The sequence below is a fragment of the Mesorhizobium sp. WSM4822 genome (genome assembly GCF_055811155.1).
In genome coordinates, this window is record NZ_JBVVQM010000013.1 from 1 (window position 1) to 115,343 (window position 115,343).

99 protein-coding genes, 1 tRNA gene and 1 pseudogene (1 of these 101 running past the window's edge) are annotated in these 115,343 nt (G+C 63.2%); 40 read left to right on the forward strand and 61 right to left on the reverse strand.

The window, feature by feature from the left end; all coding sequences use genetic code 11:
• Positions 1-54: 54 nt before the first annotated feature.
• From AC0L3E_RS26195 to AC0L3E_RS26205, 3 genes are all read right to left on the reverse strand, one after another.
• Positions 55-429 carry a lasso peptide biosynthesis B2 protein gene (locus AC0L3E_RS26195; RefSeq protein ID WP_473605965.1) on the reverse strand — a complete coding sequence of 125 codons (375 nt, stop codon included), beginning with the start codon at positions 427-429 and terminating at the stop codon, positions 55-57.
• Positions 429-914, reverse strand: a complete 486-nt coding sequence (locus AC0L3E_RS26200) for a PqqD family protein (protein WP_473605966.1) — start codon at positions 912-914, stop codon at positions 429-431. Before AC0L3E_RS26200 ends, AC0L3E_RS26195 begins: the two co-directional genes overlap by 1 nt.
• A gap of 244 nt (positions 915-1,158) precedes the next feature.
• Positions 1,159-2,007, reverse strand: a complete 849-nt coding sequence (locus tag AC0L3E_RS26205) for a DUF2259 domain-containing protein (protein ID WP_473605967.1) — start codon at positions 2,005-2,007, stop codon at positions 1,159-1,161.
• A gap of 143 nt (positions 2,008-2,150) precedes the next feature.
• On the opposite strand from AC0L3E_RS26205, the gene AC0L3E_RS26210 reads away from it, so the two are divergent.
• From AC0L3E_RS26210 to AC0L3E_RS26220, 3 genes are all read left to right on the forward strand, one after another.
• Positions 2,151-4,058 carry a propionyl-CoA synthetase gene (locus AC0L3E_RS26210; RefSeq protein WP_473605969.1) on the forward strand — a complete coding sequence of 636 codons (1,908 nt, stop codon included), beginning with the start codon at positions 2,151-2,153 and terminating at the stop codon, positions 4,056-4,058.
• A gap of 113 nt (positions 4,059-4,171) precedes the next feature.
• A complete protein-coding gene (locus AC0L3E_RS26215; protein WP_127269155.1) occupies positions 4,172-5,254 on the forward strand; it encodes an acyltransferase family protein in 1,083 nt (360 codons plus the stop codon).
• A gap of 246 nt (positions 5,255-5,500) precedes the next feature.
• The gene (locus AC0L3E_RS26220; RefSeq protein WP_128307313.1) at positions 5,501-6,259 is read left to right on the forward strand and encodes a metallophosphoesterase family protein; all 759 of its coding nucleotides are present in this window, start codon (positions 5,501-5,503) and stop codon (positions 6,257-6,259) included.
• Positions 6,260-6,335: 76 nt separating this feature from the next.
• On the opposite strand, the gene AC0L3E_RS26225 is transcribed toward AC0L3E_RS26220, so the two are convergent.
• The 6 genes from AC0L3E_RS26225 to AC0L3E_RS26250 all read right to left on the reverse strand — a co-directional run bounded on the left by AC0L3E_RS26225 (position 6,336) and on the right by AC0L3E_RS26250 (position 14,036).
• Complete coding sequence (locus AC0L3E_RS26225) at positions 6,336-8,723, reverse strand: polysaccharide biosynthesis tyrosine autokinase (protein WP_127395427.1); 2,388 nt, start codon at positions 8,721-8,723, stop codon at positions 6,336-6,338.
• 225 nt (positions 8,724-8,948) lie between these two features.
• Positions 8,949-9,845 (reverse strand): UTP--glucose-1-phosphate uridylyltransferase, encoded by an 897-nt coding sequence (locus tag AC0L3E_RS26230; protein WP_127269746.1) that lies wholly within the window; start codon positions 9,843-9,845, stop codon positions 8,949-8,951.
• Positions 9,846-9,919: 74 nt separating this feature from the next.
• A complete protein-coding gene (locus tag AC0L3E_RS26235; RefSeq protein WP_127269744.1) occupies positions 9,920-10,888 on the reverse strand; it encodes a glycosyltransferase family 2 protein in 969 nt (322 codons plus the stop codon).
• Positions 10,878-11,828, reverse strand: a complete 951-nt coding sequence (locus AC0L3E_RS26240) for a glycosyltransferase family 2 protein (RefSeq protein WP_127321007.1) — start codon at positions 11,826-11,828, stop codon at positions 10,878-10,880. Before AC0L3E_RS26240 ends, AC0L3E_RS26235 begins: the two co-directional genes overlap by 11 nt.
• Entirely contained in the window at positions 11,828-12,823 is a 996-nt protein-coding gene (locus AC0L3E_RS26245) for a glycosyltransferase family 2 protein (RefSeq protein ID WP_128307312.1), read from the reverse strand. The genes AC0L3E_RS26240 and AC0L3E_RS26245 overlap by 1 nt, the downstream gene beginning before the upstream one ends.
• A gap of 40 nt (positions 12,824-12,863) precedes the next feature.
• Positions 12,864-14,036, reverse strand: a complete 1,173-nt coding sequence (locus AC0L3E_RS26250) for a glycosyltransferase family protein (RefSeq protein ID WP_473605970.1) — start codon at positions 14,034-14,036, stop codon at positions 12,864-12,866.
• Positions 14,037-14,221: 185 nt separating this feature from the next.
• On the opposite strand from AC0L3E_RS26250, the gene AC0L3E_RS26255 reads away from it, so the two are divergent.
• Both AC0L3E_RS26255 and AC0L3E_RS26260 read left to right on the forward strand, forming a co-directional pair.
• Positions 14,222-15,718, forward strand: coding sequence for a lipopolysaccharide biosynthesis protein (locus AC0L3E_RS26255; protein WP_128307310.1), 1,497 nt, complete (start codon positions 14,222-14,224; stop codon positions 15,716-15,718).
• A 52-nt stretch (positions 15,719-15,770) separates the two neighbouring features.
• Complete coding sequence (locus AC0L3E_RS26260; protein ID WP_127267653.1) at positions 15,771-16,793, forward strand: phosphoribosyltransferase family protein; 1,023 nt, start codon at positions 15,771-15,773, stop codon at positions 16,791-16,793.
• Positions 16,794-16,811: 18 nt separating this feature from the next.
• Here the strand turns inward: AC0L3E_RS26260 and AC0L3E_RS26265 are convergent, their stop codons facing one another.
• The 8 genes from AC0L3E_RS26265 to AC0L3E_RS26300 form a co-directional block, all read right to left on the reverse strand.
• Positions 16,812-17,891, reverse strand: a complete 1,080-nt coding sequence (locus AC0L3E_RS26265) for a glycosyltransferase (RefSeq protein WP_473605971.1) — start codon at positions 17,889-17,891, stop codon at positions 16,812-16,814.
• A 74-nt stretch (positions 17,892-17,965) separates the two neighbouring features.
• Positions 17,966-18,415, reverse strand: a complete 450-nt coding sequence (locus AC0L3E_RS26270; RefSeq protein WP_127267655.1) for a hypothetical protein — start codon at positions 18,413-18,415, stop codon at positions 17,966-17,968.
• 13 nt (positions 18,416-18,428) lie between these two features.
• Positions 18,429-19,871, reverse strand: coding sequence for a GMC oxidoreductase (locus AC0L3E_RS26275; RefSeq protein ID WP_473605972.1), 1,443 nt, complete (start codon positions 19,869-19,871; stop codon positions 18,429-18,431).
• Between the two features lie 92 nt (positions 19,872-19,963).
• The gene (locus tag AC0L3E_RS26280; RefSeq protein ID WP_473605973.1) at positions 19,964-21,295 is read right to left on the reverse strand and encodes a UDP-glucose dehydrogenase family protein; all 1,332 of its coding nucleotides are present in this window, start codon (positions 21,293-21,295) and stop codon (positions 19,964-19,966) included.
• Positions 21,296-21,362: 67 nt separating this feature from the next.
• Positions 21,363-22,220, reverse strand: coding sequence for an endo-1,3-1,4-beta-glycanase ExoK (gene exoK, locus AC0L3E_RS26285; RefSeq protein ID WP_127328801.1), 858 nt, complete (start codon positions 22,218-22,220; stop codon positions 21,363-21,365).
• A gap of 149 nt (positions 22,221-22,369) precedes the next feature.
• Positions 22,370-22,765, reverse strand: coding sequence for a single stranded DNA-binding domain-containing protein (locus AC0L3E_RS26290; protein WP_127322326.1), 396 nt, complete (start codon positions 22,763-22,765; stop codon positions 22,370-22,372).
• Between the two features lie 291 nt (positions 22,766-23,056).
• Complete coding sequence (locus AC0L3E_RS26295) at positions 23,057-24,079, reverse strand: glycosyltransferase (protein WP_473605974.1); 1,023 nt, start codon at positions 24,077-24,079, stop codon at positions 23,057-23,059.
• Between the two features lie 95 nt (positions 24,080-24,174).
• Positions 24,175-25,305: a nucleotidyltransferase family protein gene (locus AC0L3E_RS26300; RefSeq protein WP_128308216.1), complete on the reverse strand. Its 1,131-nt coding sequence runs from the start codon at positions 25,303-25,305 to the stop codon at positions 24,175-24,177.
• A gap of 514 nt (positions 25,306-25,819) precedes the next feature.
• Here AC0L3E_RS26300 and AC0L3E_RS26305 point away from each other — a divergent pair.
• The 6 genes from AC0L3E_RS26305 (at position 25,820) to AC0L3E_RS26330 (ending at position 31,726) form a co-directional block, all read left to right on the forward strand.
• Positions 25,820-25,972: a lasso peptide gene (locus AC0L3E_RS26305; RefSeq protein ID WP_013891488.1), complete on the forward strand. Its 153-nt coding sequence runs from the start codon at positions 25,820-25,822 to the stop codon at positions 25,970-25,972.
• A gap of 137 nt (positions 25,973-26,109) precedes the next feature.
• On the forward strand, positions 26,110-26,424 hold the full coding sequence (locus AC0L3E_RS26310; protein ID WP_127267623.1) for a PqqD family protein: 315 nt from the start codon (positions 26,110-26,112) through the stop codon (positions 26,422-26,424).
• Positions 26,408-26,971, forward strand: a complete 564-nt coding sequence (locus tag AC0L3E_RS26315; RefSeq protein WP_292453506.1) for a lasso peptide biosynthesis B2 protein — start codon at positions 26,408-26,410, stop codon at positions 26,969-26,971. The genes AC0L3E_RS26310 and AC0L3E_RS26315 overlap by 17 nt, the downstream gene beginning before the upstream one ends.
• Positions 26,968-28,890 (forward strand): lasso peptide isopeptide bond-forming cyclase, encoded by a 1,923-nt coding sequence (locus AC0L3E_RS26320; protein WP_473605975.1) that lies wholly within the window; start codon positions 26,968-26,970, stop codon positions 28,888-28,890. The genes AC0L3E_RS26315 and AC0L3E_RS26320 overlap by 4 nt, the downstream gene beginning before the upstream one ends.
• On the forward strand, positions 28,887-29,873 hold the full coding sequence (locus tag AC0L3E_RS26325; protein ID WP_128308219.1) for a phosphoenolpyruvate carboxykinase (ATP): 987 nt from the start codon (positions 28,887-28,889) through the stop codon (positions 29,871-29,873). The genes AC0L3E_RS26320 and AC0L3E_RS26325 overlap by 4 nt, the downstream gene beginning before the upstream one ends.
• An 8-nt stretch (positions 29,874-29,881) precedes the next feature.
• Entirely contained in the window at positions 29,882-31,726 is a 1,845-nt protein-coding gene (locus AC0L3E_RS26330; RefSeq protein WP_128308220.1) for an ABC transporter ATP-binding protein, read from the forward strand.
• 97 nt (positions 31,727-31,823) lie between these two features.
• On the opposite strand, the gene AC0L3E_RS26335 is transcribed toward AC0L3E_RS26330, so the two are convergent.
• Complete coding sequence (locus tag AC0L3E_RS26335; RefSeq protein ID WP_023811582.1) at positions 31,824-32,099, reverse strand: hypothetical protein; 276 nt, start codon at positions 32,097-32,099, stop codon at positions 31,824-31,826.
• A gap of 601 nt (positions 32,100-32,700) precedes the next feature.
• Between AC0L3E_RS26335 and AC0L3E_RS26340 the strand changes: the two genes are divergently transcribed.
• Both AC0L3E_RS26340 and AC0L3E_RS26345 read left to right on the forward strand, forming a co-directional pair.
• A complete protein-coding gene (locus tag AC0L3E_RS26340) occupies positions 32,701-33,378 on the forward strand; it encodes a sugar transferase (protein WP_023811581.1) in 678 nt (225 codons plus the stop codon).
• Positions 33,379-33,478: 100 nt separating this feature from the next.
• Positions 33,479-34,744, forward strand: coding sequence for a polysaccharide biosynthesis/export family protein (locus tag AC0L3E_RS26345; RefSeq protein WP_164761652.1), 1,266 nt, complete (start codon positions 33,479-33,481; stop codon positions 34,742-34,744).
• 191 nt (positions 34,745-34,935) lie between these two features.
• Here AC0L3E_RS26345 and AC0L3E_RS26350 read toward each other — a convergent pair whose 3' ends face one another.
• From AC0L3E_RS26350 to AC0L3E_RS26370, 5 genes are all read right to left on the reverse strand, one after another.
• The gene (locus AC0L3E_RS26350; RefSeq protein WP_473605976.1) at positions 34,936-36,249 is read right to left on the reverse strand and encodes an O-antigen ligase family protein; all 1,314 of its coding nucleotides are present in this window, start codon (positions 36,247-36,249) and stop codon (positions 34,936-34,938) included.
• Between the two features lie 184 nt (positions 36,250-36,433).
• On the reverse strand, positions 36,434-37,261 hold the full coding sequence (locus AC0L3E_RS26355; RefSeq protein WP_127319703.1) for an SDR family NAD(P)-dependent oxidoreductase: 828 nt from the start codon (positions 37,259-37,261) through the stop codon (positions 36,434-36,436).
• An 87-nt stretch (positions 37,262-37,348) separates the two neighbouring features.
• Positions 37,349-37,843 carry an acetone carboxylase subunit gamma gene (locus AC0L3E_RS26360; RefSeq protein WP_128307125.1) on the reverse strand — a complete coding sequence of 165 codons (495 nt, stop codon included), beginning with the start codon at positions 37,841-37,843 and terminating at the stop codon, positions 37,349-37,351.
• On the reverse strand, positions 37,840-40,044 hold the full coding sequence (locus AC0L3E_RS26365; RefSeq protein ID WP_473605977.1) for a hydantoinase B/oxoprolinase family protein: 2,205 nt from the start codon (positions 40,042-40,044) through the stop codon (positions 37,840-37,842). Before AC0L3E_RS26365 ends, AC0L3E_RS26360 begins: the two co-directional genes overlap by 4 nt.
• A 13-nt stretch (positions 40,045-40,057) precedes the next feature.
• Positions 40,058-42,217, reverse strand: coding sequence for a hydantoinase/oxoprolinase family protein (locus AC0L3E_RS26370; protein ID WP_128307123.1), 2,160 nt, complete (start codon positions 42,215-42,217; stop codon positions 40,058-40,060).
• Positions 42,218-42,329: 112 nt separating this feature from the next.
• Between AC0L3E_RS26370 and AC0L3E_RS26375 the strand changes: the two genes are divergently transcribed.
• The gene (locus AC0L3E_RS26375) at positions 42,330-43,109 is read left to right on the forward strand and encodes a helix-turn-helix transcriptional regulator (protein ID WP_473605978.1); all 780 of its coding nucleotides are present in this window, start codon (positions 42,330-42,332) and stop codon (positions 43,107-43,109) included.
• A gap of 44 nt (positions 43,110-43,153) precedes the next feature.
• Here the strand turns inward: AC0L3E_RS26375 and AC0L3E_RS26380 are convergent, their stop codons facing one another.
• On the reverse strand, positions 43,154-43,453 hold the full coding sequence (locus AC0L3E_RS26380; RefSeq protein ID WP_473605979.1) for a type II toxin-antitoxin system RelE/ParE family toxin: 300 nt from the start codon (positions 43,451-43,453) through the stop codon (positions 43,154-43,156).
• The gene (locus AC0L3E_RS26385) at positions 43,446-43,727 is read right to left on the reverse strand and encodes a type II toxin-antitoxin system ParD family antitoxin (protein ID WP_127319713.1); all 282 of its coding nucleotides are present in this window, start codon (positions 43,725-43,727) and stop codon (positions 43,446-43,448) included. Before AC0L3E_RS26385 ends, AC0L3E_RS26380 begins: the two co-directional genes overlap by 8 nt.
• A 278-nt stretch (positions 43,728-44,005) precedes the next feature.
• Here AC0L3E_RS26385 and AC0L3E_RS26390 point away from each other — a divergent pair, with 278 nt between their 5' ends.
• From AC0L3E_RS26390 to AC0L3E_RS26400, 3 genes are all read left to right on the forward strand, one after another.
• Positions 44,006-46,177 (forward strand): dehydrogenase E1 component subunit alpha/beta, encoded by a 2,172-nt coding sequence (locus AC0L3E_RS26390; protein WP_473605980.1) that lies wholly within the window; start codon positions 44,006-44,008, stop codon positions 46,175-46,177.
• Between the two features lie 84 nt (positions 46,178-46,261).
• Complete coding sequence (locus AC0L3E_RS26395) at positions 46,262-47,824, forward strand: ABC transporter substrate-binding protein (protein WP_473606038.1); 1,563 nt, start codon at positions 46,262-46,264, stop codon at positions 47,822-47,824.
• A gap of 119 nt (positions 47,825-47,943) precedes the next feature.
• Positions 47,944-49,173 carry an aminotransferase class III-fold pyridoxal phosphate-dependent enzyme gene (locus AC0L3E_RS26400; RefSeq protein WP_473605981.1) on the forward strand — a complete coding sequence of 410 codons (1,230 nt, stop codon included), beginning with the start codon at positions 47,944-47,946 and terminating at the stop codon, positions 49,171-49,173.
• A 33-nt stretch (positions 49,174-49,206) separates the two neighbouring features.
• Here the strand turns inward: AC0L3E_RS26400 and AC0L3E_RS26405 are convergent, their stop codons facing one another.
• Positions 49,207-49,944 carry a GntR family transcriptional regulator gene (locus AC0L3E_RS26405; RefSeq protein WP_127267755.1) on the reverse strand — a complete coding sequence of 246 codons (738 nt, stop codon included), beginning with the start codon at positions 49,942-49,944 and terminating at the stop codon, positions 49,207-49,209.
• Between the two features lie 146 nt (positions 49,945-50,090).
• On the opposite strand from AC0L3E_RS26405, the gene otnK reads away from it, so the two are divergent.
• Both otnK and AC0L3E_RS26415 read left to right on the forward strand, forming a co-directional pair.
• On the forward strand, positions 50,091-51,464 hold the full coding sequence (gene otnK, locus AC0L3E_RS26410; RefSeq protein ID WP_473605982.1) for a 3-oxo-tetronate kinase: 1,374 nt from the start codon (positions 50,091-50,093) through the stop codon (positions 51,462-51,464).
• On the forward strand, positions 51,464-52,102 hold the full coding sequence (locus AC0L3E_RS26415) for a class II aldolase/adducin family protein (protein ID WP_473605983.1): 639 nt from the start codon (positions 51,464-51,466) through the stop codon (positions 52,100-52,102). Before otnK ends, AC0L3E_RS26415 begins: the two co-directional genes overlap by 1 nt.
• 105 nt (positions 52,103-52,207) lie before the next feature.
• Here AC0L3E_RS26415 and AC0L3E_RS26420 read toward each other — a convergent pair whose 3' ends face one another.
• The 5 genes from AC0L3E_RS26420 to AC0L3E_RS26440 are packed head-to-tail and all read right to left on the reverse strand — an operon-like array spanning position 52,208 to position 57,478.
• Positions 52,208-53,479: a CaiB/BaiF CoA transferase family protein gene (locus AC0L3E_RS26420; RefSeq protein WP_473605984.1), complete on the reverse strand. Its 1,272-nt coding sequence runs from the start codon at positions 53,477-53,479 to the stop codon at positions 52,208-52,210.
• A gap of 35 nt (positions 53,480-53,514) precedes the next feature.
• Positions 53,515-54,546, reverse strand: coding sequence for an ABC transporter ATP-binding protein (locus AC0L3E_RS26425; protein WP_127328823.1), 1,032 nt, complete (start codon positions 54,544-54,546; stop codon positions 53,515-53,517).
• The gene (locus AC0L3E_RS26430) at positions 54,543-55,619 is read right to left on the reverse strand and encodes an ABC transporter ATP-binding protein (RefSeq protein WP_127328824.1); all 1,077 of its coding nucleotides are present in this window, start codon (positions 55,617-55,619) and stop codon (positions 54,543-54,545) included. Before AC0L3E_RS26430 ends, AC0L3E_RS26425 begins: the two co-directional genes overlap by 4 nt.
• A 3-nt stretch (positions 55,620-55,622) precedes the next feature.
• Positions 55,623-56,465 carry an ABC transporter permease gene (locus tag AC0L3E_RS26435; RefSeq protein WP_473605985.1) on the reverse strand — a complete coding sequence of 281 codons (843 nt, stop codon included), beginning with the start codon at positions 56,463-56,465 and terminating at the stop codon, positions 55,623-55,625.
• On the reverse strand, positions 56,465-57,478 hold the full coding sequence (locus AC0L3E_RS26440; RefSeq protein WP_127380424.1) for an ABC transporter permease: 1,014 nt from the start codon (positions 57,476-57,478) through the stop codon (positions 56,465-56,467). The genes AC0L3E_RS26435 and AC0L3E_RS26440 overlap by 1 nt, the downstream gene beginning before the upstream one ends.
• A 183-nt stretch (positions 57,479-57,661) precedes the next feature.
• Here AC0L3E_RS26440 and AC0L3E_RS26445 point away from each other — a divergent pair, with 183 nt between their 5' ends.
• The 5 genes from AC0L3E_RS26445 to AC0L3E_RS26465 all read left to right on the forward strand — a co-directional run bounded on the left by AC0L3E_RS26445 (position 57,662) and on the right by AC0L3E_RS26465 (position 63,837).
• Complete coding sequence (locus AC0L3E_RS26445) at positions 57,662-58,471, forward strand: IclR family transcriptional regulator (protein ID WP_127808161.1); 810 nt, start codon at positions 57,662-57,664, stop codon at positions 58,469-58,471.
• A gap of 132 nt (positions 58,472-58,603) precedes the next feature.
• Complete coding sequence (locus AC0L3E_RS26450; RefSeq protein ID WP_473605986.1) at positions 58,604-59,356, forward strand: SDR family NAD(P)-dependent oxidoreductase; 753 nt, start codon at positions 58,604-58,606, stop codon at positions 59,354-59,356.
• Between the two features lie 212 nt (positions 59,357-59,568).
• Complete coding sequence (locus tag AC0L3E_RS26455) at positions 59,569-60,918, forward strand: glucoamylase family protein (protein WP_127266934.1); 1,350 nt, start codon at positions 59,569-59,571, stop codon at positions 60,916-60,918.
• Positions 60,908-62,440, forward strand: coding sequence for a mercuric reductase (locus AC0L3E_RS26460; protein WP_127266935.1), 1,533 nt, complete (start codon positions 60,908-60,910; stop codon positions 62,438-62,440). Before AC0L3E_RS26455 ends, AC0L3E_RS26460 begins: the two co-directional genes overlap by 11 nt.
• Before the next feature lie 230 nt (positions 62,441-62,670).
• Positions 62,671-63,837: a glycosyltransferase family 4 protein gene (locus AC0L3E_RS26465; protein ID WP_473605987.1), complete on the forward strand. Its 1,167-nt coding sequence runs from the start codon at positions 62,671-62,673 to the stop codon at positions 63,835-63,837.
• Positions 63,838-63,934: 97 nt separating this feature from the next.
• Here AC0L3E_RS26465 and AC0L3E_RS26470 read toward each other — a convergent pair whose 3' ends face one another.
• From AC0L3E_RS26470 to AC0L3E_RS26480, 3 genes are all read right to left on the reverse strand, one after another.
• Complete coding sequence (locus AC0L3E_RS26470; RefSeq protein ID WP_127266937.1) at positions 63,935-64,912, reverse strand: hypothetical protein; 978 nt, start codon at positions 64,910-64,912, stop codon at positions 63,935-63,937.
• A gap of 234 nt (positions 64,913-65,146) precedes the next feature.
• Positions 65,147-65,722 (reverse strand): DUF1349 domain-containing protein, encoded by a 576-nt coding sequence (locus AC0L3E_RS26475; RefSeq protein WP_128287590.1) that lies wholly within the window; start codon positions 65,720-65,722, stop codon positions 65,147-65,149.
• Positions 65,723-65,814: 92 nt separating this feature from the next.
• Positions 65,815-67,254 (reverse strand): aldehyde dehydrogenase family protein, encoded by a 1,440-nt coding sequence (locus tag AC0L3E_RS26480; protein WP_127266939.1) that lies wholly within the window; start codon positions 67,252-67,254, stop codon positions 65,815-65,817.
• A gap of 269 nt (positions 67,255-67,523) precedes the next feature.
• Between AC0L3E_RS26480 and AC0L3E_RS26485 the strand changes: the two genes are divergently transcribed.
• From AC0L3E_RS26485 to AC0L3E_RS26510, 6 genes are all read left to right on the forward strand, one after another.
• On the forward strand, positions 67,524-68,183 hold the full coding sequence (locus AC0L3E_RS26485; protein WP_164893147.1) for a TetR/AcrR family transcriptional regulator: 660 nt from the start codon (positions 67,524-67,526) through the stop codon (positions 68,181-68,183).
• Between the two features lie 210 nt (positions 68,184-68,393).
• Positions 68,394-70,805: a GcvT family protein gene (locus tag AC0L3E_RS26490; protein WP_473605988.1), complete on the forward strand. Its 2,412-nt coding sequence runs from the start codon at positions 68,394-68,396 to the stop codon at positions 70,803-70,805.
• An 82-nt stretch (positions 70,806-70,887) separates the two neighbouring features.
• Positions 70,888-72,141 (forward strand): sarcosine oxidase subunit beta, encoded by a 1,254-nt coding sequence (locus tag AC0L3E_RS26495; protein WP_473605989.1) that lies wholly within the window; start codon positions 70,888-70,890, stop codon positions 72,139-72,141.
• A gap of 9 nt (positions 72,142-72,150) precedes the next feature.
• Positions 72,151-72,417: a sarcosine oxidase subunit delta gene (locus tag AC0L3E_RS26500; protein WP_127272032.1), complete on the forward strand. Its 267-nt coding sequence runs from the start codon at positions 72,151-72,153 to the stop codon at positions 72,415-72,417.
• Positions 72,414-75,296: a sarcosine oxidase subunit alpha family protein gene (locus AC0L3E_RS26505; protein WP_473605990.1), complete on the forward strand. Its 2,883-nt coding sequence runs from the start codon at positions 72,414-72,416 to the stop codon at positions 75,294-75,296. Before AC0L3E_RS26500 ends, AC0L3E_RS26505 begins: the two co-directional genes overlap by 4 nt.
• A complete protein-coding gene (locus tag AC0L3E_RS26510; RefSeq protein WP_128307110.1) occupies positions 75,289-75,828 on the forward strand; it encodes an aminomethyltransferase family protein in 540 nt (179 codons plus the stop codon). Before AC0L3E_RS26505 ends, AC0L3E_RS26510 begins: the two co-directional genes overlap by 8 nt.
• Positions 75,829-75,839: 11 nt before the next feature.
• Here AC0L3E_RS26510 and AC0L3E_RS26515 read toward each other — a convergent pair whose 3' ends face one another.
• The 15 genes from AC0L3E_RS26515 to AC0L3E_RS26585 all read right to left on the reverse strand — a co-directional run bounded on the left by AC0L3E_RS26515 (position 75,840) and on the right by AC0L3E_RS26585 (position 92,228).
• The gene (locus AC0L3E_RS26515) at positions 75,840-76,325 is read right to left on the reverse strand and encodes a hypothetical protein (protein WP_128307109.1); all 486 of its coding nucleotides are present in this window, start codon (positions 76,323-76,325) and stop codon (positions 75,840-75,842) included.
• Positions 76,326-76,438: 113 nt separating this feature from the next.
• Positions 76,439-76,999, reverse strand: a complete 561-nt coding sequence (msuE, locus tag AC0L3E_RS26520) for an FMN reductase (RefSeq protein ID WP_127256266.1) — start codon at positions 76,997-76,999, stop codon at positions 76,439-76,441.
• Positions 77,000-77,064: 65 nt separating this feature from the next.
• The gene (locus AC0L3E_RS26525; RefSeq protein WP_128307108.1) at positions 77,065-78,312 is read right to left on the reverse strand and encodes an SfnB family sulfur acquisition oxidoreductase; all 1,248 of its coding nucleotides are present in this window, start codon (positions 78,310-78,312) and stop codon (positions 77,065-77,067) included.
• A gap of 24 nt (positions 78,313-78,336) precedes the next feature.
• A complete protein-coding gene (locus AC0L3E_RS26530; RefSeq protein ID WP_128307107.1) occupies positions 78,337-79,143 on the reverse strand; it encodes an ABC transporter ATP-binding protein in 807 nt (268 codons plus the stop codon).
• Positions 79,144-79,224: 81 nt separating this feature from the next.
• Complete coding sequence (locus AC0L3E_RS26535; protein WP_473605991.1) at positions 79,225-80,562, reverse strand: ABC transporter substrate-binding protein; 1,338 nt, start codon at positions 80,560-80,562, stop codon at positions 79,225-79,227.
• 82 nt (positions 80,563-80,644) lie between these two features.
• Entirely contained in the window at positions 80,645-81,685 is a 1,041-nt protein-coding gene (locus AC0L3E_RS26540) for a branched-chain amino acid ABC transporter permease (protein ID WP_128307105.1), read from the reverse strand.
• A gap of 3 nt (positions 81,686-81,688) precedes the next feature.
• On the reverse strand, positions 81,689-82,588 hold the full coding sequence (locus AC0L3E_RS26545) for a branched-chain amino acid ABC transporter permease (protein WP_127328847.1): 900 nt from the start codon (positions 82,586-82,588) through the stop codon (positions 81,689-81,691).
• Positions 82,585-83,520: an ABC transporter ATP-binding protein gene (locus AC0L3E_RS26550; RefSeq protein ID WP_128307104.1), complete on the reverse strand. Its 936-nt coding sequence runs from the start codon at positions 83,518-83,520 to the stop codon at positions 82,585-82,587. The genes AC0L3E_RS26545 and AC0L3E_RS26550 overlap by 4 nt, the downstream gene beginning before the upstream one ends.
• Before the next feature lie 124 nt (positions 83,521-83,644).
• On the reverse strand, positions 83,645-84,748 hold the full coding sequence (gene sfnG, locus AC0L3E_RS26555) for a dimethylsulfone monooxygenase SfnG (protein ID WP_128307103.1): 1,104 nt from the start codon (positions 84,746-84,748) through the stop codon (positions 83,645-83,647).
• A gap of 166 nt (positions 84,749-84,914) precedes the next feature.
• Positions 84,915-86,375 (reverse strand): FAD/NAD(P)-binding protein, encoded by a 1,461-nt coding sequence (locus tag AC0L3E_RS26560; protein WP_473605992.1) that lies wholly within the window; start codon positions 86,373-86,375, stop codon positions 84,915-84,917.
• Positions 86,372-87,544 carry an FMNH2-dependent alkanesulfonate monooxygenase gene (ssuD, locus tag AC0L3E_RS26565; protein ID WP_127322262.1) on the reverse strand — a complete coding sequence of 391 codons (1,173 nt, stop codon included), beginning with the start codon at positions 87,542-87,544 and terminating at the stop codon, positions 86,372-86,374. The genes AC0L3E_RS26560 and ssuD overlap by 4 nt, the downstream gene beginning before the upstream one ends.
• Positions 87,545-87,782: 238 nt before the next feature.
• Positions 87,783-88,721, reverse strand: coding sequence for a sugar ABC transporter substrate-binding protein (locus tag AC0L3E_RS26570; RefSeq protein ID WP_128308413.1), 939 nt, complete (start codon positions 88,719-88,721; stop codon positions 87,783-87,785).
• A 14-nt stretch (positions 88,722-88,735) separates the two neighbouring features.
• Positions 88,736-89,731 carry an ABC transporter permease gene (locus tag AC0L3E_RS26575; protein ID WP_127322263.1) on the reverse strand — a complete coding sequence of 332 codons (996 nt, stop codon included), beginning with the start codon at positions 89,729-89,731 and terminating at the stop codon, positions 88,736-88,738.
• Positions 89,731-90,729 carry an ABC transporter permease gene (locus AC0L3E_RS26580; protein WP_245469730.1) on the reverse strand — a complete coding sequence of 333 codons (999 nt, stop codon included), beginning with the start codon at positions 90,727-90,729 and terminating at the stop codon, positions 89,731-89,733. The genes AC0L3E_RS26575 and AC0L3E_RS26580 overlap by 1 nt, the downstream gene beginning before the upstream one ends.
• A complete protein-coding gene (locus tag AC0L3E_RS26585) occupies positions 90,726-92,228 on the reverse strand; it encodes a sugar ABC transporter ATP-binding protein (protein ID WP_128308414.1) in 1,503 nt (500 codons plus the stop codon). The genes AC0L3E_RS26580 and AC0L3E_RS26585 overlap by 4 nt, the downstream gene beginning before the upstream one ends.
• A 332-nt stretch (positions 92,229-92,560) precedes the next feature.
• Here AC0L3E_RS26585 and AC0L3E_RS26590 point away from each other — a divergent pair, with 332 nt between their 5' ends.
• The 4 genes from AC0L3E_RS26590 (at position 92,561) to AC0L3E_RS26605 (ending at position 96,130) form a co-directional block, all read left to right on the forward strand.
• Positions 92,561-93,235 (forward strand): GntR family transcriptional regulator, encoded by a 675-nt coding sequence (locus AC0L3E_RS26590; RefSeq protein ID WP_127269483.1) that lies wholly within the window; start codon positions 92,561-92,563, stop codon positions 93,233-93,235.
• A gap of 19 nt (positions 93,236-93,254) precedes the next feature.
• A complete protein-coding gene (locus AC0L3E_RS26595; RefSeq protein WP_127269482.1) occupies positions 93,255-93,584 on the forward strand; it encodes an L-rhamnose mutarotase in 330 nt (109 codons plus the stop codon).
• A gap of 219 nt (positions 93,585-93,803) precedes the next feature.
• Complete coding sequence (locus AC0L3E_RS26600) at positions 93,804-95,315, forward strand: UxaA family hydrolase (protein WP_473605994.1); 1,512 nt, start codon at positions 93,804-93,806, stop codon at positions 95,313-95,315.
• 68 nt (positions 95,316-95,383) lie between these two features.
• The gene (locus AC0L3E_RS26605; protein WP_127397822.1) at positions 95,384-96,130 is read left to right on the forward strand and encodes an SDR family NAD(P)-dependent oxidoreductase; all 747 of its coding nucleotides are present in this window, start codon (positions 95,384-95,386) and stop codon (positions 96,128-96,130) included.
• A gap of 14 nt (positions 96,131-96,144) precedes the next feature.
• Here AC0L3E_RS26605 and AC0L3E_RS26610 read toward each other — a convergent pair whose 3' ends face one another.
• From AC0L3E_RS26610 to AC0L3E_RS26635, 6 genes are all read right to left on the reverse strand, one after another.
• Positions 96,145-97,050 carry a dihydrodipicolinate synthase family protein gene (locus tag AC0L3E_RS26610; RefSeq protein WP_128308416.1) on the reverse strand — a complete coding sequence of 302 codons (906 nt, stop codon included), beginning with the start codon at positions 97,048-97,050 and terminating at the stop codon, positions 96,145-96,147.
• A gap of 11 nt (positions 97,051-97,061) precedes the next feature.
• Positions 97,062-98,774: an L-arabinonate dehydratase gene (gene araD / locus AC0L3E_RS26615; RefSeq protein WP_128308417.1), complete on the reverse strand. Its 1,713-nt coding sequence runs from the start codon at positions 98,772-98,774 to the stop codon at positions 97,062-97,064.
• A gap of 14 nt (positions 98,775-98,788) precedes the next feature.
• Positions 98,789-99,568, reverse strand: a complete 780-nt coding sequence (locus AC0L3E_RS26620; RefSeq protein WP_473605995.1) for an SDR family oxidoreductase — start codon at positions 99,566-99,568, stop codon at positions 98,789-98,791.
• A gap of 15 nt (positions 99,569-99,583) precedes the next feature.
• A complete protein-coding gene (araH, locus tag AC0L3E_RS26625) occupies positions 99,584-100,534 on the reverse strand; it encodes an L-arabinose ABC transporter permease AraH (RefSeq protein WP_027039818.1) in 951 nt (316 codons plus the stop codon).
• Between the two features lie 10 nt (positions 100,535-100,544).
• Positions 100,545-102,056: an L-arabinose ABC transporter ATP-binding protein AraG gene (gene araG, locus AC0L3E_RS26630; RefSeq protein ID WP_128309494.1), complete on the reverse strand. Its 1,512-nt coding sequence runs from the start codon at positions 102,054-102,056 to the stop codon at positions 100,545-100,547.
• Positions 102,057-102,124: 68 nt separating this feature from the next.
• The gene (locus AC0L3E_RS26635; RefSeq protein WP_027039820.1) at positions 102,125-103,114 is read right to left on the reverse strand and encodes an arabinose ABC transporter substrate-binding protein; all 990 of its coding nucleotides are present in this window, start codon (positions 103,112-103,114) and stop codon (positions 102,125-102,127) included.
• A gap of 200 nt (positions 103,115-103,314) precedes the next feature.
• Here AC0L3E_RS26635 and AC0L3E_RS26640 point away from each other — a divergent pair, with 200 nt between their 5' ends.
• Positions 103,315-104,061 (forward strand): FadR/GntR family transcriptional regulator, encoded by a 747-nt coding sequence (locus tag AC0L3E_RS26640; RefSeq protein WP_128309495.1) that lies wholly within the window; start codon positions 103,315-103,317, stop codon positions 104,059-104,061.
• 8 nt (positions 104,062-104,069) lie between these two features.
• The gene (gene dgoD / locus AC0L3E_RS26645; RefSeq protein ID WP_128309496.1) at positions 104,070-105,218 is read left to right on the forward strand and encodes a galactonate dehydratase; all 1,149 of its coding nucleotides are present in this window, start codon (positions 104,070-104,072) and stop codon (positions 105,216-105,218) included.
• Positions 105,219-105,403: 185 nt separating this feature from the next.
• Here the strand turns inward: dgoD and AC0L3E_RS26650 are convergent.
• Together AC0L3E_RS26650 and AC0L3E_RS26655 are read right to left on the reverse strand one after the other, a co-directional pair.
• Positions 105,404-105,479, reverse strand: a tRNA-Ala gene (locus AC0L3E_RS26650).
• A gap of 172 nt (positions 105,480-105,651) precedes the next feature.
• On the reverse strand, positions 105,652-106,041 hold the full coding sequence (locus tag AC0L3E_RS26655) for a TIGR02300 family protein (protein WP_013528180.1): 390 nt from the start codon (positions 106,039-106,041) through the stop codon (positions 105,652-105,654).
• A 206-nt stretch (positions 106,042-106,247) separates the two neighbouring features.
• Between AC0L3E_RS26655 and aroA the strand changes: the two genes are divergently transcribed.
• The 3 genes from aroA (at position 106,248) to rpsA (ending at position 110,401) form a co-directional block, all read left to right on the forward strand.
• Complete coding sequence (gene aroA, locus AC0L3E_RS26660) at positions 106,248-107,606, forward strand: 3-phosphoshikimate 1-carboxyvinyltransferase (protein WP_473605996.1); 1,359 nt, start codon at positions 106,248-106,250, stop codon at positions 107,604-107,606.
• Positions 107,607-107,844: 238 nt separating this feature from the next.
• Complete coding sequence (gene cmk / locus AC0L3E_RS26665) at positions 107,845-108,495, forward strand: (d)CMP kinase (protein WP_128308956.1); 651 nt, start codon at positions 107,845-107,847, stop codon at positions 108,493-108,495.
• A 208-nt stretch (positions 108,496-108,703) separates the two neighbouring features.
• Positions 108,704-110,401, forward strand: a complete 1,698-nt coding sequence (gene rpsA, locus AC0L3E_RS26670) for a 30S ribosomal protein S1 (protein WP_013528183.1) — start codon at positions 108,704-108,706, stop codon at positions 110,399-110,401.
• 98 nt (positions 110,402-110,499) lie between these two features.
• On the opposite strand, the gene AC0L3E_RS26675 is transcribed toward rpsA, so the two are convergent.
• From AC0L3E_RS26675 to AC0L3E_RS26690, 4 genes and pseudogenes are all read right to left on the reverse strand, one after another.
• The gene (locus tag AC0L3E_RS26675) at positions 110,500-111,207 is read right to left on the reverse strand and encodes an SDR family NAD(P)-dependent oxidoreductase (protein WP_473605997.1); all 708 of its coding nucleotides are present in this window, start codon (positions 111,205-111,207) and stop codon (positions 110,500-110,502) included.
• Positions 111,208-111,393: 186 nt separating this feature from the next.
• Positions 111,394-112,971, reverse strand: coding sequence for a 5-guanidino-2-oxopentanoate decarboxylase (locus AC0L3E_RS26680; protein WP_473605998.1), 1,578 nt, complete (start codon positions 112,969-112,971; stop codon positions 111,394-111,396).
• Entirely contained in the window at positions 112,968-113,615 is a 648-nt protein-coding gene (locus AC0L3E_RS26685) for a TetR family transcriptional regulator C-terminal domain-containing protein (RefSeq protein WP_236383290.1), read from the reverse strand. The genes AC0L3E_RS26680 and AC0L3E_RS26685 overlap by 4 nt, the downstream gene beginning before the upstream one ends.
• Positions 113,612-114,483: pseudogene (locus AC0L3E_RS26690) on the reverse strand (dimethylarginine dimethylaminohydrolase family protein). Before AC0L3E_RS26690 ends, AC0L3E_RS26685 begins: the two are co-directional and overlap by 4 nt.
• Before the next feature lie 213 nt (positions 114,484-114,696).
• Between AC0L3E_RS26690 and AC0L3E_RS26695 the strand changes: the two are divergent.
• Positions 114,697-115,343, forward strand: partial view of an ABC transporter ATP-binding protein gene (locus AC0L3E_RS26695; RefSeq protein ID WP_473605999.1) — the 5' portion only. Its footprint extends 169 nt past the window's final position; only the first 647 of its 816 coding nucleotides appear in the window; the start codon lies at positions 114,697-114,699; the stop codon falls past the right edge of the window.

A 115,343-nucleotide genomic window follows, 5' to 3' on the forward strand; every position in this document is an offset into this window, starting at 1 on the left:
CTTGGCGCTTGCCTCCACCTCTGTGCCGGAATTCTTCATCGGCTACTTGCTGGTCTATTTCCTCGCGGTCAAATTCCTGCCATCGAGGCAGACCCAGCAATGCGCTGCCAGGCGCTGCGCTTGCATCGACTGCGGATCGACGCCGAAGCGCAGGTCCGGATCGAAGCCGGCCAGGCGCAGGAAACGATGACCGAGCAGACCCTCCCTCAGGCACCTGCGGTCACGCATCAGCCAGGGACGGCGGACGGCGCGGTTGACGCTGGCGACTATGTAGGCGGACGGCAGACCGCGATAGGGCGTCGACGAGGCGAGCGGCGCCCATTTGAGCACCTCCTCGAAGCTCCGGTTGACGACCAAGACCGGCATCAGCCGCGCGCTTGCCCAGAGATGGCAGCGAAACAGAGCGCGCAGGAGCGGGCCGTCAGCCATCAAGCACCTGGCGCGGCGAGGATACCTTCAGAGATCAGATCCGCGGCCAGTGCCGCCATGTCCTGATCGAGCGTCCCCTTGTCGACCTCGAACTCCTCGCAAAGCAGGTCGACGATCTGGTCGAGGTTGCGCGCGCCGTCCACCTTGTCGAGAAAGGCTTCGGTCGTGCCGTTGCATGTGTAAAGCTGGCCGCTGCGCGCCAAAAGCACGACTGCGCCATCGCCCACATGCTGCACCGAGGCATCCTCGGCCAGCCGCAGAACGGTTCCAGAGACTATTTCCACCACGCCCCTCCAAGCCACGCTCATCCCGGAAATCAGATAGCGCGGAGGTGGAGCGCTGTCTATCAGCCGATCATCGGAGCCCAGTGCACGGGACCAACGGCTTTGCTGACGGATTCTCCGCGCCAGTCGCGTTAGAACCTGCTCGGTTGCGTCTTCCCGGCCGCATTCGTCCCAGAAATAGTCATCGATGAAATGTGACAAGCAGCGGGCCTGCCGGCAGCGGACGTTGCATTTCTTCCCCCAAGTAAGGTAAAACCTGTCCGGGTATTGGGGAGATTGCGTATGCGTTACAATTGGGAGCGGGCTCCGACGAGCTTCGAACGTCACAGAAAAGCGCTGGCCACAGCCATTTTGATCGCTGGCGGCATTGGCCTCATGCTTGTGGCCCTGCCGATCTAGAAACAACCTTCAGACACAGCGGCTGCCGGCGCCTGGGCGTAACCTCTCAGCGTGGCTGCCCGGCCACCGCGAGGAAGCGGCGATCGCGCCCCTCGAAACCCTGGCTGAAACGCTGCACCAGCACAACGATCACCGCCGGCTTGCCGGCCGGGGTGAGTTCGTAGGATTCCGACAGGCTGTAGGAGGTCGGGCAGTTTCTTGAGCCCGGCACGGTCTTGTCCTCGTGCAGGATCTTGAACGGCTTGCCATCCTGGCCTTGCAGCGTCAGCCGGAAGCCGAGTGCCTTGCCCGCCTTCTCACCCTGAAGTGGCTTTTCCCCTTGAAGTAGCTGGTCGCCTTGCCGCGTCACATCGAAACTCGCCGAACAATCGCTCATGCTGGCCGCCAGGATTTCGTCGAGCTGGATGGTCGAAATGCCTGTTTCGCCATGGAGCGGCGACAGCCATTTCTGCGACACCTGCTCGAGGCGAGAAATGTCGTTGTAGGCAACCATTTCGCCCGGAAAGGTGAACTTGTCGGAAGCCGCCTGCTCGGCTGGGGATGTGATGGCATATTGGGCGAGAATGGGCGCCGCCTGAGCGGCGGCCTGCGCCCTCGCCTGCTCCAGCGTCAGTGTCGCCTCCTCCGTCTCGTCGACGACGAGGATCGGCTTACCGCCAACGAGCTGATCCGTGCGGGTATCGATGATGTCTATCTGCGACCAGCCAGAGTCCGAGGCGCCGGCGTCGAGCGTTCCATATTGCTCGAAGGCGAAATAAGCGCCATCCGGCGAAAAGCCGATGATGTGCCGTGCCGCGGCATCGCCAGCCTGAGCGATTCCAGCGGAGATCGCGAGCACGACACCCATGACCAATGGGAGCGCAAGGCGCCCGATGATCCGCACAGCAGCAAACATCCCCACTCCAATCTCGAATCGCAATTTCATAGCTGCTTGCCCCCAAGCGCCAGGTCGATATCGGCCGTACAATGGCGTGCATTTGCGGCCAAGGGTAGAGCGCGCTATCTGGAGGGAAGAAAATCATTCCTGGGGAGGTATGGATGGCTTCACGCTATCACGAGGTCTATGAAGGCTGGAAACGCGACCCGGAACGCTTCTGGGCGGACGCAGCCGGCGCCATCGACTGGTATTCGCCCTGGGACAAGGTGTTCGACGCCACGGCTGGCGTCTATGGCCGCTGGTTCACCGGCGCCACCTGCAACACCTGCTACAACGCCATCGACCGCCATGTCGCCGGCGGGCGCGCCGACCAGATCGCACTGATCCATGACAGCGCGATCACGGGAACGATCAGGAAGTTCACCTATGCCGAGTTGAAGCGCGAGGTGGTTGCACTCACCTCGGTGCTGAAGAACCGTGGTATTCGCAAGGGTGACCGCGTCATCATCTACATGCCGATGGTGGCCGAGGCGGCCATCGCCATGCTGGCCTGTGCCCGCATCGGCGCCGTGCATTCGGTGGTCTTCGGCGGCTTTGCCTCGCATGAGCTTGCCACCCGCATCGACGACGCCAGGCCGAAGCTGATCATTTCGGCATCCTGCGGCCTGGAGCCAGGCCGCGTCGTCGCCTACAAGCCGTTGCTCGACAAGGCGATAGAGATTTCCCGCCACAAGCCGGACGCCTGCCTGATCCTGCAGCGCGACCAATTGCGCTGCGAGCTGAAGGAGCATTTCGACATCGACTACGCCGATGCCGTCGCTCGCGAACGGGCAGCGGGCGCCAATGTCGATTGCGTGCCGGTGCTGGCCACCGATCCGCTCTACATCATCTACACATCGGGCACGACCGGCCAGCCCAAGGGCATCGTGCGCGACAATGGCGGCCATATGGTCGCGCTGAAATGGACGATGGAAAACGAGTTCGGCGTCAAGCCGGGCGAGGTGTTCTGGGCGGCATCCGATGTCGGCTGGGTGGTCGGCCATTCCTACATCGTCTACGGACCGCTGCTGCATGGCTGCACAAGCATCCTGTTCGAAGGCAAGCCTGTGGGCACGCCCGATGCCGGCACCTACTGGCGGGTGATAGCGGAGCATGGTGTCGTAGCCCTTTTCACCGCACCGACCGCGTTCCGCGCCATCAAGGGGCAGGACCCGAAGGGCGAGTTCATTGCTAAATACGACCTCTCGAGGTTCCGCACGCTGTTTCTTGCCGGCGAGCGCGCCGACCCGGAAACCATCAAATGGGCGGAGCAGAAGCTGAATGTGCCTGTGGTCGACCATTGGTGGCAGACCGAAACCGGCTCGCCGATGACGATCAATCCCGCCGGCCTTGGCCTGCTGCCGGTGAAATACGGCTCGCCCGGCGTGCCGATGCCCGGCTACGACATCCGCGTGCTCGACGATGCTGGCCATGAGGTGCAGCGGGGCACGCTGGGCAATGTGGTGATCAAACTGCCGCTGCCGGCCGGCTGCCTGCCGACGCTTTGGAATGCCGATCAACGGTTCCGCCAAGCCTATCTCGACGAGTTCCCCGGCTTCTACAAGACGGCGGATGCCGGCATGGTCGACGAGGACGGCTACCTCTACGTCATGGCTCGCACCGATGACATCATCAACGTCGCCGGCCACCGGCTGTCGACCGGCGCCATGGAAGAGGTGCTTTCGGCCCATCCCGATGTCGCCGAATGCGCGGTGATCGGCATTGCCGACGCCATGAAGGGCCAAGTTCCGCTGGGCTTCGTGGTGTTGAATGCGGGTGTGACGCGTGACGTCGGCCTGATCGAGAATGAAGTGGTCGTCCTTGTGCGCGAACGCATCGGCCCGATTGCCGCCTTCAAGACGGTGGTGACGATCAAGCGCCTGCCCAAGACGCGTTCGGGCAAGATCCTGCGCGGCACCATGCAGAAGATCGCCGACAAGGAAGAATGGACCATGCCGGCGACGATCGACGATCCGGTTATTCTCGACGAGATCACTGCCGCCTTGAAGGAACGCGGAATCGGACTTTGAGCCACTGAAGGGTGGGCCGCGGACTACCTTTTCGATCGCCAAGCAATACTTTTATTGTGCGACGCAGCAATGCACCCTAAAGTCGTTCGCGGGGGGACATCGACAAAGGTCGCATGGCTCAGCAGAAGATTACATTTGGTGGCGTAGACATCCTGCGCTTTCTCGCCGCCGTCATGGTCATGGTCTACCACTATGGCTTCTGGGTGTGGGCGTATCCGGACGGTGTTTCGGCGCGCGCGACGGGCGGCGTTCCCCCGCAGCCGGCAATAGGCGCCTGGGTCGAATCCGGCTGGGTCGGCGTCCAGATCTTCTTCGTCATCAGCGGTTTCGTCATCGCCTTCAGCGCCGAAAGGTCGACACCCCTGCAGTTTTTCGAAGCAAGGGTGAAACGGCTGGCGCCGGCGGTCTGGATCTGCGCACCGGTCACGGCGGTGGTGCTGCTGCTTGTCGGGCTCAGTTGGCCGACCGATGCCGTCATCAGGCTCCTACGCACCGGCCTGTTCGTTCCGTACGCGCCATGGGTGGACAGCGTCTACTGGACGCTGGGCATCGAGATCGCCTTCTATGCCATCGTCTGGATCCTGCTCAGCTTTGGCCGCTTCCATCTGATGGAGATTGTGGCCGTCGCCATCGGCTTGGTCAGCACGTTGTTCTGGTGCCTCTACTACCCGCTCGGCTGGGCCGATCTTGCCGAAACACGCACACTCGACCTGCTGCTGGTGCATCACGGCGTTTTCTTCGCCACCGGCGTAATGCTGTGGCTGATGCGCTTCAAGGCGGTGACAGGCGCCCGACTTGCCTTCTGCGCCCTGTTCCTGGCCGGTGGTGTGCTGCAGATCGCCAGTTCGGTCGACGTTCATATCCTGAAGGTCGGGCGGGATATGCCGTTCGCGCCGCCGATCCTCATCTTCCTCATCGGCATCGCGCTGATGGCATGGTCCCTGCGGCTCAACCTCTCCTGGAGCGGCTGGCGCCGGATCGGGCTGATGACCTACCCGCTCTACTTGCTGCACGATGTCGTCGGCGCGGCCCTGCTCGGCATCCTGGTTCGCGCCGGTCTGCCACATCTGTTCTCGATGGCGGTCGTCGGCGCGACGATGATCGCGGCAAGCTGGCTGGTGGCGATCGAGGCCGAACCACGCATCCGGCTGCTGCTCGACCACACCGTTTTCCGTTATCGGCTCAAAGCAGCCTGACGCGATCCGGCAGACCGGGCCGGCTGCCGACATAAAGCATGTCGCGCCTGAGCGGATTCAGGCCCGCTTCAGGCCTTTGTTTCCACAGATCGTTCTCCCAAAACCGAGCTCATTTCTGAGCGACATGCATTTGCGGTCCCGACCCGGCGCGGCTGCATTTTCCACGATTGCGGAATTCTCCGTTTCGGGCATGATAACAGGCACTTATGCCTTCCGTATGAGAGCTTGCCTCGAGACGCCCCGCACGTGTCCCTGTTCCAGCGAAAACCCCGCATCGTCGCGCGTCCGCGCCTCGATATCGACATGCAGGACGCCGTCGTCTATGCGATCGGTGACGTGCATGGCTGCTACAAGGAACTCCGTGCCCTGGAGCAGAAGATCCTGCTCGATTCGCTGCGCTTCCAGAGCCGCAAGATCATCGTCATGCTTGGCGACTACATCGACCGGGGGCTTCAGTCGGCGCGGGTGCTGGATCACCTCCTGGCGCCGCCGCCGAAAGGGTTTCAGCGCATTTGTCTTGCCGGCAACCACGAAGTGGCGATGCTGAACTATCTCGACGGAAATCTGTCCCGCGAGCCCTGGCTGGCGACGGGCGGCCTGCAAACCCTGTTTTCCTATGGCATCGATCCGGCGCGCCTCGCCCGCCTCTACGGGAGCAGCGCGCAGATCGACCGACGCATAAGGGAGATCATTCCAGACGATCACGTCAGCTTCCTGCGCGGGCTGCCGATCATGGTCCGTTCGCGGAAGTTCGTGTTCGTCCACGCCGGCATCAGGCCCGGCGTCGACCTTGCGGCGCAAACCGACCACGACCTGACCAACATCCGTTCGGACTTCTTCGAGGCAACGCACCTGCTCGACCGCTGGGTGGTGCACGGGCATACTCCGGTGGACGTCCCGAAGCTCGAAGGGCGCCGGCTCGGCATCGACACAGCCGCCTTCCAGAGCGGACGCCTGACCGCCGTCAGGATCGCCGACAAGCAAGGCAGGCTGATCTTCTCTTGACGCGCATCGATATTCAGGTGTGCTGACCTGAAGATCGATACACTTCAGAGAGGGTCCACTCGCGCAACGGTCGACGTCACACCGGCGCCTTGCCGCGCACTTCCGACTTTTCCAGATAGTAGCTCGAATATTTATCAAAGAATTTTTCCGAGCCGCCGAACGATCCGTATTTGGCCAGTTTCTTCAAATCGACCTTGTTCAGCACCGCGCCGACGATCTTGTTGGCGACATAGGGTTCGGATTCCAGCATCGACCTGACCATCGCGCGCGGGGTGCGCCCCCACTCGGTGACCAGGACAAAACCGTCGACCAACGGCGCGAAGGCCTTGGCGTCGACCACCGGTCCGAGCGGCGGCAGATCGACGACGATGTATTCGAACGTCTCCTTGGCGTTCTCGATGAAGCGTCGCATGCCGGCCGAGGAGAGAAGTTCGCTGGTATGCGAGAAGTGACCGCGCAGCACCGCCGGGATGATCGCCAGCTTCGTCTGCCTGTCGATCTTGCCGACGGACTGCCAGGTCTGGCCACTGACCACCGCTTCCATCAAGCCCTGCTCGGTTTCCATGCCAAGGCCCCGGCTGAGGCCGGGATTGCGCAAGTCGCCGTCGATCAGCAGCGTCTTGGAGCCATTGGCGGCGAGCAAGCCGGCGAGATTTGCCGCGACCGTCGACTTGCCTTCGCCGGGAAGCACCGAGATGACGCCGATGACGCGGCTGCCTTGCCCTTCCATCACGACGTCGAAGGCGATCTTGGCGCTGCGCAGCGTTTCGGAGAACATCGAGGCTGGAGAATCGATGCTGACCCGCATGCGCGCCCGCCTTTCGGCCGCCGACAGCGATTGGGTGGTCTTGGCGTCTACCTGGGTCTCGCCCGGCTTTTCGTCCTTGCCGAGCTTGCCGCCGATCGTCGGGAGATAGCCGAGGAATTTCAGGTTGACGCGGTCGCGCACGTCCTCGCCGGTCCTGAAGAAGCGTTCGTTGAACTCGTTCAGCCCACCAAAGCCGGCGCCCATCAGCAGGCCAAGCACCAGCGAAAGTCCGAGCACGACGATGGTGCGCGGGCTCGAGGCCGCCATCGGCATCGACGCGTCGGAGATGATGCGGATCTTGCCGACAGGGAAGGATTGCTGTTGCGCAGCTTCCTCATAGCGGCCGAGGAATGTCTGATAGAGCGTGGTGAGCGCCGTCGCCTGCTGATCGAGTTCACGCAGCTTGACTTGCGTCTGGTTGTCGACGGAACTCTTGCCCTGTGCGGCCGCGACGTTGGCCCGGAGCGCGGTCTCGCGTGCCTGCGCCACCTCATATTCGTTGCGATAGCTTTCGGTCAGCTGCTTCAGCTCGCCGAAAATCTGCGTCGATATGTCGGCCTTCTCCTTGGAGAGAGCCACCGCCTGCGGGTGCTCGGGGCCGAAATTCGCCTCGACGTCCTGCAGACGCTTGGCCACCGTGAGGTAGCGGGTCTTGAGCGCCGATATGACCGAGCTGCTCGGCTGGTCGCTCGATATGGCGGCATCCTTGAAGGCGTTTTCGGAGCCGCTGTCGACAATGGCTTTGTACTGCTGGTAGCGGGCGCTGGCGCGCGCGGTGTCGGCCTGCGCCACGATAAGCTGGGCGTTGAGGTCGGAAAGCTGCTTGTCGCTCATCAGCTGGCCATCGCTGTTGGCGGCCAGCCCGTGTTCGGCCCTGAATTTCTCAACCGCAAGCGAAGCTGCCTGCGAGCTCTGGCGCAGCTCCGTCAACCGGCCCTGCAGCCAGACCGCAGCCCGCTCGGTGGCATCGAAGCTGGCATCGAGCTGATCGGCGAGATAGGCATCGGCGTAGGCCTTGGTGATGGCGTTTGCCAAGGCCGGGTCCGTCGCCTGATAGCCGAGCGCGATGACGTAGCTTCGCCCGATGCGCGTTGCCCGCACCTCGCTCTGCAGCTTGAGGATCGCGTAGTCGCGGCGCGACGTGGCGATCAGCGCATCGCGGGCGGCCGGGTCGAGCTTGCTGAAGTCAGTGCCACCCGGCATGGAAGAGCTGGGGCGGACATACTGGATCAGGCCGCGGATGAGGCCTATGCCTTGGGCAAGCGCCGACTGGGGCGGATTCATGAATGTGTCGTTCTGGTCGAGCTTCAGCTTGTCGACGACCACGGCGGCAAGCCGCGTCGAGGTCAGGATCTCGATCTGGCTCAGGATCGCCGAATCGGTCTGCATGGTTGTCGACGTCGCCGAAATGTCGTCGACGATTTTGTTCAAGCCCTCATCGATCAGCACGCTGGCGACCGACTGATATTTAGGCGGCGTCGTCTGCAAATAGAGCAAGCCCAGGAAGAGACCGATGACGGCACACACGGCAACCACCTTGGCCTGCCGTGCGGCCATGCCAAGCAGCCGCTCGATATCGATGAAGTCTTCGCCGTCTCCTGCGTCCGAATTCGGCAATGGCATCCTCTTGTCGAGAGGAAAGTTGGCATAATTCATCTTCGGTCCAATTCTAGAGCCGGTCCATCGCAATGGGCTCTATCTCACTGTTTCAACATGATCTTTTCCGGAAACCGGGACCCACTTTCCGGGATCATGCCTTGGCTTGCAGGCGCCTCGAAGATCGGGAGCATCGCCAGAAGCGAAGCAAGCGTCGTGCCAGACGGCGAGAACCTGCCGGCCCCTCTTCGCCGGCCATCTGACCATGCTCCCGAAAGATGGGCATTATGCGGCTTCTTCCTGGCGTTCATGCGACCGGACGAACTCCTGAAGCATCTCGAAAACCGGACCCTTCATGTCGTCGCGCGCCAGCGCGAAGGCGATGTTGGCCTGGATGAACCCTTCCTTGGAACCGCAGTCGAACATGCGACCCTTAAAAGGCTGGGCGAAGAACGACTGATCCTTCGACAGACGAACCATGGCGTCCGTCAATTGAATCTCGTTGCCGGCGCCGCGCTGCTGATTGCCCAGAAGCGCGAAAATCTCGGGCTGCAGGATGTAGCGGCCATTGATGTAGAAATTCGACGGCGCATTGGCCGGCGCCGGCTTCTCGACCATGGCCGTCACCTCGAAACCGCCACCGATCTCGGCGCCACGGCCAACGATGCCGTATTTGTTGGTCTCGCTCGGTTCGCAACGCTCGACGGCGATCACGTTGCCGCCCGTGCGCTCATAAAGCTCGACGGTTTCGGCGAGGCATCCGCGCCCGCCGAAGGACACCATGTCCGGCAGCAGCAAGGCGAAGGGCTCGTTGCCGATAACCTCGCGCGCGCACCAGACGGCATGGCCGAGGCCTTGCGGCGATTGCTGGCGGATGAAGCTGGTGGCACCGGCCACAGGCAGCATGCTTTCGAGCGCCTCCAACTGGGTCTTCTTGCCGGTCTGCTCCAGGGTGCCGATCAATTCCGGATGCAGGTCGAAATAGTCCTCGATCACCGCCTTGTTGCGGCCGGTCACGAAGACGATGTGCTCGATGCCCGCCTCGAAGGCCTCGTCCACCGCATATTGCACGACAGGCCTGTCGACCACGGGAAGCATTTCCTTTGGCATCGACTTGGTCGCCGGCAGGAATCTTGTTCCAAGCCCCGCCACCGGTATCACGGCCTTCCTGATTTTCTTCATCGCAAATTCCTTCTGAGGAGATCGACTTCAGTCCATTCACAGGCCACGAAAAATCCCTCCATGTGCCTGCATCTTCACCTCCCCGCCCCAACGGCAAATTGTGCCGCCATTCTTCGCAACCGCACGGCGATCGGCATGCCCATATGCCTGACCGCCGCCGGGTCGCTGAGCGCTGTCCGGATCGCCTTGAGCGGGGACCGCGCCTTGATGTGCTGTACCAGTGACAGAAACGATGCCGCCTTGCGCAGGCTGCGGCCGCGCCGTGCAAACGCGGCCTGCGCGGCCTCATCCATCCGATGGGTTTGAGCGAACACGGCATCCGCCCTGCGCATCGCTTCGACGTGGTGAAGCTCGAGCACGCGCGAGATGGAGCCGCTGCGGATATGATAGGCATAGCCGATATCGGGCTCGACGACGCATTTTCCGCCCTTGGCCAGGGCGCCGGCAAACAGGATGTAGTCTTCGCCGATCCTCAGCTTTTCGTCATAGCGAAGCCGGTGTTCGTTCAGGAACTCGCGCTGGAAGATCGGCTTGAGATAGCCGAGGTTGAACTTGGATTCGAAGACGACGTTGCCGGCGATGTAGGTGGCCAGCGAAATCTCGCGCAAGCCTTCCAGATATTGCCGCGGAAACATCGCGTCCTCGATGACGCCGTCCTCGCGAACGACCTGCAGATTGTCGACGGCGATCTGGGCATCCGCGCTTTCGGCACGAGCGATCATGGCCGCGAGCCGGCCGGGAAAGACCGCGTCGTCGGAATCGAGAACCGCGATCCATCTGCCGCGGGCGGCGTCGAGGCCGGCATTCCTGGCGCCGCCGGGGCCGCGGTTGCTGGCCAGGGCGACGACACGGACGATATCCCCGGGGTAGGCCCGCGCCACGTCGAGCGTCGCATCGCGCGACTTGTCGTCGACGACGATGATTTCGACGCTGACACCCTTCTGGGCGATGGCGCTGGCAATCGCCCGATCAAGGGTCGCCTCGGCGTTGTAGGCGGCAATAACGAAGGAAACATCCGGGACAGAGCTGACGTCAGGCTGCACGCTTGCCTCCCTCCTGTGGCGACGGCTGGCCATAGAGGCGAATTTCGCGGATGCCGACGAGGCCGCTGACGACACCAACATGCATAATGCCGCGCAGCACGCTGCGGTTCCTGCGGACTGGACTGACGACGACCGGAAGTGCCGAGGCGAAGCAATAGATGGCCTTTGCCGAGGCCAGGCCGACCTGCTTGACCAGGCCTATGCCGCTGGCGCTGCTGCCCAGGAGATGGCCATGCGTCTGGCCGACGCGAAAGCGGCGGCGGCCGAGCCATTCGAATGCCGCCCTTGAGCGCGGCACCACTTCGTCGACCCACGCCTCGGGCGCGAAGGCGATGCGGCCGCCGGCCTTGTGCATCTGGTCGAAGAATTCGGTGTCCTCGCCGCCGGTCTGGCCACGCGCCAGGCTGAAGCGGCGGCCGCGCAGGCTGTCCGAGCCCATCCGCAGCAGAACATTGCAGGTGTAGCCGGTGCGGATCTCGCCGCGCACCCAGACGGGCAAGGTCGAATGGAAATCGCCGCGCCGCATCCAATCCGGCGCATCCGGGCGATAGCGCGCCCTGACCGGGCCGAGCACGACGGCGACACCGCTTTGCTGCGCCATCGCGACCAATTCGGCGAGCCATTGAGGCGTGGCCGTCTCGTCGTCATCAATGAAGGCGACGAAATCCGCTGTGCTCGCATCGAGGCAGGCATTGCGGGCGATCGAGATGTTGCGCGCCGGGGCATGCCGATAGTGGATCGGCACCGTCAATTCCCGCGACAGCGCCGCCACCAGGTCACGGGCCGTCGGGGTGTCGTCATTGTCGGCGACGATAATGCGGATATCGAATCCCGCCGGCATCTCCATCGCGTCGAGCGAGCGCAGCGTGTCAGCCAGCTCCGGCCGGCGGAACGTGCAGACGCCGATGTCGATGCTGCGGTTCTTTGCCGACACCGCCATCAGGCCACTCCGCGTCGCGAGCCGAGGCCGAGAAGCTGCAGCCAGAAGCCAACCGACCAGCCAAGATGCATGACCATGGCCGAGACACCGGCCAGCGCAACGTCAGCCTTGCGCTGGCGGATAGCCGTCACCAGTCCGTAGCCCAGGCACACTGACACCCACAGCAACAAAGGCACTGCCGCAATCCAATGCACGAAGGAGAAGGCCGCAAGAAGAACCACCGGGAAGACCGCCAGCGGCACCATCTGCCGGATCTTTGGGATGACGCGGTGCTTCAGCACATTCTTGGCACGCCCGCGACCGTAGCCGAGATACTGGAAATAGAGGCCTGAGAGCGAGGCGCGCGGATAGTAGACCATCTGCGTCTTGCCACTCATCCAGATCTTGTAGCCCGCCTTGCGCAGGCGATAATCGAGCTCGGCGTCCTCGTTATGGCTGAACGCTTCGTCGTAGCCGCCGACGGCGCCGAATGCCGATATCCGCATCAGTGCATGATGGCCGTGATCGATCCACTGTCCCTGCGAAAGATGCCGATGCTTCGAGCCGCCGGTGCCGAGCTTGGAGTTCTGCGCCGCGGCGGCCGCCTTCTGCACGGCACCGCTGCCGCTGGTCAGCATCGAAACGACAACCGAATCCGCGCCCGTGGCCAAGGCTTCCTCGACCAGCCGGTCGCAATAATCGTCGGGATAACCGCCATGCGCATCGATGCGGATGAGATAGTCGGCACCATCGCCGAAGGTACCGACGGCGAGATTGATCGCCGCGCTCTGGATGCGCCGCTTGTTGTGGAGCAGGATAACCCGCGGGTCCTTGGCAATCACATCCTCGACGATGGAAAGCGTGCCGTCGGTGCTGCCGCCGTCGGCGACTATGATCCGGGCGCCAAGCCGGGCGGCCGCGGGCCGCAATTGATCGAGCAGCGCACCGATATGGGCGGCTTCATTCAGGCACGGAATGACGATCAGGCTGGATGAGGGTTTGTCCGTCTGCGTCATCAACCTCTGTCCATCTTGCCTCTGTCCATCCTTGGCCATCCTATGCCAATGCCTCGGCGGCAAAGGAGCCGGGCACGGCCGTCAGGCTGCGCAGCCGCTCGACAAGCGCCCGGCAATCGCTGCGATCGTAGCTCCAGGTCCTCGGATTGCGGGCCAGAACGCGCTCCTTCAGCCTGGCGAAGCGATGCTCTTCCATCTTGCCGAGCACGGCTTCGAGCGCTTCGGGCGACGCCTGCGGCAACAGCACGCCGATATCCTGCTGTTTGAGGAACCGCCCGGTCTCGGTGTTGCCCATCGAGATCGGCACCGCTCCGAAACGGCAGCCTTCATAGAGCCGGTTGGGCAGAAGCCATTCGGAGTTCTGCCCCGCCTCGAAGAAATCGATCGCCCACGAAAAATGGACATCGTTGTAGATCGCCGCCATGTCTTCCGGATTGCGGTAGGGCCCGAGAAACGACAGCCACGGCTCGGCTTCGACAAAGCCGTGAAAGTCAGGGAATTCCGACAAAGCCGGACGTCCGCGCAGCACGATCTCGAAGCGGCCCTCCATGCGGCGGGAGAAATCGGCCAGCAGCTCGAGTGAGCGTCGGCAGCGCAGCGCACCGAACCAGCCGATCCGCCATGGCGGACCGACCGGGCTCTCTTCAGTCTCCGGAGCGCCGGGCAAGATCGTCGCGGCCTCGAAATATTTGTTTTCGACCAGCTCGATGGGTGCCGCAACCTGGCCGAACGGCTTGAAATAATTGGCGATAAAGGCAGGAGAACTGGTCACCAGCAGCTTCACATCCCTGGCCAGAAAGCGCTCGGTGGCGCGCAGCGCCTTGCCCAGGATATCGTTGCGCAGCACAAGCCGATGAATGTCGAGGCACTCGTATACGATCGGAACCGATGCACCGAAGGCTGACCTGGCGCGGCGGGCAAGCGCCAGCATTTCCAGGTTGCGCGCGATGATGAGATCCGGTTTTGGCATACCACCAAGCTTCGAGCCTATCGAAACGGCTGCTTTGGCGACGGCCGCGAGGCGTTGGCCGAATCGCCCGTCACGCGTCGCGCCGAGGTCGATCGGCCGCAGTCCCTCGATATCCGCAATCGGATTCGCGGTGCGACGGAAGCCGGCCAAAGTGACCTGGGCCCCACCTGCCCTGAGCATCGTGATCCGCCGGCGCACCGCCGGGTCGGAAACGTCGTGCACAAGGTACAAGACATGCAGCATAAAAACTCGACCGCTGTTGGCCCACCCGAGGGAATGCTAGTACAGGTCTTGCTGCATCGCAACATTTTTGGTGCGGCGGTCCACGTTTTCTGTTGCACTGCAAAATTATTGCCGTAGTTTGTGGTCGGCGGCGGTCGTGGATTTTCGGGCTCGGAAATCAACGTAAAAAATCAGGAATCCTGAATTTGGAAGCCAATGCATTCGATCCGCCAGAAGGCTCCTTGCGCAAATCGGTTGGGCGCGGCGCGGTTGTCACGGCCATGGCGCAAACGGTGCGGGTCGCGACACAGATCCTGTCCGTCATCGTCTTGTCGCGGTTGTTGTCGCCACAGGATTTCGGTGTCGTGGCGATGTGCGCGCCGGTGCTTGCCTTTATCGCCCTGTTCCAGGATTTCGGCCTGACCCAGGCGACGATCCAGAAGTCGGGCATCCGGCATGAGGAGGTGAACTACCTCTTCTGGATCAATGTCGCGGTCAGCGCGATCCTGGCTTGCGTGCTTGCGGGTGCGGCGCCGCTGGTTGCCGCCTTCTACGGCGAGCCGCGCGTGACGGGCCTGGTGGCTGCGTTCGGGCTGCAGATCATGGCCTATGGGCTGGGCGCCCAGCATCTGGCGCTCTTGACGCGCCGCATGCAGTTCGGCCGGCTGGCCGTCATCGACGTCGCCAGTGCCATTGCCGGGCTTGCGGTGTCGATCGCCTGGACCTTTATCGATCGCTCCTATTGGGCCCTGTTTGCCGGCACGCTGACCGGTGCCGTGCTGCCGACGCTCTGCTATTGGGCGAGCTCGCGCTGGCGTCCGGGCCTGCCGCGCAAGGTCGCCGGCATCGGCGAGCTGATCAATTTCGGCGCCGGCATCACCGGCTTCAACTTCGCCAATTTCTTTGCCCGCAACCTCGACAATGTGCTGATCGGCAAATATTGGGGCGAGGCGCAACTCGGCCTCTATGACCGCGCCTACAAGCTGCTTCTGTTTCCGCTGAGCCAGATCACCAACCCGCTGTCGAAGGTGATGGTTCCGGCGCTTTCGAGGCTGAAGGATGAGCCGGATCGCTACCGCAGCGCCTACCTGCGCGTCATGCCGCTGATCCTGCTGGTGGCGCTTCCCGGCGTCGCCTTCGCCACGGCGATGTCGGATGTGCTGATCCCCTTCGTGCTCGGCGAGCAATGGCGCGCAAGCGCCTCGATTTTCCTGGCGCTCGGCTTTGCCGGGCTGCTGCAGCCGCTCAACAATCCGGCGGGGTGGCTTTTCGTCAGCCAGGGCCGCTCCGGCGATTTCATGCGCTGGGGCATCATAACGGCCGTGACGTCGGTGCTGGCCTTCATGCTCGGCCTGCCCTATGGCGCGCTGGGCGTGGCGATCGCCTATGCGATCAGCGAATATCTGCGGACGCCGTTCCTGTGGCTCTATGTCGGCAAGAGCGGGCCGCTTCAGGCGCACCATGTACTTCGCGCGGCAACGCCGTTCGTGCTTGGCGCCCATCTGGCACTGGCCGGCATCTGGTTCATCAAGCCAGCGCTGCCGCAGCAGCATGTCGTCGCCCTGGCCAGCGGCGCCGTGCTCGCCTACCTCATCACCATCGTCATCGCACTGGCATTCGCCTCCGGCCGCGAAGCCTTGCGCGAGGCCCTCAAGATGCTGCCGGCAAGGCTGCCTGCGGCGGCGGCGCGCGAAGCGCAATAATTTGGGCGTCTTCGACTGCTACGGACATCTCCTCCAGGACCAGGTCTGAACCATGCACTACCGATCGATCTCCGATATGAACGACGCCATTGTCAGGGGCCTGCACCGGCTGCCGCGCGACATCGACCTGGTGGTCGGTGTGCCGAGAAGCGGCGTTTTGGCAGCGACGCTGGTCAGCCTTGCCGCGAACATCCCGATGACCGATCTCGACAGCTTCCTGGAAGGGCGTATCTATACGTCTGGCGTCACCAAGCGCCGTGCCGCTCTCGACCGCAAGGTTTCCGAGATGCGCAAGGTGCTGGTGATCGACGACAGCGTCGCCGGCGGCAACGCCATGCGTGACGCACGCGCCCGCATCCAGGCTGCGGGCATCAAGGCGGAGTTCACCTTTGCCGCCGTGTTCGGCCTTGAGCCCCAGCACCAGGAAACCGACCTCGTCTTCGAAGTCGTGCCGCATCCGCGCATGTTCCAGTGGAACTTCATGCATCACAAATTCCTGGCGCAATGCTGCGTCGACATTGACGGCGTGCTGTGCCTCGATCCGACAGAGGCGGAAAACGACGACGGCCCGGCCTATGAAAAATTCCTCAGCGAAGCGCGGCCGCTCCATGTCGCGACCCACAGGATCGGCTGGCTGGTCACCAGCCGGCTGGAGAAATACCGCGCGCTCACCGAGGCATGGCTCGCCAAGCATGAGATCAAATACGACCAGTTGATCATGCTCGACCTGCCGAGCAAGGCGGAACGGCAACGGCTCGGCGCGCATGGCAGTTTCAAGGCGGATTTCTACCGCAAGTCCGATGCCATCCTGTTCATCGAGAGCGAGCACGAACAGGCGCTGAGGATCACCGAACTGTCAGGCAAGCCGGTGCTGTGCGTCGAAACGCATATGGTCAGCTTTCCCAACACGCTGTCGCTGCCGGCACTTGGTCAGGCGGCCAGGAACCTGCCGGCAAGGCTGCGGCAGATCAAGTCGCAAGAGGGCCGCAAAAGCGCCGCCAAGACCATTGCCCGCGCGCTGCTTGGCGCCCGCGGCTACGAGACGCTGAAAAGCCGGGTCAAGCGCCCGGCCTGACCTGCTCAGGCGGCGCCGTCAGGCCGCCTGTCGCGCGCGCTGCTGCATGGCCCTGTCCAGTATCGAGAAGAAGGTGATGAACTGGCGATCGGGATCGAGTTCCGGGCGCTCGGCGAAGCTGCGGGCGAGGCTGGAAAGCCGGTCATATTCCTGGTCGTCGTTCCACAGCCGCCTGACGGCCGCGACCCAGTCGGCCAGCGGTGCATCATAATCGAGCACCACGCCACCGGAGCCGATCGCTTCGGGCAGACCGCCGCGCCGCGAGCCGACAACGGGGATTCCGCTGCAATGGGCCTCCGACGCGACGCGGCCCCAGGCCTCTTCCCACTTGCTGGGAGCAAGCAGGATCTTCGTGCGGCCATAGACCGTCTTCATGTCGCTGGTGCGGCTCTCCAGGACGACATTGCCCAAGGGAGCGATCGTCTGTTCGATCCGCGCCCGGTGATCGTCGTCGAGCTTCCAGCTTTCGACGAACAGGAATGGAATTTCGCGGCAGGCGCCGGCAATCCGCACCGCGAGCTCGAACCCCTTTTCCTCATAAGGGTTGATCAGCGTGACGAACTGGCCCGTCGTCGGCGTCGAGTAGTGCGCCGGGTTGATGGTTGGCGGGATCACCACCGCCTCGATGCCGAACTCCTGTCTGTAAGTACGTGCGGTGAAGTCAGAATTGGCGATGTAAAGCGCGGAATGCAATTCGCGCAGATCGCCGCCCAGTTCATGGAACTCGACATTGCGGAGATAGACGACCAGAGGCACGCCCTCCGCCTGCAGCGCCTTGCCGATCGGAACCGATTTGTGACACTGGACCACGGCGACATCGGGCTTCAGCCTGTCGACGGCATAGCCCGCTGCTTCCCAGGGAAACCAGGCCCGCACCACCGGATAGCCGGGATAGCTGTCGACAACCGCCGGCTGCCGCAGCAGCTTCATCTTGGCGCGCGCCTTGAAGCCGAAGACACCATCACCGAACAGGGCGGCGAGCACAGCGGCTTCATGACCGTGCTCGATCAGCTGTTCGGCCAGATGATGCGTGCTCGACTGAACGCCGCCGCTGAACTCGGGCGGGTAGCCGTTGCCGCCTGCAAAGAGAACTTTCATGATCGGGTTCCTTGTCGCATCTCGTATTCCTTGCTCGGAGACAACAGGCAAAGTCCGCCGCCTCGCTTTCGACGTCAGGCAAGTTTCGGCGGCTCCAGATTGGCGAAGGGATTGGTACACGATTGCCAGCCGGTAAATCGGATCGGGTCGTTGGGCGAACTGCGCCAGGCATAGTCCGTCAGCATATGGAATTCGGCGACCACCCAGCGGTCGAAATGCACCAGATCTTCCCGCTTTCGCTCGGGCAGCAGGCGGCGTGCTGCGCCCAATTTGAGTTCCTCCACCAGCGTGACGGCGTCGCTTAGTTTTTCGCTTGGAAAGTTCCACGGATTCCTGTTGCGGAACGCCAGCACGAACTGCTGCAGATGCTCGATGCGGATGTTCAACTTGCCAAGGTATTTTTCCAGCGTGACGCGCACCAGATCCTCGTCCGAGAACGAGGAAACGGCGGCGTAGGCGACCCCTGTCGAAACCACTCCGCCAGCCATGACGGCCAGGGCCGAGCGTCTGGAAATCTCGATCATGCGATACCTCCTTTCACGCGATCCGGCTCGCCGCCCGCAAGGACAGCGCTGCCGCGGTCAGGCTCGGGTTGGCGCAGGAGCAGCTCGGATAGGTGCTTGTGCCGACGACGACCAGATTTCTGAGCTGGTGGTGGATCATGCCGCTGTCGATGACCGAATCGGCTGGGCCCGTACCCATCCTCAGCGTGCCCTGGACGTGCGATTCGCTCGGCCGGATGCCGCGGTCGAAGAGCTTTTCGATCGGCAGCGGCGCCAGAAGGCCAGGCAATTTCTCCAGAGCGCGCGCCATGCCCTTCACCGCATAGTCCGATGGCGCCTTGAAGCTGACGAAGGCATTCTCATCCTCGTCAAGCGTGACGAAGTTCTCGGGATCGAGCAAGTCCTCGGTGACCACGACAAGCGGCAGCGCCTGGCGTAGCCGCCCTTTTTCGGCACGCAGTCCGTGCTGCCAGCGGTTCTCGAAATAGACCAGTGCCGCCGCATGCTCCGATCGGTGAGGACCATCATAGAGGCCGAAATTCAGGCCGGTGGTGATGGTGCTGCCGTCGAAATTGTCGACGCCGTCCAGATAGACCTCGAAATTCCAGCCGTAGGATTCATGCAGGCCGCTGCCGACGAATTCGCCGCCCAGGCCGGATCGCAGCATGATCGCCGCGCTCTGGATGGCATTGGCGCCGAGAATGAAGAGATCGCCGCTGACCTGGTATTCCTTGCCGTCATGGCTGAACGTGACCGAACGGACAGCGCCGCCGACGTGATCGAGCCGGCGCACTTCCGCACCGAGGCAGACCGAGACGTCGGGATGCTCGAAGACGTGCATCAACCCGTTGTTGACGGTGAATTTGGCGTCGACCGGGCACAGCCAGCAACGCAGATTGGCACAGCACGAGGTGCGTTGTGATGTCGGCAGCCGCGCCCGCGCGGTTGGCATGACAAAGTGCTGGCCGGGCTGCGCCGCCTTCATCATCCTGTCCGGTGTCGACATGCGATGCGGCGGTTGCGGAAACGGCTTCGAGCGGGGCAGCATCGCCGCCATGTCGGGATCGCCGGAGATCGACATGATGTCTTCCGCGTCGCAATAGAACGGCTCGACGTCGTCATAGCTGATCGGCCAGTCATTGCCGATACCGTAGATGCTTTTCAGCCGGAAATCATTGGGATGGAATCTTGGCGTCTGCGCGAACCAGCAGTTCGTCCCGCCACCCAGTCCGATCGTGTAGTTCCACGGCTTGTTGGAATTGGTCTTGTAGGTCGTTTCGTCTTCGATGTCGGTGTTGACGTTCTGCTCGAGCTGCCATTCATGGGTGTTGTGGCGCCCCCACTCCAGCACCAGAATGCGTGCCTTTCGGCGCTTGGCGAACTCGTGCAGGAAGAAGGCCGAACCGAAGCCGGAACCGATCGCTACGAGATCGAAATGATCCTTGGTGATTTGCTCCGGCTTTACGTCCAGCACCATCGGCTACAACTCCACACAGAAATACGCGCTCAGTCCCAGCGCCCGCAGGCCATGTGCGGACCGGTCTTGCATCCGTCTGCCAGGGCCTGGTCTCATGCCGCCATTCTGCCGATCGAGTGATATTCGATGCCGTGGCGGGCGATGACCTTGGGGTCATAGAGGTTGCGGCCGTCGAAGATGACCGGCGTAATCAGCGCATCCTTCACCGCGTCGAAGGACGGCGCGCGAAAGCTCTTCCATTCCGTGGCGATCAGCAGCGCATCGGCACCGCGCAGCGCCGCCTCCTTGGTGCCGCACAGAAGCAGGTCGTCGCGCAGCCCGTAGATGGCCTGGCATTCCTGCATCGCCTCGGGATCATAGGCCTGCACATTGGCGCCGGCCTTCCAGAGCGCTTCCATCAGGACGCGCGCCGGGGCCTCACGCATGTCGTCGGTGTTGGGCTTGAAAGCCAGGCCCCAGAGCGCAAAGGTCTTGCCTTTGAGGTTGCCCTTGAAATAGCGTTCCACCTTGTCGAAGAGAACCGATTTCTGTGCGTTGTTGCGCTCCTCGACGGCGCGCAGCAGCTTGGCGTCGAATTTGACGCCTTCGGCGGTCTTGATCAGCGCCCGCACGTCCTTGGGGAAGCACGAACCGCCATAACCCAGACCCGGATAGATGAAATGGTAGCCGATGCGGGGATCGCTGCCGATGCCCTTGCGGACCTCCTCGATGTCGGCGCCGAGTTGTTCGGCCAAATTGGCCATCTCGTTCATGAAGCTGATCTTGGTCGCCAGCATGCAGTTGGCGGCATATTTGGTGAATTCGGCGCTGCGCACGTCCATCACGATCATCTTCTCGTGGTTGCGGTTGAACGGCGCGTAGAGTTCGCGCATCACAGCCTCGGTGTCCTCGCTGTCGGTGCCGACGATGATGCGGTCCGGCTTCATGCAATCGGCGACCGCGGACCCCTCCTTGAGGAACTCGGGATTCGAAGCGACATCGAAAGCCAGGTCCTCGCGGCCTCTTTTCTTCAACGTGTCGGCAATCCTGGCCTTCACCTTTTCGCAGGTGCCGACCGGCACCGTAGACTTGCCGACGACGATCTTGGGTTTGTCCATTTCGCGGCCGATGGTCTCGGCGACGGCCAGCACATATTTGAGATCGGCCGAGCCGTCCTCGCCCGGCGGCGTGCCGACCGCGATCATCTGGATCTCGCCATGCCTGACAGCGGCGGCGGCATCGGTGGTGAACTTGATGCGGCCGGCAGCATGGTTTTCCTTAACGAGGTTTTCCAAACCGGGTTCGAAAATGGGAACCAGGCCCTGGTTGAGCCGCTCGACCTTGGCGGCGTCGATGTCGACGCACACCACCTGGTGCCCGACTTCGGCAAGGACCGCAGCCTGCACGAGGCCGACATAGCCAATTCCAAACACCGTCAAATTCATTCGGTTTCATTCCCATGCAAGGCAGCGGACCGTTTTCGGTCCCGCCGGTTCAAATCGACTTTCCCAACTACTTTACACTGCATGCCAGCGATTCCGGAAATTGACAGGGTTCGCCGAGCGCCGTGAAGGCAACCCGCTCGATCTGCAGGGAAAGCTTGCGGCCCGGATCCGCGAACGCTCCCATCCAGCCCTTCATCGTATCGCTGCCCCAAAAGCTGAAGAATATCTTCTGTGCATGGCTGGGCAGCTTCGCCGGGTCGGTAATCGTGTTCACCAGCTGGCCGTTGACGTACCATCGCAAGCTGTCCTTCTGCCAGACGAAGGCGTAGTCGTTGAAGGCGTTCTCCGTGCCGCCAGGCACGTCGACCAGCTTCTCGTTCTTGCCCTTGCCCGCGATATAGGCATTGACCTGCACCTTGGAGGTGTCCTTGGTCAGCACCTCGAAGTCGATCTCGTCCCAGGGCTGCTTGTCGCTGGGACCGATATAGGTGAAGAACGCCGCGTTAAGGCCGGAGCCGGTGTCGGTCTTCAGCCGTGCCTCATAGGTGCCGTAGCCGAAGCGCTGCTTGGTCTGGATCTCGCCGCAGACGTAGTCGCGATCCTTCAGCGTCTGCTTTTCGAAGCCGAGCGACAGCACATTATTCGACAGTTCGACCATGCCTTTCGACCAGGTGCAATTCTGATGGCTGCCGTTGTTCCAGCCGTCGGAAACATACCAGCGCGCGCGATCGAAGCTTTTGAAATCATCGACGAAGGACGGCGATGTCGGAATGTCCTGGGCGTAGGAAGGGGTTGCCAGGAAACCACCGAGAGCAGCCAGCAGCAACGCACCGAGCGACCCCAGCCGTCGCCAGGCGGCTTGTCCGGTCCGATATGCGAGAGGCGGCGCGTCAATTGCCGTCGTAGGTTTCGGATTCGACTTCATATCAAACTCACCTTTGCGCTGTGTGTCCCCAACCCAAAGTCGACGTGCGAACCGCTCCTGAACGGGCCAACCTTGACCTTCCCTGTGACCCTCTCGATTGCTTCCCGCCTTGCATCAAATCTGTTGCAACAGTTCCGAGCCTTCACGTTTCAACCTCTGCCGGCGCCTGCCGGCCAGGCGAATTCCGCCGAGGCGGCCGAATCGGCGTCCTCGTCGAAGACCATATCCAGCGAATGACGGAGCTCTTTCATCATGCCGTCCTGGCGCGACAGCGCCGCAATGCGGCGTTCGCAATTCAGGATCGACTGTGTCAGTGCGCTGACTTCCGAAGACCGCTTGTCGGAAGCTGAGCCGTTTTCCATGGCTTCGACCAGGAAGGCGGCGTTGGTCGACGTTGTCCGGTAGCGATTCTCAAGCCCGGTTCTCTCGGCCTCGATCTCGGCCGCAATCTGTTCGAACAGCTTTGCCAGACGATCAAGACGTGAAACATCGGCCTGCCGGTCGCGGGCCGGATCCCTTGATCTGAAACCGAATATCGAGGCCATGAACTCAGGTTCCTGTCATCGCCGGCTTGTGGGCCGGGCTTCTGGCCGATCCCCGTAGCCGGGGCTCAAAAATTCGTGTTGCGTTGTCCTGCTCCTTTTGAGGGAGAGACATCGGACCAATCCGATCGGGGGCCAGTTCGGCTGGTCGTCCACTATGCTGCACCGCAACATAGACTGCCATCGTCGGAGCCGCGAGGCAACCACCCAATTCGTAAACTCATAAATCCGGCCGAAATGGTTTGCGTGATGACGTGCTGCGAGCGGACAAATCGCAAGCACCGGGGTCCGCTCTCAGCGTTCCTTGCCCGTGCTGGTTCCGGCCATCAGAAAGCGCAGCGGCGGGACATGTTCTTGGCTGGACATAAGGCCGACGCGACGAAACAGCGCCTCGAGCTTGTCGGAAGCCACGCCCTGGACGATGGGGACGAGGTTGGACAGGCTGGCGAAAGCGTAAGCCGCGGCCGATGCCAGCCCCCGCTCGGCCTTGACGTCAAGGAAATTGCGCAGCCGATATTTGTCGCGCACGTGCCGTTCATGCCGCCGCAGCACCGCCTTCGAGCCTTCCGGCAGACTGTCGATCGCCAGCAGCGCCAGATCCGCATCGGCCAAACGCTTCAGGTCCTGAGTCTTGTGGCGGCCGCTCAAAGAATCGGCGCGGACGACGGCGCCGTAGCCGCAGGAGCGAATGACCTTGAACCGCGCCCCGCATGCGACCGCGCGGGCGTAGAGTTCATAGTCCTCGCCCAGCCGCAGGCTCTCGTCGTAGCTCAACCCGTGGCGGTGGAGGAAGGCACGGCTGATCACCGGCTTCAAGAAGCCCAGTTCGCCCCTCTGCACGCGGCGCCTGGAGATGTTGCCTTCGACGAAGCGCTCGAAATCGAGGAATTCCGGATCGGCGGCAAATTGCGGCGCCACGATTTTCGTCGCGTCGCCCGTCGCATCATCCCTGATCAGCATGATGTTGTCGGCTGCGAAATCCCAATCGGCGCCGGCAAACAGGTTGCGAAACCGGCCTTCGAGGAAAAAATCGTCGGCATCAAGAATGCTGATGAACGGCGATTTCGAGCCGGCGATGGCTGCGTTGCGGGCAAAGGAGGGGCCGCGATTGACATCGAGGCGCATCACGGAGAGCCGCCCGCTGCCATCATCGGCGGATCGTGCGACATCGGCGGTGTCGTCGGTAGAGGCATCATCGACAACGACGACCTCCGCCACTTCCGGTTCGCGCAACGCGGATGCGATGGCGACGGCGATTGTCGCTGCCGCGTTTTTTGCCGCGATGATCACGCAGACCTCGGATTTCGTCATCGACATGGATTTGCCTCTCGTACAGGTAATATCGATTTGCCCTCGCCCCGTACTCCTTCGATGCCCTACAGAATTGCCATCAGCACCCAATTTGCCTTCATTCAGCGACTCCCCGGCCGCTCGAAGATGCGGCGGCTGATATCGGCGGACGCCGCCCAGCCGGCTTCGGCCAGATAGCGGACCGGCGCGCGGCCGCACAGTTCCCACAGCACCGTTCGCCGCTGTGGCCACCGCAGCGACGGCAGCCATGGCGCGATGACCATGCTGAGCAGATCCTCATTGCCGATGCGCGACAGGATCCTGGTCGCGCGCTGCGACAGCAGCGTGCCAGCGCCGCCGAGTAGCACATCGGCGGCGCGCAGGCCAAGCAGCAGCGTGTCGTCCAAACCTTGCACGGTTGCGGCATCGAGCAAACGCTGCTGATCCCCCTCGTCGAGGCGGGCGGCGCTGGCACCGATATCACAGACGTAGCCCGCGCAGGGTTCCCGGTTGAAAAGTGCCTTGGCGACGCTGATGCAGGACAAAAGCAAAGTATCGGCCACCGAGGTGAACGGCACCGTCGCACCGGCGATTTCGACCTGTCGCTTGCGCCGCAGGAACCCGTCCGCGTCGCGCGGGCTTGGCGAGCCGGGCTGCTGGAGGCGGTAATGGAGATCTACCGTGGACGACCTCGGCCCGTCGTCCCGGGTCATGTGCTGTTCGCCGAGGAAGCGGACCCACCAGACGGAGTTCGACTTGCCTGATACCTCATAACCGATCTGGCGAAGCGCATCACGCGCCCTGAAAAATCCGAGCGGCGAAACCAGGATGTCGACATCGCCGGACGGCTTCATGAAGTGGTCGTCGTAGAGAAGCTGCTGCTGGAACGGACCCTTCAGAAAAACAAAATCGATCTCGCTGGCGCGCAGCACATCATGGACCGCCATGGAATCCATGATGCAGGACGCGTTCATCGAAACCGTCCTCCTGCGGTAGGTGTCGAGCCATCGGAAAAGCTCAGGCGGCCTCTCAAGCGCGGGTGCGCGCGAAAGGGCCTTGAGGACAAAGATGGCGACCTTGTTCAGCCTGGCGATGTCGGCAATTTTGGCACCGTCCAGATCACGCATCGAAATGTCGCCCGCGCCGGCGTGCGGTCCGGCGAAATACAATCGCAGGCAGGCCTGTACGTAGGCCACCTCGTCGGCACAGCCGGCGGCGCGCAATCGTTCGTATGAGCCGTCAGGCAAGGCCATTTAGCGCACAATCTCCCAAGAAAGCGGTTTGCGCGAACACTTATGCTGCACGTGCGAAGCAAACATCACCAAAAACCTCGATGCCGTAAAGCCTTTCCTTTTGCAGTGCGAATTTTTGCAACCGAAGCGTCTATCGAGATCGCGTCGGAAAGAAGTGAGAACCGCGGCTGAAATATCCTTGCCAGGTCTTTTAGCCGATCCCCGGCCGAATTTTCCAAACAGAAAATTCTTTCCATTAGCGAAGCCTAAAAATAAGCACAAAGCAAACGATTTATGCAAGCAAAATCATATGCTTAAAGAATCAGCACAGGCGCTGCCATCATGCCCAAGGAATCGGCTAAAAAGTGACAAGTTTTAGGCATGGCCGCTCATGTCCTGACGCCAGCAACGTAATTGATTAACGGAAGGTAAAACAGTCTTGACTCATAAATGCTGCCGTGCAGCTATTGCATTGCAGCATAAAAGTGCTGACGGCACTCGACAGGCCGTTTCCAGTCCTAAATCGGAGAGTAAAATGGAACAGAATGTTGAAAAGCATGAATACGAGACACCAAGCCTGACGGTTCATGGTTCGATTGAGACCATCACCCAGGGTGGCGGCGGCAACACGGCGATCGACGCGTCGTTCCCCGCGCACACGCCGATCGGCGACCTGACGTTCTCCTGAGACTTATAGCCGTTTCCAGAGTGACATTTTGGGACTCTGGATTCAAAAGCAGACGTAAGAGGGGTCGGGGGGCCAGCCTCCCGACTTCTCCTGCGCCAACCGGAGATGTTGAAGCGTTTTGTCAGTGAGGTGCGGGGATGAACGGGAAGCAATCCGACCATGATCTGGCCGACCACGATAGCGTGAGTGCGACCAAGGATGCCGTGGCTTGCGAGTTCGGCGATGGCTTGGCGCTGCTCAATCTCAAATCCAATGTCTACTACAGCCTGAATGGCGTCGGCGCCTTCATCTGGGATTTGATCCAGGAGCCCCGGTCGATCGGCGACATCCGCAGCGCCGTGCTTGCGCGCTATAATGTCGACCCGGTGCGCTGCCAGGCCGATGTCGACGCATTGCTGAAGGGCCTGACCGATAATGGGCTTGCGAGACGGCATCATGAGGCACTTGTCTAAGTCGGCCCAGCACAAGGCGCTGGTTTCGCAGGCCATAGTTTCGCGGGCCCTGGTTTCGCGGGCCACGGCTTTACGGCAGGAACCCGCGAGGGAAACAGGCCTCAAGCAGTCGAAGCGCGGCGAAAGCCGGCACGGGCTGGTCAGGATTTTCTCCCTGAGCGGCTCGGAAATGATCTTCCTTGGCCATTGCCTGCTGGTGGTGGCGACAGTTCGGCTGGGGCTGACGCTGCTGTCCTACAATCGTGTACGCAGCCTGGTGACGCGCCTAGACGCGCGGCAGTGCGCTTCAATGGGCGAACTGCGGCGTGTCGCCTGGGGCGTTGCCGCCGCGGCCCGTTTCGTCCCTTACGCTACGTGCCTGACCCAGGCGCTCTCCGGCCAGTATATTCTCGCCCGCCAAGGCAATGAATCGACGATACGCATCGGCATCGAACGTGGTACGGGCGAGCAGTTGAAAGCACATGCTTGGCTGGTCAGCGACAACCATATCGTGCTTGGCGGATCGATCGACGGCTTCGCCCATCTCGTCGACCACGGCAGCCGATGAGCGGCGTCGCTGGAATCCTGCTGTGCGGAGCACACGCACCGGCGGTCGCGGCGGCAGACATTCAGCAAATGCTGGCGCGCATGCGCCATCGCGGTCCCGACGGCAGTTCTTGGTGGCTGGACACCAGCATCGCCCTTGGCCACGCCTGGCTCAACACATCGGATGAGGTCGGCCCAGGCCCTTTTACGATGGCTGGCGGCCGGCTCGCCATCACCGCCGATTGCCGGCTGGACAACCGTGACGAGTTGCTGGCCAGGCTCGGTATCCGCGACCAGTCGGTGGCCGACGCGATCGTGCTGATGCGGGCCTATCTGCGTTGGGGCGAAGCCTGTCCGGAGCATCTCCAAGGCGATTTCGCGTTCGCCATCTGGGATGACGAGCGGCAATCGCTGTTTTGCGCGCGCGATCATTTTGGCGTCAAGCCGTTCTACTACCACGCGGCGGACCGGCGTTTTGCCTTCGCGTCCGAGATCGGGCCGATCCTGGGCGTCGAAGGTATCCGCGCACGTGTCAGCGAGCGCCAGATCTCCGGCTTCCTGGCCGGGCTTCCCGACGACCCGCAGTCGACCCCCTACAGCGATATATTCAGCCTGCCGGCCCGCCACAGCCTGACCGTCACCGCGCAACAGGTGATGTTGCGTCGATACTGGCAGATCGAGCCGTCGGCGCGGCCCTTGCGGTCGGATGCATCGGAGGAATTCGCCCATCTGTTCTCGCAATCGGTGCGCAACCGCATGCGAGGGACCTCGGCAGTCGGCGCAATGCTGAGCGGCGGCCTCGATTCCTCATCTATCGCCTGTGTCGCCGGCCTGCAGAATGCCGCTGCGCGCAAGCCGAAGCTGCCGACCTTCTCGCTGGTTTTCGAGAAGGGCTCGCCGATGGACGAGCGGCCCTTCATCGATGCCGTTCTCGACCAGCAGAAGGTCGACGCGACACTGATCCCGGTCGGCAACTATGCCCCATTCGCCGAATTCGAACGCGTGCTGGAAGAACAGGAAGGAACGTTCCTGGCGCCGGGCCTGACGCTCACCCGCGGTGTCTACCGGACTGCCGGCGCCAAGGGCATCAAGGTGCTGCTGGACGGCCATGGCGGCGACGAGGTCGTTTCCCAAGGCCATGGTCACCTGCACGAGCTTGCGAATGGCGGCCGATGGATGGATCTGTGGCGCGAGGTCCGCAGCGCCTCCAATACCTATGGCGACAGCACGCTTGGCCTTTATCTCCAGTTCCTGACCCTCTACGGGCCGGCCTGGCGCATCGCCAAGCTGAGGCATCTGGCCAACCGTGCCCTGAACAGGATCCGCAAGCCCGCGCACGTGCAGCGCGCACGAAGCTGGCGCGACCTGATCAATCCGGACCTTGCCAAGCGCACCGAGCTTGTCGACCGGTTTCACCGGGCCGGCTATATGCCGCCCGGCGTTCAGGCCAGCGACGCCTTGAGCCATCGCTGGATCCTGTCGAACGGCTATGTCCCGCATGCTTTCGAGGTTCTCGACAAGGCCGCCGCCAATTTCGGCGTCGAGCCGCGATACCCATTCTGGGACAAGCCGCTGGTCGAGTTCTGCCTGGCATTGCCGGGCGAGGAGAAGCTGAGCCACGGCTTTGGTCGCTATGTGCTGCGTCGCGCCATGCAAGGCGTATTGCCGGAGGCGGTGCAGTGGCGACGCGACAAGATCGACTTCACCGCCAATCTCGTCAACGGCATGCTGCGCAACCATCGCGACCTCCTGGAACAGCTGCTGGTCTCGGATGCAGGCCGCATCGCGCCTTATGTCAATCTGCCGCAAGTGAGTGCTGCCTATGCGCGGCTGCTGCGCCAGCCCGATCAGGCAGCCCCCCTGGATGTCCAGTATGTCTGGCGCTCGGCCTCGCTGTCGCTCTGGCTGCGGCAACTCCAGCACGGCGGGAGCCCCACGTGATGCCGCGCAACGAGCCGATGGCCGCATACAGTGATAATCCCCGTCCGCATGGCCGGGCCATGCGAGAACGCCGCTTCTACCGCGCCTATGGTCTGACCATCGCGTCGGAGGTGATGTTACCCGAACTGCAGCCGGCGCCGCCCGGGGCGGCGGATGTCGTGATCGCCGTCGGCGTGATCGACCTGCCAAAGCCGGCGCCCGAAGCCGCGACCGACTTTCGCTTCGAGCCGGACCGGCAATATCTGGCCTGGCATGCCGTGGGCGCGTTCCTGATCACCGATTCCAACCGTATCGACATTGAACCGGCGCCCGGCGTCGACGACGCGCTGCTCGCGTTTCCGCTGCTCGGTCCGGTCATGGCGCTGCTTTTGCACCGGCGCGGCCTGCTTGTCCTGCATGCCAGTGCCATCGCCGCCGCCGGCACGAGCGCCATCTTCATGGGTGACAAGGGAGCCGGCAAGTCGACGACGGCAAGCGCGATGATCCGGGCCGGGCATCGACTGCTTACCGATGACGTGGTGGCGCTGGACCTCGCCAATCCGAGTGAGCCAATGACCGTTCCGGGCTTTCCGCAGATCAAGCTGGCGGCCGACGCCGCGGCGGCGATCTCGCTCGGGGAAGCGGAAGTGCGGCCGCAAGTGCATCCGACGATCGACAAGATGCAGCATCGCCTGAACGGTGACTTTTCGGGCGACAAGGTGCCGGCGACCAGGATCTATATCCTCGAGCGCGGCGAAAGGGCTGACATCACGCCCTTGCCCGCCATTGCCGCCCTGCCGGCCATCATCAAATTCTCCTATGTGACGCGCTTCGGCCGCGCGGCCCTCCCCGGCGACTTCGCGGCGGCGCATCTTCAGCAATGTTCATGGATTGCTAACCATATCGGCGTGTACCGGCTGGAAGTCCCGACGGGCCTGGACAGGATCGGCGAAGCCGTGGAGCTGATCGAAAAGGATCTGTCGGCTGGCAGCCGGCGGTCGTGAGCGCAACCATGTCGAAGTCCCCAACCCTTCGCCTGTCGCTGTTTCGAGAAATTGCCGCATTCGGCGCGGCCATTGCCCGGATCGGCGGCCGGCGAACATGGACGGCGCTGTTCTTCCTCATCCTCGGCAGCCTGACCGAGGGCATCTCCATCCTGCTGCTCATCCCGCTGCTGCATCTGGTCGGACGCGCCGACCAGCATTTCGCTGTTCGGCTGCCCAACAATGATTTCGTGCGCTGGCTGGTGCCTGACGGCACGCTGCAGCTGACGACCGTGCTTTGCGCGCTGGTCGGGCTGGTTGCAGCGCAGGCGGCGTTCAATCGCTTCAAGTCGGTCTACATGGCCAGATTGCTGTTCGATTTCGTCAACCGCGTTCGCATGAACCTGTTCGAAAGCATCGGCAAGGCGCGCTGGGGCGTTTTTACCCGCATGCGCAGTTCCGACCTCGATCATGCCCTGACCGGCGACATCGACCGCGTCCAGGGCGCGGCGTTCTCACTGCTGATGCTGGTGCAGATCGCCGTTCTTCTGGCTGGCTATCTCCTGGTTTCCATGTTCATCTCGCCGGTCATGACGCTGTTTGCCGTCGTCATCGGCATGCTGATGTTCGTGGCGCTGCAGCCCTTCCGGACACGGGCCACTGCCTTCGGCCGTGTGCTGACCGCCAATCGACAGGATCAGTACCGGACGGTCTCGGAATTTCTCGGCGGCATCAAGGTGGCCAAGAGCCTGAACGTCGAGGACAGCTATTTCGCGCAGCTGCGGTCGACGCTTGAGAAGATGAAGGCCGACAATATCGACTATGTGCGCAACAGCACCATCGGCACCGCGGTATTCCAAGTGGCGAGCGTGGTGGGCCTGAGCCTGTTCATCTATGTGGCTTTGGTTCGCTTCAACCTGTCGCTGGCCGAGATCGTCGTCCTGCTCCTGGTCTTCATGCGCATCGCGCCGCGCTTCATGGACATGCAGACGCAAGCCCAGCAAGTGCTGATCAACCTGCCCGCCTTTACGGCAATGCGCAGCCTGCAGGCACGTTTCGATGCCGAACGCGAACCAGGCCATACCGAGTTCGCCGACGCCGGGACACTCTCCCTCAATACGGGATTGAATATTCGCGGTGTCTCCTTCGCCTATGGAGATGCTGGCGACAAGGTGGTGGTGAGCGGCATCACCTTCGGCCTGCCCGCCGGCAAGGTCACCGCCCTGATCGGCCCGTCCGGATCGGGCAAGAGCACGATCGCCGATATGCTGCTTGGCCTGCTGGAGCCCACCACCGGCATGATGCTTGTCGACGGCGTCGAGATCGATGCCAGCAATCGCCGTCGCTGGCGCGACCAGGTGGCCTATGTGCCGCAGGACGTGTTCCTCCTGCACGACACGATCGCGGCGAACCTGCGCCTTGCCGCGCCACGGGCCAGCGATGGCGACCTGTGGGCCGCGCTGCATCAGGCGCACGCCGGCGAGTTTGTCGAACGGCTCGACCTCAGGCTCGAGACGGTGGTCGGCGATCGCGGCGTGCGGCTCTCGGGCGGCGAACGCCAGCGCATCGCGCTCGCGCGCGCGCTGCTGCGCAAGCCGTCACTGCTCATCCTGGACGAGGCGACCAGCGCGCTCGACTGGCAGAACCAGTCGCTGATCGCCAGGTCGATCGACGGATTGCGCGGCACGATGACGATCCTGACCATCGCGCACCGGCCGTCGATGATCGCCTTCGCCGACTGGGTGGTGGCGATGGAAAACGGCCGTATCGTCGAGGTCGGCCAATATCAGCGGCTGAAGGAAAAAACCGGCAGCCGGTTGTCGAGGATGCTGTCGGGGGAACAGTCAGAGGGCGAACCCGCCGATGTCGCGTGAGCCGGCGACCAAGACGCGCCGAAACGGACTCACGCGGTGCCTAGTCTCTTGTTTCGAAGCATGCGTCCAAACCGGGGGCAGGTTTGAGCAATCTGCATCAATGCAGGCCGCGCCTGGCACCGCCCAGCTTCTCGCTTTCGGCGACCTCTGGTGCGTTCAGTTTGCGCTCGGCGTCACGGGCTATGTCGGCAGGCGTCGGCGCGCTCCTGGCGATCATGGTGTAGATGAGCACGAAATAGCCGGCCTGAATGATCACGGCGCAGATGATGACGCGCACCAATATCGTGCCTATCGACGCTCCGCCCAGCCAGGACCAGCCGACGACAATCGCCAGAGCGAAAATCATCCCGAGGATGAATTTTGGAAGTGCCATACCCAACAGCCCATAAACCGGCTCGGGTATTATCACGATTGCCCCACCCGAGCGCCGTCCCTTGTCATGTGGGCTTGTTAAGGTCGCCCACTCTCGACCGGTTGCTTCCGGCCTTTTCCACCTGTCGTCACCGTGACAGGTATAATTTGCAATTCTATTAAGGCGAGCAATAGGCGGCAAGGGCAACTTCGGATATTTTTGATCGAGCTTTTGCGATCGACTCTGCCATGCTGCAATGCACGCAACGGGAGCTAAGCCGATCTCCTCTCCTCGGCATTTTCCAGTAAGATAGACAATATTAAGTAGTATTTTATACGGTTTTCACCAAGCATCAGGGCATGATAAAGCACTAATTTTCAGCTTGCCTTGGCAAATAGGTAGGTCCGCCTAAAAACCGCCCCACAAAGGCCTCTATTTTTTCGGCCGTGCCCATTTATTGTCACAAATGTGCTAAATACGCCGAAATTTGTGCATGGCAAGCTTATTATTTAGTCAATTCATGACGTGACTATTTCAATGGGGTGGTAAATTGTGTGTTGCGCTGCAACATTTTTTTGGTATCGTGCGCTGAACCATTCGTTCAACGCATGGAGTTTACGGCATGAGGGACGTTGCCAAGTCGGCCACGGCGAGCTTTTCGCAGGCTGACATCGATTTTCCGCCACCGATCGGCGGCTTGCTCAAACGCAGCTTCGATATCGCCGGTTCACTGATTGGACTGATCGCACTCAGCCCGCTGTTTGTCATGATAGCGCTGCTGGTCAAGTTTTCCGACGGCGGCTCGATTTTCTACGGTCACAGGCGAATTGGACGCGGCGGGCGGATTTTTCCTTGCCTGAAGTTCCGCACCATGGTTCCGGACGGCGACAGGGTATTGGCAACCTATCTCGCCACCAACCCGGACGCCAACGCGGAATGGATCGCCACCCGCAAGCTGAAGAACGATCCGCGCGTTACCCGTGTCGGAGCTGTGCTGAGGAAACTCAGCCTCGACGAGCTGCCGCAGATCATCAACATCCTGCAGGGCGACATGAGCCTTGTCGGCCCTCGTCCGGTCGTGCGCGACGAGCTGGAGATCTATGGCACGTCCGCCGTCTATTACCTGAAATCCCGCCCGGGCCTGACCGGCCTGTGGCAAGTCAGCGGCCGCAACGATGTGTCCTATGACAGCCGCGTCGCCTTCGATCGCCACTATGTCGAGAACTGGTCGCTGTTCGAGGACGTTCGCATCATCATCAAGACCGTCCCGGCCGTCTGGATGTCGCGTGGTTCTTACTGACCGGCCGGTGGCCAATGCCAGACATTGGCATCGGCCATTCGACGCAAGCTCATCGGGCGATGGGGCTATAGCGGATCGGAACGTTGAGTTGAAAACAGATTTGTTCGAAGCCTTTCGCAGCGGCCCGGATTCCGGCCGGCTGCGGCGGGCGCGTTTGCTGGCCACATGCCTTGCCATGGCGCTCGTCGTCCCGCACATCGCCGCCGCCGGCGACTATCGCCTCGGCTCGCAAGACAAGCTCACCATCCGCGTCGCCGAATGGCAGACAGTCGAAGGCACATTTCGTGATTGGTCGGCGGTGAATGGCGAGTACACGGTCGGTCCATCCGGTACGCTGTCGGTGCCGTTCGCCGGCGAGTTGCCGGCATCCGGCAAGACCACGTCCGAAATCGCGGCGGCGATCGGCGAGGCGCTGCAGAAAAAGCTCGCTTTGTCGGACCGACCGGAAGCCTCGGTCGAGATGGCGCAGTTCCGGCCCTTCTACATTTCGGGCGAAGTCCAGAACCCAGGCCAATTTCCTTATGTCCCGGACCTGACGGTGTTGAAGGCAATCAGCGTCGCCGGCGGCATCAGGCGCAACGCCGACTACGGCCCCCAGCTCGGCAAGGACCTGGTCACCGCCAAGGGCATGTTCGACATCTCCGACGACCAGCGCATCCGACTGATCGTAAGGCGCGCCCGCATCGATGCGGATATGGCCGGCAAAGCGAGTTTCGACGTGCCGAAGGAGGTCGAGGGCGATCCGAGACTGCCGGCCATCGTGGCGGACGAGATGACGATTCTGACGGCCGACCAAAAGGCGCTGAAGCTGAAACTCGAGGCGCTCGACGACCTGAAGGGGGTTTTGGAATCTGAAATCGAGTCGCTGCAGAAGAAGATCGTCAATCAGCAGCAGCAGGTCGACTTGGCGCAGCAGCAACTCGCCAGCATCGGTCCGCTGGCGCAAAAAGGCCTGATCGCCAATGCCCGACTGCTGGATTCGCGCCAGTCCGTGGCCGACCTGCAGGGCAAGATCCTGGACTACGAAACCGCCATCCTCACCGCCAAGCAGGCGATCAGCAAGGCGAAGCAGGATGCTATCGATGCCCAGAACACCTTGAGTTCAAGTCTCGCCACTGACCGGCAGCAGACCGAAGCCGACCTGAACGAGGCCGCGTTGAAGGTGAACATGCAGAAAGGCCTGATAGCCCAGGCCAGCGATCCCGCGATGGCGGCCGCTATGACAAATGATCAGCAGCCGACCCTGCTCTATTCACTGGTGCGCAATGTCGACGGCAAGACCACCGAAATAGCCGCCAAGGAAGAAACTCCGGTGCTGCCTGGCGATGTGATCAAGATCAAGCTGGCGCCGCTGGCCAGCCAATAGACCGACTTCCAACACGATCCAGTGTTTCGAGCCAGAGCCTCACCCGACAAATCGGGATGAGGCTCTGGCTCAGTTGTTTGAACATCTCCCTGCGGAAACCATAATAGCCGTCTCGGGATCGAGGCTTCCCGTCCGAGCACATGCTTGCTCAAAAAAGGAAGGCCGCTCCCTTCAGCCCGCGAGATGATAGTTTATGAGGGACCTGCGCCCGCCGGATGGCCGGTATACCGAGGCCAGTCAGTCTCGCCCCCGGCCGCGTCAGCCGGCTCCAGAGCCGGTGACCGCCGCCTGCGGGTAACGGGCAGCCGCGCCAGCTTGAAGAAGCTGAAATACATCAGGAAAGAACCCATGATGTAGGGATTCAGTATCTCGACCTCGACGAAGGAGCGGATCAGCAGCAGCACCATCACGCCGAAAAGGATCACCGAGTCAGCCTGCCATGCCTTGAAGATAACCGCCGAGACGTGGCCGTAGAGCGTGCGCAGCATGATCAGCGACACCAGCGTCGCTCCGACGAAGCCGAGTTCGACGAGGGCCTCGATATAGGTGTTGTGGAAGTGGAAGCCGGTGCGGGTGGTGATGTAGAATTCGTTCCACAGCCGCTCGGCTTCAGCGAAGCCCTGCACCCAATAGGCGGCATAGCCGACGCCGAGAATCGGCGATTTCTGGACCGTGTTCCAGCCTTGCTCCCACAGATAGGTTCGCCCGGTGAGCGTCGAATCCTTGCCGAAGAGGCCGAGGACGAAGTCCATCAGCCCGAGATTCAAGGCGACGAAGGCCGTCACGACCAGCAGGCCGGCGCCGATCAGGAAGATGACCCGGCGATAGCGGCGTGACAGAAGTTTGCTCATCGCAAGAAGCGCCACCAGCGCTAGAACCGCGGGTATCGAGGCCATCGAGGTGGCGGAATGCGAGGCGACCAGGACATAGGCCGACAGCAGCACGACGGGCACCGCCAGGATGAAGCTGAGCCGGCCGCGCCTGTAGAAGGCAAGGAAGACAACGCAGAAATAGATGCCGAGCGAGCCGACAAAGCCGATCTGGTTCTTGGAGGCGAAGGCGCCGACGAAGTTCACGGTGCCGTCGAGGACATCCTCGGAATAACTCCCGACCTTCAGCGAATAGAGAAGGACGACGAATATTCCGATCAGCGCCCCTATGGTCAGCGTGCGCACGCTGACGGTGCGCGCAGCTACGTAGGCGCAGGCAATATGGGAAAAATACTGGACCGACGTCCTTGCGGTGACGCCGGGAGCCTGTGACCAGAAAACCGAGAAGCAGATATAGGCCGCAAACAGCAGCGGCAGCCAGGCGCTGGACAGATGCCGCAGAAACCGCCGGTAGTCGACCAGGATGAGCGGAAGCCAGACCGCATAATAGGCCAGGATCAAGATTTGGCCGAAGATGACCGAATAAGAAAACGCCCAGATCGAAACGGCTACGGCAAAGGCGCCATAGACCGAATTCTTCTCGGGATCGATAAGCAGGGACTTTGGAATCTTCATCTCAGGGTTCCGCCGACACGACCCAGGGCCGGCAAGCCATGAGCCGGCCGGAATCTTCGCAAATATGGGCGTGCAATAAACGGCGTCTCCATTGTGCAGTGCAATATAACCTATTGCGCCCGGCGCTCAATGGCAAATCCGGTCACCTTGTCTTACAGCGAGGCATCTGCGGAGAGATCAGCCGCTACCAAAGCGCTCCGCCGGTGATCTGGATGTTCTCCATGGTGATGCCCTTGGCGAGATCCGAGCACAGGAAGACCGCCAGTGCGGCAATCTCCTGCGGCTGCAGCATGCGCTGCTGCGGGTTGCCTTTGGCGATCTCGGCCATCGCTTCCTCAGCGGTGCGCCCCTTGCCTTCGCGCTCGACGACCTGCGCCACATTGCGGCGCATCAGTTCGGTCTCGACCCAGGTCGGGCTGATCATGACGCAGGTGACGCCATGCGCTGCCCCCTCCAGCGCCACGCAGCGCGTGAGGCCGAGAAGGCCGGCCTTGGACGCGCAGTAGGCTGGGTTGTCCTTCCAGCCGACCGAGGCGGCGGTTGAGCCGATGTTGACGATGCGGCCCCAGCCGCGTTCGATCATGCCCGGCAGTACCGCACGCGTGACGCGGAAGGCGCCCGTCAGGTTGGTATCGACGATCTTGTCCCATAGCGCGTCGGAATGGCCGCAGACCGGCTGCTCCGCGGTCGTCCCAGCGGCATTGACCAGGATATCGGCGGGGCCGATGGCCGCCTCGGCGTCAGCCGCGAACCGATTGGCGACGTCGCTGTCGCGAACGTCGAGGTGTGCGGCGTGAACCCTCGTTCCGTGGGCGGTAAGGGCCGCACGCACGCGCTCGATCTCGTCCGCGCCGGGATAATAGGCGGCATCGGACCTGTCGGCGCCGGCCGGCGCGATGTAGGAGCCGACGGCGACGTTCGCGCCGGCTTCAGCCAAAGCCGTGGCAATGGCAAAGCCCATGCCCGAGAACCCACCGGTAACGATGGCGCTACGGCCGGAAAGGTTGTTCATGGCGCACGGTCTCCACTTCGTCCGGGCAGGCAATCAGGCCTGACCGTATTTGGCAATCACACCGGCGCAGCCTCCATCGCCAGCGTTTCATGTTTGCTGGAGCGGTTTGCCTAGCCATTCGCGATAGAAGCCTTCGAGGTCGGGCTCGAAATCGTGGACGATGGGATAGCCAGGTGCCGCCGCTTCCACTTCGTGCAGCGTGCCGCATTGCGGACAGATGAATTCGCGGATCTCCATCCATTCGGCATCGGGGAGATCGCTGTTCGGGTAGATTTCGCGCAAAGCCTCCTCGGTGTTGCGGACGTTGATCGCAGCCTTCAGCTTCCAGTTCTTACGATAGTCGCCGAAGGAGTGGCCGCATTCGCAGCGGGTAATGCGCTCATCGCCACTCTGGCAGATGAACAGATGGTCCGAGACCGGCAGCAGGATCGGATCCTTCCAGGCGACACGATCCTGATAGACGGCAACCATCTTGAAGAAACGGTCATCGTCCTTGTAGGCACTCATGATCCGCCTTGTCTGTGGCCAGGGCAGCTTGCCTGCGGCCAGATCGCCCAGGACTTCCTTGCTGTACGAGGTCATGGTTTTGCTCCCGGCATGAAGATCGATCTGGCATCGACGTTCCAGAACTCGCTGAATTCGCTGGTGAAGCGCGGCGACAGCTTGATCGCGCTGGCGTACATTTTCTTCACCTCGGGGGCGAAATCGGCCTTCTCGACACGACCACGCTCCTTGGCGATCCAGTCCGCCACCGGAATCGCCCTGGCCAGGCGCTCCTTGCGCATGGCCGCGCGGCGTTCGGCCGTGGCGCCGATATCGGCGATGGGATAGCCGTCTTCGTCGTCCTTCAGCACGATGCCGAAAACCTGGTCCGCCGCTTGCCGGGTGAGAAAGCCGTTCTCGACATCCCAGGCCGTCTTGATCGGATCGCGCTCCAGCACGTCGCCATAGCCGCCGCCGCCATTGTAGGAATGGCTGAAGATGTCGCCGGACTTGTGCGGCGAGGTGATGTAGGGCCCCTCGACCACGACATGATCACCGCCGATGTTCCTCTCGTAGTCGGAGACGTCAGGATCGATGCCGGGCGCATGCGCCAGCGGTTCGCCTTTTGCCGCGAGTTCGTGAATGTCTGAGTTGCGCACGGCGCGATGCTTCTGGCAGGTCGGCGCCGGATAACCGCCGCACATGCCGCCATTGTCGAACACGCGCGAAGAATGTTCGGAGGTGTGGAGCCGCAGATGCGACGTCTTGTTGATCAGCCAGGTCGAAACGAAGGAACAGCCGCCGCGATATTTGCCGGCACCGCCGGAGTTGGGCACGATCGAGCGGCCGATATAGACCATCGGCATCGACTGTTCCCAGACCTCGATGTTGCCCATGTCGGATTCCGGGTTCCAGCCGACATAGGCGGTGTCGAGACCATCCTTGATTGCGAGCGCGCCGGAGCCGGCGGCGGCGCATTCAAAATGGGCCATGCCGAACGGCGTGCCGTACTGGCTCTCGCCACCCATTTCGATCATGGGGCTGTTGACCTGACCGACGAAGGCCTCCTCGACGAAGCCGCGCGCGACAAAACTGCGCGACAAAAGCCGCTGGAAGACGCCATAGGCTGGCAGCAGCAGCGCCCATGAGGTGGCGGTCGCCACCATCTCGTTGTCGGGATTGGTCCAGGTGCCGTGCGGCAGTTTCAGTTCGGTCGCCATCCAGGCGCCGTCATTGACCAGCCCTTCGAAATTCATGTGCTGGGTCAAGGTGACGAACATGCCGCCATCCATGCCGGCCGGCGTGCAGTTCATCGAATGGTAGCCCCAGGGCTGCGTGCCCTCGAAGTCCATGGTGATCTTGCCGTCGGTGGTGATCTCCATCTCGATCGGGATGTTGTAGAGCCAGTCCGGATCGCCGAGCAGCTGGAAGCCGGGTTTGCCTGCGGTGACGTGGCCGTAAAAAGTGTGGCCGCGATAGATTCCGGGGACGGTGAGCTGGCGGGTGCGGGCGAGCTGGGCACGGCGGCCTTCCTCGATGAACTCCTTCGACACCTTCATCCAGTAGTCGAGGCCGATCTCGGAAATCAGCTGCTTGACGCTTTCGCGCATGTCGATGCAGGATGCGACTTTGGCCTTCTCGTCGAGCACCCAGTAGATCGGCATTCGCAGATTGCGCTCGCAGCGGATGACGTAGTCGCGGCGGATCTCGTCGTTCTCGCCGATCTTCTCGGCGCAGACGAACAGACCCTCGGTGAAGCGCTCCTGCGCGAGACACACATCACCGCCTGGGGTAATGCCGCCAGCCTCCAGCTCGTGGCAGACGGCGCCGGCCCAGCCGACAAGCGTGCCTTCATGAAAGATAGGCACCACGTCCATCACGTCGGGCACCTGCACAGTGCCTATGAAGGCGTCGTTGTTGGCGAAAATGTCGCCTTCGCGGATGCGAGGGTTGTCCTCGTAGCCGTTTTTGATCATCCATTTGATGAAGCGGCTCATCGTATGGACGTGCACCATGATGCCGTTGGAGAGAGCGATGGCGTCGCCTTCGGGCGTGTAGATGGCGACCACCATTTCGCCGACCTCGCGCACGCCGGGCGAGGCCGAGATGCGGCGCGCCATTTCGCGCGCCGAGACGCAATAGGCGCGCAGCTTGGTGTGCAGCGTCTCGAATTTCAGCGGATCCTGGTTGCGCAGCGTGAGTTCCGTAATGCCGTCATAGCAACCGGTCTCTTCCATCAGCCGCTCGGAATCGAGCAGTCTTTCGCGAAGGCGCAGGGCCGAGGCAGGTTTGTCCAACATGGCGGTCGCCCTCTCAAGCGTGGGTGTAGTGCAGCAGCGTCCATTCATCGACATGGACACGGTCCTGCGGATGAACGACGAGCGTGGTGGCGGGATGTTCGATGATGGCCGGGCCGATGACTTCGTGGCCTGGCTGAAGCAGATCCATCTCGTAGAGATTGGCCTTGTGCCAGCGCCCACCGATATAGGCCTCGCGCACGCCCTTGTGGGCGGCTGCCGGGTTGGAGGCGCCGAGCGGTCGCTTGAGCAGCACCGGCTTGACCTTGTCGGCGGTGGCGATCAGCCCGAGTTCGGTGATGGTGAAGCCGGCTTCGCCATAACGTGACACGCGATGGTTGACCTTCGCATAGACCGCCTCGAACTCGTCGATAACCCTGCGCATGTCGTCGGCCGAACCGACCTTGGCAAGCGGCGCCATGACTTCGACGTCCTCGAGCTGGCCGGTGTAGCGCATCATCAGGAACGGCACGGTCCTGATCTTCTCCCTGGTATGGCCGTCGGCGATCATCTCGTCGACCGCTGCCTTGGTCAGGTCGTTCCAGACCGTGGTGACCTTGGCGCCGAAGGCGGCCAGCGTAGCCTCGTCGGCGCGTGACGGGATGTCGTGCTGGGTGGAGACGGAATGACGCCGCATGAAATCGGCCGTGGTGCAGCCGAAGGCGGAGAAGGCGGCCGCGAACTGGAAGGTGATGATGTCCTTGAAGCCGATGCCCCTGGAGCAGCCGGCCAGATGCAAAGGTCCCGAGCCGCCATAGGACAGCAGCGTGAATTCGGAGGGATGGATGCCTTGCCCGGAAATGACCCGGCGCAGCGCGTTGTTGGCATCGGACTCCAGCATGTCGATCATGCCTTCCGCGGCTTCCTCGACACCAACGCCGAGCACGCTGGAGCACTTTTCCTCGAAGGCGCGGCGCGCCTTTTCGACCTGCAGCACGACCTTGCCGCCCAGGAAATAGTGTGGGTTGAGGCGGCCGAGGATGGCGTCGCAATCGGCGATGGTCGGCTCGGTGCCACCGCGATCGAAGCAGATCGGACCGGGATCCGAGCCGGCGCTTTCCGGCCCAAGCGAGACCTTCTTGGTCAGGGGATCGACCTTGAGGATCATGCCGGCGCCGGCGCCGATCGTGTCGAGATGCAGCGTCGGCACGTTGAGCTTGAAACGGTCCATCAGCGGCTCGTTCTCGATCCGCGTCTGGCCGCGTGTGATGACGCCCATGTCGAAGGAGGTACCGCCCATGTCCGAGCAGATCAGCGAGTCGTTCCCGATCAGCTTGCCGACATAGGCAGCGCCCAGAATGCCGCCGATCGGGCCGGAGATCATGGTTTCATGCAGGCGCGGGTGGTTGATCGAGGTCAGGCCGCCGAAGGAGAGCAGCGTCTGCACGCCATACTTGAAGCCGTATTTCTTCGAGACGTCCTCTATACCCCTAAGCTGCTTGCGGCCGCGCGAGGTGGCGTAGGCCTCGATCAGCACCGAATTCAGCCGCGACTGCTCGCGGATGACCGGGCGGACCTCATGGCTGGTGTAGACGATGATGTCGGCGCCGGCCTTGTCGACCTCCGCGCGGCAGATCTCGGCGATGCGCTTCTCGTGCACCGGATTGACATGCGAGAAGATGGTCATGATGCAGATCGCCTCGACCTTGTCGGCGATCAATTTTTTCGCGGCGATGGAGACCTCGTGTTCGTAGAGCGGCAGCACGATGTCGCCGAACTGGTCGATGCGCTCGGTGACGCCATGCGTGCGGCGGCGCGGCACCAGCGGATCTGGATGGTGATGGGTGACGGCATGCAGCCGGTCGGCATAGGAATAGTCGGCCCAGGCCTGCAGCCCCCGGCCCATCAGGATCATGTCCTCGAGGCCCTTGGTGGTGATCAGGCCGAGCCGGCGGCCGGTGCGCGACAACAGTGTGTTGAGCATGCCGGTGCCGGAATAGAGCACGACGTTGACGCCGGAAAACAATGATTCCAGCGAGATGCCCCAGGCATCCGCCGCGTCCTCGGCAGACGCGAGAAAACCTTCGGCTTCGTTCTTCGGCGTGGTCGCCGACTTGCCGATCTTGAAGTGGCCGTCCTGATCGACAAGGATCGTGTCGGTCATGGTGCCGCCGGCGTCGATACCGATGACGATTGGATTGCCGACGATGGGGCCGGTGAGATTGGGTTGGGTCACGGTCGCCTCGGGATCTGGTCTAGGTTGACGCAAGGCTAGATTCGATGGGCGGCTTCGCGCCATATGCCCAAAGACATAATGACGGCTGAGCTGACATCGCCGAGAAAAGGGCATGCGCATGGGCAATATCTGGGCGCCGCTCGCCAAAGCGATCGCCGCCACCGGCACGGACAGGCATGTCGACTGCCTGATCGACCTGATCGGCGCGGATATCGAGCACGACCTCGTCACGGTGACGCGCTATTCGACGACGCAGACACCCGAATTCATCAAGCACCGACGCTTCTCGGACGAAATGATCCGGCGCTATCTCGACAATTACTATGTCTTCGACCCGTTCTATGCCTCGTGGCGGCGCGAGCGAAGGCTGGGCATCATGCCGCTGAAACGGCTCGCCGACGACGAGGCCAAGCGCGGTCAGTACATAGCCGGCTTCCTGGCGCAGTCGGAGATCTGCGACGAAGTCGGTATCATGCTGGCGGACGGCGGCGACTGGTGCCTCGGCATCTTCCTCGACCGCTCTACCACGCCATTCAAGGACAGCGAGATCGCCCTGCTGGATGAACGGCTGCCGGTGTTCGAGGCGCTGCATGTGCTCGACATCAAGGCGCGCGGAACGGAATTCTCCCGCACGTCAGCGCCGACAGGCCCCGGCGCCTCGCCCCGCCAGGAACCGACCATTCCAGCCAGCCTGTGGCCGGAGCTGTCACTGCGCGAGCGGGAGTTGGTCCAACTGATCCTCGCCGGTCACCCGACGGCCAACATCGCCGAACGCCTCGGCATCACCGTCGGCACGGTCAAGAACCATCGTCGGCGCATCTACGAGAAGCTCGACATCACCACGGAGCGTGAATTATTTTTGCAGTTCTTCCAGCATCGGGTCGACCGATAGCCGGGGTTCGGACAGCTAGCGGGTTACGCTTTTCCCGTCGCAGGTTAGAGCTCATCCTCCCAATTGGCGCCGCCATAGAACACACGGAAGATCACCACTTGGTCGGATTCCACTGTAAAGGTCACCGTCACACGGCGCTCGAAACCGACCCGAAGCCCTGGCCGCAGATCGTCACGGCGTGTTCCGCGCTCCGAGGCGTAGTCGAGACCCTGGCAGTAGGCTTCGATACGCTCGATATAGCGTATGGCCGTGACGTTGCCGGCGGCGATCTCGATGGTGTCGTATATCCATCTTAAGTCCGCTAGGCTTCCGGCAACAGAACAATATGCCGGCGCTTCACACATCCCTCTTAAAGCGGGCGGCGTGGTGAGCGCGGATGTCGTCAAAAGCCTGGCTGGCTGGGATAACTCGGGAAGGATCCGCCTTCCACCTGTCATAGGTCGGCACAACCTCCTCGCGGAGCCAGCGCTCTACGGCCGCGTCGCGCTCTTGCAGGGCGCGAAGGCCGGCGCGGATCACTTCACTGCTGGTCGCGTAGGTTCCTGATTCAACGAGACGGTCGATGAAAGCAGCCTGCTCTGTTGGCAGGCTGAAGGTGCGCTTTTCGGTGGCAGCCATGATTTCTCCTATAATGTCGGTGTGATTATATCATACCAATATCCAATACGTTAGAAAACCTGTCGGCCCAAGAAACCGACATCGGCGCTGCTAGCAGTCTCAAAATTCCTCTTGCGGAACCGCGCCGTCCCGGCTTAGTCTTTGCCTTCTCGCAAAAATGAAATTTAATTCCATTTGCCTGCAACCTTCTAGCCAGCCTCGTGCCCCAGGAAAAATGAACGGCCCAATCGACTGAGAAAATATTTGATATATCATCTACCAGAACGGAAATAGCTGACATGGTCCAGCAGACATCGATCCAGCCATCGGCGCCCTGGTTGCGGCTAGATGTCGACGATTCGGACTGGACCGACGCCGAGGTGTCGAGCCTGGTGCGCTGGTATCACCAGATGCTGCTCATCCGCCGTTTCGAGGAAAAGGTGCTCGATCTGGCCAATGCCGGGCTGGTGCATGGTCCGGCCCACGCCAGCATCGGACAAGAGGCCACGGCGGTCGGCGCCATGTCCGTGCTCGGCACCGGCGACCGCATCAACGGCACCCACCGTGCCCATCACCAGGTGCTGGCCAAGCTTGTCAACGCGCAGACGCCCGGCGGATTCGACCCGCTGCATGATGCTTTCAACCCAGGCATGCAGGGATCGGTTCGCGGCCTGATGGCCGAGATCATGGGCCTCAAGTCAGGCTATTGCAGCGGCCGTGGCGGCTCGATGCATATGCGCGACGATGCCTCCGGCATCCCAGGCACCAGCGCCATTATCGGCGGCAACCTGCCGCACGCGGCGGGCTATGCGCTCGCCGACAAACTGCTCGGCACCGGCAACATCTCGGTCGCCTTCTTCGGCGACGGCACGATGATGGCAGGGCCGGCCTATGAGGCGATGAACATCGCCGCGCTCTACCGGCTGCCGGTGATCTTTTTCGCCGAAAACAATCTCTATGCCGTCTCCACGCACATCAATGAGCAGACGCGAGAGACGCGGCTGGCCTCGCGCGGACCTATGCTCGGCTTTCGCGGCATCGAATGCGACGGCATGGATGTGGTGGCAGTCCACCATGCCATGCGCGAGGCGCGCCGGACGATTGAGGAAGACGGCGGCCCGGTGCTGGTCGAGGCGCTCTGCTATCGGTTTCTACACCAGAGCGGCGCCCGCCCGGGCAGCGAATTCGGCTACCGCACGCGCGCCGAGGAAGACGTCTGGAAAGCGCGCGACCCGCTTGCGACGATGGCGGCTCGCCTGAAGACGATGGGCATCCTGAACGCTTCGGACCTCGGTACACTCGACCAGCGCGTCATGGAGGTGGTCAACACCGCTGCCGATTCCCTGACCGAGATGAGCGGCAACGCGCTGCGCATTCCTGATCATCTGTGGCCGGACCCAAGCGACGTCGACAACCAGATCCGCGGCGATCTTTCCGAACTGAAGGGCGAGCGCTTCCTCGAGATCGAGGACGCGCCGGCCGACACCAGGCCGGTCAAGTTCATGGTTGCCGCGTCCGAGGTGATTGCGCGCGCCATGGAGCAGGACGCGCGCATCATCATCATGGGCGAGGATGTGCACCGGCTGCGCGGCGGCGTTTCGGGCGCCACAAAGGGCGCGCTGGAGCGCTGGCCGGAGCGTGTGCTGGCGATGCCCATCGCCGAGAATGGTTTTGTCGGGGTGGCGCTGGGTGCAGCGCTTTGCGGCTTGCGGCCGATCGTCGAGATCATGTTCGGCGACTTCTGCCTGGTTGCCGCCGACCAGCTGTTCAACGCGGTCAGCAAGGTGCGCCACATGTTCGGCGGCGGCTTTCCGGTGCCAATCGTGGTCAGGGTGCGCGTCTCGCCGCACACCGGCTACGGCTCGCAGCATTCGGGCGATCCGTCCGGCCTGTTCGCCCTGTTTCCCGGCTGGCGCATCGTCGCGCCGACGACGCCCTTCGACTATATCGGCCTGATGAATTCAGCGCTGAAATGCGACGATCCGGTCGTCGTCATCGAGCATGTCGAGCTGTTCCCGAGCGAAGGCCCTGTGCCTGCGGACGACCGCGACTATTGCGTGCGGCTCGGCAAGGCGAAGATCGTCAGGCCGGGCAGCGCCTGTACACTGCTCACCAGCGCCAGCATGGTTGCCGTCGCCAGCCAGGTGGTCGAGGAGACCGGCGTCGATGCCGAGATCATCGACCTGCGCAGCCTCGACCCGACCGGGCTCGACTGGCCGCTGGTGGAGGCCTCGATCCGCAAGACCAACCGGGTGGCCGTCATCGAACAGGTGCAGCGTGGGCTATCGCTTGGCGGACGACTGACACAGGAGATTCAGGATCGCGTGTTCGATTATCTCGATCACGAGATCCTGCATGTGACGGGAAGCCTCTCGGCTCCCGTCGTATCGGCCCCGCTCAACCGCGCCGCACTGGGCGGCGCTGAAAAGCTCAAGGCCGCGCTTCAATCCCTCACTGCCGTGGGTGGATAGAGCGAACGCATTGCCACAAAGATCCGACAAGAAAATGGGAGAACTGACATGAGCATCCTACAGAGAAACAAGACCAGGGCGAAGATGCTGGCAGCCGTGCTGCTGGCCACCAGCGCCTTCTGGGCGCCGGCCACGTTCGCGCAGGACAGCAAGCCGCTGGTCATTGCGCGCAACATCGACCTCAACTCGCTCGATCCGCACCGCGCCTTCTGCGACACCTGCCAGATCTACAATTCCAGCGTCTATGAATCGCTGCTGACGCTGGACAAGGACAATAAGCTGATACCGCTGCTCGCCTCGAAGTGGGAAGGCAATGCCGACCAGAGCAGCTTCACCTTCACGCTCGACCCGGCCGCCAAATTCTCGGACGGTTCGCCGGTCGAAGCCAAGGACGTGAAATGGTCCTGGGAGAGGCTGAAGAACCTCAAGGGCAGCGCCTCGTTCCTGATGGACAATGTCGCCTCGATCGAGACCCCGGACGCGCATACGGTGGTCGTCAAGATGGTCGCGCCGAGCTCCGAATTCCTCAACATCGCGGCGGCGCCCTACGCAGCGGTCGTCAACAGCAAGGTTGCTTCCGAAGCCGGCGCCAAGGCCGATGCGGACGCTTCGACGACAGACAATGCCGAGGCCTGGTTTCTGGCGCATTCGGCCGGCAGCGCACCGTTCGTGCTGAAATCCTATGAGCCCAATTCGGAACTGCGGCTGGCACGCAACGACAAATACTGGCGCACGGCGCCGGCGCTGAGCGAAGTCGTCATCCGCCAGACCAAGGATGCGGTGGCCCAGGCACAGATGCTGCAGAGCGGCACCGCCGACATCGCCATGCAGATCGACCCGGACACGGCCAAGACGATGACCCGCAGCGACGTGAAAATCGAGACCGTGCCGTCCTACAATTTCATCTATGTGGCGCTGTCGCCCGGCGCCAAGGCCAACAAGGTGCCACTGACGCCCGAAGTGCGCGAGGCCATCTCGCTCGGCCTCGACCGTCCGAGCATCCTCGACTTCACCATCGGCTCCGAGGGCCAGTTGATCAGTGCGCCGATCCCGCTCGGCTTCCCCGGCGGTTCGGGATTCGAGGCGCAGCCCTATGACGTCGCCAAGGCAAAGGAACTTCTGGCCAAGGCCGGACATGCCGACGGCTTTGAGATGGAAGCGGCGTTTCCCGGCATGAACGTCTATGGCGTTGATCTGTCGCTGTTGATGCAGAAGGTTCAGCAGGATTTGGCCAAGATCAACATCAAGCTCGACCTGCAGCCGATCCCCTTCGCCAACTGGCGCGAACGCGTCAATGGCGACGGCATCCCGATGACGGCGGTGTTCTACGCGCCGGACTATTACGGCACGTCGCAATACGTCGATTATTTCGCCATGACCAAGGGCAGCCCGTGGGCGCGCCGCGCCGGCGCGGAGCGCGACCCGTCGGTGCTCAATCCGAAGGAAGCGGATATCTACAAGGCAGCCCTTGCGGCAAGCGGCGACGAGGCCGCCAAGCTGTGGCATCAGGCCGGCGAGGAGATGATCAAGGACAGGATCATCCTGCCGTTGATCAGCCCGAACCTGATCCTGGCCTACAAATCGGACGTCAAGGGCGTGCGTTACAGCGCCTGCTGCAACCTCCCGCTGGCGGAACTCAGCCACTGAGCGAAAAGATGCGGGAGGCGGCCAGCCGCCTCCCGCTTCCTCATCCTGGACGGTCAGCAAATCCTGTTCTTCCAGCATTAAGATCAATATATGATATATCAATACGCGGAGAACTCGCTATGCCTTCCCTGATCAACTCCAAAGACCAGTTGCTGCGCGAGCGCGCGGCCTCGGTCATTCCGGGCGGCATGTGGGGGCACATGGCGACGCGCTATCTCGGCTCCGCCTATCCGCAATTCTTCGAGCGCGCCGACGGCTGCCGGGTCTGGGATGTCGATGGCCGCGAGTACATCGACCTGATGTGCAGTTGGGGCCCCAATATCCTCGGGCACCATCATCAGGCGGTCGAGGCAGCGGCCGAGCGGCAGCGTCGTCTGGGCGATGCGATGAACGGCCCTGGCGAGGTGTTGGTCGAGCTGGCCGAACTGCTGGTCAAGACCGTCGCGCATGCCGACTGGGCGATGCTGCAGAAGAACGGCACCGACGCCACCACGGCCTGCGTGACGATCGCACGCGCCGGCACTGGCCGGCGCAAGGTGCTGGTCGCGCGCGGCTCCTATCACGGCGCCGTGCCGTGGTGCACGCCTTCGCTCGCCGGCGTCACCGCCGAGGACCGCGCCCATATCATCCATTTCGACTACAATGACGTTGCCAGCCTCGAGGCAGCCGTCGAGCAGGCCGGCAGCGATCTTGCCGCCGTCGTCGTCACCGCTTTCCGCCACGATATCGCCCGCGACCAGGAACTGCCGACCGCCGCCTTCGCCAGACGGGCGCGCGAGCTCACCACCGCCGCCGACGCAGCGCTGATCGTCGATGATGTCAGGGCCGGCTTCCGCATCGATCTCGCCGGCAGCTGGGAACCGCTCGGCGTACGGCCGGACCTGTCCGCTTTCTCGAAGGCGATCGCCAATGGCTATCCGCTTGCCGCGATCACCGGCACCGACCGGTTTCGCGAAGCCGCGACCAAGGTCTATGTGACGGGGTCGTTCTGGTATGGCGCCGTCGCCATGGCCGCCGCGATCGCCACCATCAACACGCTGCGCGACACCGACGCCATCTCCAGGATGACTGAAGCCGGCGACAGGCTGCGCTCAGGCCTCGATGCGGCAGCGAAGAAGCATGGCCTGTCGCTTCGCCAGACCGGCCCGGTGTCGATGCCGATGGTGCTCTTCGACGGCGATGCCGAATTCAAAAAGGCCGACGCCTTCTGCTCGGCCGCCTTGCGCGAGGGCGCCTATTTCCACCCCCGGCACAACATGTTCCTGAGTGCCGCGCATACCGCAAAAGACATAGATCTCGCCCTGCAGGCTGCCGATGCCGGCATGGCCGCAGCGGCGCAGGTGGCGTGACCAGCGCCGATGCGGTGGGAAGGAACAAATCGCTCAGCCGACGGCCGACACCAGGCGGCCGTTCTGCGCCGCGCGGCGCAGTTCCTCGGGCGTGACCGCACCGTCGTTCAGCCGTTCGAGAACCTTGACCAACAGGCGTCCGCCTTCGATCATGTCCTGCTGAATGCCCTTGCGCACGCCGTTCTCGTCACGCGCCCGCAGCGCGTCGAGAATGTCGAGGTGCCGGTGGCGGCCGTCGTAGGTCGGCCTGGCGTGCGGGTATTGATAGTTCACCAGCGGACCGTTGCGCAGCCAGATGCCCTCGATGATCGCCAGCAGCTCCGGCATTTGCGCCGCCTGGTAGATGGAATGGTGGAATTCCCAATTGTCGCGGACGGCTTCGAACCAATGGCCATTGTCCTCGTTGGCAATCAGTCTGTCATGCACCTCGGCCAGACGGTCGATCTCCCGTGGCTCGATGCGCGTTGTTGCCGCCGCCCCCGCCATGCCTTCGAGATGCAGCCGGATGCTGCGCAACTCCAGATATTGGGCCAGCGACAGCTGGGCGACGGTGATCGAACGACCGGCCTCCATCTCCAGACCCTTTTCGCGGACCAGCTGCATCAGCGCCTCGCGCACTGGCGTCTCAGACACCTGAAGGCTGGCGGCAAGGTCGCGGATCTTGAAGCGATGGCCCGGCCAGAAGCGGCCCTCCATCATGGCGCGGCGAAGCTCCTCGTAGACGCGCGTCGTCAGATTGTCGCGCGCGATCGGCGCGATAGAAGCAGTCACATCCGCTCTCCGTTCTTGCAGCGGCGCCGGCGTCGCCTGCGTCGCGTGGGCTGTGTATATGATACCACGAATGGCCTGACCACCGACATGAGACAGGCAACTGCGAGACGGGCAGCCATGGTGCAGACGGACATGAGACGGGGCGCATGACCGCGACGCCTTCACTCCTGTTCGGCGCCATAGCCGACGATCTGACCGGCGGCACCGAGCTGGCGTCGATGCTGGTGGCGCGCGGCATTCCAACGGGATGCACGGTCGGACTGAGTGCGCCGATCCCACCAGGCAATCTTGCCCATGTGATCCTGCTGAAGACCCGCGTCATCGCGGCCAGCGATGCGGTGCGCCAGGTTCTGGAGGCGGCGGACCGGCTGCTTGAAGCTGGTGCCCGGCAGATCTTCTTCAAATATTGCGCCACTTTCGATTCGACGCCTGCCGGCAACATCGGTCCTTGCGCCGAGGCGCTGCTCGAGCGGCTCGGCGGCGGCGTCACGCTGTTCACCCCGGCGCTGTGTGAGACCGGCCGCACCGTCTATCAGGGACACATGTTCGGCGGCGCCCAATTGCTGGGTGAATCGCCCAAGCGCTTCGATCCGCTGACGCCGATGACCGATTCCAATCTGGTTCGCGTGCTGCAGGCGCAGAGCAAAGGCAAGGTCGGGCTGGTGCCCTATCTCGTCGTCGATGCCGGGGCGGAGGCCATCCGCAACGCCATACGAGAGCACAGCGCGGGCGGCGAGACGCTGCTGGTCACCGACACGATCCGCGAGCGCGACCTGGTTGCGATCGCGGAAGCGACCTTCGACCTGCCGCTGATGACCGGCAATTCCTCGGTCGCCGCGCATCTGCCACCGGCCTGGCTCACGCATGGGCTGCTGAATTCAGTCGATCTCGTTACCGCCAGCCTGCCGGCCATAAACGGCCCAGCGGCGGTGCTGGCCGGCAGCGTTGCCGACCGCACCATCGAACAGCTCGAACGCTTTGCGCAAAACAATCCACTGCTGACGATCGATCTGGCCAGCGCCTTCGCCGGCGCCGATGTAGTGGCCGAAGCGCGTGCCTTCGCCCAGCGGCATTTGCCCGGCACGATGATCGCCATTGCCACGACGGCGCCGCAAGCGACGGTCGAAGCGCTGCAGCAGGCGCACGGCCGCGATGTGGTGGCAACAAGGGCGGAAGAGATCTTGGCCGGGATCGCACAAATTCTTGTGCTCGATCTCGGTGTGCGGCGGCTGGTCGTCGCCGGCGGCGAGACCGCCGGTTCGGTGGTCAAGGCGCTCGGCATCGACCGCATCGCCATGGGTGCCTATGAGGGGCCGGGACTGTCGCGTGCCACTGCCCACCTCCCCGGCCTGCCATCCGAGCCGCTGGCGCTGATGTTGAAATCGGGGAAGCTCGGCGGCCCGGATATTTTCGCCGACGTCCTGCAAGACATGACACGGGCGACCACCGTCGCGCCGGCGATCGATATATGGCCACCGGCAAAACCTGTCATGCGGCCAACCACAGGAAAAGCATCGTGATGGGCACCGAGACTGCACGCGCCAGCCTGATCACCGCGACGCAGACGCTGGACGCCAGCGGGATGAATGTCGGCACCACCGGCAACATCAGTGTGCGGACGACAAGCGGCATGATGATCACGCCGACGGGAATAGCTACAAGCGCGCTTCGGCCGGAGCAGATGGTGCCGATGCAACTCGATGGCAGCTGGGAGGGAGCGTTCCGGCCGTCGAGCGAATGGGAAATGCACGCCGAGATCTACAAGGCTTTCCCCGAGGCCGGTGCCGTCGTGCATGCCCATCCCGATCATTGCGTGGCGCTATCGTGCCTGCGCGAGGGACTGCCGCTGTTCCATTACATGGTCGCTGGTTTCGGTGGCGATGATGTGCGCTGTTCGGACTATGCGCTGTTCGCGTCAAGCGAACTGGCCAAGGTTGCCGTCGGCGCGCTCAAGGACAGGTCAGCCTGCCTGCTCGCCAATCATGGCATGATCGCTTTCGGCGGCGATCTCGACATGGCGCTCATCCGCACCATCAAGCTGGAGACCTTGGCGCGGCAATACCTTTTGGCGCGCAGCGCCGGCACACCGGCGATCATCGAGGGCACCGAGCTTGCCGCCATTCGCGGGCGGTACAAGAATTACGGCCAGCAGAAGTAGCTGGCCGAGCATTTCCGGGAACGGCTCTTCGCGCTCTTGAAGTGAAGAACCACTCAGTCGTCGACCCGCAAATGCGAGACGAGGGCTGCCACGTTCCGTGGAAGATCAGGCGGGGATCGGTTCGGCTGCAGGCGCATAGACGCTGACAGCCCCGGAGCCGATCAGTTGGTCGATGGTCTCGGCGCTGTAGCCGAGCACGTCGGCCAGCACGGCAGCTGTGTCCTGGCCCAGCATCGGCGGCGCGGTAAAGTCGGCGGTCAGCTGCGCGGCAAGTCCCTGTGCCGGGCGCACCATGGCGACGGAGCCGAGATGCGGATGCGGCAAGGTCTGGACGAGGCCACGTTCGCGCACATTGGGGCTATCGAAGACTTCCGGTATCGATTTTACCGTGCCGGCCGGCACGCTGGCGGCGGCACAGGTTGCCATCCAGTGGTCGCGTGGCTTGGTCTTGAAGGCAGCCGCCAATTCGGGGATCAAAGCCTCGCGGTTGGTGGCACGCGCGCCTGCCTTGATGAAGCGCGCATCCCCAGCCAGATGTGGCAGATCAAGGACCTTCTCGCACAGCGCCGCGAACTGGCGGTCATTGCCGACGGCCAGCGCGAAGCCGCCATCGGAGGCCTCGAATATCTGATAGGGGACAACCGTCGGATGCGCATTGCCGTAGCGGGCGACCTCGCGGCCGGTGTTGAGGTAACCGCTGCCGACATTGATCAGCAGGCTGAGCGCGCAGTCGATCAGCGACAGGTCGAGGAACTGGCCCTTGCCGGTCGTCGCGCGCTCGTAAAGCGCTGCCAGGATCGACTGCGTCGCGACCATGCCGCAGACGATGTCGGTGATGGCGACGCCGACGCGCATCGGCTCGCCATTGCTCTCGCCAGTGATGGCCATCAGGCCGCTTTCGGCCTGCATGACGAAATCATAGCCGGGCCGTCCGGCATCGGGCCCGGTCTGGCCGTAGCCGGAGATCGAGCAGTAGATCAGCCGCGGGTTTGACGCGCTGAGTTCCTTGAAGCCGACGCCGAGGCGCTCGGCGGTGCCGGAGCGGAAATTCTCGACGACGATGTCGGCCTTCGCCGCCAGTTCGCGCACGATGGCCAGCCCCTGCGGGCTTTTCATGTCGAGCGCGATGCTCTGCTTGCCGCGATTGGCGCAGAGATAGTAGGTCGAGACACCCTTGTAGCTCGGCACCGACCACGCCCTGGTGTCGTCGCCGCCATCTATGTTCTCGATCTTCCAGACCTCGGCGCCGAGATCGGCAAGGCTCATCGTTGCCCAAGGACCGGCGAGCACGCGGGAAAGATCGAGAACCTTGATGCCTTCGAGCGGCAGGCGCGCGGATCCTGCCGTACCGGCATTCTCGGAATGGTCCTCAGTCACGATCAAGATTCCTTCGGGTGAATTCGGCAGGCCAATCACACAGTCTTGAACGTGTTGACCGGCTCCGGAAAATGACAGGCGACGCGATGCGAACCGCCAGCCGGATCGAGCGGTGGTTCGACGGCAGCGCAGATCGCCTGCGCCTTGAAGCAGCGCGTGCGGAAGCGGCAGCCGGATGGTGGGTTGAGCGGGCTCGGCACGTCACCGGTCAGTACGATGCGCTCGCGCTTGCGCTCCTTCTCGGGATTGGCGAGCGGCACCGCCGACAGCAGCGCCTGGGTATAGGGGTGCAGCGCCCTCGAATAGAGTTCGGCCGCCGGCGCGATCTCGACGATCTTGCCGAGATACATCACCGCCACTTGATGCGAGATGTGACGCACGACCGAGAGGTCATGGGCGATGAACAGATAGGATGTGCCGAAAGACTGCTGGATATCCCTGAGCAGATTGAGCACGCCAGCCTGCACCGAAACATCGAGCGCCGAAACCGGTTCGTCGAGGATCACCACTTGCGGGTTGAGCGCTAGCGCCCGGGCGATGACCACGCGCTGGCGCTGACCGCCGGACAGTTCATGCGGATAGCGCTTGCCGTGATCGGGATTGAGCCGCACGAGTTCGAGCAATTCGGCGACGCGGGCGCGGCGGTCGGCCGCCGACATGTCGCTCATGCGCAAAGGCTCGGCGATGTTGTCGGCGATGCGCATGCGCGGATGCAGCGACCCGTACGGATCCTGGAAGACCAGCTGGATGTAGCGCCGCATCAGGCGCATGTCTTCGTGGTTGAGGGCGAGCAGGTTCTGGCCCCGGAACCAGCTTTCGCCGCTGGTGGGCTCGATCAGCCGCATCAGGCAGCGTCCGAGAGTCGACTTGCCGCAACCGGATTCGCCGACGAGGCCCAGCGTTTCGCCCGGCGCCAAGTCAAAGGACACATCGGCCACCGCACGCACATGGGCAACCGCGCGATCGAAGACGAGGCCACCGCGAACCGGAAAATCCTTGACAAGATGGCGCACGGAAAGCGCTGCCGCCGGCTTGGTTTCGACTTGAGTTTGCTCCACTGCGCTCATGGGGCCATGCTTCCACTGTCCAGTTCTGCCGCCGCCAGCGAGGCGCTATGGAAGGGCGGCAAGGTCGTCGCGAAATGGCAGGCCGAGAAGCGGCCGCCTATGTCGTGCAAAGGCGGATCCTCGGTCCTGCAGCGTGCCTCGGCATAGATGCAGCGCGGATGGAAGGCGCAGCCGCCCGGCAAGCGCCCAAGTGCGGGTGGCGAGCCATCGATCGAAAACAGCCGCTCGCGGCTTTCCTCGAGATTGGGGATCGAGGCAATGAGGCCGCGCGTATAGGGATGGCGCGGGTCGGCGAACAGCTCGGATACGCCAGCCTGTTCGACGACACGGCCGGAATAGACGACCGCGACGCGGTCGGCATGACCGGCGACGACGCCGAGATCATGGGTAATCAGCACCAGGCCAAGGCCGAGCCGCTCCTGCAACGAACGCAGCACTGCCAATATCTGCGCCTGCACCGTCACATCGAGCGCCGTGGTCGGTTCGTCGGCGATCAGCAAATCGGGATCGTTGGCGACGGCCATGGCGATGACCGCGCGCTGGCGCATGCCGCCGGAGAATTCATGCGGATACTGGTTCACCCGGCGCTCCGGCTGCGGGATCGCCACCAGATTGAGCAATTCCACCGCCCGCGCCATGGCCTGCTTGCGGGTGACGCGCTGATGCAGCCTGACCGCCTCGGCGATCTGGGCGCCGACGGTCATCACCGGGTTTAGCGAGGACAGCGGGTCCTGAAAAATCATGGCGATGCGCGCGCCCCTGATCTTGCGCATTTCGCGTGACGATTTGCCGACCAGTTCGTCGCCGTTGAAGCGGACCGAACCGGTGACGACCGCGTTCTTCGACGTCAGGCCGAGCGCGGCGAGCATGCCGACGGACTTGCCCGAGCCGGACTCCCCGACAATGCCGACCACTTCGCCCTTGGCGACTTCGAGGTCGATGCCGCGCACCGCTTCGAACTGATCGCCTGCCCGCCGGAAGCCTACCCGCAGGCCGCGTATGGACAGCAGCGGCTCACCTTTGCCCGCCTTGTCGACTGCACCCGGCGGCGCTGTAGATATCTGTGCGCTCATCGCTTAATCCGACCTTGGATCGAGAATGTCGCGCAAGCCGTCGCCGATGAAGTTGAAGCCGAGCACGATGGTGAGGATGGCGACGCCCGGACCGAAGGCGATCCACCATTGGTAGAAATGGACGGCGCCATCGGAGATCATCGACCCCCATTCGGGCGTCGGCGGCGTGGCGCCGAGACCGATGAAGCTGAGCGACGCGGCAAGCAGCACGACCTGGCCGAGATCCATCGTCGCGCTGATCAGCACCGGGGTCCAGCAAAGCGGCAATATGTGCGTGAACAGCACGCGGCGCGGCCTGGCGCCGGCGGCGATCGCCGCCTCGACATGCTCGCGCTCCTTGACCTCCAGCACCTGCGCCCGCATCAGGCGAGCGTAGACCGGCCACCAGACCAGCACCATGGCGATGGCCGCATTGCCGAGGCCCGGCCCGAGCGACGCCGCGACGGCCATGGCGAGCAGCATCGGCGGGAAGGACAGAGTGACGTCGACAAGCCGCATGATCGCGGCGCCGGTCAGGCCACCGACGAAGCCGGAAATGGCGCCGAGCAGCGAGCCGATGACCACCGCAGAGACGACGACCAGAACCGCGATCGGCAGCGAATGCGCCGCCCCGTGCAAGGTGCGGGCCAGCACATCGCGGCCGAGCGCATCGGTGCCGAGCCAATGCGCCCAGCTCGGCGGCTGCAAGCGGCGCGCCACCATTTCGAGCGGATCGAACTGCACCACCAGGTTGGCGAATACGGTCATGAACAGCCAGAACAGGATGACGACCGTGCCGATCACCAATGGCGCGGTCAGCCATTCGGGAACGGCGGCGGAACGGGATTTGGTTGCGACCGTCGACATCAGCTCAACCTCACGCGCGGATTGGCCACCACGTAGAGGATGTCCGTGATGAGGTTGGTGACCAGGAAGGCGAGGCCGCCGACGATGGTGACGCCGATGATCGCCGGGAAGTCGAGCGCGCGCGCCGCCTCGACGGCATAGGAGCCCATGCCCGGCCAGGAAAAGATGGTCTCGGTCAGCACCGCGCCGGTGATCAGATAGGCGAAGGAATAGCCGATGACGGTCAGGGTCGGCACCATGGTGTTGCGCAGCGCGTGGACGATGACGACGCGGAATTCGCTCGCCCCCTTGGCGCGCGCGGTGAGCACGAACTCGCGGCTCATCACATCAAGCATGTTGGCGCGCACCAGCCGCGATATGGTGCCGGAAACCGTCCAGCCGAGGACGAAGGCCGGCAGAAGCAGGTGCCGGAGCGCGTCCTTGAAGACGGTCCAGTCGCCAGCCAGAAGCGAATCGATGGTCAGGAAGCCGGTGATGCCGGGCGGCAATGCCAGGCGGGCATCGACCCTGCCCGGCCCCGGCAGCCAGTTCAGCATGACGGAGAAGATGAACAACAGGCCGAGCCCCGACCAGAACACCGGCAGCGAAGAGCCGAACAAGGCGAACAGCCGCGCGCCATGGTCAATCAGGCTGTTGCGGAAATAGGCGGCCAGCACACCAAGCACAATGCCGAGCGTGGTGCCGAAGATCATCGCAGCGAAAACCAGTTCGAGCGTTGCCGGCAAGCGGTAGAGAATATCGGTGCCGACATTGCGCTTGGTGATGAAGGAGGTGCCAAGATCGCCGCTCAGCAGATTACCAAGATATATCATATAGCGTTCCGGCAAAGGACGATCGAGACCCCAGCGCGCCTTGGCGGCGGCCACCACTTCGGGGTTGCTCATCTGCTGTTCGGCGACAATCGCGGTCAGCGGATCGCCCTTGGTCACCGTAGTGATCAGGAAGGCGATGGTGACGATGCCGAGCACCAGAAACGGCATGGCGATAAGCCGGCGCAAAATATAGCGAGACACGTGGCTACCTTCACAAGGAGGGGCTTCGTAAGATGGCACAGGGCGCTTGGAGATGCCATCGAGGGAAGCATATTGACAGTGGGGGAATACGCCTGTCAATATAAATGGAATTTAATTTCATTTTTTAGACAACGCCGGCGACACCGGCCGACAGGCGGACGACGACGCCAGAAAGACCTCAGCGTGCGCAAGCGAGCCACCAGGGACGAGACGGAGCTTGAAGTCGAAGGCGCGCAGCTTTCGTCGTCGCTGGTGCGCGGGCTCGGCATCCTGCGCGCCTTCCGCCCGGGCGATGCCTCACTCGGCAATCAGGACATCATTGCCCGCACCGGCCTGCCCAAGGCCACGGTTTCACGCATCACCTATACGCTAAGCGCGCTCGGCTATCTCCTCTACGACAAGGACCTTGGCCGCTACAGCCTCGGACCCGCCACCGTGGCGCTGGGCTATTCGGCGCTCAGTTCCAGCGCCGTCGTTCACGTTGCCCGGCCGCTGATGCAGCCGCTGGCCGACCTGACCGGTGCGGCGGTGGCGCTCGGCACGCGCGACAGCCTCAACATGGTCTATCTGGCCAATTGCCGGTCGGAGAGCCTTGTCACGCTGCGGCTCAATCCAGGCTCCTACCTGCCGATCTGGAAGACATCGATGGGGCTGGCCTATGCGGCCGCCCTTTCACCTGAGGAGCGCGCTCGCCTTGTGGAGGCTTTGCAGGAGGCCGAGCCGGACAGGGCGGCGATGATCGGGGCGGCGATCGACGATGCGATCGCCCAGTATGCAGACAAGGGCTATGTGACGTCGTTCGGCGCCTGGCACAGCTATATTCATGCGGTCGGCGTGCCGTTCCGTCCGAGTGACGGCTCGCCGCTGGTTGCCATCACCTGCGGCGGCATCGGCGAGATCATCACGGAAGAGCGCGCGCATGCCGAGATCGGACCGGCGCTGGTGGCGATGGTGAAGGCGCTGGGCAGAGAGCTCGAGGGAAATCCCGGGTAACGGGATTGGCCCAGACGATCGGCCTCGCATGCCGGCTTGAACTCGCCTGATGGTGACCGCACAGTCGCAGTCGATGGTATGGCGGTCGCGTACCGTCATCGTCCATCGGGTTGAGATGATGGGGAAAATCGGATGCCGATGAATTTTACAGGGCGGTTCAGCGATCGAGCGGCGGTGATCACCGGCGGCGCTTCGGGCATCGGTCTGGCAGTGGCTCAGAGGATTGTCGAAGAGGGCGGACGGGTTTCAGTCTGGGATCGCGATCCGGCTCAGATCGAACAGGCCAAAGCCACCCTTCCCGGCCTCCACGGTGTTGCCATCGACGTCGCCGATGCGGCCGGCGTGGAACGCGCCAAGCAGTCGGCGATCGAAGCGCTTGGCGGTATCGACATCCTGGTCACCAGTGCGGCGATCACCGGGCCGAACATGACGACCTGGAACTATTCGACCGAGGATTGGCAGAAGGTCATCGACATCAACATCAACGGCGTCTTCTACTGCAACAAGGCGCTCGTGCCACACATGCTCGAGCGCAACTATGGCCGCATCGTCAACATAGCCTCGATCGCCGGCAAGGAAGGCAATCCCAATGCCTCCGCCTACAGCACCTCGAAGGCTGCGGTGATCGGCCTGACCAAGTCGCTCGGCAAGGAACTGGCCAAGACCAAGGTGACGGTCAATTGCGTCACACCGGCGGCCGTGCGCACCGCTATCTTCAAGCAGATGAGCCAGGAGCACATCGACTTCATGCTGTCCAAGATACCGATGGCGCGCTTCGGGGAGGTCGAAGAGGTGGCGGCGCTGATCTGCTGGATTGCCTCGGAAGAGTGTTCGTTCACGACCGCCGCCGTATTCGACGTTTCCGGCGGCCGCGCCACCTACTGAGGCAGGACGCATCTCAATTCCGCGTGACGACGCAACGAACGGGAGCGTAGGGGCGTATAGTCCCAGGCGTCGAATCGACGTTGACGCAACAAAGCTATACGGGAAAGCTATGACGCGGCATGACAGTTCAGCATGCGTGATGATCTGCCGGTGCGGGGCAACTGGTTGGCGGTTGACGGACGCTGCAACCATCCGGCGGGAGCTTGTTTCCTTTGCTTAGAGCCGAGCCTGCCGCGCTGTCCGACGACGAGCTTCTGGACCGCTATCAGCGCGCCGCCTTCGACTATTTCCTCGAGAACGTGAACCCCGAAAACGGATTGGTCGCCGACACGTCGCGGCCGAATTCGCCGGCCAGCATCGCTGTCGTCGGCTTCGCGCTGTCCAGTTATCCGATCGGCGTCGAGCGCGGCTGGATGGCGCGCGATGCCGCCGCGAAGCTGACGCTGGCCGCGCTGCGCTTCTTCTCGGCCAGCCCGCAAGGCCATAGCGACGACGTCACCGGCCACAAGGGTTTCTACTACCATTTCCTCGATATGCGGACCGGCCTGCGCGTCTGGCGCTGCGAACTGTCGATGGTGGATACGGCATTGCTGATATCGGGCATGCTGGTGGCGGGCGCCTATTTCTCCGGTGACGATGACGAGGAAGCCGAAATCCGCCAACTGGCAGAGGCGCTCTACCGGCGCGTCGACTGGCGGTGGGCACAAGGCTCAAGCCCGACCTTGCGACAAGGCTGGAAGCCGAAGAGCGGCTTTCTCCACTATGGCTGGGAGGGCTACAACGAAGCCACGATCCTCTACATCCTGTCGATGGCTTCGCCCGACAGCCCGACCTCGGACAACAGCTACGAGGGCTGGACAGCGACCTATCAGTGGGAAAACATCTACGGCTACGACGTGCTGTATGGCGGTCCGCTGTTCATGCACCAGTTCTCGCATGCCTGGATCGATTTCGCCGGCATCCGCGACGCCTTCATGCGCGAGAAGAACTCGGACTATTTCGAAAACAGCCGCCGCTCGACCTATCTGCACCGCGACTATGCACGCCACAACCCTTACGGCTATGGTGGCTACGACGAGAACCTTTGGGGTCTTTCGGCGGGCGACGGGCCAGGCGGTTTTCGCACCAGCGTGGAGCGACAGCGCCGGCGGTTTTCCGGCTATGCCGCGCGCGGCGCGCCGTTCGGGCCCGATGACGGGACGATCGCGCCTTGGTCCTATCCGGCATCACTGCCTTTCGCCCCGGAGATCTGCTTGGCGGCGTTGCGCCATCTCGGTGATCGCTACCCCGAGGTGATCGGTAATTTCCGACTGCCGAGCGGTTTCAACCCGACATTGGCGAACCGGCGTAAGTTCGGGAGGCACGGCTGGGTGTCGGAAGGCCACTATGGGCTGGATCAAGGCATCGTGGTGATGATGATCGAGAACCATCGGTCAGGGTTGATCTGGAGACTGATGCGGTCAAATCAACACATCCGCAACGGCCTGCGCAAGGCCGGGTTCAATGGCGGCTGGCTGTCTCAGCCAGCAAGCCCGGCGTCGGGTGGCGGCGATGTCGCGTGACCGGACCAGGGCTACCGCCTTTCCTGTCGATCACAACGACATTGAGCTGATCAAGGGCGCCCATCCGCCGCACTGGAAGAACCCGCAGCCGGACGATCCCTACAATATCGTGGTCATCGGTGCCGGGCCGGCTGGGCTGACCGCCGCCTACGAAGCGGCCGGCCTCGGCGCAAAGGTCGCGCTCATCGAGCGCAACCTGATCGGCGGAACTTGCGTCAATGTCGGTTGCATCCCGTCGAAGTCGATCATCCGCACCGCAAGGCTTTATGCCGACATGCGCGATGCCGAGAATTTCGGCGGCGACATGCCGGACCGTCTTCACGTCAACTTTCAGCGCGCCATGACGCGGATGCGGCAGATCCGGCAGCGGATCAGCCGCGCCGATGCCGCCGATAGCCTGATTTCCGAAGGCATCGACCTTTATTTCGGCGAAGCGCGGTTTTCCGGAAGGGACGCTGTCACGGTCGCCGGACAAACCTTGCGTTTCAGGAAGGCGCTGATCGCGACAGGCGCGCGCCCGAGGCTGCCGACCATCCCGGGGCTGGTCGAGGCCGGCTATCTCAGCAACGAGACCATGTTCGATCTCACGGAGTGCCCGAAGCGGCTTCTGGTCATCGGCGGCGGCCCGCTCGGTTGCGAGGCGGCGCAGGCCTTCTGCCTGCTGGGCGCGAAGGTCATCCAGGCGCAGCGCGAACCGATGTTCCTGCCCGGTGAGGAACGCGATGCCGCCCAAATCCTTTCGGACGCGCTGGCGCGCGAGGGTGTCGAGGTTCGCCTCAACACCGAGGTGGTGGCGGTGCGGACGGAAGGCGGCAAGAAGCTCGCCGACCTGGTGTGCGACGACATCACGACGACGATTTCCGTCGATGAGATCATCACTGGCATCGGCCGATCGCCCAATGTCGACGGCCTCGACCTGGAAAACGCCGGGGTGGCATACGATGCCGACGGTATCAAGGTGGACGACTGTCTCCGCACCACAAATCCGCGCATCTATGCGGCGGGCGATGTCTGCCTCGCCTACAAATTCACCCACACCGCCGAGGCGACAGCCCGCATGGTCGTGCGCAATGCCCTGTTTCTCGGACGCAGGAAACTGAGCGAACTGGTCATTCCGTGGTGCACCTATACCGATCCGGAGATCGCCCATGTCGGCCTCTATCCGGCGGAGGCGCGCCAGAACGGCATCCCGGTCAAGACCTATACAGTGCTGATGCACGATGTCGCCCGTGCGGTGATGGATGGCGAGGAGGAGGGTTTTGTCAAAATCCACGTCAGGGAGGGATCCGACCGCATCCTGGGCGCCACGGTCGTTGCCAGCCATGCCGGCGAGATGATCAATGCGGTGTCGCTGGCGATCAAATCGGGCATGGGATTGCGTGCGCTGGCCGACGTCATCCATCCATTCCCGACGCAGGCGCAAGGCATCAAGATGGCCGGCGACGCCTATCGGCGGACAAGGCTCACCTCATCGTGGAAGCGTCTGGCGGGCCGCTGGTTGGCGTGGTCAAGGCGATGGTGACAGCAGCCTGCCGCAACTGGTGCATCTGACAATCAGCGACGATGCGGCGCTTGACGAAAGCCTCGTTCGGCTGAACAAGTCGAAGCCGATTGTTATGGTTTGGGGCCGTCGCGCATGCCGTCTGGAATGAAGCCTACGGCGCAAAGCCCAGAGTGCCCGCTTTGAAACCCGCGGGCGCACAACCGCTCGACGCTGTCTCCGCGGCGAAAGCCGGGCGACGTGTGCTGGTTGTGTCCCACGATCCAGCCTTTCCGCCGATCTCCGGCGCGGATCTGCGGAACTACCGCAATGCTGAGTCTGCTGCGCAATTCGGCCCGGTCTGCCTGGTGTCTGTGCTGCCGCAGGCGACGGAAACAACCGATCCGTCGATCCGCACCGAAGCCTTGTCGATCAAGGGAGAGACCCGCTCCGCCTCGATCGGGTGGTGGCGTATAAGGGCGGAGCGTCGCATCTCGCGCGTCGCCTTGACGCGGCTGGAGACACTGGTTCGGGACTTCCGCCCGGACACGGTGGTGATCGAGGGTATCGGCCTGTTCAAGCTGCTGCGGCCTTTGCGGGCACTGACGAAACAGCTCATCCTCGACATGCACAATGTCGAGTCCGACCTGGCGGGACAGCTGCGGCACGTCGATGCGAAGCGGGCTGCGGTGGCGACGATCAGCGAGGGCCTTGGCATCAGGCGTCTCGAGAGAAAGGCGCTTGCCCTTGTCGACAGGGTCTGGGTCTGCTCGAGCCAGGATCGGGAGCGGTTGATGGCGCTTTCCCGGCATAAGTTGCCGATCGATGTCGTTCCAAACGGAATTCCGCACGCCGGGCACAGCCCCGAAACGCTGCCCGCCGAGCCCGTATCCGACGAAAGCTTTCCGGTGATCCTGTTCGTCGGCCATCTCGGCTATCCGCCAAACGTCGATGCCGTCCAGAGGTTAGCCGGCTCCATACTTCCGCGCATCCGACTGACCTTGCCGACCGCGACACTGATTCTCGCTGGGCGCAACCCGACAACGGCCGTGCAAGCGCTGGCAGGATTGCCTGGCGTGGAGCTCGTCGAAGACCCCGAAGACATGGCGCCGCTTCTGTCGAGAGCGCATCTCACCATCATCCCGCTTGCGGCAGGCGGCGGCACCCGCATCAAGATTCTGGAGGCGATGGCGTGGGGCGTGCCGGTGATCGCCACGCCTTTGGCGGCCGAGGGCCTGGACCTGGTCGATGGGGAGGAGCTGTTGCTGTCGGATACCGATGAAAGGCTTGCCGAAACGGCTGTCGGACTTTGCCTGGATACGGACCGCAGGGCACGGCAGCGCGTCCGCGCGCATCAAGCGGTTTGGGCAAGGTTCGGCCCAGAAGCCATCCGCGATGCCGTCCGCGGCGGGCTGGGGCTGGACGAGGCTGGCACATGATCCCTCCCTCCGCCAGATATGGAGGAGCGACATCGTTCCACATCGCTTGCAGGAGCCCCGCTTCGCACGACGTCCAGCCGGAATTTCGTGGCCTGCCCTATCGGGATGCGTGCTGAAGCTCTTGCCGAATGGGGCCGAGATAGGTTTGCGGATGCAAGCGTCGCCAAACATGGTCCCGGTCGGTCAGATGCGCGACCTGCTCTATCCAGCGCCTCGGCGCATCGGGATCCCTCACCTCATGCCAGTCATCGACGATAATGACAGGCAGGCCCTGGTAGAGCGGGTCGAGCGGCGAGGTCCTGGTGACGACGATGCAGCCGAGATAAAACAGCTCCCATGTCCTATGGCAGTCCAGGCCGTTGCCTTCGGTGGACAGCACAAGCGGGTATTGCGAGTACAGTTGCCAGATCGAGCGTTGCGAGACGCGTTTCGTCAGGAAATCGACGTGCGGACATCCGCCCAGGGCATCAAGCAGTTCCCGGCGCTGCCTCGAGCCATTGCTGATGCTGAAATCAGAGAACAGCCTGGGCGGACGGCGGTCCACATGATCCTGCCGGGCGCGTATGATTTCCAGTTGCTTCACAAGCCCTGCCGGCGTGGCAAGAGACCTAGGCGTGTGAAGATCGAGCCCGATCGGGAAAGGCTTCACCCTGGGGTGAGTGCCATCACAATTCTGGCTGTACCAGGAGACCAGGAAAGGGTTGGCGAGAAGCTGGTCGACGGTGTCCTTCGCCAGATCCGACGGCACCGAAGCATCCCCATCGGTCGTCAGCAGCGTGAATGGTGCCGTAATCGTCGGCAGCACGATCCTGACAAACGTGTCGAGGTCGCAGGTTTGCGCATCCCTGGACAAGGTGCTCAGGCGCAGCCAGACGATGCCATGCGCGCCGCTGTAATGTTGGCGGAAAAATGCCTCGCTCTGCGTAGATGCAGTTGGCGCGTTGCGATACCAGCGCGGCCCGGCGAAATCGCAGAAATGCCCGATGCCCTGCGACCACAGCACGGGCGGAACGCCAAGAAACCTTAGCGCCCTGGAGTAGACGGCTCTTTTGACAGCCCTTCGAAACCTGCCCATCGGCAACTCCTAGCGCGGATGCCAATAGCGTTGCAACGTCCTGCCTTGCACCGCCTTGAGCCGAACCAGGGGCCAAAAATTTCGAACCGTCTGGCGGCATCGCAACTGGCTGACGATCTCGCCGGCTGCAGTGCCGCGGCCAACCCCCCGGCTCGGCCGGAGGCACACGGCGGTCTACAGACTTGATTGTGGCAAAGGTCGAAGTGCTTGCGGTTCAGCGCAAGACCGCACGTCTCAATCGTGCAATTCCCGCGATATCGGCGGACCGAGGGAGAAATCCGAGAACGTTACCTCAAAGCCTTCGCGTTGCGGCGAACAGCACATCATGCCGATATCGACCGTCTTCGAGGTCGGGAAATAGGCAAGCCGCACAGGCTTCCAGTGGCTGTCGGAAGCGTCGAGGTACTGGACGCGGATCGCCTCGGCGTGACGGGTCAACCGGATCCTGACGCCGTTCGGATCGGCATGAATGGCGACCAGCGACCAGTCTGACGTGTCGTTGGTGACGACGACGGAGAAATAGGCAAGGCCGTCGGTGTACTCGATACCGGCCTTGATCCAGTGCGTTTCGCTGAGCCGGACCATCAGCCCGGCCTGATCATAGAGGACCTCGTAGTCGCCCTTGACCGTGACTTCGGCGCTGAAATCGCCCTCGACAGGCCGGTGCAGGAAGTGGCCGTTGTCGCGCCAGAAACCGTAGAAGGTCTCGCGCCAGAAATCGGTCTCCTTGCCGGTGCGCACACGAACGCTATCGCCCTCGATGGCGTGGTGCGGCGGCGGGTTAAGCCAGGTCAGATCTTGCACTGTCATCCTTTCGCGCCGCTCCAATCCAGATGTGCATGGCGGTGTTGCCGGCATGGTCGGCAGTGACCGATCAGTCAGGCTGATCAGTCGACGGCCGATCAGCCTGCGAACGTATAGGCCGTCTTCACCGTGGTGTAGAACTCCGCCGCATAGTGGCCCTGCTCGCGCGGCCCATAGCTCGAGCCCTTGCGGCCGCCGAAGGGAACATGGAAATCGACACCCGCCGTCGGCAGGTTGACCATCACCATTCCGGCCTCCGAATTGCGCTTGAAGTGCGTGGCATGCTTGAGGCTCGAGGTGCAGATGCCGGAGGTCAAGCCGAAGGGCGTGTCGTTGGCGACGGAAAGCGCCTCGTCATAGTCCTTGACGCGAATGACGCTGGCGACAGGTCCGAAAATCTCCTCGCGCGAACTGCGCATGGCATTGGTGGCCTCGGTGAGCAATGCCGGCTGCAGGTAGAAGCCTGGCGTCTTGCGGTCGAGCCGCTCGCCGCCGAAGGCGAGCGTGGCACCTTCCCTGACGCCGATGGCGATATAGTCCTCGTCCTGCTTCAGCTGCGTCGCGTCGACGACAGGACCGATCTGGGTCTGCGCGTCGAGCGCATCGCCGATGACCAGTTTGCTCATGCGGTCCTTGAGGGCATCGACGAAACGGTCGTGAATGCCGTCAGCCACAATCAGCCTGGATGACGCGGTGCAGCGCTGGCCGGTCGAGAAGAAGGCGCCATTGAGCGCGCAATCGACGGCGATCGCAAGATCGGCATCGTCGAGCACGACCAGAGGGTTCTTGCCGCCCATTTCAAGCTGGAACTTGCGCATGTGTTCGATGCTTGCCGCGGCAACGCGCTTGCCGGTACCGACCGAGCCGGTGAAGCTGATGGCGTTGACGTCGGGACTGTCGAGCATCGCCTGACCGACGACCGAACCCTTGCCCATGACGAGATTGAGCACGCCCTTTGGCAGGCCGGCGCGATGCAGGATGTCGACAATGGTCCAGGCGCTCTCGGGAACCAGCTCCGCCGGCTTGAAGACGACGGTGTTGCCGTGGGTTAATGCCGGAGCGATCTTCCAGGCCGGAATGGCGATCGGAAAATTCCACGGCGTGATGATGCCGACCACGCCGACCGCCTCGCGCGTCATCTCGACGCCGACGCCCGGTCGCACGCTCGGCACGACCTCTCCGGTTAAACGCAACGTTTCGCCGGCAAAGAAATCGAAAATCTGGGCGGCGCGAATGGTCTCGCCTATGCCTTCGGCCAGCGTCTTGCCTTCCTCACGCGCGAGATTGCGCCCAATCTCGTCCTTGCGCGCCAGAATCTCGTCGGAGGCCTTTTTCAGCACCGCGTGACGCGCCAGCGGACCGGAACGGGACCAAGCCGGGAACGCTGCCTTGGCCGCGGCGATCGCCTGCTTGGCCTGTTCGACACCCGCCGAGGCATAATCGCCGACGATGTCACCAGTATCCGAGGGGTTGATGTTGCGCGAACCGGCCTCGCCGACCCATTCGCCATCGATGAGGTTCTTTCGAAACAGCGTCATATCGTGTGTTCCTGCTTGTTGGCCGCGCGGGCATCTGTCTGAACTGGTATTTGCCAGACAATTGCCTCGCGGGAAAGCAAACAGTGAACCAGCAGCCGCGACAAAAATCCCCCCGCTTGCGCCGCGCGGATGGCGGGTGACGACATTGCCTCATCGAGCTTCGATGCGGCCAACATCCATGGTGCGTCGTCCGGCTTGGGCCGATTTCCTCTATACACTTCTGTCCATAGCCTTGATTTGCCTGAGGCAGCATGTCATGCGTCGTGCCGATGGCAGCTCTCGAAACGACGATTCAGCGCGCCGGCGCCACCGGCAATATCAAGGCCACTCGCGAAGACTGGCTGAAACTTGCGCTTGAAACGTTGATCTCGGACGGTGTCGAACGTGTCCGCGTGCTGACGCTTGGCCAGAAGCTCGATGTGTCGCGCTCCAGCTTCTACTGGTATTTCAAGAGCCGACAGGATCTACTCGACCAGTTGCTCGACTACTGGCGGCAGACCAACACCAGGTTCATCGTCGAACGGGCCAGGCGGCCTTCCGCGACCGTCATTCGCGGGGTGATGAGCATTTTCGAATGCTGGGTGGACGAAAGACTGTTCGATCCGCAGCTGGATTTCGCGATCAGGGCCTGGGCCCGCCGCTCGCCTGCCATCAGGCGCGCGCTCGACGAGGCCGACGAGGAGCGCGTCAACGCCATCCGCGACATGTTCATGCGCCACGGCTATGAGGAAGAAGACGCGTTCGTGCGAGCCCGCGTGCTGTACTTCATGCAGATCGGCTATTACTCCCTTGAGCTCAACGAGCCGATGAGCAGCCGCCTGCCTCACGTCGCCGGTTATCTGCGCAGCTTCACCGGCCAGGAGCCTCCGGCGGAGGATGTCGAAGACTTCTCGCGCTATGTCGAGAAGACGCTTTCGCGCAACCGATAGTAAGGCCCGCCCGGCCGCCGCGGCCTGACGATTTCGCTTAGCGCATCCCAATAGCAAGCACGTTTGCTGCCGACAGCAGCAGAGGAGCCCCCTCTGCTGCATCGGCGCAGAGCGGAGTCATGGGCCGCTCATTCTATCGCCTTTCCAAGCTCTAGACACATATGTACAATACCAGTAGGGTACGCCACTGACTGGGTGGAGTGCGACAGGATGAAATCCCAATACAGGGCGATCGTCATCGGCGGCGGCGTGGTTGGAGCCTCGGTGCTCTATCACCTGGCGAAGTTCGGCTGGAACGACGTCGCGCTGATCGAACGCGAGGTACTGACAGCGGGATCGAGCTGGCATGCGGCCGGTGGGTTCCATGCGCTGAACGCCGATCCCAACATCGCCGCCCTGCAGGCCTACACGATCGACCTGCTCTCCGAAGTCGAGAAGGAATCGGGCCAGAGCATCGGCATGCACATGACCGGCGGCATCTCGGTCGCCTCGGCGCCCGAGCGCTGGGAATGGCTCAAGGCCTCCTACCGCATCTTCCAGACCATGGGCATCGACGATGTCCATCTGGTTGGCGTCGACGAAATCCGACAGCGCTGCCCGATCCTCAACACCGACGGCATGCTAGGTGGGCTTTATGCCGCGCGCGAAGGTCATATCGATCCTTCGGGCGTCGTTCACGCCTATGCCAAGGCAGCCAGGCTGCGCGGCGCCGACATCATCGAGCACAACCGGGTGCTGGAGCTCAACCGCCGCGCCGATGGCGGTTGGGACGTGGTCACCGAGAAGGGCACGGTGATTGCCGAGCACGTCGTCAATGCCGGCGGACTGTGGGCCAAGCAGGTTGGCAGGATGGCCGGCATCGACCTGCCGGTATCGCCGATGGAGCACCATTATCTGGTCACCGAGGCATTGCCCGAAATCCAGGTACTGGACAAGGAATTGCCGCTGATCGTCGATCTCGAAGGCTTCACCTACATGCGCCAGGAGCAGAAAGGCCTTCTGCTGGGTATCTATGAGGTCAACCACAAGCACTGGAACATGGACGGGGCGCCCTGGCACTACGGCATCGAATTGATCCAGGAAGACACCGACCGCATAGCCGACGAACTGGCGCTCGGCTTCAGCCGTTACCCCTGCCTGGAGATAGCTGGCATCAAACGCTGGGTGAACGGGGCCTTCACCTTCTCGCCGGATGGCAATCCGCTGGTCGGCCCGGTGCGCGGCGTGCCCAATTACTGGGTGGCGTGCGGCGTCATGGCCGGTTTCCTGCAAGGCGGCGGCGTCGGCAAGTCGCTGGCCGAATGGATGATCCATGGCGAGCCGGAAGCCGATGTCTACGGCATGGACATCGCCCGCTATGGCGACTTCGCCTCCAACCGCGAATACATCAGGCAGACCACCGGGCAGTTCTATTCGCGCCGCTTCGTCATGAGCTATCCCAACGAGCAGCTGCCGGCGGGACGGCCCTTGAAAACGGCCGGCGCGCATGACGCGATGGATGCCGCCGGCGCGCGCTGGGGCAATTCATGGGGCATGGAAGTGCCGCTCTATTTCGCGCAGCAAGGCTTCGTCGAGATACCGACGCTGAAGCGCTCCAACGCCTTCGACATTGTCGCACAGGAATGCCGCAAGGTGCGCGAAGGTGTCGGGCTGCTCGATATATCAGCCTTCTCGCGTTACGAAATCGCCGGGCCGCAGGCCGAAGCCTGGCTCGACCGGCTGCTCGCCTGTGCGCTGCCCAGGCCGGGTCGCGCAAAACTCGCGCCGATGCTGGGTGAAAACGGCAAGCTCAAGGGCGACCTCACCGTCTTCAACTGGGGCGATGGCTCCTGGTGGATCATGGGATCCTACTATTTGCGACAGTGGCATATGCGCTGGTTCGAGCAGCATATGAGCGACGGCGTCACCGTCCGAGACATTTCGGACGCCATTGTTGGTTTCTCGCTCGCCGGTCCCAATGCGCGAATGCTACTTGAGCGCCTCACACATCAGGACGTTTCGCACCAGGCGTTCGGCTTTCTCGCCTGCAGGACGTTCGATGTCGGACTGGTGCGGGCGAAGGTCGGACGACTGTCGGTCATCGGCGAACTCGGCTACGAGATTCATTGCCGGGCCAATGAGCACATGGGCCTGCGCCGCGCGCTACTTGCCGCAGGCAGCGATCTGGGAGTCACCGAATACGGCTTCAGCGCGGTCAATTCGCTGCGGCTCGAAAAGAGCTTTGGCATCTGGTCGCGCGAATTCACGCAGGACTATACGCCTGATGAGACCGGCATGGACCGCTGGGTCGCCTTCGACAAGGGCGATTTCATCGGCCGCGAGGCGGCCCTGAAAGAGCAGAAGGCTCCATCGAGGCGCACTCTGGTGACGCTCGAAATCGACGCGGCGGATGCCGATGCCAGCGGCTACGAGCCGGTCTGGAACAGAGGCAGGCTGGCCGGCTTCGTCACCTCCGGCGGCTATGGCCATACGGTCGGCAAGAGCCTCGCCATGGCGCTGGTCGAGCGCGAAGCGGCCGATATCGATACGCCGTTGACAACCCACATCGTCGGCGTCGAAAGAGATGCGCGCGTCATCGCTTCGTCGCCATATGATCCACTGGGCAAGGCGATGCGGGCATGACCGATCGAACCGATGACGTCGGTGCGAAAGACCATTCGATGATCCACATTTCTTTCCGAACATCAGGCCTGTCCGGCACGTCATGACCACACGCTATTCCGCCCTGTCGCTGTTCAAGGAGGGCCTGGCTGGCCAGACCGGCTGGCAACCGGCCTGGCGATCGCCCGAGCCGAAGCCGTCCTACGACGCCATCGTCATCGGCGGCGGCGGCCATGGGCTGGCGACGGCCTATTACCTGGCAAAGAATCACAACATCACCAGGGTGGCCGTGCTGGAAAAAGGCTGGATCGGCGGCGGCAACACAGGGCGCAACACCACTGTGGTACGCTCCAACTACTATTATCCCGAAAGTGTCGAACTCTACGGGCTGGCGCACCAGCTCTATGAGGGATTGTCGAAAGACCTGAACTACAACGTCATGCTGTCGCAGCGCGGCATGGTCAATCTGTGCCACTCGACTGCCGAGATGGAGATCGGGGCGCGCACCGTCAACGCCATGCAGATCAACGGCATCGATGCCGAGCTGTTTTCACCTGACGATGTGCGCCGGGTGGCGCCGATCTATAATTTCTCAGCCGATGCGCGCTTCCCGGTGTTCGGCGGCATCTGGCAAGGCAGGGCCGGTACGGCGCGCCATGACGCCGTCGCCTGGGGCTACGCGCGGGCGGCGAGCCGGCTCGGCGTCGATATCATCCAGAACTGCGAGATCACCGATTTCATCGTCGAGGGCGGCCGCTGCCGCGGCGTCCAGACTTCGCGGGGCGCGATCCGTGCCGAGCGTATCGGCATGGCGGTGGCCGGGCATTCCTCGGTGCTGGCGGCCAAGGCCGGCTTCCGGCTTCCGATCAATTCCTATGCGCTGCAAGCCTGCGTGTCCGAACCGGTCAAGCCGATCCTCGACACGGTGGTGCTGTCGCCCGGCTGCGGCGTCTATGTCAGCCAGTCGGACAAGGGCGAGATCGTCATCGGCGGCGGCCTCGACCGCATTCCTTCCTATGCGCTGCGCGGCAATTTGCCGACGCTGGAGGCGGTGATTGCCGGCGTGCTGGAGATGTTCCCGATCTTTGGCCAGCTCAAGCTGATGCGGCAATGGGCAGGTATCGTCGACGTGGTGCCGGATTCCTCGCCGATCATCGGCGAATCGCCGCTGCCCGGCCTGTTCCTCAATTGCGGCTGGGGCACGGGCGGCTTCAAGGCCATTCCCGCCGGTGGCACGCTGCTGGCGCAATTGCTAGCGTCAGGCAAACACAACGACATCAGCCGCCCCTTCGATCTCGATCGCTTCGCCACCGGCCGGCTGATCGACGAAGCGGCCGGCTCCGGCATCGCGCATTAGAGGTTTGCCATGCAGCTCTTTCCTTGCCCATTCTGCGGCCCGCGCGACGAAACCGAATTCCACTATGGCGGCGATGCCGGCAATGTCAGGCCGGATGGCATCGACGTGCCGACCGATCGCTGGGCTGGCTACCTCTATCTGCGCGGCAACCCGAAAGGCACGGCGCGCGAGATCTGGGTCCACATGATTTGCGGCGAGTTCTTCGTCATGGAGCGGGACACCGTCACCCACAAGGTGCTGTCTTCGGCCGCTCTCGACGGGGAGCATGCCGCGTGACCGCCTCACGTCTTGCCACCGGCGGCAGCGCCATCGACCGCTCGCGCCCGATCCGCTTCAGCTTCGACGGAACCATCGTGCAGGGCTTTGCCGGCGACACCATCGCCTCGGCGCTGCTGGCGGGTGACGTCGCGGTCGTCGGCCGCAGCTTCAAATACCACCGGCCGCGCGGCACATGGGGCGCCGGCGTCGAGGAGCCCAACGCGCTGGTCGATATCGGCGGCTCGCGGGCGACGCCCAACACGCGCGCCACGACCGAGCCGGCGCGCGACGGACTGGTGGCGAAAAGCGTCAACGCCACGCCCAGCGCACTGGCCGACCGCAACGCCTTCCTGGACCGTTTTGCGCGCTTCATCCCGGCCGCGTTCTACTACAAGACCTTCATGTGGCCGGACTGGCACAGGTTCGAGCCGCGCATCCGCGCCATGGCGGGGCTGGGCACGGTCGATGCCGACTGGACCTCGCCCGGCATGGCCGACCAGATCAACCATCATTGCGACGTGCTGGTGGTGGGCACGGGACCGGCAGGGCTGGCGGCGGCAAGACTGGCGGCCGGCGCTGGTCTGACCGTCACACTGGTCGACGACCAGCAGAGTCCCGGCGGATCGCTTGGCTATCGTGCCGGTGAGATCGATGGCAAGCCGGCGGCCGTATGGGTCAAGGAGACGATTGCCGAGCTTGCCGCTGGCGGTCACCTCATCCTGCCTTCGACCACCGCCTTAGGCATTTACGACCACAATCTGGTCGGGCTGAACCAGCGTCATTTCGACGGCCGGCCGGATATGCTGTGGCGGGTCAGGCCGCGCCAGATCGTGCTGGCGACCGGCGCCATCGAACGGCCGCTGCCTTTCGCCAACAACGATCTGCCGGGCATCATGTCGGCGGATGCGGCGTTCGCCTATCTGAGGCGCCACGCTGTGCTGGTCGGCCGCCGCATCATCGTCGCCACCAACAATGACAGCGCCTATGAGGTGGCGGGGGCGCTTGCCGAGGCCGGCGCCGAAGTCAGGCTTGTCGACATCCGGCGCAACGGCACGCCTGCCGCGCCGGCCAATGCCCGGTTGATCAAAGGGCGTTCTCTCGCATCCGCCAGCGGCAAGCTGCGCGTCGACGGCGTGACGCTCGACGACGGCACGAGGTTCGATGCCGATTGCGTCCTGGTCTCCGGCGGGTGGACGCCGACCATCCATCTCTTCGGCCAGGCCAAGGGCAAGCTCGCCTGGAGCGATGCGCGCGCCGCCTTCCTGCCAGGCGATCCGGTCGACGGCATCGCCGTGATCGGCGCCGCAGCCGGCGCGGTCTCCTTGTCGGAGGTGTTTGCTGGCGCCGGCCCCGCCTTTGCACCCCTCGGCCAGACGAGGGCTCCCCTACCGCGCAGCACCGGACCGGAGGCGACGGGAGGCATTCTCCCGGCATGGCCGATTCCGGGCTCGAAAGGCCGTATCTGGATCGATTACCAGGACGACGTGACGGTGAAGGACGTCGAACTGGCAGCGCGCGAAAACTTCGTCTCGGTCGAACATCTGAAGCGCTACACCACGCTCGGCATGGCGACCGACCAGGGCAAGACCTCCAACCTGCCCGGGCTGGCGCTGATGGCCGGGATCACCGGCCGCACGGTGCCGGAGGTCGGCACCACCACCTATCGGCCGCCATTCACGCCGGTGCCGCTGGCAAGCTTTGCCGGTGCGCGCGTCGGCGAATTGATGGCGCCGGTGCGCCGGCTGCCCCTAGAGAATGTGCACCGCGCCAATGGCGCTGTCTTCCAGGAATATGGCGGCTGGCTGCGCCCGGCCCACTATGGCGGCTACGCGGACGCGGAGCGTTCGATCGCGGACGAGGCGCTACGCGCCCGTCGGTCGGTCGCGCTGTTCGACGGCTCGACGCTCGGCAAGATCGAAGTGATCGGACCGCAGGCGGCGGCGTTCGTCGATTTCCTCTACTACAACACCATGTCGACGCTGAAGCCGGGCCGCTGCCGCTATGGCTTCATGCTGTCGGAGAACGGCGTGATCTTCGACGACGGCGTTCTGGTCCGGCTGGACGAGCATCGCTTCGTCGTCTCGTGCTCGTCCTCGCATGTCGCTGTCGTTCACGCCCGGCTGGAGGAATGGCGCCAGGACCGCTTCGGACGCGGCGCCGTCTACATCCACAACGCCACATCGGACATGGCGACGCTGACCGTCTCGGGGCCAAACTCCCGAAAACTGCTCGAAGCGCTTGGCCTCGGTCTTTCGCTCGGCGATGCCGACCTGCCGCATATGGCGATCGCTCATGGAAGCTATGCAGGCGACGAGGTCCGCATTACCCGCGTCAGCTTCACCGGCGACAGGAGCTATGAGATTTCGATCCGGGCCGATCGCGCCGAACCGTTATGGGCGCATCTGCGCAAGGCCGGCCAGGCCTTCGATGCCGTCGCTATTGGTCTCGAGGCGCTGATGATCCTGCGGGCCGAGAAGGGCTTCATCGTCATCGGTAAGGACACTGACGGCACCACGCTGCCGCATGATCTCGGCGTCGACGGCCCGCGCGTCAAGCGCCAGACCGAGTTCGTAGGCCGCCGCTCGCTGTTCACAGAGGAGGCCTCGCGTGACAACCGCATGCAGCTTGTCGGACTAGCGGTGCCGCAAGGCGAAGCGCCGCTGCCGACCGGCGCGCATGGCATCAAACGGATCGACGGCAGATTGCGCAGCCAAGGCTTTGTCACCTCGAGCTACCAAAGCCCGACGCTCGGTCGCCCGGTTGCGCTTGGGCTGATCGAGCGCGGCGCGACGCGGCACGGCGAGACGATCGACATCCAGCATCTCGGCAAGATCAGCAAGGCGACGATTACCGCCCCTTGCGCCTTCGACCCGGCAGGAGAGCGGCTGCATGCGTGATCTCGCGGAAAAATGGTCCGTTGCACCGGACTGGCAGGGCGCGGTCATCGCCACGCCGGGCCTTGCGGTACGAACAGTCTTCGGCCTCAACCAGTTGCTGGTCAGCGGCGACCTCGACGCGTGGGCACGGGCTTCCAGCATCGGCGGGACTGGCGTGGGTGCCTTTGGTATCGCACAGGGCGACCGCTACGCGGCGCGGCTGGCGCGCGACCGGCAGCTTGTCGTCTCGAACAGCCCGCTTGCCATCGCCATGGGCTGGCACGCGGAAGGGTTCGCTGTGACGGCGATCAGCGCCGGCTTGCAGGTGTTCGAAGTCAAGGGCATGGCGCTCGACGCTTTCATCGCGCGTGGAACGACGCTCGATCCCGCGAAGCCAAGTGCCAGTGCAGCACTTTCCTTCGCCGGCATCAGCGCCGTCGTCTATCGTCTTGACGGCAAGCTGCGCATCCATGTCGACCGTGGCCTTGCCACTTATCTCTGGACATGGATGGAAACGGCCGCCGGCAACATCGCGACCGGATCAGCCGACTAACCGGCGACACGTCAGAGCGTGAACGACCAAAACAGGCAGGCCAGCGTCGCGGCGGCAAAGACCACGAAGAACAGGCTGCGCAGCAGCACATTGCGGCGCAGCTCGTTCATGACGAAGTGACAACCGACGATCGCCGCGGCAAACAGGAACCGCCAGTTCAGCAGCGCCCACACGGCGCTGCCCTGCCCGAACGCCCATCTGGCGACCAGACAGCCGACGATGGTCGCAAACAGCGCGATCACGGTCCAGAAAAGGGCGTCGGCGGCATGGGTCAGGACGATGCCGGCCGCCCTGATCGGCAGGATCATCATCAGCATCGCGCTGAAGAAATAGACAGCGGCAATCGGGATGAACACGCCGGCGTCGGCAATGCCGTCAAGGCGCCTGACGCCGATCGCGCCATAGGGATAGCCGTGCCTGGCCACAGCCAGGCTCAACGCCATGAGCAAGGCGGTCAGCACGGCGACCAGTGCGAAGGATGTGAGGACTTTGCTCATGACGTTCCTGTCCCAGACGAATCAGACAGGAACGTTTTTAGCGGGCGGTCGTAAATTGCGGGTAAGCGAGGGCGCTGCCCTCGCCTGTTTCGATCGCAATCTGGTGACAAAGCCTATTCGGCGGCGATCCTGCCGGCCGAGCGGTTGGCCAGCACGAAGCCGACCTCGTCAACCGCCTGCGCCGCACGCTTCAGGATCGCCTCGGAGCGCAGTACGCCGTCGGTGAAATCCTTGTCGGTGGCGTAGACGGCGGTCGGCAGGGCAAAGGCCTCGAAGAAGCCGAACAGCGGCCGCAGCTGATGTTCGACGATCAGCGCATGGCGCTCGCCACCTCCGGTCGCGGTCAACACGATGGGCTTTCCCCGCAATGCCGCCGGATCGATCAGGTCGAAGAAGTGCTTGAAAAGGCCGGTATAGCTGCCCTTGTAGGTCGGCGAGCCCACGACAAGCACGTCGGCGGCGAGGATTTGTTCCAGGATCGCGCGCGCCTGGCCGTCGAGATCGCGGGCCCATTTCGCCGTTCCCAGCGACGGACCGAGGTCCTCGATATCATAGGTGCTCGCCGACAGGCCGTGGCTGGCGGCGATGTCCCTGGTGACCAGGTCGACGAAGGCGCGCGTCTTTGACGGCCGGGTGATGTTGCCGGAAAAGCCGACGACTGTTGGATTTGACATGGCAGTGGGCCTCTTGGATGGTCGAAGGTTTGACGTGGCGGGCCGTCCCGCCCGCCGGTGGGAGATCAGCTCCAGGCGTGCAGCGGCGGATTTTCGCCGTTGAGGAAATATTTGCCGAGGATCGAATATTTCCAGCGCACCGGATCGTGCAGCGTGTGCGTGCGGGCATTGCGCCAATGCCGGTCGAGATTGTGTTCGGCCAGCGTCGAGCGGGTTCCCGCAAGTTCGAACAGCCTGTTGGTCGCGGCTATGGCGATCTCGGTCGACAGGATTTTTGCCTCGGCGGTGACGATCTGGGCGTGCGCCACCGTGTCGGCGGTCGGATCGATCACTGCCCGGTCGATCGCATGACCGGCCTTTTCGAGCAGCGCCTGCGCCGCGTGCAGGCGCAGCGTCAGGTCGCCAATGGCCTGAATGGTGTAAGGATCGTCCCAGGCGTTGTCGACGCCGCTGTCGATCCAGGCGCGGCTTTTGGTCCTGACGAAATTGACGGTCTCGTCGATCGCCGCCTGGGCGATGCCGGTGTCGACCGCCACCTGGATGATCTGGAAGATGGCGCCGTCGGCGGTCGGCCTGTCGTAGCCCTTGTAGCCGGGTACCAGATGGGTCTTCGGCACCTTGACGTTGTCGATGATAACGGTGCCGGACAGCGTCGTGCGCTGGCCGAAGCTCGACCAGTCGTCGATGACCGTCAGCCCGGGTGCGGCACGGTCGGCGATCGCATACCAGGCGCGGCCCTCGTCATCGAGCGCCACGATCGGCACGAGATGGGCAAGCAGCGCGCCGGACGAATAGAATTTGCGGCCGTTGACAACCACATGATCGCCGGCATCGGTGAAGCGGGTCTCAAAATCGGCGGCGCGCTTGGAGCCGAACTCGGAAAAGGCGTTGCCGAACCGCGTGCCTTTCAGCGCTTCGGCAAACAGCAGCTTCTGCTGGTCCGCGTCGGACACGGTGCGAATGGCGGCGACAACACCGAGATGGTTCTGGGCAACCTGGCCGATCGAGGAATCCGCCGCCGAGATGATCTCGATTACCTTCGCCAACGTCGCATAGGACACCTCCGGCCCACCGAATGCCTTGGGTACATTGATCGACCACAGGCCGCTTTGCGAAAAGGCATCGAGTTCGGCGACCGGCCAGATCCGCTCGCGGTCGCGCTGGGAGGAGTCCTTGACGAATTCGGCGGCGAGTGCGTGGGCAATCGCAATCGCCTCGGCATCATCCTTGATGATGTGCGCTGGGGCGGTCGGCCTTGCGACTGGCGGCACGGCGGCGGAAGCCTTGTCGGTTTTGACGGTCGAAACGGTCATTTCACTGCTCCTTGGGATTTTGGCTCAGGCAACGGCGTGGAGATGGGCGGGCCTGGTGGCGGGTGACACCTGTTGCCCGGGGGTTGATTGACCGAGATAGAAGGCTCTGATGTCCTCGCGCTGGCGAAGTTCGACGGCAGCGCCGGCGAGAACGGAAACGCCGTTTTCGAGCACAGTGGCGTGGTCGGCGTATCTGAGCGCGACCGCCGAGTTCTGCTCGGCAACCAGGATCGACAGGCCGGTCTCGCGGTTGAGTTTTTTCAAGCTCTGGAAGATGTCCTGGACGATGAGCGGCGCGAGCCCCATCGACGGTTCGTCGAGAACCAGCAAACGCGGTCGCGACATCAGCGCCCGGCCGATGGCGGTCATCTGTTGTTCACCGCCGGAGGTCAGGCCGGACAATGTCCGGCGCTTTTCCCGAAGCCTCGGGAAATAGCCGTAGATCCGTTCGAGATCCCCGTTGATCTCGGCGCGGCTCCCGCTGCGGCCGATGCCGCCGGCGATCAGATTCTCCTCGACGGTGAGGCTTTTGAAGCAGTGGCGGCCTTCCAGCACCTGGACCAGCCCGGCGCGCACCAGATCACCCGGTTTGCGGCGCGAGACATCGGACCCTTCATAGCGGATGGTGCCGGCATTGACCTGGCCACGTTCCGCCGGCAGCAGGTTGGAGACGGCCTTCAGCGTCGTGGTCTTGCCGGCGCCATTGGCACCGAGCAGCGCCAGTATTTCGCCGCGCCTGAGCTCAAAACTGACGCCATGCAGCGCCGTGATGGCGTGGTTGTAGGTGGCATGGACCGCGTCCATGGCAAGAATGACGTCATCGTTCGGCATAGGCTGTTCTTTCACGGTTCGGAAACCGAAAGAGGCCGGGGCGCCACGGAAACTTGGTCCGCGACGCCCGGCACTGACTGATCAGTTGGTGGTCACAGCATTGGCATCGTCGGAGGTGCGCAGCTTGATGCCCTTCTCGGCGGCGTAGGCCTCGGCGGACTTCTCGATGATCGGCCTCAGCAACGCCCAGTCCGGCGTGATCCAGTCGGAGACGACGTTCCACTTCTTGCCGTCCCACTGCTGGAAGGTCACGTAGCCTTCGCCTTCATGATTGTCCCAGCTGACGTTGATCGAATGGAACAGATCCTTGGCGCCAAGCGCCTCGACCTTGGCCGGATCAAGCTTGAGATGCTCGAAGCCCCAGCGGACCTCATCGCCGGTCAGCGTGCGGTGACCGAACTTCTCCTGCGCGACCCGGATCGCCTCGACATTGAGGATGCCGTTGACGATGCCGAGATTGTGGTAGACCGAGCCGATGCGCGCCTTGTCTTCAAGGTTACCCTTGCCGGCGCCATAGACCGTCTTCACGATCTCCTGCACCACCGGGTAGGAGTTGCCGGAAGCCTGCGTGGTGATGGCGGTGTAGCCCTTGGCGGCGTCGCCGGCGGGGATCACGTCCTCTTCGGAATTCGACCAGACATTGCCGACGATATGGTCGACGGGGAAGCCGACCTTGACCGCCGTCTTCAGCGCCACCGGGTTCATCACGCCCCAGCCGCGCAGGACGACGAAATCCGGCTTGGCGCGGCGGATGGTCAGCCACTGCGACTGCTGCTCGTTGCCGGGATGCGGCACCTCGATCTGCTGCACGGTGAAGCCGTATTTCTGCGCCAGCAATTCATAGATCGGGATGGTTTCCTTGCCGTAGGGCGACCCATGATAGAGCACGACGATCTTCTTGCCCTTGAGCTTGTCGATGCCGCCTTCCTTGGAGGCGATGTAGTTCACGATGCCCGAGGTTTCGCTGTAAGGATTGAGCAGCAGCGGGAACACGTAAGGGAAGACACGCCCGTCGGTGGAGTCGGTGCGGCCGTGGTTGACCGTGATCAACGGCACCTTGTCGGCGGTGATGCGATCGATCATGGCATAGGCGATGCCGACCGAGAGCGGGTTCCAGGCGGCGGCACCGGCATGGCTCTTCTGCCGCTCATAGCATTCGACACCGCGCTCGACCTCATACTGGGTCTCGCATTCGTCCCAGGTCAGCTTGACGCCGTTGACGCCGCCGTCACGGATGTTGATGAGGTTGAGATAGTCGATGAAGCCGCCGAAGAAGCCGGTGCCGCCGGCCGCGTAAGGCCCGACGCGATAGCTCTGCAGCGGGGAATATTGTTCGTCGGCGTGCGCGGCCGGCAAGGCCACCGACACGATCATCGCCGCAGACAGCGCCGCCGCCTTGATTGTGCTGAGGAAAGTCATGGTCGAGATACTCCCGGTATGGGCCGTCTTGGGTTCGGCCCCTTGTTCATTTTCGGATTGGATTCATTTTCAATGCATCAGCTCAAGTCGACTGCCAGGCGAACAGGAGCCGTCTTCGGACCCTGTCCCACAGCGCCACCAGCCCGTCGGGTTCAAGGATCAGAAACAGGATGATGAGCGCGCCCAGCACGATGCGCTGGCTCATGTCGAGCACGCCCGAGTCGAAGAGATCGCCAAGCAGGAAGCCGCCGAGGCGCGACAGAGCGAGTGGAAAGACCACGATGAGGGCGGCGCCGAAGAAGGCGCCGCGGATCGAAGCCAGACCACCGATGATGATGATGAACAGGATCTGGAACGACCGGTCGAGATCGAAGCCGTCCGGCTCGACGGTTCTGAGATAGGCGAAGGCCCAGATGACGCCGGCAACGCCAATGATGAAGGACGAGATGGCGAAGGCCAGAAGCTTGGTCTTCAGCACCGGAATGCCGATGATGCGGGCGGCGGTTTCATTGTCGCGGATGGCGATGAAGTTGCGCCCGGTCTGCGACGAGACCAGCCTATAGGCAAGGAAGGTCAGCACCGTGACGATGGTCAGCGCGAACAAATAGCGGCCGATGGCGCCGTCGAGCGCGAAACCTGAAATCGACAGTCTCGGCGCGTCGATGACGCCGGACGCCGAGTTGTTGGAAAACCAGCTGAACTTGGTCAACGCCCATTGCACGAAGAACTGCGCGGCAAGGGTCGAAACCGCGAGATAAAAACCCTTCAGGCGCAGGCTCGGCAGGCCGAAAACGACGCCTATCGCGGCCGCCACTATGCCGGCCAGGAAGATGCTGCCGGCCAGCGGCAGGCCTTCGACACGCAGGTTGAAATTATAGGCGGCAAAGGCGCCGGCCGCCATGAAAGCAGCACTGCCAAGCGACACCTGGCCGGCATAGCCGGTCAGGATGTTCAAGCCCACGCCGGCAAGGCTGAGCGCCAGGAAAGGCAGCAGGATGGCCTCGAACAGATAGCTTGAGCCGATCAGCGGCACGACGCCGTAAGCGAAAGCGAGCAAAAGCACGGGCACGACCCATTTCGGCAGCACCGGCGCGGCGGCGAAATCGCTTGTTATCGCGGTCATCGTTCAGATCCTCTCGACAAGCTTCTGACCGAACAGGCCGGAAGGGCGGATCAGCAGGAAGACGAGCGCGACGACATAGGCAAACCAGCTCTCTATGCCGCCGCCGAAATAGTCGCCGATATAGACTTCGGCGAGCTTCTCGCTGGCGCCGATCAAGAGGCCGCCGACGATGGCGCCGAGGATGGAATCGAAACCGCCGAGCACCAGCACCGGCAGCGCCTTGAGCACCACCAGCGACAGCGAGAACTGCACGCCCAGGCGTGCGCCCCACAGCAGTCCGGCCACCAGCGCGACGAGGCCGGCGGCGGCCCATACAGTGGCCCAGATCAGGGGTAGCCTGAGGCCGACCGCGAGTGCCGCGAACTGATCGTCGGCGACCGCGCGGAAGGAGAGGCCGATGCGGGTGTAGCGGAAGAACAGCGACAGCAAGAGGACCATGCCGGCAGCGACCACGGCCGCGAAGATGTCGAACTGGCTGATCAGCACGCCGCCGATTTCCAGCGGCACGTCCTCGATGCCGAGATCGAGGCCGTGAACCTGCGTGCCCCAGATCAGTTGGGCAGCGCCTTCGATGATGTAGGACAGGCCAAGCGTCGCCATGAACAGGGTGATCGGCGGCTTGTTGGTCAGTGGCCTGAGCACCGTGCGCTCGATGGCGATGCCGATCGCCACCATGATGGCGAAGGTGACCACCAGCGCCAGCGCGAAGGGAATGCCGCGCTCGGAAAGGCTGACGAAGGTGAGTGCCGCAAACAGCAGCATCGCGCCTTGCGCGAAATTGAGCACGCCCGAGGTCTTGTAGATGAGCACGAAGCCGATCGCGACAAGCGAATACATGACGCCTGAGAGCAGGCCTCCGACGAGCACTTCGATGAAGAACTGGTAGTCGAAACCGGCGATCATATGCCTGCCCCGTCTTCATTGTCCGAGGCGACGCCGAGATAGGCATCGATGACGCGCTGGTCGTTCCTGACCTCATCGGGCGTGGCGTCGGCGATCTTGCGGCCGTAGTCGAGAACGGCGATGCGATCGGACAGACCCATGACAACACCGACATCGTGCTCGATCAACACCACGGTGGTGGCGAAACGATCGCGCGCGGCACGGACGAAAGCCGCCATCTCGCTCTTTTCGCTCGCTGTCATGCCGGCCATCGGCTCGTCGAGCAAAAGCAGGCGCGGCTCGGCCACCAGAGCGCGGGCCAATTCGACACGCTTCTGCAGCCCATAAGGCAAGGTGCCGACAAGACGGTCGCGAATGGCGGTGAGATGGAGGAATTCGAGGACCTGTTCGGCACGGCTGCGTGAATCGCGCTGCTCGCCACGCGAGCGGCCGATGCCGAGCACCTGGCCGGCAAAGTTGGAGCGAACCTTGTAGGCAAGGCCAGAGGCTACATTGTCGAGGACGCTGAGGCCCTTGAACAGTGCAAGGTTCTGGAAGGTTCTGGCGACGCCGAGATGGGCCAGCCGCTGCGTCGGGACCTGGGCATAGAAGGTACCGTCGAGCTGGACATGGCCACGATCCGGCCTGTAGACGCCGCTGATGACGTTGATCAGCGAGCTCTTGCCGGCGCCGTTAGGGCCGATGATGGCACGGATTTCGCCTGGTAGAACCGACAGGTCGACGTCGGCCAGTGCGACGACGCCGCCAAACGACAGGCTGATGCCCTGAAGCGAAAGCAATGCTGAGGCAGCGCCGGCAACGGCCCCTGCCGGCTTGGCGACATCTTCGAACGACTGCTCCGGCCGTGGGCTTGACGGCAGGCCGCGCGCAAAGACCTCCGGTGCATAGGCGGAAGCCTCCATCACTCCGAGCGTATAAGTGGGCAGAGGCATTCCAATTGTCCTCGATTGCTTCAGCACGCGCGCAAATCCTCATTGCTGCTCGATGGCTCGAGCGCGCCGGGTAGCTTTCATGCGTGTGCTGGCCGGAATCTCTCCGGCCAACCTGTGCGGGTGACTATTCCGCCGCCAGCGACGCCGCTCCCTCGGCGTCTTCCAATTCGCGAACGAGCGGGATGACATGCTTGCCGAAATACTCGACCTCTTCCTGGAAGTGCAGGAAACCGAGCAGGATGAGATCCGCACCCGCGCGCTTCAGGCCGACGACGCGTTGAGCAACCTGCCTGGGAGTGCCGATCAGGTTGGAGCGGAAGCCGTCATTGTACTGGACCAGGTCGTCGAAGGACGATTTCGCCCAATTGCCCTCACCTTCCGGCGAGGCCTTACCGGCGTTCTTGACCTCATGGCCGAAAGCATTGACCGCGTCGGGATTGGCCTTGGCGATGATTTCGGCGAGCACTGCCCTCGCCTCGTCCTCGGTCTCGCGAACGACGGCGAAAGCGTTGACGCCGACCTTGACGGAATGGTTGTTGGCCTTCGCCTTGGCCCTGAGGTCGTCGACCTGCTTGGCGATTTCGGCCGGCGTGTTGCCGTTGGTGAAGTACCAGTCCGAAACCCGTGATGCCATGTCGCGTGCGGCGCGCGACGAGCCACCCTGGAAGATTTCGGGCAGCGGCCGCGGCGGCTTCGGCTTCAGCGAGTACTCATTGAAGCGATAGAAATCACCACGGAAGGTGAAGCTGTCTTCGGTCCATATCCCGCGCAGCGCACGGATGAATTCCTCCGAGCGGCGGTAGCGCTCGTCATGATCGAGCCAATGCTCGCCGATGGCGTGGAACTCGCCACGGAACCAGCCGGAGACGAGGTTGATCGCGACGCGGCCGTTGGTCAGGTAGCTGATGGTGGCGATCTGCTTTGCCGCCAGCGCCGGGTTCCAAGGTCCCGGCAGGATCGCCGCGATGACCTTGAGCGTTGTGGTCGCAGCCAGCAGATCGTGGCTGAACGCCACAGATTCATGCTGTTCGTCGGCGCCGTAGCCGGCGGTGAAACGGATCTGGCTGAGCGCATAGTCGAAGCCGGACTTCTCGGCGATCTGCGCCAGCTTGCGGTTATACTCGGCCGAATGGTTGGTGCGCTGCTCGATGTTGGAGATCACCAGGCCGCCCGAAACATTCGGCACCCAGTAGGCAAACTTGATCGCGTCGGTCTCTGCGTGTGCCATGAAATGTCTCCCATTCAGGCCGTGTCATTGATCGATCCGGCCGCAGCCGGACTTCGCCGATATTTATTATGTTTATAGAATATATATACAAAGAAGGATTTTCCGTTTTTGGGGCTCTCTTGGGACGGAAATACCAATTTTCGCTGCCGAACCCGGCCTGCAGATGTCAGCCCGCAAGAGGGCCATGCGCGGCATGGGCGCCGAACGCCTGCGCTGACGGTAGCGTAACCAGCAGCTTGGCAATTTCCCCCGCGACCGCCTGGGCATGGCGGGCGACTTCCGGCAGACCCATGAGCTCGCCGAAAGTGCCTCGTGCCAGCGGGCCGGCGACCAGGAGTGTCGCAACCGCCTCACCGTCCGAGCCGATTGCGCGGCTGTCGAGACTTGTCTCGATGCCAAGTCCATATTGGTCCGTCCTGATCAAGCCGGCTTCCGCCAGCGAGCTTAGCGCCGGGTTCAGCTGTAATGCCTGCCCATGAGCCGGACCCGTAGTGTTGATGACGGCATCGAAGCGCGTCGTCTCGATCCGTGTCTGCCCGCGCCGTTGAAAGCTGACAGCCAGGCTGCCGTCCTCATCGTTCGACGCGACAAGCCTGGCGGCAATGGTGTCGAATGTGCCGGCCGCATGACGCCGGTCGAGCACCGCCGCCACCTGCGGAGCGATCCTGAAGCGATGCACGTCCCAGAACACGCGCAGCCGGCGGACCAGCCTTGCCCGCTCCGGCGGGGCAAGTGCGGCCCACAGCACCGGCCCCTGCAGGCGCAGTTGGTCGAAGAGCGACTGCCAGTTGACATTGGCCGCTCTCGCAGCTGTCAGCGTCGCGCGAATGGCCCTGAGCACGCCGAGCGCCGTCGTGGCCGGCGCGGATGCAAAATCGCCAAAAGGCTCGCCCCTGACATCGGGGTGTCCGCGCGAGCGTAAGCCGCGGCGCGACAGCGCCAGGATGCGGCCGCGATGGCCACGACGGTCGAGTTCAGCGACCATGTCGGCAGAGGTCAGCCCGGAGCCGACGATCAGCACCGACGCCTCCGGACCAATCCCGGCAAGCGCCGCTGGTGCGTACGGGTCGGCGATGAAACCCGGTGCTTCCGACAGTTGGACCAGCGCGGCTGGAATTGCAGGCTGCGGATGCGTTGCTGCCAGCACGACGATGTCGGAGGCGACCGGTCCGGCAGAGGTGTGCACGGTCCAGCCCGCGCCACTGGCATCGCGCGTCACGCGTATGGCGGAACCTTGAACATGATGGACAACGCCGGAACCGAAATACGGCGCCAGATGCTCGGCGACGTAGCGACCGAACACGCGTCGGCGCGGAAAAGCGTCGCCGTTCTTCCAGATGGCATCCGGGTCGTGTTCGAGTTCTCCGCTGCCAGTCAACCAGCGTGCAAAATGCTGCGGGTCGTCGGGAGCCATGCTCATCCTGGCTGCGGGGACATTGACCCGGTGCGACGGTTCCTCACTGGAATAGGCAAGGCCACCGCCAAGAACCGGCCGTGGCTCGACCACGGAAATGGAAATCCGCTCCGGCCGAGGCATTTGCGCCAGGTGCCACGCCACCGCGGCGCCGGAAAAGCCGCCGCCGATAATGGCGACGTGCAACCGCGAGGACGCAGGAAGCAAGTTCACGAGGCGCTGGCGAGCGACTTCGGCCGGTGGTCGCCGGCGATGGTTTCGCCGAACGGACCGGTGTTGACGGACGAGCCGGCTGCCTTGACCAGATGGTCGGTCGGCAGTTTCGGCAGCACCAGCTCACCGAAGCGATAGGCTTCTTCGAGATGCGGATAGCCGGAAAGGATAAAGGTATCGATGCCGAGGCGCCGGTACTCGTCGATGCGCTCGGCGATCGTGTCGGGATCGCCGACAAGTGCGGTCCCTGCGCCGCCGCGCACCAGGCCGACGCCGGCCCACAGATTGGGCGCGATCTCGAGCTTGGCGCGATTGCCGCCATGCAGTGCGCTCATCCGCGCCTGGCCGACCGAATCCATGCGGGAAAAGACTTTTTGAGCCGAGGCGATCGTCGCGTCGTCGAGCCGGCTGATCAGCCTGTCGGCAGCGGCCCAGGCCTCCTCGGTGGTTTCGCGCGCGATGACATGCAGCCTAATGCCGAAGGAGAGCTTGCGGCCGGCCTTCTGCGCCAGTTCACGCATGCCGTCCAGCTTGCGCTCGACATCGGCTGGCGGCTCTCCCCAGGTCAAATATTTGTCGATCTCCTGCGCCGCCACCACGGACCCAGCGTCGGACGAGCCGCCGAAGTAGAGCGGGGGATAGGGCGTCTGCACCGGCGGAAACAGCAGCCTTCCATCCTCGATGCGGAAATGCTTGCCCTCATGCTCGACCGTCTCGCCGCTCAGCACCCGCTTGTAGATCCGAAGGAATTCCTGCGTCACCTCGTAGCGCTCGGCATGCGATAGAAAAATGCCGTCGCCCTTGTTCTCCAGCGGATCGCCGCCGGTGACGACGTTGATCAGCAGGCGGCCATTGGAGATGCGATCCAGCGTCGCAGTCATGCGCGCGGCCAGCGTTGGCGACTGCAAACCGGGCCGCACGGCGACAAGGAAACGCAAGCGTTCGGTCATCGGCACAAGAGCCGATGCGATCACCCAGGAATCTTCGCACGAGCGGCCGGTCGGCAACAGAACGCCATAGTAGCCGAGCGTGTCGGCCGCCTTCGCCACTTGCGTCAGATACGGCAGATCGACCGATCTGCCGCCCTCGGCCGTGCCAAGATAACGGCTGTCGCCATGCGTCGGCAGAAACCAGAGCACCTTGATGCGGTCCGGCACGACCCGGCTCATGGCCTCTCTCCCGCTGCCTGACGAAGGCGGCCGGATATGCCTGCTTTGGTGAGTAGCTGATGCGAAAGAGTGGGCATGGCGTGGTCCTGTCCGGGTGGAAACCAGATCGCCAGTGCAGATTGCTTATTCCACAAACTCTGTAGAGTTAGTTTATTCCAATTCTGCCGCCGCTATTAGAATTTCTCTCTCTGGCAAGAAAAGGAGGCCGGCCCGAATACACCGGGCCGGCCTCCTCGTATCAGAACGCTGGTTCGACCGCGTTGACGTTGTCCTTGGTGACGACGGTCAGCGGGATGGGCAGCCGGTCCTTGACCTGCTTGCCGTCGATGATCTCGGCCATCGTGTTGATCGCCAGGCGGCCATCCTCGACGGGCGACTGGACGATGGTCGAGTACATTTCATTGGTGCGGATCGATTCGAACGCATCCTTCTGGCCATTGATGCCGACGATCGGCGGTGCGGCCTTGGAGGGGTTGGCCTCCTTCCATGCGTCGATGAAGCCGCGGGCCATCGTGTCGTCATTGGCGTAGACGCCGCTGATCTGGTCGCCGAAGCGTGTGATCAGATCGCGGCTGACCACCAGTGCCTTTTGCTGGTCGAAGTCGGCGTTGACCGTGTCGAGCACCTTGATGTCGGCATTGGTTTCCTTCAGACGGTCGGTGAAGCCGCTGACGCGTCCGATCGTGGTGCCGTTGCCGGCCTGGCCGGCGATGATGACGACGGAGCCCTTGCCGCCGAGCGCCTTGCTCAGCGAGTCCGCCGCCAGCTTGCCTTCCTCGTAGACGTCAGGCCCGGTGAACGACTTGATGAACGGCTTGGCATCGTCGCTCATCGGTGAATTGATGAGGATCGCCGGAATGTTCGCCTGCTGCGCGCGCGCCAGCCCCGGTATGTATGCCTGCGGGTCGAGCGGCCACAGGATGATGCCGTCGACCTTGCGCGCAACGCAGGTGTTGAGCTGCTCGGTGCCTTTCTGGACGTCAAAATCCTGGCTGAGGCTCAGGATCTCGATACCGAGTTCCGCAGCGCGCGCCTGAAGCGCCTTGTTGGCCGGCGTCGCGTAGGCATGCGAATCCGCTGCCGTCACGTAGCAGACCGTCTTGGCGCTGGCCCAGCCCGTCGATGCCAGCACAGCCGCCAGGGCGGCGACGTGAAGCATGCTTTTCTTGCCAATCATGTGTTTCCTCCCAATCATGTGGTTCCTCCTTGAGTGATTGGATTGTCGCGAACGAGCGCCGGGCGCGTGCCCGGAGCCCTCCCCTTGGTGGTAACGGCCCGATCGAGCACGACGAGCAGGATCAGGATAAGCCCGGACACGACCTGCTGGACGTATGCGGGAACGGACTGGAACTCCATCGCGATGGTCAGCGAGCCGATCGTCAGCACACCGCCGAGCGTGCCGAGCGCGGATCCCCTGCCGCCTTCGAGACGAGTTCCGCCGACAACGACCGCGGCAATGACGGCGACCGTCAGTTCCGAGCCGAAGACAGGCGAGCCGGTGTTGGTGACGAGGCTCTGGAGAACCCCCGCCAGGCCGGCAAGCGTGCCGGCAAAGACAAAGCCGAGAAAGACGATACGGTCCGAGGCGATACCGCTTTCCTTGGCAGCCGCCGGGTTGGACCCCACCGCAAAGACGTTGCGCCCGGGTATGGTGCGCGTCAGCCAGAAATGCAGCAGCACGATCAGGGCAATGAACAGCGCGCTGCGGAGGGTGAAGACATCGAGATAGATCTTGGCCAGCGCCAGGGAGAGCATGATGTCGGTTCCGGTCACCGGCTGGCTGTTGGTGATCCAGTGCGCGAGCGAGCGGAAGATGAGCATCGTCGCTAGCGTCAGCACGAGCGAATTCACCTTCAGGCCGACGACCAGCATGCCGTTGACGGCGCCTGCCAGGGTACCGACCAGGATGCCGACGATCGCAGCAGGCAGGATGCCGATCTCTCGCTGCAGGATGACCGACACGATGCCGGCCAGGGCAAACACCGCGCCACCGGAGAGGTCGATCTGGCCCGATATCAAAAGCACCGTCAGGCCGATGGCGATCAGGCCGATCGTCGCCGCCCGGTCGAGGCCGAGGCCGAGGGTCGATGCCGAGAGGTAGCCGGGGACCACCAGCGCGGAAATGACGAGCGTCAGACCGAGAATGACGATGACGCGATACTGCGAGACAAGCGAAAGAAAACGCATCACGACACGCCCCGCTTGCGCAGCGCCGCATCCATGCCAACGGCGCCGACGATCAGGATGCCGAGCACGAAACCCTGGATCGGCGTGCGCACACCGTCGAGCACCATGACGTTGGTCAGCAGTTGCACGAAGATGAGGCCGGCGATGGCCCGTGGCACCGATCCGAAGCCGCCGACGATCGACACGCCGCCGACCACCACCGCCGTGATGGCACTGAATTCGTAGCCGCCGCCGATGAGCGGCCGCGCGCTCTGCAGCGTCAGCCCGAGCAGGCCGCCGCTGATGCCGGAAGCGAGTGCTGTGATCACGAAGGCGCCAGCCTTCACGGCCTGCACCGGAACCGCACTTGCCTCGGCGGCGCTGTAATTGCCGCCGGTGGCAAGCGTCCATCTGCCCCAGAAGGAGCGGGACAGCACGAAATGGCCGATAAGAGCAATGACCAGGAAGATCAGCACCACGACCGGAATGCCGAACAGCCGGCCCTTGGCGAATTCGGCGGAGGCGGGATTGCTGCCATAGACAATGACCCCGCCGACAGCCGCCTGGACGATGCCCAGTCCGATCGTGCCGATGCCGAGCGTGGCGATGATGGGGTTGATGCCGACATAGCCGACCAAGACGCCGTTGAGCAGGCCTATGAGGCCGGCAAGGCCGACGGCCAGGACGAAGGCCGGCAGCGGCCCGATCACTGGCTGCAGCCCGAGCGACAGGATGGCGCCGCAGGCGATGGTGGCCGGCACCGAGAGGTCGGCCAGGCCGCCGACCACGAGCACGAAGGTCATGCCGACGACGACGATGCCGACGATGGACATCGAGGTCAGGACGTTGAGCAAATTGCCTGATGTGAAGAAGGCGGGGCTGACGAAGGAGCCGTAGAGCATCACGGCGAGGATGGCGAAGGCCAGCCCCGCCTTCGACAGGACACCGACAAGCCTGCTGCCGCGCGTAAAGCGGTCGTTGCGGTTCACACCGCCGATCTCCATGGCAGCTTCGGTCACGCCATCTCCTCCCCGGTGGCCAGCGCCATGATGCGTTCCTCGCTCAATTCGCTGCGCAGGAGAGGCTCGGAGGCGTGTCCATCGCGCATCACCACCACGCGGTCGCAGACGCCGAGGATTTCGGGCAGTTCCGAGGAGATCATCACCACCGCCATGCCGCCTGCGACGAGTCGGCCGATGATGTGGTGGATCTCGGCCTTGGCGCCGACGTCGACGCCCCGCGTCGGCTCGTCGAGGATCAAGACCAGGGGCTTGGCGGCAAGCCATTTGGCGATGACCGCCTTCTGCTGGTTACCGCCCGACAGAAGGCTGATGCGCCGTTCGCCGTCGGGCGGTGAAATCGAAAACTGCTTGACCGAGTCCGCGGCAAGCGCGTGATCGGCGCTGCGGCTGATGCGCCCGAAACGGCTCAGGCGGCGCAGTATGGGCAGGCTGATGTTTTCCCGGATCGACATTCCAGGCACGACGCCGTCGCCCTTGCGATCTTCCGGAACATAGGCAATGCCTGCCCTGACCGCCTGGGATGGCGAGTTGATCGAGACCTCGCGTCCGTTGACGCTGACTGTGCCTTCGACAAGCCGCGACAGGCCGAAGATCGCGCGGGCGACCTCGGTGCGGCCAGCGCCCACCAGCCCGGTCAAGCCCAGTATCTCGCCGGCGCGTACATCGAAGCTGACATCGCGGAAGCGCGCGCCGTCGCTGATGCGTTCGACGCGCAGCACCGACTTGCCGATCTCGGCCGGGCTTTTCGGGAAGACATTGCTGACTTCGCGACCGACCATCAGCCTGATCATGTGAGCGGCATTTATGCCTTCGATCGGCCGCGTCTCGATCATTGATCCGTCGCGCAGCACAGTCACCTCGTCGGCAATTTCGAGCACCTCCTTCAGTCGGTGGCTGATATAGATGATGGCGATTCCGTCATCGCGCATCTTGCGCAAGATCCGGAACAACGCCGCCGTCTCATGCTCGCTGAGGCTGGATGTCGGTTCGTCCAGGACGATGATCCTGGGCTGCGCCGCGTAGGCCTTGGCGATCTCGACGAGCTGCTGCTGGCTGATCGACAGGTTGCCGAGCCGTTCACGCGGGTTGATGGTCGCTCCGAGCTCATCGAGGACGGCGGCTGCAGCCCGGATCATCTCGCCCTTGCGCAGAAACGTCCACTTGCCCGGCATGCGGCCGAGATAGACGTTTTCGGCGACGCTCAGGTCGGGGACCAGATTGATTTCCTGATGCACCATGCGGATGCCCAGCGCCTGGGCATCGGCGGGCCGGCGCATGCGCACTTCGGCGCCGCCGACCCTGATTGCGCCGCTGGTGGGTGCGTAGGACCCGTTGAGCACTTTCATGAGCGTCGATTTGCCGGCGCCGTTCTCACCCACGACCGCATGAACGGTGCCGAATTTCACGGCGAAATTGACGTTGGACAGAGCCTTCACGCCCGGGAACGTCTTGCTGATGCCTCGCATGTCCAAGGCGCAATCGGCGGCGACAGTCATATCTGGCTAGGTTCCTCCTGGCGGCTGGCCGTCCTCGGTATCGACTATCGATATGTTAGTATAATAGTTGCTTCAACGCAGCTCGACCCCTCTTCGAACTGGCTTGAACGCCGGGCTTTGAACACGCGGCTCAGTCCAGGCTCTCGGTTGCGGTTGAATTTCTCACCGCGGATGATGACTATTGCACTAATATAATAGTTCTGGCAAGCTGGATTCCGGCGGTCGTTATGGACATCGTGTCCACCGACACCCGACCGCTTCCATTGGATGCGTTCCGATTGACATTCTAGTATTATCTGGCCATTTCTGGTGAACGAAGACACGGATTTGCAATGGACCTGGATCCTTCGACGCTCAATCGGGCTCTTCCGCTCCGCGATCAGATCTATCACAAGATCCGCAACCTGATCGTCGTCGGGCAGTTGAAGCCGGGGGAGGTCATCAACGAGGTCGCCATCGCGGAGGCCCTGGGTGTGTCGCGCACCCCCGTTCGCGAAGCGGTCAAGCGCATCAGCGACGAGGGCCTGGTCAAGATCCTGGCGCAAACGGGCACCTATGTCGCTCCGATCAGCCGGGCCGACCTGGAAGAAGCCTATGTCATTCGGCGGGCACTAGAGATGGAGAGCGCCCGACGCGCGGCCGCCAAGTTCACACCGGCCGCCAGCGAATTGCTGGAAGACAACATGGCGGCGCACCGGCTTGCCATATCGCGAGGCAGATATGCCACCGCGATACAGCTCGACGATGTCTTTCACCGCACCATCGCCGAGATCTGCGGCCTGCCGATGATCTGGAGAGCCGTCGACATCTCAAAGGCACAGATGGATCGCGGCCGCTATCTCGCCATCCCCAAGCCGGGCTATGGCGAACAGACGATCGAGCAGCACGAGGCCATTTTCGACGCGCTGAAGCGCCACGACGCCGAGGGTGCGGCGCAAGCGATGGAACACCATCTCGAGACGTCGTTCCGCAACACGCTCGAAGTCGCCGCCGACCTTCTCGACTGAAGCCCTGCGAGCCACCGGCATGCAAAGAATGGGACTTTGTATCGGCGTGAAAGCAGAGGCGATCGCGGACTACAGGCGCGTCCACGCCGCCGTCTGGCCCGACGTCCTCGAGGTCATCAGCGGCGCCAACATCCGCAACTATTCGATCTTCCTGCGCGAACCGGAGAACCTTCTGTTCGCCTGCTGGGAGTATCACGGCAGCGACTTCGCCAAGGATGCGGCGCGAATGGGCGAGTCGCCGGCGATGCGCAAATGGTGGGAGCTGTGCGACCCCATGCAGACGCCACTGCCGACGCGCGCCGACGGCGAATGGTGGGCGGCGATGGAAGAGGTCTTCCATCTCGACTGACCGTGTCCCGGCCGGGCGGCGATCCGTTGTTTCATCCAGCCGTTTGCCGCCCTCAAACTGCGCCGCACGCCACTCACCTGACCGATCCGCCGCAACGCCCTGCAGTCCAGGCCTTTCGCAACCGCACCTTGACCACTGACATTCTATTATATTAGTATTCCAAATCACTTTTGCCTCTCGACGCTCCTTGTCGGGGAGAGCTTTTTCAGAGTTTGGGTCATGGCACGGTTCATCAAGCTGTCGGATACCGACAACATTCTTCTGGCGGTCGATCCGTTGAAGATCGGCGACAAAGCCGGGGACGTGGCAGCGAAGGCGCGCATACCGCGCGGGCATAAGATGGCCCTGCGCGACATCGGCTCGGACGACCCGATCGTGAAATACGGCCAGACCATTGGCTTTGCGCGGGAACCCATCGTCGCCGGCGACTGGGTTCACGAGCACAATGTGTATCTGCGCAATTTCGAACGCGACTACGTCTTCGGCACCAATACCAGGCAAACCGAGATCGTTGCCGAGGCCGAGCGGGCCACCTTCATGGGTTACCGCCGGCCGAGCGGCAAGGTCGGCACGCGCAACTTCATCGCCGTCCTGACGTCGGTGAATTGCTCTGCCAGCGTCGCCCGGTTCATCACCGACGAGGTCAACCGGTCTGGCATCCTGCGCGACTATCCCAATATCGACGGCATCATCGCACTCGTCCACGGCACTGGCTGCGGCATCGACACCAAGGGTCCCGCTTACGACCTGCTGAAGCGCACGCAATGGGGCTTCGCCACGAACCCCAATGTCGGCGGCGTGCTGATGGTCGGGCTCGGCTGCGAAGCGTTCCAGATTCCGCGCTGGATGCAGTCGTACAACATCGAGGAGAGCACGATTTTCCGCACGATGACGATCCAGGAAACCGGCGGCACGCGAAAGACAGTCGAGGCCGGCGTCAAGGCGATCGTCGACATGCTGCCTACGGTGAACGCCGCCGAAAGGACGCCGCAACCAGCCTCCGAACTGGTGCTAGCACTGCAATGCGGCGGATCGGACGGTTACTCCGGCATCAGCGCCAATCCGGCACTGGGTGCTGCGGTGGACCTGCTTGTCGGGCAAGGCGGCACGGCCGTGCTCTCGGAGACGCCCGAAATCTATGGCGCCGAACATCTTCTCGCCTCGCGCGCCGAGAGCCGCGCGGTGGGTGAAAAGCTGATCGAGCGCATCCGCTGGTGGGAGGATTATACCGCCAGGCACGACATGGAGATGAACAACAACCCTTCGCCCGGCAACAAGCTGGGTGGGCTGACGACCATCCTGGAGAAATCGCTCGGCGCCTCCGCCAAGGGCGGCACCACCAATCTGCGCGCAGTGCTGGAATATGCCGAGCCGATCAACGAGCGCGGCCTCGTCTTCATGGATACGCCTGGCTACGATCCGGTCTCGGCCACCGGGCAGGTCGCCGGCGGCGCCAACATATTGTGCTTCACCACCGGCCGCGGTTCGGCCTTCGGCTGCAAGCCGACGCCCTCGATCAAGCTTGCCTCCAACAGCTTCATCTTCGAGCAGATGCGCGAGGACATGGACATCAATTGCGGAGACATACTGGACGGCGTCTCGCTGGCCGAGAAGGGCGAGGAGATCTTCGCCGAGATCCTGCGCGTCGCTTCCGGCGGGCGCACCAGGTCGGAAGCGCTCGGCTATGGCGACAACGAGTTCGTGCCATGGAGCCTTGGCGCAACCATGTAGCGATATCGCCCGCCTGCACAGGCCGGCGGGCGCCCACGAAAAATCTCAAACGGAAAGAACCGATCGACATGAACAGCATCGATCTTGACGGCCAGCACGCTGTCGTCACCGGCGGCGCCCAGGGCCTCGGCTTTGCGATGGCCAGACGTTTCGTCGCCTCCGGCGCGACGGTAACCTTGTGGGATCTCGATGAGGCCCGCCTCGAAACCGCCAAGAAGGAACTCGGCAACGCCGCCACGACGGAGATCGTGGACGTCGCCGATTGGGCGTCGGTGGACGCGGCGCGCGCCAGGACCGAAGAGTTGGCCGGCAAGATTTCCATTCTGGTCAATTCCGCCGGAATTGCCGGCCCGGCCGCCCCGCTCGACGTCTACGACATCGAGACGTGGAAGAAGGTCATCGATGTCAATGTGAACGGCACGTTCTACGTCAACCGCGCCGTGGTTCCGGGAATGAAGGAGCGCAATTACGGGCGCATCGTCAACATAGCCTCGGTGGCCGGAAAGGAGGGCAACCCGAACGCATCAGCCTATTCGGCCTCGAAGGCGGCGGTCATCGGCCTGACCAAGTCGCTCGGCAAGGAGCTGGCGCAGTACGACATCGCGGTGAACTGCATCTCGCCGGCCACGGCGCAGACGCGCATCCTCGAACAGCTGACGCCGGAGCACATCGAATATATGCGCTCGCGCATTCCGCGCGGCCGCCTGCTGGAGGTCGACGAGGCCGCCGCCATGGTCGCCTGGCTCGTCTCCAAGGAGAACAGTTTTACAACCGCCTCTACATTCGATTTGTCGGGTGGACGGACTACCTACTGATCGCGCAATGCCGTTCAGCCAGGCAACCGACCGAGGCCGGCCGCGAAACGCGCCACCACCGCCAGGCCAGTCTCGTTGGGCCGCATCGCCGGAGCCCGGTCGTGGGTCAGGATGCCGGCGCGGGCGCCGAACAGCCGCTTGCCGTAGCAGATCAGGTTCTCGATGCCTTGCATGACGAAGACCGCTGCCGGCAACATTCTTGCATATTCTGCCTCGGCCGTGGCTTCGTCTCCGGCGCGGAACGCATGATAGGCGCGCACGGCATAGTCGATGCAATCCGGCGCCAGGATCATGCCGCGGCAACCGATGCGGAAATTGTCGATCAGTTCCAGGCCGCCGCGTCCGTTGAAAACCGCTATCCGGCCTTCGGTGCGCTCGATCAGCCCGGCGATGTCGGTGACCGGACCTTCGCCCTTGATCAGCCTTATGTTGGGATGAAGCGTGACGAGTTCGCGGATTTCGTCCGATGACAGGCCGCGCCCGAAAAAGGCCGGCGCGTTCTGGATCGCCACCGGCAGGTCGGTCGCCTCGGCGACGCGGCCGAAGAACTTGATGTATTCCGGCGCACCATAGGATCCGGCTGGCGGCGGCTGCAGGATCACCCAATCCGCTCCGACGCTTTCGGCATGGCGAACCTGCGCCACCTGCTCAGCCACAGAAGAACCGAAGATGGTGAAGGCGAGCGGCACTTTTCCTGCGGTGTCTTCCGCCGTCCAGTCCATGATCGTCCGACGCTCGGCCTCGGTCAGCTTGGCGACTTCCGTTGCCAGGCCGAGCGCCGCCATGCCGTGCACGCCGGTCGCGAGGCAGATCTCGACCTGCCGACGCATCGCCGCGCGGTCCAGCTGTTCGTTCACGTCAAAGAGCGCGTAGAGAATGGCGTTAATGCCGTGGAAATCGAAAGGCCGGAAATTAGGCATGCTGGTCGGCCTCAATGGCTTTCGCGCGGGATGGCGTGGCCACGGCTTCCGACGAGAAAGTCGAGGTCGGCGCCACGATCCGCCTGCAGGACATGGTCGACGTAGAGGCCTTGATAGCCGCCGCGCATCGCCGGGACGGGCGGTAGCCAGGATTCACGACGCCGCGCCAACTCCTGTTCCGACACGTCGAGATGCAGCTTCCTCGCTTCGACATCGAGCTCGATGAAGTCGCCGCTCCTGACCAGCGCCAACGGGCCGCCGATAGCGGCTTCGGGTGCGGCATGCAGAACGACAGTGCCGAAGGCAGTACCGGACATGCGGGCGTCGGAGATGCGGATCATGTCGCGCACGCCTTGTTTCAGCAGCTTCCGAGGCAGCGCCATGTTGCCGACTTCGGCCATGCCGGGATAGCCTTTCGGCCCGCAATTCTTCAGCACCATGATCGACGTTTCGTCGATATCCAGCAAGGGATCGTCGACGCGCGCCTTGTAATCGTCGATGTCCTCGAAGACGACGGCGCGGCCGCGATGCTTCATCAGCGCTGGCGAGGCGGCGGACGGCTTGATGATCGCACCGTCGGGCGCCAGATTGCCGCGCAGCACCGCAATGCCGCCCTGCGGCGTGAGCGCTTTGTCGCGCGGGCGGATCACCTCCGGATTGTAGTTTTGGGCATCACTGATGTTGTCGCGCACGGTCTTGCCGGTGACGGTCAGCGCGTCGAGATCAAGCAGACCGGCCATCTCCTTCATGACGGCCGGAATGCCACCGGCGTAACAGAAATCCTCCATCAGGAAACGGCCGGACGGCATCAGGTCGAGGATGGTCGGCACATCGCGGCCATATCTGTCCCAATCGTCCAGCGTCAGCTCGGTGCCGACGCGGCCGGCGATTGCCAGGAGATGCACGACCGCATTGGTCGAGCCGCCGATCGCGCCATTGATGCGGATCGCGTTGGCGAAGGCTTGTCTGGTGAGGATAGCCGACGGGCGCAGATCCTCATTGACCATCTCGACGATGCGCCGCCCCGTCATGCGGGCGATGCGGCTGCGGCGCGCATCGACCGCCGGATAGGCGGCGTTGCCCGGCAGCGCCAGGCCGAGCGCCTCGACCATCGAAGCCATGGTCGAGGCGGTGCCCATGGTCATGCAATGTCCGGGCGAGCGCGACATGGCGCTCTCGGCATCGGCGAAATCCTGCTCGCTCATCACGCCGGCGCGGACATCCTCGGAGAATTTCCACACATCGGTGCCGGAACCGATCTCCCGGCCCTGAAAGCGGCCATTGAGCATCGGCCCGCCGGAAATGACGATCGACGGCAGGTCGCAGGAGGCCGCGCCCATGACCAGCGACGGCGTGGTCTTGTCGCAGCCGGCCATCAGCACGACGCCATCCATCGGATTGCCGCGGATCGCCTCCTCGACATCCATCGAGGCGAGGTTGCGAAACAGCATCGCCGTCGGCCGCAGATTGGACTCGCCGCAAGAGAAGACCGGGAATTCGAGCGGCAGGCCGCCAGCTTCCAGCACGCCGGCCTTGATGTGCTCGATCAGAGCACGGAAATGCACGTGGCAAGGCGTGAATTCGGAGAATGTGTTGCAGATGCCGATCACCGGACGGCCGTCGAAGGCATCATCGGGCAGGCCGTTGTTCTTCATCCAGCTGCGGTGGATGAAGGCATCCTTGCCCAGCCCGCTGAACCAGTGCTGCGATCGTCTCTTGGTCATGGTCTTTCCGGCGTTCAGGCGGGATGCTGGAGCTGGCTCAGTCCACCGTCGACGACGAGCGTGGCCGCGTTCATGAACGGGCACTCGTCGGAAATCATGAACACCGCGGCAAGCGCGATCTCGTGCGCCGTGGCGATGCGGCCGCCGGGGTGCAGTGCCATGGTGTTGGCGCGTGCTGTGGCCGGGTCGGCAAAGCTGTTCCAGTAATCGATCGCCTTCTGCGTCTCGACATAGCCCGGCGCCAGCGCGTTCACGCGCACGCCTTGCGCCGCATATTCGAGTGCCAGCGATTTGGTCAGGCCGAGCAGCGCGTGCTTGGCGACCGGATAGGGGAAGGTATGCGGGATGATGGTGAAGCTGTGCGTCGAGGCGATGTTGAGGATGGCGCCGCCGCCGCTCGCGATCATGCCCGGCAGCACCGCCTTGCTGCAGTTCCAGGCTCCCTTGACGTTGACGTCGAAGTTGCGGTTCCACTCTTCCTCGGTCGCCTCGAGCGGCGTCGAGAACACATTGACCCCGGCATTGTTGATCAGCGCGTTGATCGGGCCGATCTCGGCAGCCGCTTGGCTGACGGCAGCCGCAATCCCGGCGCTGTCGCTTATGTCGGCCGCAACATGTCCGACATGGCCTTGCGGTGCGGCAAGGCCGGCGACTGCCTTGTCCAGCAGTGCGGCATCGCGGCCGACCAGGAACAGTTTTGCGCCTTCGGCCAAACAGGCTTCGGCGATGGCAAGCCCGATGCCTTGCGCTGCACCCGTCAGGAAGATGCGTTTGCCGGAAAGGCGCTCAGCCATTTTTGTTCCTCCAGCCTATCGCCGACCCAAAGCCGACGAGCGCAGATTGTCGAGCAGCACGGCTAGCAGCAAAATAACGCCGCGCACGATGTACTGGTAGAAGGCCGGGATGTTGAGCAGGTTCATGGCGTTCTCGGCGATGCCCATGATCAGCACGCCGACGATGACGCCCGACATGGTGGCGCGGCCGCCGGCGAGCGAAACGCCGCCGAGCACGCAGGCCGAAATGACCGAGAGTTCCAGCCCGACCGCCGCGTTGGGCTGGCCCGAGGTGATGCGCGACGCCAGCAGGATGCCGGCGATACCGCAGACGACGCCTTGCAGCGCAAAAATCCAGATGCGCGTCCGGTCGACATTGACGCCGGCAAGCCGCGAGGCCTCCGGATTGCCGCCGATGGCCAGCGTGTTCTTGCCGAAGACGGTCCGGTTGAGGACGAAGCCGAAGATGCAAAACAGGATGGCAAGCACCCAGACCGGCGTCGGTATGCCGAGCAGTTTCGAGAGCGCCAGCTGATAGAAATCCGGGCTGTTGATGCCGACGGCGCGGCCGTCGGACGCGATCAGCGCAAAGCCGCGCACGATCTGCATGGTGGCCAGCGTCGTGATCAGCGCGTTGATGCGAAATTTGGCGATGACAACGCCGTTGATGAAGCCGACGAAAGCGCCGCAGGCGATTGCCGCCAGCAGGCCAAGCAGGATCGAGCCGGTGTAATTCGAGGCCATCACAGCGACCATGCCGGCAAAGGCGACGATCGAACCGACCGACAGGTCGAAGTCGCGCGCGGCGAGGCAGAACATCATGGTGCAGGCGACGATACCGACGGTGACCACCGACTGCAGCAGGCCGAGCATGTTGCGGTCCGTAAGGAAGTTCGGCACCAGGGCCGACACCAGCGCGAAGGCGACGACAAAGATGACGACGAGGCCCTGTTCGCCGAGCAGGATTTTTTTCAACTGGTCGGTCATGCCAAAGTCCTCAGGATGCGATCGCGTCGGGGGTTTTCTGATCGGGCAGAGCGGCGGCCAGGATCGCCTTTTCGGCGAACTGGTCGCGGGTGAGCTCGGCGCTGACGCGGCCACCGCACATCACCAGAATACGGTCGCAGATGCCCATCACTTCCGGCAGTTCGGACGAGACCACGACGATCGCCATGCCGTCCTGCGCAAGCTGGTAGAGCAGTTCGTAGATTTCCGATTTGGCACCGACATCGATGCCGCGCGTCGGCTCGTCGACAATGAGCACCCGCACGCCCTGTTCGGACAGCCAGCGGCCGAGGATGACCTTCTGCTGGTTGCCGCCGGAGAGGTGGATGATGTCCTGCTTGCGCGACGGCGTGCGCACCTTCAGCTTCTTGACAAAGGTCTCGGCCGTGGCGATCTCGCTGGCGCGGTTGAGCACGCCGAAGCGTGTGTGATGGCGCCGCGACGAGATGTTGATGTTCTCCTCGACCGAGCGCCCCTGGATGATGCCGTCATGCTTGCGATCCTCCGAGCACAGCACGATGCCGGCCCGGATCGTGCCACGCGGATCGGTGGCGCGAACCAGCTTGCCGTCGACGGTGATGGTGCCGCCCGAGCGCGGATCGGCGCCATAGACCAACCGCATCAGCTCCGAGCGCCCGGCGCCGATCAGGCCGAAGAAGCCGACGATCTCGCCTGCCCTTGCCTCGAAACTGGCCGGTGTCTGCAGTTTGGGGCCGCTGAGAGCGTCGACCTTCAGGCGGACATCGCCTGTTTTTCGTGCGCGAAAACCCCAGATATCCGAAATCTCGCGGCCGACCATCTCGGCGACGACCTGATCGCGGGTGACGCCTTTCAGCGACGCGTGGTGCGCCGCGAGCTTGCCATCGCGCAGCACGGTCAGGCTGTCGCAGAGCCGGAACACCTCGTCGAGCCTGTGCGAGACGTAGATGATGACCTTGCCCTCGCTGCGCAGGCGATTGATCAGGGCAAACAGGATTTCGCTTTCGCGCGAGGACAGCGACGAGGTCGGTTCGTCCAGCGCGATAACGCGTGCGTCGAGCATGACCGCCTTGGCGATCTCGACCATCTGGCGTTCGCCGATCGACAGCGTCTTGACCTTGCGGCGCATGTCGATGTCGATACCGGCCGATTTCAGCTTGGCGCCGACGTCGTCCAGCATCCGGCGACCGGCGATGATGCCGGCGTTGGCGGGGAAACGACCGAGGCTGAGGTTTTCGGCAACGGTGAGTTCAGGAACGAGTTGCAGTTCCTGATGAATGACAATGACGCCATTGTCGAAGGCATCCCGGGTCGAGGTATAGGCTTGAACCCTGCCGTCAATGCGGATCTCGCCCTGATCGGCATGCTGGTCGCCGGAGAGGATCTTGATCAGGGTGGATTTGCCGGCGCCGTTCTCGCCCATCAGGCCATGCACGGCGCCTTTGTCGACGCCGAACGAGACGTCCGACAGCGCCTTGACGCCCGGATAGGTCTTGGTGATGTGCGAGAAGTCGAGAAAGGACACGAGCCGATCCTTTTGAGCCATGACAAACAGGCGGCGGGATGAGCCGCCGCCTGTTTGTACAGGGAGGATTATTCGATGCCGAGGCCCTGGCGGACCTTCTGGTAGTCGTCACGCTTGGCGAGTGCACCGGAAGTCAGGATCAGCTTCTCCGGTTCCTTGTTGTTGGCAACCCAGTCATACATGTTGAGCGCCGTCTCGTAGCCATGACGCTTCGGCGAGATGATCACGGTGCCGACGAAGCCAGTGGCGGTCGGCTTCTTGAACTCGTTGATTGCGGAATCCGCGCCGCCAATGCCAACGCCGATCACGCTGTCAGCGGGGATGCCGACGCTTTCGGAAGCACGCACTGCGCCGAGCACCGCCTCATCGTTGAGGCCGAAGGAGACCCATTTCTTGATGTCGGCATGGGCGTTGAGCACGACCGTTGCGGCGTTGAGGGCGGCTTCGGTGTCGGTCTTGGCCTGTGGCGCGTCGAAGATGTTCTCGGCCTTGAAGCCGTTTGCCTTCAGCACCGAGATGGCACCTTCGACGCGGTCGACCGCGGTCGGCAGTTGGTCGTAGGAGACGCGGATGGCGCCGACCTCGTCGGCCTTCCAGCCGCGTGCCTTCATTTCGTCGACGATCGCCTGGCCGACGGCTTCGCCGATCTTGGTGGCCGAAATGCCCATATGCGGCACGTCTTCCAGCGCCTTGCCGTCGGCGCCGACCAGACGGTCGTCGACAGTCATCAGCTTGAGATTGTTGGCGGCGGCCTTGGCGACGATGCCGGGGCCAAGCTTCACGTCCGGTGTGCAGACGATGAAGCCCTGGGCGCCCTGGGCGCCGAGATTGTCGATCGCCGACATCAGCTTCTCACCGTCCTCGGCGCCGATCTTGACCAGGGTAAAGCCCTTCTCCTTGGCGGCCTGGTCGGCGAACTTCCATTCGTCCTGGAACCACGGCTCCTCGGGCTGTTTGACGATGAAACCGATCTTGGTGTCCTGAGCATATGCAGCGATGGTCGTGACGGACAGCACGGCAAGCGCGCCCGCGACGAGCGCGGTCTTCAAAAGTCGCATGATTACCTCCCAGCGATAGACCGGGCGCTCAGCCCGGATGCCGGAGTCTCTAATCGCTTTTATCATACTCGTCAATTGATCTGGTATGATAATTAATGTACATGCTCTGACCAGCGATCGCTGGCGCAATTGATCCGCATCCGTTAAGGGCGGACCGGCTGTGCGAAACCAGCGGTTCGCCGCCTTGGAGGAGGGCTGAGGTGACCGAGATTCTGAAAAAAGCCCCGGGAGATACGACCACTCGCCGCCCGCGCGTGATGCCGGATGTGACCAAGGCGATAGCCTCTGACATCTTCTCCGGGCGCTATCCGGCCGGCTCCTCCTTGCCGACCGAAAACGAGCTCGGCGTCGAGTATGGCGTCAGCCGCACCGTGATCCGCGAAGCCCTGAAGGTGCTGGCCGCCAAAGGGCTGGTGCTGTCGCGGCCACGCATCGGCACGATCGTCTGCAACGAGGACGACTGGAACATCATCGACCCGCAGGTGCTCGCCTGGCACGCGCCGCACGCGCTGGACGACAAGCTCTTCGATGCCATCCTCGAAACGCGCCGCGCCATCGAACCGCTGGTCGCAGAACTCGCCGCCACCCGCGCGACGCTGCAGGAAATCGCCGATCTCGAAGCGGCATGGCGAGGCATGGCCGGCTCCGGCGAGGACCTCGCCGCCTTCTCGCGCAGCGACATCGCTTTCCACCAGATCGTCTATGCGGCGAGCCACAACCCGATCTTTCGCCAGATCGGCAATCTCATCGACACCGGGCTGAAATTCTCGCTCGAGGCGACGGCGGTGATTTCGCTCGACCGGCGCATGGAGGCCGTGGCGGCGCACCGCGAGGTGGTCGAGGCGCTGCGCATGCGCGACGCCGAGGCGGCGCGTGGGGCCGCAAACAAGATCCTCGACCTTGCGGCGCGCGACCTCGTCAGCGCCAAGAAACTCAAGAGCAACTGAGACTGCGCATGAAAATCATCTCGCTCACCACCTACATCGTTCCGCCGCGCTGGCTGTTCCTGAAAATCGAGACCGATGCCGGCGTCACCGGCTGGGGCGAGCCGGTCGTCGAGGGCCGGGCACTGACCGTCGAGGCAGCGGTCAAGGAGCTTGGCGATTACCTCATCGGCAAGGATCCCCGCCTGATCGAGGACCACTGGACGGTGATGCACCGCGGCGGCTTCTACCGTGGCGGGCCGATCCTGATGAGCGCCATTGCGGGCATCGACCAGGCACTGTGGGATATCAAGGGCAAGGCGCTCGGCGTGCCTGTGCATGAATTGCTCGGCGGCAAGCTGCGCGACACGATCAAGGTCTATTCCTGGATCGGCGGGGACCGGCCGGCAGAAGTCGCGGCGGGTGCCCGGGAAATGGTTGCGCGCGGTTTCCTGGCGTTGAAGATGAACGGTACCGAGGAGTTGCAGATCGTCGACAGCCACGACAAGATCGATGCCGCTGTCGAACGCGTCGCCATGGTGCGCGAGGCGGTCGGACCCAACATCGGCATCGCCGTCGATTTTCATGGGCGCGTCCACCGGCCGATGGCGCGTGCCCTGGTCAAAGAACTGGAGCCTTACAGGCTGATGTTCATCGAGGAGCCGGTGCTCAGCGAAAACCGCGAGGCGCTGAAGGAGATCGCCGCGCTTGGCTCGACGCCGATTGCGCTCGGTGAGCGGCTCTACAGCCGCTGGGACTTCAAGTCGGTGTTCGAGGAAGGTGTCGTCGATATCATCCAGCCAGACCTGTCGCATGCCGGCGGCATCACCGAATGCCGCAAGATCGCGGCGATGGCGGAAGCCTATGATGTGGCCGTGGCGCCGCACTGCCCGCTCGGGCCGATCGCGCTTGCTGCGTGCCTGCAGCTCGACGCGGTCAGCTACAACTGCTTCATCCAGGAGCAGAGCCTCGGCATCCACTACAATGCCGCCAACGACCTGCTCGACTATGCCGCCAACAAGGATGTCTTCCGCTACGAGGATGGCTATGTCGCCATTCCCGACGGACCGGGCCTGGGTGTCGAGATCGACGAGGACTATGTCAAGGAACGAGCCAGGGAAGGCCACCGCTGGCGCAACCCGATCTGGCGCCACAAGGACGGCTCCTTCGCCGAGTGGTGATCGGGCTGCCTTTCGGTCTCTAAGCGCCATGAACAGTGAAGACTTTGTCCGGCGAGCATTTGCTCTCGAGAAATGGCTCGTTCGTTCCGTTGGAGGCGCTTTCAGCGGCGTTGCCTGAACCGGCCATCAAGCGCAATGGCCGCAGTGCGGCACATTCATCGGCTGCGAATTGCAGAGGGACTGTTTGGTGGAGCCAATCGGGATCGAACCGACGACCTCTTGAATGCCATTCAAGCGCTCTCCCAACTGAGCTATGGCCCCACTTCCGGCAGTCAACCGGCGCCGTTTCCGGCGAAGAGATCCGGCGCGGGTTGGAGACCGCGCCGTTAGTGCAGGCGGCTTCTAACCCCGCCCTTCTCAGATATCAAGCCTTCGAGAGCCGCTTTTTCTTCTCAGGCCTCGAAAGCCCGCAAACGCCCGCTTTCAAGGCCGATCAGACCTCGTCGTCGTCGTCGCCGACGCCGATCATGTCGGCGACATCGTCGTCTTCTTCCTCTTCGTCGGCAAGGAAGGTGTCGTCCTCGTCGTCGCCGAGATCGACGTCGTCCTCGTCGTCGCCAAGATCCGGCAGGTCGTCGCCCTTGACGTCCTCATCAGCCTCTTCGAGCGAGACGACCTCAACGCCTTCTTCTTCCTCGGCGTCCACTTCCTTCTCGGCCACTTCCTCTTCCTCCTCGAGAGCGGCAATCTTGCCTTCCTCGAAATAGGAACGCGGATAGGTCTTGCCGGTGTAGGGCGAGACGATCGGGTCCTTGTTCAGGTCGTAGAATTTTCGGCCCGTCTCCGGGTCGATACGTTTTGTGCCAAGTTCGGTTTTTGCCACGGCAAGCCTCGTCAATAAAAGAGTGGTCCCCTTAACCACAGTTTGCAGCGCTGTCAAAGCGAAAAGCCGGCGTCACAAAACCATGCATTGAAAGGCCTCGCGTCAGTGACGACCATGGGGGATGACCATTTCGCCCCACCGTGATACGAGACCGCCGCAACAAATGAAAAGCGCCGGCCTGCCGGCATTCCGTCCAGGGAAATTCCATGTCTCACGCCGCCGCCCCCAAGCCGGCCACCGCCCGCCAATCCCCAGCCCTTTCCGGCATCGCGCGCGTGCCGGGCGACAAGTCGATCTCGCACCGTTCCTTCATGTTCGGCGGCCTCGCCTCGGGCGAGACCCGCATCACCGGCCTGCTGGAGGGCGAGGACGTGATGCGCACGGGTGCGGCCATGAAGGCAATGGGCGCACATATCGAGAAGAACGGCGACGAGTGGGTGATCCGCGGCACCGGCAACGGCGCACTGCTGCAGCCGGAAGGCCCGCTCGACTTCGGCAATGCCGGCACCGGCTCGCGGCTGACCATGGGCCTTGTCGGCACCTATGACATGGAGACGACCTTCATCGGCGACGCCTCGCTGTCGGGCCGGCCGATGGGCCGCGTGCTGGAACCCTTGCGCCAGATGGGCGTGCAGGTGCTGAAGGCGACGCCAGGCGACCGCATGCCGATCACGCTGCATGGGCCAAAGCACGCCGCGCCGATCACCTACCGCGTGCCGATGGCTTCGGCGCAGGTGAAATCGGCGGTGCTGCTCGCCGGGCTGAACACGCCGGGCATCACCACCGTCATCGAGCCTGTCATGACGCGCGACCACACTGAAAAGATGCTGAAAGGATTTGGCGCCAATCTGTCGGTCGAGACCGACGAGCGCGGCGTGCGCCACATCTTCATCGAAGGCCAGGGCAGGCTGACCGGCCAGACGATCGCCGTGCCGGGCGACCCGTCCTCGGCCGGCTTCCCGCTGGTGGCGGCACTGATTGTGCCGGGTTCGGACATCACAATAGAAAACGTGCTGATGAACCCGACCCGCACCGGCCTGCTTTTGACGCTGCAGGAGATGGGCGGCAACATCGACATCCTCAACCCGCGCAATGCCGGCGGCGAGGATGTCGCCGACCTGCGGGTGCGTTATTCCGAGCTCAAGGGCGTCACCGTGCCGCCCGAGCGGGCGCCGTCGATGATCGACGAATATCCGGTGCTCGCCGTCGCTGCCAGCTTCGCCGAGGGCGAGACGCTGATGCAGGGGCTGGAGGAGCTGCGCGTGAAAGAGTCCGACCGGCTGTCGGCCGTCGCCAACGGGCTGAAGCTTAACGGCGTCGATTGCACCGAGGGCGAGGCCTCGCTCGCCGTGCGCGGAAAACCGGGCGGCAAGGGCCTTGGCGGCCATCCCAACGGCCAGGACACCACCGTGCAGACTCACCTCGACCACCGCATCGCCATGAGCTTTCTGGTGATGGGGCTGGCGACGGAAAAGCCGGTGACCATCGACGATCAGGCGATGATCGCGACGAGCTTCCCGGAGTTCATGGGGCTGATGAAGGCGCTGGGCGCGGAGATTGGGTGACGGTCGTGGCAACCAATAGCCTTGGTACGTCGGCGGGCCAGCGCCCCCCTCTGTCCTGCCGGACATCTCCCCCACAAGGGGGGAGATTGGCACGCTTTGCGCCTCGCCCAATTGTGCAACGTAGACAATTAGCGGAGGCCGCGATAACGGCCGATCTCCCCCCTTGTGGGGGAGATGTCCGGCAGGACAGAGGGGGGCGTGAAGGATCGTGGCGCCCAACCCTTTCGGCGGTCTGCAAATGACACATGTCTTCACCATCGCCATCGACGGCCCCGCCGGCGCCGGCAAGGGCACCCTCGCCCGGCGGTTGGCCGACCATTACCGGCTGAACCTGCTCGACACCGGCCTCACCTATCGCGCCGTCGCCTATGCGCTGATCCAGCACGCGCTGCCGCTCGACAATGTCTCAGCCGCCGAAACCGCGGCCCGCCAGGTCGACTTGGCAAAGCTCGACCGGGCGGTCTTGTCGGCGCATGCCGTCGGCGAGGCTGCCTCCAAGGTCGCGGTGTATCCGACGGTGCGGCGCATCCTCGTCGAAAAGCAGCGCGACTTCGCCAAGACGCCGCCCGGGGCCGTGCTCGACGGCCGCGACATCGGCACCGTGGTGTGCCCCGACGCCGACATCAAACTCTATGTGACGGCCAGCGCCGAGGTGCGGGCACAGCGCCGGCTGGCCGAGATCGAGAGCATCGGCGGGACCGCTGATTTCACCGAGATCCTCGCCGATATCGTGCGTCGCGACGAGCGCGACATGGGTCGAGCGGACTCACCGTTGAAGCCGGCGGTCGACGCGCACTTGCTTGATACCAGCGAAATGGCTATAGAAGCCGCGTTTCTTGCAGCCATGGCGATCATAGACGACGTGCTGGCCAAGAGAGACAAGGCCTGATCCGGGTTTTCCCTCGTATTTCCGTTGTCGGAGGCGAAGAAAATACCCATATCGGGCACGAACCAGCCTGCCAGCATTCTTCATGCGCCGGAATTGCCGCTTAAAAAGCGGCCCAGGGTTTTTGTAGCCCGGAACGCCGGCAGGCCAACGCAACGCTAACCTACGGCGCCCGTCCCGCTTCTAGATGCGGGGCACTCCAGGAGAAACAATGTCAGCTGCAAATCCCACTCGCGATGATTTCGCGAGCCTGCTCGAAGAATCATTTACCACAGGCCATTCCGGCGAAGGTCAGGTCGTCAAGGGTACGATCACCGCGATCGAAAAGGACATGGCCATCATCGACGTCGGCCTCAAGGTCGAAGGCCGCGTGCCGCTGAAGGAATTCGGCGTCAAGGGCAAGGACACCACCCTCAAGGTCGGTGACACCGTCGAAGTCTATGTCGAGCGCATCGAAAACGCGCTTGGCGAAGCGATGCTTTCCCGCGAGAAGGCCCGCCGCGAAGAGAGCTGGGTTCGTCTCGAAGAGAAGTTCACCAAGGGTGAGCGCGTCGAAGGCGTCATCTTCAACCAGGTCAAGGGCGGCTTCACTGTCGACCTCGACGGCGCCGTGGCCTTCCTGCCGCGCAGCCAGGTCGATATCCGCCCGATCCGCGACGTCTCCCCGCTGATGCACAACCCGCAGCCCTTCGAGATCCTCAAGATGGATCGCCGCCGCGGCAACATCGTGGTGTCGCGCCGCACCGTGCTCGAAGAGAGCCGCGCCGAACAGCGTTCGGAAATCGTGCAGAACCTCGAAGAAGGCCAGGTTGTCGAAGGCGTCGTCAAGAACATCACCGACTATGGTGCGTTCGTCGACCTCGGCGGCATCGACGGTCTGCTGCATGTCACCGACATGGCATGGCGCCGCGTCAACCATCCGACCGAAATCCTCAACATCGGTCAGACGGTCAAGGTGCAGATCATCCGCATCAACCAGGAAACCCACCGCATCTCGCTCGGCATGAAGCAGCTCGAGAGCGATCCGTGGTCCGAGATCGGCACCAAGTTCCCGATCGGCAAGAAGATCAAGGGCACCGTCACCAACATCACCGACTACGGCGCGTTCGTTGAGCTGGAGCCGGGCATCGAGGGTCTCATCCACGTTTCGGAAATGTCGTGGACGAAGAAGAACGTGCATCCCGGCAAGATCCTGTCGACGACCCAGGAAGTCGACGTGGTGGTGCTCGAGGTCGATCCGGCCAAGCGCCGCATCTCGCTCGGCCTCAAGCAGACGCTCGAGAATCCGTGGCAGGCTTTCGCCTCGAGCCATCCGGTCGGCAGCCAGGTCGAGGGCGAGGTCAAGAACAAGACCGAGTTCGGCCTGTTCATCGGCCTCGAAGGCGACGTGGACGGCATGGTGCACCTTTCCGACCTCGACTGGACCCGTCCGGGCGAGCAGGTCATCGAAGAGTACAATCGCGGCGACATGGTCAAGGCGCAGGTGCTCGACGTCGACATCGACAAGGAGCGCATCTCGCTCGGCATCAAGCAGTTGGCCAAGGATACGGTCGGCGAAGCGGCGACTTCAGGCGAACTGCGCAAGAACGCGGTCGTCACCTGCGAAGTCATCGGCGTCAAGGATGGCGGTCTGGAAGTGCGGCTGGTCGACAGCGGCATCGAGACCTTCATCAAGCGCTCCGATCTGAGCCGTGACCGCGACGAGCAGCGCCCCGAGCGCTTCACCGTCGGCCAGAAGGTCGATGCCCGCGTCATCGCCTTCGACAAGAAGACCCGCAAGCTGCAGGTCTCGATCAAGGCGCTGGAAATCGCCGAAGAGAAGGAAGCGGTCGCTCAGTACGGCTCGACCGACTCCGGCGCTTCGCTGGGCGACATCCTGGGTGCCGCGCTGAAGAAGCAGGGCAGCTAAGCTTCGGCTGTCTGCCGCGCCTCGCGCGCGGCCTCAACAAAAACCCCGCCGGAGCGATCCGGCGGGGTTTTTCTTTGACCGAGATAAAGGTTGGAAGGTTACGCCCTGCCGTAAAGCGGCACCAGCGTACCGCTCATCGCCAGATTGGCCGGCGATGCCAGGTAGGCGATGGCTTCGGCGGCGGCTTCGAGGCTGACCCATCTGGTGACATCGGCATCCGGCATGTCGGCGCGGTTTGCCGGCGTATCGAGCGTCGACGGCGCCACCGCATTGACCAGGATGCCCCTGTGCTTCAGCTCCTCCGCCATCGCCACCGTCATGGCTGCCACCGCCGCTTTGCTGGCGACGTAAGCGACCATGCCGGCGCCGCGCCGCGGATCGAGCCCGGCGCGCGCCGTGACGTTGACGATGCGGCCCGCCGTGTCCGACGACAGCATTGAGCGGATCGCGGCGCGGCAGCACAGGAAGGCGGTGCGTGCATTGGTGTCCATCATCTCGGCAAAGGACGCCGACTCGATCTTTTCCACCGGTGCGGCGGTGAAGCCGCCGGCCAGGTGGATTGAGCCCCACAGGCCTGGAACCTGACTGTAGAACGCCTCGACCTTGGCGGGGTCCGAGAGATCGACATTGTGCACCAACTGGACACGGTCATGCGCGGCGAAGGGAAAATGCGCTGGTGCGGCGGCATGGGCATTGGGCACATGGCAGATCGCGCCGTCACTCAGCAGTTTGCCGACAACCGCACCGCCGAGCGCACCGGTCCCACCGGTCACGACGATATGCTTGCCTTCAAGTGTTTCCGTCATCTTGGACGCTCCTGTCATTTTTTTATCGTTAGGTCGTTTCTGTGCCGCCGACGCGAAGCGTCGCGCCTTTTGCCCCGTCACTCAATTGACATCTCGACATGGCAGTTGTCGCGTCTTTGCATGCGTCCGCCCACCGGCCGGCCGTGGTTCAGGGCCGGCGAGACGGGAAATACGTAGCACCGTCCTTCAGTCAACCGTGATTTCGATGACGCGCGGCAGTCCGGTGGCCCGGGCGCGCTTCAACGCGTCCGCGAGAGCGTCGATGTCGGCAAGCCGTTCGGCGCCGATGCCATAGGCCTCGGCCAGCTTGCAGAAATCCGGCGGCGCCGGCGATACACCGACCGGCTCGACACCGACATCGAGCATCGAGGTTTCGATCTCGCGGTAGCCTCTGTTATTCCAGACGATGAAGATGACCGGCGCCCGCGCATCGAGCGCGGCGCCCAACTCCGGCAACGTGAACTGGAAGCCGCCGTCGCCGGTCAGGCAGACAACCGGCGCATCGGGTATCGCAAAGGCCGCGCCAATCGCCGCCGGGGGGCCATAGCCGAGCGCGCCGAAGCCGGTGGCGGCATTGAACCAGCCGCCTGGGCGGTCGTGGTCGTAATAGAGGTTGGCCGCATAGATCGGCTGCGTCGAATCGCCGACGATGAGCGCGCCCGGCAAGGCGTCGCGGATCATCTCGACGGCGCGCACCTGTGCCTGCAGTGTTGGATTGAGTTCGGCAAAGGCTGCTTCCCGGGCGGCGGCGGCGCGTGTCGGCCCACCTTCGCTTGCCGGGATATGGCCCGTCTGCAGAAGCAGCGCTTCGAGCGCCTCGGCGCAATCGGCCTGGATCGAAACGGTTGCCGGGCGGCGGGCAAGCTGGTCGGCGCCGATATCGATGCGGATCAGATTGGCGGGCAGGACAAAACCGCCATCGCTGTAGCCGTCATAGTCGGTCGGGCCGAATTCGGTGCCGGCGGCAATGACCAGGTCGGCGTCGGCCATCAGCGCCCGTACCGCCTTCAGGCTGGGACTGGCCGGCACGCAAAGCGGATGACCATGCAGCAGGCCGCGCGCATTGGTGGTCTGGACGACCGGCGCTCCCAGCCGCTCGGCCAGACGCCGCAGTGGCGCTTCGGCGCGTTTGGCGCCGCCGCCGACCAGGATCAGCGGGCGGCGCGCGGCACCGATGAGTTTGGCCGCGCTGGCAATTGCGGCACCTTCCGGCGCGGGTGGGGTCACATTGCTCAGCATGGCAGCGATGCCATCCGCCGACTTGACCATGACGTCGGTCGGGATCTCGATATGCACGGGGCCGGGCCGGGCCGATGAAAACAGGGCAAAGGCCTGCGCCAGGGCACCGGGCAATTCACCGGCCTCGGTAACGCGCTGCGAAAACAGCGCTACCTTCTCCATCATGCCGCGCTGGTCCGGCAATTCATGCAGATGGCCCAGCCCCTTGCCCAGCGTCGGCGTGGCGTTGACGCCTGATATGACCAGCATCGGCACCGAATCGGCGCGTGCCTGCCCCATGGCGGTGATGGTGTTGGTGAGCCCCGGTCCGGTGATGACAAAGGCAACGCCCGGCTTGCCGCTGGCGCGCGCATAGCCATCGGCCATGAAGCCGGCGCCCTGTTCGTGACGCGGCGTGACGTGGCGGATATTCGAGCGCGCCAGCCCGCGGTAGAGCTCGACCGTGTGGACGCCCGGAATCCCGAACACCGTGTCGACGCCATGCGCTTCAAGCAGCGAGATGAGGGCTTCGCCGAGTGTCGTCATTGGTTTTCCTCCCCGTCCGGCGCGAGGCCTAGTTCGGCCTCGACAGTCTTGATGCCGATCGCCGCCAATTCGCCGGCCGAGAACATCTCGCCGGCCAGGCAGCCTTCGATCCAGAGTCCGTCGATGATCGCATTAATCGCGATGGCATGGTGGCGCAATTGGCTTGCGTCCGGATTGCGCCGTTCGGCGGCGAGCACCTCAGCCACAACCGCCTCCACCTCATTGCGAAAACCAAGGTAGCCTTCGCGGTGGGCGTGGGCCAAGGTCGGATCCGCTCTGGCGCGGCCGATGAAGGTTGCCCAGAGCGAAAACACCCGCGCATCGATGATCGGCGCATTGAGGTTGGCGGTGACGAAAGCCGCAAGGCGCTGGCGAGGCGAGGCATTCTCCATGACCAAAGCCGCTTTCGCCTGCTCGGTCATGCGGCCCATCAGCGCTGCATAGGCTTCCTGCAGCAATTCTTCCTTGCCGGGAAAATAATGCCGGATCAGCCCAGCGGTGACGCCGGCACGCAATGCGATGGTGCGCAAGGTGGCGCCCTGCAGGCCATGTTCCGCCACGCTGTCCAGAGTGGCCTCGATCAGATCCTGCCGCCGCCGCTCCTCGCCCTCGCGACGGAACCTGCGGCGGGATGGCATATTCATTGGCGCAGGATCGGTCGCGTCAGGCATGTCGGCCCGCCCTCGCAGGCGATGCAGAGCGCATCCGCCTCGAAGATTTCGACCGTGCAGCCGGCGGCTTCCATCGCGGCTTTGGTCTTTGGAAAGCCTGCGACGGCAATGACCTTGTGTGGGCTGGTCGGCAGCACGTTCAGGCTAAGGCCGTTGGAAGCCGCGAACTCTTCGGCGTCGCCTTCGACCAGCCGGACGTTGCGCGCCTTCAGCATCTGATAGAACGGGGCCGGCAAAAGCGGTGAATAGACCAGTGCGAGGTCGTCGGCCAGCGGGCTGATCACCGACATCAGATGCAGGCACGCCTCTTCGCCTTGCCACAGCGGCAGATCAAAGCCGTAGACGGAAACGCCCAGCGGCGTCAGCAGGTTGGAAACCTGCTGGATGCCTTCCTGGTTGGAGCGGACACCGCGCCCGATCACCAGCGTGCGGGCATCGAGCCATACACAATCACCGCCTTCGACCTGGCCAGGAACCTCGACGCGGCCCAGGATTGGAATACCCAGCCTTCGGTAGGTTTCCTCATGCAGCGAGGGCTCCCTGGCGCGCAACGGCTTGCCCATGGACAGGATCAGCGCGCCGCGATCGGTCATCAGCGACGGGTCGTGCGTGAACACCGAATCCGAAAGTCCATCCGCCGTGTCCTCGATCCATTCGATTTCGGCACCGGAAGCCGCCACCAGTTCAGCAAGGAGCGCGTGCTGCGATGCCGCTTTCGCCGGATTGAAACCCGGGCCATAGTGCCAAGCAGCCTGTCGGCATTGCGCATGGCGTTGGCCGCCGACCGCATCAGCACGCGGCGCAGCGGCGCCGCCATGGACTGTGATCCGAAAGCGCTCATCGAAGTCCTTTTTCGCTGAAAAAAATCGAGAAAATTTCATGGAAGGCTATTTATACACTTGCACAACAAGCTCGCAAGTGCCGTAATAAGCAGGATTGACGGGCTCGCGCCGTTGGGTCCATGCTGAAGTCTGGAGCGGGGCAGTACAGCGTATATGTTGATTAGCCGGATAGACGTTCGACGAACCGCCACCGACCCTGTAGAGGTCACCCAGTGAGCGTGGTGGAAGCTGCCACAGTCCAATCCGGCAAGGCGCATGACGGCGCCGCCGAAGCCATCCACGTCGAAAACCTGCACAAGAAGTTCGGTGAGCTGCATGTGCTGAAGGGCGTCTCGCTGTCGGCGCGCGACGGCGAGGTCATCGCCATCATCGGCGGCTCGGGCTCCGGCAAATCCACCCTGCTGCGCTGCATCAACTGCCTGGAAAACCCGACCAGCGGCATCATTCGCGTCAATGGCGAGGAGATCAAGCTCAAGGCCGACAGCCACGGCCACACCATTCCGTCCGACCGCAAGCAGATCGAGCGCATCCGCTCCAAGCTCGGCATGGTGTTCCAGAACTTCAACCTGTGGAGCCACATGACGCTGATCGAAAACGTCATCGAGGTTCCCGTACATGTGCTTGGCGTCAAGCGCGATGTGGCGATCGGCGAGGCCGAGAAACTGCTCGCCCGTGTCGGTCTGGCCGAAAAGCGCGACGTCTATCCGGCCTATCTGTCGGGCGGCCAGCAGCAGCGCGCGGCGATCGCCCGTGCGCTGGCCATCAATCCGCGCGTCATGCTGTTCGACGAGCCCACCTCCGCACTCGATCCCGAACTGGTCGGTGAAGTGCTGAAGGTGATCGGCGACCTGGCGCGCGA

Excerpts from the sequence above, each read along its gene's own strand:
- AC0L3E_RS26680 (WP_473605998.1), bottom strand. The coding sequence starts at position 112,971 with ATGACGACACTCGGCGAAGCCCTCATCTCGCTGCTTGAAGCGCATGGC.
- AC0L3E_RS26545 (WP_127328847.1), bottom strand. The coding sequence starts at position 82,588 with ATGATCGCCGGTTTCGACTACCAGTTCTTCATCGAAGTGCTCGTCGGA.
- AC0L3E_RS26510 (WP_128307110.1), top strand. The coding sequence starts at position 75,289 with ATGCGTGATCTCGCGGAAAAATGGTCCGTTGCACCGGACTGGCAGGGC.
- AC0L3E_RS26375 (WP_473605978.1), top strand. The coding sequence starts at position 42,330 with ATGCGCATGGGCAATATCTGGGCGCCGCTCGCCAAAGCGATCGCCGCC.
- ssuD (WP_127322262.1), bottom strand. The coding sequence starts at position 87,544 with ATGAGCCGGGTCGTGCCGGACCGCATCAAGGTGCTCTGGTTTCTGCCG.
- AC0L3E_RS26240 (WP_127321007.1), bottom strand. The coding sequence starts at position 11,828 with ATGGCGGTGTCGGCAAAGAACCGCAGCATCGACATCGGCGTCTGCACG.
- AC0L3E_RS26530 (WP_128307107.1), bottom strand. The coding sequence starts at position 79,143 with ATGCCGAACGATGACGTCATTCTTGCCATGGACGCGGTCCATGCCACC.
- AC0L3E_RS26475 (WP_128287590.1), bottom strand. The coding sequence starts at position 65,722 with ATGACAGTGCAAGATCTGACCTGGCTTAACCCGCCGCCGCACCACGCC.
- aroA (WP_473605996.1), top strand. The coding sequence starts at position 106,248 with ATGTCTCACGCCGCCGCCCCCAAGCCGGCCACCGCCCGCCAATCCCCA.
- AC0L3E_RS26570 (WP_128308413.1), bottom strand. The coding sequence starts at position 88,721 with ATGATTGGCAAGAAAAGCATGCTTCACGTCGCCGCCCTGGCGGCTGTG.
- AC0L3E_RS26390 (WP_473605980.1), top strand. The coding sequence starts at position 44,006 with ATGGTCCAGCAGACATCGATCCAGCCATCGGCGCCCTGGTTGCGGCTA.
- AC0L3E_RS26270 (WP_127267655.1), bottom strand. The coding sequence starts at position 18,415 with ATGATCGAGATTTCCAGACGCTCGGCCCTGGCCGTCATGGCTGGCGGA.
- AC0L3E_RS26335 (WP_023811582.1), bottom strand. The coding sequence starts at position 32,099 with ATGGCACTTCCAAAATTCATCCTCGGGATGATTTTCGCTCTGGCGATT.
- AC0L3E_RS26500 (WP_127272032.1), top strand. The coding sequence starts at position 72,151 with ATGCAGCTCTTTCCTTGCCCATTCTGCGGCCCGCGCGACGAAACCGAA.
- AC0L3E_RS26430 (WP_127328824.1), bottom strand. The coding sequence starts at position 55,619 with ATGAGCGCACAGATATCTACAGCGCCGCCGGGTGCAGTCGACAAGGCG.
- AC0L3E_RS26330 (WP_128308220.1), top strand. The coding sequence starts at position 29,882 with ATGTCGAAGTCCCCAACCCTTCGCCTGTCGCTGTTTCGAGAAATTGCC.
- AC0L3E_RS26225 (WP_127395427.1), bottom strand. The coding sequence starts at position 8,723 with ATGAATTATGCCAACTTTCCTCTCGACAAGAGGATGCCATTGCCGAAT.
- AC0L3E_RS26435 (WP_473605985.1), bottom strand. The coding sequence starts at position 56,465 with ATGTCGACGGTCGCAACCAAATCCCGTTCCGCCGCCGTTCCCGAATGG.
- AC0L3E_RS26425 (WP_127328823.1), bottom strand. The coding sequence starts at position 54,546 with ATGAGCGCAGTGGAGCAAACTCAAGTCGAAACCAAGCCGGCGGCAGCG.
- AC0L3E_RS26415 (WP_473605983.1), top strand. The coding sequence starts at position 51,464 with ATGGGCACCGAGACTGCACGCGCCAGCCTGATCACCGCGACGCAGACG.
- AC0L3E_RS26600 (WP_473605994.1), top strand. The coding sequence starts at position 93,804 with ATGGCACGGTTCATCAAGCTGTCGGATACCGACAACATTCTTCTGGCG.
- AC0L3E_RS26595 (WP_127269482.1), top strand. The coding sequence starts at position 93,255 with ATGCAAAGAATGGGACTTTGTATCGGCGTGAAAGCAGAGGCGATCGCG.
- araD (WP_128308417.1), bottom strand. The coding sequence starts at position 98,774 with ATGACCAAGAGACGATCGCAGCACTGGTTCAGCGGGCTGGGCAAGGAT.
- AC0L3E_RS26280 (WP_473605973.1), bottom strand. The coding sequence starts at position 21,295 with ATGAATTTGACGGTGTTTGGAATTGGCTATGTCGGCCTCGTGCAGGCT.
- AC0L3E_RS26385 (WP_127319713.1), bottom strand. The coding sequence starts at position 43,727 with ATGGCTGCCACCGAAAAGCGCACCTTCAGCCTGCCAACAGAGCAGGCT.
- AC0L3E_RS26215 (WP_127269155.1), top strand. The coding sequence starts at position 4,172 with ATGGCTCAGCAGAAGATTACATTTGGTGGCGTAGACATCCTGCGCTTT.
- AC0L3E_RS26450 (WP_473605986.1), top strand. The coding sequence starts at position 58,604 with ATGCCGATGAATTTTACAGGGCGGTTCAGCGATCGAGCGGCGGTGATC.
- AC0L3E_RS26265 (WP_473605971.1), bottom strand. The coding sequence starts at position 17,891 with ATGAAAGTTCTCTTTGCAGGCGGCAACGGCTACCCGCCCGAGTTCAGC.
- AC0L3E_RS26470 (WP_127266937.1), bottom strand. The coding sequence starts at position 64,912 with ATGGGCAGGTTTCGAAGGGCTGTCAAAAGAGCCGTCTACTCCAGGGCG.
- AC0L3E_RS26245 (WP_128307312.1), bottom strand. The coding sequence starts at position 12,823 with ATGACGCAGACGGACAAACCCTCATCCAGCCTGATCGTCATTCCGTGC.
- AC0L3E_RS26585 (WP_128308414.1), bottom strand. The coding sequence starts at position 92,228 with ATGACTGTCGCCGCCGATTGCGCCTTGGACATGCGAGGCATCAGCAAG.
- AC0L3E_RS26290 (WP_127322326.1), bottom strand. The coding sequence starts at position 22,765 with ATGGCCTCGATATTCGGTTTCAGATCAAGGGATCCGGCCCGCGACCGG.
- AC0L3E_RS26575 (WP_127322263.1), bottom strand. The coding sequence starts at position 89,731 with ATGCGTTTTCTTTCGCTTGTCTCGCAGTATCGCGTCATCGTCATTCTC.
- AC0L3E_RS26480 (WP_127266939.1), bottom strand. The coding sequence starts at position 67,254 with ATGACGCTGTTTCGAAAGAACCTCATCGATGGCGAATGGGTCGGCGAG.
- araH (WP_027039818.1), bottom strand. The coding sequence starts at position 100,534 with ATGACCGACCAGTTGAAAAAAATCCTGCTCGGCGAACAGGGCCTCGTC.
- AC0L3E_RS26675 (WP_473605997.1), bottom strand. The coding sequence starts at position 111,207 with ATGACGGAAACACTTGAAGGCAAGCATATCGTCGTGACCGGTGGGACC.
- AC0L3E_RS26195 (WP_473605965.1), bottom strand. The coding sequence starts at position 429 with ATGGCTGACGGCCCGCTCCTGCGCGCTCTGTTTCGCTGCCATCTCTGG.
- AC0L3E_RS26590 (WP_127269483.1), top strand. The coding sequence starts at position 92,561 with ATGGACCTGGATCCTTCGACGCTCAATCGGGCTCTTCCGCTCCGCGAT.
- AC0L3E_RS26495 (WP_473605989.1), top strand. The coding sequence starts at position 70,888 with ATGACCACACGCTATTCCGCCCTGTCGCTGTTCAAGGAGGGCCTGGCT.
- AC0L3E_RS26275 (WP_473605972.1), bottom strand. The coding sequence starts at position 19,871 with ATGGTGCTGGACGTAAAGCCGGAGCAAATCACCAAGGATCATTTCGAT.
- AC0L3E_RS26620 (WP_473605995.1), bottom strand. The coding sequence starts at position 99,568 with ATGGCTGAGCGCCTTTCCGGCAAACGCATCTTCCTGACGGGTGCAGCG.
- AC0L3E_RS26380 (WP_473605979.1), bottom strand. The coding sequence starts at position 43,453 with ATGTGTGAAGCGCCGGCATATTGTTCTGTTGCCGGAAGCCTAGCGGAC.
- AC0L3E_RS26395 (WP_473606038.1), top strand. The coding sequence starts at position 46,262 with ATGCTGGCAGCCGTGCTGCTGGCCACCAGCGCCTTCTGGGCGCCGGCC.
- AC0L3E_RS26205 (WP_473605967.1), bottom strand. The coding sequence starts at position 2,007 with ATGTTTGCTGCTGTGCGGATCATCGGGCGCCTTGCGCTCCCATTGGTC.
- AC0L3E_RS26685 (WP_236383290.1), bottom strand. The coding sequence starts at position 113,615 with ATGAATATGCCATCCCGCCGCAGGTTCCGTCGCGAGGGCGAGGAGCGG.
- AC0L3E_RS26525 (WP_128307108.1), bottom strand. The coding sequence starts at position 78,312 with ATGACCGTTTCGACCGTCAAAACCGACAAGGCTTCCGCCGCCGTGCCG.
- cmk (WP_128308956.1), top strand. The coding sequence starts at position 107,845 with ATGACACATGTCTTCACCATCGCCATCGACGGCCCCGCCGGCGCCGGC.
- otnK (WP_473605982.1), top strand. The coding sequence starts at position 50,091 with ATGACCGCGACGCCTTCACTCCTGTTCGGCGCCATAGCCGACGATCTG.
- AC0L3E_RS26540 (WP_128307105.1), bottom strand. The coding sequence starts at position 81,685 with ATGACCGCGATAACAAGCGATTTCGCCGCCGCGCCGGTGCTGCCGAAA.
- AC0L3E_RS26635 (WP_027039820.1), bottom strand. The coding sequence starts at position 103,114 with ATGCGACTTTTGAAGACCGCGCTCGTCGCGGGCGCGCTTGCCGTGCTG.
- AC0L3E_RS26315 (WP_292453506.1), top strand. The coding sequence starts at position 26,408 with ATGAGGCACTTGTCTAAGTCGGCCCAGCACAAGGCGCTGGTTTCGCAG.
- AC0L3E_RS26210 (WP_473605969.1), top strand. The coding sequence starts at position 2,151 with ATGGCTTCACGCTATCACGAGGTCTATGAAGGCTGGAAACGCGACCCG.
- AC0L3E_RS26355 (WP_127319703.1), bottom strand. The coding sequence starts at position 37,261 with ATGAACAACCTTTCCGGCCGTAGCGCCATCGTTACCGGTGGGTTCTCG.
- AC0L3E_RS26230 (WP_127269746.1), bottom strand. The coding sequence starts at position 9,845 with ATGAAGAAAATCAGGAAGGCCGTGATACCGGTGGCGGGGCTTGGAACA.
- rpsA (WP_013528183.1), top strand. The coding sequence starts at position 108,704 with ATGTCAGCTGCAAATCCCACTCGCGATGATTTCGCGAGCCTGCTCGAA.
- AC0L3E_RS26310 (WP_127267623.1), top strand. The coding sequence starts at position 26,110 with ATGAACGGGAAGCAATCCGACCATGATCTGGCCGACCACGATAGCGTG.
- AC0L3E_RS26295 (WP_473605974.1), bottom strand. The coding sequence starts at position 24,079 with ATGTCGATGACGAAATCCGAGGTCTGCGTGATCATCGCGGCAAAAAAC.
- AC0L3E_RS26515 (WP_128307109.1), bottom strand. The coding sequence starts at position 76,325 with ATGAGCAAAGTCCTCACATCCTTCGCACTGGTCGCCGTGCTGACCGCC.
- AC0L3E_RS26320 (WP_473605975.1), top strand. The coding sequence starts at position 26,968 with ATGAGCGGCGTCGCTGGAATCCTGCTGTGCGGAGCACACGCACCGGCG.
- msuE (WP_127256266.1), bottom strand. The coding sequence starts at position 76,999 with ATGTCAAATCCAACAGTCGTCGGCTTTTCCGGCAACATCACCCGGCCG.
- exoK (WP_127328801.1), bottom strand. The coding sequence starts at position 22,220 with ATGAAGTCGAATCCGAAACCTACGACGGCAATTGACGCGCCGCCTCTC.
- AC0L3E_RS26460 (WP_127266935.1), top strand. The coding sequence starts at position 60,908 with ATGTCGCGTGACCGGACCAGGGCTACCGCCTTTCCTGTCGATCACAAC.
- dgoD (WP_128309496.1), top strand. The coding sequence starts at position 104,070 with ATGAAAATCATCTCGCTCACCACCTACATCGTTCCGCCGCGCTGGCTG.
- AC0L3E_RS26550 (WP_128307104.1), bottom strand. The coding sequence starts at position 83,520 with ATGCCTCTGCCCACTTATACGCTCGGAGTGATGGAGGCTTCCGCCTAT.
- AC0L3E_RS26350 (WP_473605976.1), bottom strand. The coding sequence starts at position 36,249 with ATGAAGATTCCAAAGTCCCTGCTTATCGATCCCGAGAAGAATTCGGTC.
- AC0L3E_RS26610 (WP_128308416.1), bottom strand. The coding sequence starts at position 97,050 with ATGCCTAATTTCCGGCCTTTCGATTTCCACGGCATTAACGCCATTCTC.
- AC0L3E_RS26340 (WP_023811581.1), top strand. The coding sequence starts at position 32,701 with ATGAGGGACGTTGCCAAGTCGGCCACGGCGAGCTTTTCGCAGGCTGAC.
- AC0L3E_RS26535 (WP_473605991.1), bottom strand. The coding sequence starts at position 80,562 with ATGACTTTCCTCAGCACAATCAAGGCGGCGGCGCTGTCTGCGGCGATG.
- AC0L3E_RS26605 (WP_127397822.1), top strand. The coding sequence starts at position 95,384 with ATGAACAGCATCGATCTTGACGGCCAGCACGCTGTCGTCACCGGCGGC.
- AC0L3E_RS26365 (WP_473605977.1), bottom strand. The coding sequence starts at position 40,044 with ATGTTGGACAAACCTGCCTCGGCCCTGCGCCTTCGCGAAAGACTGCTC.
- AC0L3E_RS26300 (WP_128308216.1), bottom strand. The coding sequence starts at position 25,305 with ATGGCCTTGCCTGACGGCTCATACGAACGATTGCGCGCCGCCGGCTGT.
- AC0L3E_RS26250 (WP_473605970.1), bottom strand. The coding sequence starts at position 14,036 with ATGCTGCATGTCTTGTACCTTGTGCACGACGTTTCCGACCCGGCGGTG.
- sfnG (WP_128307103.1), bottom strand. The coding sequence starts at position 84,748 with ATGGCACACGCAGAGACCGACGCGATCAAGTTTGCCTACTGGGTGCCG.
- AC0L3E_RS26305 (WP_013891488.1), top strand. The coding sequence starts at position 25,820 with ATGGAACAGAATGTTGAAAAGCATGAATACGAGACACCAAGCCTGACG.
- AC0L3E_RS26485 (WP_164893147.1), top strand. The coding sequence starts at position 67,524 with ATGGCAGCTCTCGAAACGACGATTCAGCGCGCCGGCGCCACCGGCAAT.
- AC0L3E_RS26490 (WP_473605988.1), top strand. The coding sequence starts at position 68,394 with ATGAAATCCCAATACAGGGCGATCGTCATCGGCGGCGGCGTGGTTGGA.
- AC0L3E_RS26360 (WP_128307125.1), bottom strand. The coding sequence starts at position 37,843 with ATGACCTCGTACAGCAAGGAAGTCCTGGGCGATCTGGCCGCAGGCAAG.
- AC0L3E_RS26400 (WP_473605981.1), top strand. The coding sequence starts at position 47,944 with ATGCCTTCCCTGATCAACTCCAAAGACCAGTTGCTGCGCGAGCGCGCG.
- AC0L3E_RS26260 (WP_127267653.1), top strand. The coding sequence starts at position 15,771 with ATGCACTACCGATCGATCTCCGATATGAACGACGCCATTGTCAGGGGC.